Consider the following 115,343-nt stretch of genomic DNA (forward strand, 5'->3'; position numbering starts at 1 on the left):
CTGATGTGGGGTCTCGGCGCCCTCATGCCCCTCGGCTGGGCCGCCCTGATCGTGGCGGTCCTCTGGGGCATCATCGCCGCAGTGCTGGCACTCCAGGGCAAGAAGGAAATGAAGAAGGTCAAGGGTCTTCCACAGACAGCGGAGACCGTCAAAGAGATCCCGCCGACACTGAAACCAGGTGAGCAGACACGATGAGCCAGACGCCAGAAGAGATCCGCGCAGATATCGAACGCACCCGCGAGGAACTGGGTACCAACGTCGACGCCGTGGCAGACAAGGTGAACCCCGCCAATATCGCGCACCGTCAGACCGAGAAGGTCAAGACCAGTTTCAGCAACGTGAAGGAGACCGTCATGGGCAAGGCCGAGGACGTCAAGGATTCCGTCATGGGTAAGGCCGAGGACGTCAAGGGCTCCGTGACCGGCAAGGCCGGAGACGTCAAGGACAGCGTCAGGAGCACGGCCGGAAGCGGGAAGGGCACCGCCCAGTCGGCTGCCGGCACCGCCAAGGACAAGGCTGCGCAGGCGGGACATGCCGTCCAGAATGCCCCGCACCAGCTTTCCAGCAAGGCGGCCGGCAACCCGCTCGCCGCCGGACTGATCGCCTTCGGCGCCGGCCTGCTCGTTGCATCCGTCATCCCTGCCAGCCAGAAGGAGCAGGAGGCCGCATCGCAGCTCAAGGAGCAGGCAGCGCCCCTGAAGGAAAAGGTCACAGAGGCCGCCAAGCAGATCGTGGAGGACGTGAAGGAACCGGTGCAGGACGCCGTCCAGTCCGTCAAGGAATCCGCCGTCGACTCGGTGCAGACCGTGAAGGACGAGGGTCAGCAGGCCGCCGGCCACGTCAAGGGCCGCGCCCAGGACGCCACGGCGAACGTCAAGCAGAGCTGACCTCCGAGGTACAGACGACGGAAGCCACCGGGACTCGTTCCGGTGGTTTCCGTCGTTACCGGTTCTGCCAGGGCGAGCGGCGAGGCGTCGCCCGTCAGGCGAGGAGGGCCTCCGCTTCCGACCGGCTGATGACCGCCTGCCGGTACTCCACGGAGAGGATCTCGAGCATCGCCGCCGCGTACTGCGCATTGGTGCTCCCGATCGCGTCGAGTACGTAGCTGACACGGAAGTCGTGCGCGAAAGCGTCCGCGCCCGTGTGCGCCACGCAGTTGTGCGTGGAGACGCCGGCAAGGAGGAGCCGCTCCACGCCGTGGCCCCGGAGGCGCTCCGCGAGGTCCGTGCCGAAGAAGGCGCTGTCGCGGGTCTTCGTCACGGTCTCGAGCCCTTCGGTCCGAAGGCCCTCGACGGCGTCCGCCTGATGCGTCCCCCGGAAGATGAATCCCTGGTCGTCGTCGAGCATGGAGACGGTCCACGTGGAGCGGTCCGGGAGGTGTTCGGTGCGCGCCACCAGGACCGGCGTCCTCCCCCGCTGTGCGGCGTCGATCAGGGCGTTGCAGGCGTCCACCAGGGCTTTCTGTGCGCCGGCGAGGACCTCGTCCTCGAAGAAGGCGTTCTGCATGTCGATGATGAGCAGCGCCGCCCCGCCCCTCTCCGACCCGTCTGAAGCGTCAGAGCGCGGCATCAGGCTCCCGGCGGGCATCCCGGACACGATCCTCGCGTGCGGTGACATCCGCTTCGGAGGGCACGATGTCCAGCAGGGACGGGTGAGGGCCGATCAGGGCGGTGCCGTGGCCCCCTGCGAGTCCTGGCAGGACGATAAGGTCCGCGGGCCCGGCCAGCGCGTCCGGCAGGGCCTCCGCGAGGCGCCGCACGTCACCCTCGGCCATGGCCGCCGCCTGGGCGATCTGGGCGACGGTGTGTCCGTCGGCGAGGGCCAGCCGGATGGCGGCGCCACACGCCATCGCGAGCCGGTCACGCTCGAACTCGGCGTTCTCGAGGTCCGCGGCAGCGATCATGACGTGATTGATGTGAGGGGGACGTGCGGCTGGCATGGGCGCCTTCCGGTGACGTGGGCGACCACGCAGTACATGCCAATCCGGGCATAGATGCGGTCGTCCTGCAGATGTTCGGCCGGTGGCTGGACCTTCCCGCCATTCTACGGAAGCACTCCGGGGCGGCAAAGCCGCGCGGCGGGCGGTGTCTCCGCCCTTGGAACCGCGGATCAGGGCCACGAATTTGAAGATAAACGCTAAGCCTGCTTCCAATTAACTACTAAGTGTGCTTACTCTAGAGGCCGGTGGTTCGCCAGGGACTCCGGTCCCGGCGAGACCTACAGCCGAGAATTCCACACCCCTCGCAGTGAGATTACTCAGAAGGAGAAGGAAATGATTACCCAGGAACACATCGATACCCTGCTCGGCAACGGCGGCAACGTCCTCGGTTCTGACGGAGAGAAGATCGGCTCCATCGGCCAGGTCTACCTCGACGATCAGACCGGTGAGCCCAGCTGGGTCACGGCGAAGACGGGCCTGTTCGGCACGTCCGAGTCCTTCATTCCCCTTCAGGGCGCCGACGTCGAAGGCCATGACGTCCGGGTGCCGTACACCAAGCACCAGGTGAAGGACGCCCCTCGGATCGAGACCGACGGCAACCTGAGCCCGGAGGAAGAGGATCGCCTCTACCGCCACTACGAGATCGGCGGCGGCACTGACACCTACTCCGACACGACGACGACCGGCACCACCGGCTTCGCCGGCCAGCGTGACCGCAATGTCTACATCGACACCACCTCCGGCCGCCACTCGGGCCTGACGGACACCGACTCGACGACGACCGGCCGCGGCACCGTCGGCCACGACACGTCCGGACCCACCACGGACGAAGCCATGACGCGCTCGGAAGAGCAGCTGCGCGTCGGTACGGAACGCCGCGAGGTGGGCCGCGCCCGCCTGCGCAAGTACGTCGTGACCGAGAACGTCACCACGACCGTTCCCGTCAGCCACGAGGAAGTTCGCATCGAGCGCGAGCCCATCACGGAGGCCAACCGCGACGAGGCCTACGCCGGCCCGGCCATCAGCGAGGAGGAGCACGAAGTGACTCTCCACGCCGAGCGCCCCGTCGTCGAGAAGGAAGCCGTCCCGGTCGAGCGCGTGCGCCTCGACAAGCAGACCGTCACCTCGAACGAGACGGTCAGCGGTGAGGTCCGCAAGGAAGAGATCGAGGTCGAAGGCGCGGATGAAACCCGTCGTGGCAACGATCTCACGGATGACACCCGCCGAGGCAAGAACCTCTAAGCACGATGTGAACGACGAAGGGCCCGGGGCATGGCTCCGGGCCCTTCGTCGTCCTCCGTCGGCCAATCCCTGCCCCCGCCTCCCGCGCCCAGGGAAGAGCAGAAAAAGCCGTCGCACTGGACTCACATGATAATAAGCCTGCTGTCTATTTCGGGCGAAATTGTCTAGAGTAAGTAGTAGAAACAAGCGCATCCACCGCGTACAACCGAGGAAGGACACGCCATCGTGCCGGAGTTAAACGATTGGTCGACCAGCCGCCTGCTCACGACCGCGGCCCGCCTCGTCGAGCACTCATGGAACGAGAAGCTCCTGAGCATCGGCATCACGCACGCCGGCCTGACGACCCTCGGCGTTCTCGAACGGGAGGGCACCCTCACGGGAGTGCGCCTGGCGCAACTGGTCCACGTCCAGGCCCAGACCGTTGGCCGGACCCTGGACCGCCTCGAGAAGCGAGGGCTCGTGACGCGCTTGCGCAACACAGCGGATCGCCGCAGCCAGCGCATCACCATCACCTCCGCAGGATTGAAGGCGCTGGAGCGGGCGAAGAACATCGAGCACGAATTGATGGCCGAGGACGGCCTCGCCTCCGAGGACCTGCGCGACCGCCTGAAGACGGTCATCAACGAACTCGGGCCGAAGAAGGACTAGTAGCCCCCGCCGTCCGCGGCCATGTTGTTGAACCGCGAGTAGTGGCCCTGGAAACCGACCACGAGGGTCTTGGTCGGCCCGTTGCGGTGCTTGGCCACGATCACGTCGGCCTCGCCGGCACGGGCCGACTCCTTGTCGTACACGTCGTCGCGGTGGAGCAGGATGACCATGTCGGCATCCTGCTCGATCGAGCCGGACTCGCGGAGATCGGAGACCTGCGGGCGCTTGTCCGTCCGCTGCTCGGAACCTCGGTTCAGCTGTGACAGCGCGACGACCGGCACGTTGAGTTCCTTGGCCAGCAGTTTGAGTGCCCGCGAGAACTCGGATACTTCCTGCTGGCGGGATTCGACGCGCTTGCCCGATGACATCAGCTGGAGGTAGTCCAGCACCACGAGCTTGAGGTCGTGCCGCTGCTTGAGCCGCCGGCACTTGGCACGGATCTCCATGAGCGACATGTTCGGGCTGTCGTCGATGAACAGGGGCGCGTCGTTCATGCGGCCCATCGTCGTGGCGATCTTGCCCCACTGCTCGTCCTTGATGGTGCCCTTGCGGAGGTCCTGCAGACCGATGGTGGCCTCGGCGGACAGCAGTCGCATCGCGATCTCGTTGCGCCCCATCTCGAGCGAGAAGAAGACGGTGGTCATGTTGTGCTTGATGGCTGCAGAACGCGCCCAGTCCAGGGCGAAGGTGGACTTACCCATGGCGGGACGCGCTGCGACGACGATCATCTGCCCACCGTGCAATCCCTGGGTCAGCTCATCGAGTTCGTAGAATCCCGTGGGGACGCCGGTCATGCCCTCGCCACGGTGGCCGGCCGACTCGATCTCGTCGACGGTGCCCTCGATGATGTCCTTGAGCGCGACGTAGTCCTCGGCCGTGCGGCGCTCCGCGACCGCATACACCTCGGCCTGTGCCGCGTTGACGAGGTCGTCCACCTCGCCGTCGTTGGAGTAGCCGAGCTGGACGATCTTCGTGCCTGCGTCGACGAGTCGGCGGAGGACGGCGCGCTCGCGCACGATCTCGGCGTAGAAGCCGGCATTCGCCGCGGTGGGGACGGACTGGATCAGCGTGTGGAGGTACGCGGGGCCACCGATGCGCGAGATCTCCCCCCGCTTGGTCAGCTCGTCCGAGACGGTGACGGCGTCGGCAGGCTCCCCGCGGCCGTAGAGGTCGATGATGGCCTCGTAGATGCTCTCGTGCGCGGGCCGGTAGAAGTCGATGCCGCGCAGCACCTCCACACAGTCGGCGATGGCGTCCTTGGAGAGCATCATCCCGCCCAGGACGGACTGCTCGGCGACGAGGTCCTGGGGAGGCGTACGTGAGAATTCCGGGGTACGAGTGTCCGGTGATGAATCTGCATGTGCCAGGGACACTGTAGGGCCTTTCTCCTGCTGTCGAAGCGGCAGTCGCCGAAGCATCCGCCGGAAACCCGGGACGGGTCTGACAGGACAGGCCTATCACTCTCCACCCTCACTATTGGGAATCTCCAGCAACGCTAGACCCCTTCACGTACTGCACAAAGCGCTGTGCCAACAGGGGGTGTGGGTAAGTGCGAATAAGCTGTGGATTACGTGGCATCTCTTGTGCACAGGATGGGGACAAGCCTGTGGACAAACAAACTGTTCGGACGCTAACAGTGCTCTGACCTGCGGAAACGTTATCCCCGGGCTGTGGACGCAGACTAATTTTGGCGCCCCTCCGTCCACAGGGGCTCTGTTGACAACCGGCGAAAAGGCGCTTCCATCGGCTTCCGGGAGGCGCATATCCCCACCCCTCCATACGGTTCCAGCCCGAAGTACCGTGGGCGCGGGGGCAGGACTAGGCGATATGCACTTTCGGGTACCCACGACGTCCCGGAGATCGCGGAAGAAGTCGCTCCGGGACATGTACCTGCGGGTGTGCTGCCCGTGCGTACGAGCCCGGGAATGTTGCCGTGCACGGGGCCCGGAGGGACATCGACGCCTTAAACACAGGAAGCCCCCGCTTCCGCGGAGGCTTCCTGGTGAACCTGATCTCGCTGCTAGCGCTACCCCGAACTCGCTTCGCGAGCCGGGGGCCCCTCGCTGCTAGCTGGCGACGACGTCCAGGTCGATGACTGCTGCTACGTCCTCGTGGAGACGGACGTTGGCCTGGTACGAACCGACCGACTTGATGTGAGCCGGCAGTTCGACCTTGCGCTTGTCGATCTTGCCGAGGCCTGCGGCCTCGACGGCCTTCGCGACGTCGTCGGCCTTGACGGTGCCGAACAGGCGGCCGGAGCCACCCGCCTTGACAGTCAGGGTGACGGGCTTCGCCGAGAGTGCGGCGGCCTGGCGCTGGGCGTCCTCGAGCGATGCGTGCTCGCGGGCGGAGCGGGCAGCCTTGATCGAATCGACCTGCTTCTCGCCACCCTTGCTCCACATGAGGGCGAAACCGCGGGGCAGAAGGTAGTTACGTGCGTAACCGTTCTTCACCTCGACGACGTCGCCTGCAGCACCGAGTCCGGTGACTTCCTGGGTCAGAATGAGCTTCGACATGGTGTGTGTCCCTTTCCTTAGCCGCGGCCAGCGCCGGAGTACGGCAGGAGTGCAACTTCGCGGGCGTTCTTGATTGCCTGGGCGATCTTGCGCTGCTCCTGCACTGTCACACCGGTGACGCGACGGGCACGGATCTTTCCGCGATCGGAAATGAACTTACGCAGCAGGGCTACGTCCTTGTAGTCGATGACGGTGACGTCAGCGGCCTTCAAGGGGTTGGACTTTGGTTTGGGCTTACGGAGTTCAGCCTTAGCCATCGTGGTGCTCCTTTTTCTGTTGGAGCCCGCAGAACGATTCTGCGGGATGGGAAGTACCAGTTCCTTGCGGAACTGCGGCAGGGGTTCCGGGAACGGAACCTGCTACCTAGAAGGGAGGCTCGGAGTCGGCGCCGTTGCCCCAGCCCTGCGAATTGCCACCCGAGGGAGCACCCCAGGGGTCTTCCGCAGGCTGCTGGGCCGGCTGTCCGCCGCCCCAGCCCGAACCGGAGTTCGAACCATTGCCACCGGAGTTTCCACCCGAGTTGCCGCCGAAGCCGCCGCCGTTCCCGCCGCCTGAGCGCTGGGTACGCGTGACCTTCGCCGACGCATAGCGCAGGGATGGACCGATCTCGTCCACCTCGAGCTCCATGACGGTGCGCTTCTCGCCCTCTTTGGTGTCGTATGAACGTGACTTGAGTCGGCCCTGGGCAACCACGCGGGTTCCCTTGGTCAGAGTCTCGGCAACGTTCTCCGCAGCCTCACGCCACACCGACGCGCGGAGGAACAGCGTTTCGCCGTCCTTCCAGTCATTGGTCTGGCGATCGAAGGTGCGAGGAGTGGACGCGATCGTGAAGTTGGCAACCGCCGATCCCGACGGCGTGAACCGCAATTCGGGGTCGTTGGTGAGGTTGCCGATCACCGTGATGACTGTTTCGCCTGCCATGGTGCCTCCTTGAGTTCCTACCCGCCGGAGCGGGGTGGATGGATGAGGGATCTGCCGAAGTTACTCGGCGGAAACCTTCTGCTCCTCGGGGCGGATGATCTTGGTGCGCATGATCGTCTCGTTGAGGCTCAGCTGGCGGTCGAGCTCGGAAGCCACGGCCGGGGTCGCGGTGAAGTTGACGACGGCGTAGATGCCCTCGGTCTTCTTCTGGATCTCGTACGCAAGGCGCCGGCGTCCCCAGATATCCACCTTGTCCACGGTGCCGCCGCCATTGCGGACGACATTCAGGAACTTCTCGAGTGTTGGGTCGATGGAGCGTTCCTCGACGTCGGGGTCGATGATTACCATCAATTCATATGCACGCATGTGTGAACCCACCTCCTCTGGGCTGAACGGTCGCGGTCTTTCCGCAACAGGAGGTTCTTTAGCGTTGGTCCGGCCGCCGTCCGCGGTATTTACCGCCGACCGGCTCTGGCACAGACGTATCAATGTTACCGGACGATCGACCCTCGGCGAACTCGTGTGGACGACGCCGGTCAGCGCCTACTGCCCGCCGCGGAAGAAGGCGGTCGTGGCCGTCGCGAGATGCCCGGGGTCCTCGACGCCGCACAGTTCACGCGCCGAGTGCATCGACAGCAGTGGTGTCCCGACGTCGACCGTGCGGATGCCGAGGCGCGTGGCCGTCAGCGGACCGATGGTGGAACCGCACGGCATCCCGTTGTTGGAGACGAACTCCTTGTAGGGCACGCCGCTGCTGCGGCACAGCGCAGCCCAGAAGGCGGCACCCGGCGCATCGGTGGTGTAGCGCTGATTGGCGTTGATCTTGAGCAGCGGTCCGCCGTTGAGCACCGGCAGGTTCACGGGGTCGTGCCGCTCCGCGTAGTTGGGGTGGACGGCATGGCCGGCATCGGCCGATACGCAGAACGACGACGCCAGGGCGCGCAGGCGCTCCTCCGTCCCGGCCCCGAGGCCGAGCGAGATGCGCAGCAGCATGTCCTCGAGGAAGGGTCCGCTGGCACCGGAGCGGGAGCCGCTGCCCACCTCCTCGTGGTCGAAGGCCGCGAGGACAGCAATCGGCCCGTCCACAGGCCCCCCGGCAGCGCCGATCAGCGCCGTGAGCCCGGCATGCACGGACGAGAGGTTGTCGAGGCGTCCGGATGCGAAGAACTCGTCCTCTGCGCCGAAGACGCGCGGTTCCTGGGTGTCGGCGACGACGACGTCGAACCCGCCGATCTCGCGCGGATCCACACTGGCTTGTGCGGCGAGCAGTCCAAGGAGGTCCGCGTCCGCGGGATCGCCGAGGCCCCACACCGGGTTCATGTGGCGCTGCTTGTCCAGCGCCAAGCCGTCGTTCACCGCGCGGTCCAGGTGGATGGCGAGCTGCGGGAACCGCAGCAGCGGCCCGGTGGACACCAGGTGCTCGCTGCCGTCGTGCAGCGTCAGACGGCCTGCGAGCGCGAGTTCCCGGTCGAGCCAGGAATTCAGCAGCGGGCCGCCGTAGACCTCGACGCCGGCCTGCAGCCAGCCGTACTTGCCCGTGGTGGGCTTGGGCTTGAGCTTGAACGACGGCGAATCGGTGTGGGCGCCGAGGATATGGAACGCCGTCGTGGGGCCGGCGCCGTCGGGGACGGACCACGCGATCAGCGCGCCGTCACGGATGACGTAGTAGCGACCCGCCCCGCCCTCCCAGGCGTCCTGCTCCGCCAGCCGTCGGAATCCTGCGGCGGCGAGCCGCCGTCCGGCCTCTGCCACGGCATGGAAGCTCGACGGGGACGCCGCCACGTAGGCGCCGAGGTCCTGGATGTGCGCTGGAGTGCTCATCCCCCGATTCAATCAGACCGTGGTTAGGACCGATCACCATGCCGTTCCGAGCCTGTGGCCTGGCCACCCATACCCCTTACTGCAAGGATCGCGCAGGACCACGTAGGAAATGGGATGGAAAGCGAGTACCAGATGAAAAGGTCGAGTAACGGATACTGTGTCTCCGCGCAACCAATACCCGTAGATTTCTGGGCGTCACCCCGACATTACCTTCAGGTCTCCAGGAGTAGCCGTGCGCGAGAACAACGCGAAATCCGTCCTTATCCGTCGCGTTGCAAGCGCAGTCATACTGCCGGGAGTCCTGACCAGCATGCTGGTCCTCGCCCCGCAGGCGTCGGCCGAGTCCGCCCCCGTATCGGGTGTCTGCAACGGTGTGACGAACCAGCTCGCGCACCGCGGGAACGTGCAGCCGAACCTGCTGAAGGCTGCGGCGCGCCAGAACGCCGCGCAGATCGCGACGTTGACCGCTGAGCGGACTGCGCTGGTGACAACGCAGAACACCCTGACGACGCAGATCACTGCGGCTGAGAAGGAGATCGCCGCGCTGGACGCCGAGCTCGCCACGCTGGTCGGCCAGATCTACACGACGACGATGTCGCTGACCAAGCTCGAGGCCGACAAGGCGACCGTGACCGCCGCGATCGCGGCTGCGAACACCGAGCTGACCACGCTGCAGGGGCAGAAGACCACGCTGGAAGGCAAGATCGCTCCGTTGCAGACCCAGCTGACCACCGCGCAGAACGAGCTGGCCGGATTGAAGACGGAGAAGGCCGGTGTCGTCGCGAGCCTGGCGACCAAGGAAGCGGATTTGGCCGCCGCCAAGACCCTCCTGGACAGCGCGACTGCCGCGGCAACGACGGCACAGAACACGGTCAATGCCCAGGTGACCGCGATTGGGACCGCCACCCAGGAACTGGCCGGACTGGTCGCTCAGGGCGATGTGGCGCAGGCACTGGTGGACGCCGCGGAGAAGAAGCTGGCGGATGCCCGCCTCGCGCTGCCGGCGCTGGAGACCGCTGCCAAGACCGCGGACACCAACGCCGCCGCCGCGACCGCCGCGGTCGTCAAGGCCGAGGAGAACCTGCGCCTGGCCCAGCAGAGCGTGACCACCTTGACGCAGCAGATCGGCGCCATCGACGCCAAGCTGCCGACACTGCAGACCGAGATCGCCGGACTGCAGGGCGACATCAGCACCAAGAACGCGGAGATCGCCGCGAAGCAGAAGGAAATCGCCGCCGCCACTGCGACGCCCGTCGCCGACGCTGCCGCGCTGCGGACCCAGCTCGCCGCCCTCGAGGCCGAGCTCGCGGGGATCAAGGGCAACGCGGACAAGCGGAAGCAGGAGCTGAACGCCCAGATCACCGCGAAGAAGGCGGAGATCGCCGCCGCGGAGAAGGCCGCCGCGGACAAGACTGCGCTGATCGCCGCCCTGAACGGTGACCTGACCAAGCTCCAGGGCCAGCTGGCGACGCTGAACTCCCAGCTGTCGGCCAAGCAGCAGGAGAGCAGCAACCTCCAGCAGCAGCTCCCGGGCCTGCAGACCAGCCTCGCGGGCGCCAACGGGCAGGTCACCAGCGCCACCGAGGCGCTGGCCGGCGCCAGGGCCGCGCAGGCTGCCGCGAACACCGCCCTCACCAGCGCCAACGCCGCCGTTACCGCGAAGAAGGCGGAGATCGCCGCCCTGGAGGCCGCGCTTCCGGGCCTGACGGGTGACCTGACCGCAGCCCAGGCCGAGATCACCACCAAGCAGGATGAGCTCAAGGCCCTCGAGGCCGCACTGCCCGGCCTGCAGGCCACCCTCACGGCCGCCACCACCGCGGTGACCGAGCAGACCGCCGAGGTCTCGCGCCTCGACGGTGAAGTCACCAAGCTCGTCGGGACCCTCGGCACACTGAACACCTCGATCACCGCCGCGGAGAACGCGATTACGTCCCTGCAGGATCAGCTCACCCCGCTGCAGACCTCGCTGAACACGCTCAACCAGCAGATCAGCGACAAGGAGGCCGCGCTGACCACCGCCAAGGCGGATCTGAACACTCTCGACAAGCAGATCGTCGCCCAGTCCACGACCCTGCGGGCGCTGGAGAGCGCCAAGAAGGTCAATCGCGACGCCGTCGCCGCACAGAACAAAGTGGTGACCGGACTGCAGGCCCAGTACGCCGCTGTACTGGACAAGATCGCCATCATCGACGGCACGATCGCCCTGGGCGGTTGCCTCGTCTGATCGACCGCAACACCCCGAAGCGCCCCGGGAGACGATTCTCCTGGGGCGCTTCGCTGTCTGCCTGCGCTGCAACACGGGCCAGGCGCTCACGCTCCACAAGCCCCTGCACGACCTGCCCGAGGAACCGCAGCGCCGGCCCTGCCCGGCCGCAGGTGCTTGGGAGTGTCAGTGCGCCGGTCCCGGCACCACGATCCCGTTCTCGTAGGCGTACACCACGGCCTGCACGCGGTCGCGCAGGTCCAGCTTCGTGAGGATCCGGCGGACGTGCGTCTTGATGGTCGCCTCCGAGAGGAAGAAGCGGGCGGCGAGTTCGGCATTGGAGAGACCCTCGGCGATGGCTTCGAGGACTTCGCGCTCCCTCGGGGTCAGCCCGGCCAGCCGCCGGTCCGGCACCATCGCCGCGTGCGCAGGCGGCAGCGACCGGACGTAGGTCTCCAGCAGCCGCTGGGTGACGCGCGGGGCGACGACGGCATCCCCACTGGCCACGACCCGCACCGCGTGCACCAGGTCCTCGGGTGCCACATCCTTCAGCAGGAACGCCGAGGCGCCCGCCTGCAGCCCTGCGAACGCATACTCGTCGAGGTCGAAGGTGGTCAGGATGATGATGCGCGCTGGCGAACCCGACGCTGTGATCCGGCGCGTGGCCTCGATCCCGTCACCCTGCGGCATCCGCACATCCATGAGGACCACGTCGGGTGACAGTTCCGCGGCAAGGCGGACTGCCTCACTGCCCGTCGACGCCTCCCCGGCGATCACCAGGTCCGGCTCGCCCTCGAGGATGAGCCGGAAGCCCATCCGCAGCAGTGGCTGGTCGTCAGCGAGCAGGACCCTGATGGGCGCGTCCTGCGTGCCCGGCGTGCTGTGCATGGTCATCTCTGTCCTTCCCCCGTTGGTTGCCCGCCCCGCCGTGGGCGTCGGGCACTGTCAGCTGCACGTCGACCATCCAGCCGCCCGACGGACGGCTGCCGCATTCGACCGAGCCCGCATAGATGGCGGCGCGCTCCCGCATGCCCGCGATGCCCTGCCCCGATCCGAGCGACACCACCGGACCCATGGCGCCCCGGCCGTCGTCGGCGACGCGCAGGGACACGGAGTCACCCGTCCTGGCGATCGAGATGTCGACCAGCGTAACCCCCTTGCCGTAGCGCAGGACGTTCGTCAGTGACTCCTGCATGATCCGGTACACCGTGAGCTGGAAAGCGGGATCGTCGGGCAGTCGGGGCCCGCTGGTGGTCACCCGCAACGGCAGGCCCGCGGCGCGGAAGCCGTCGAGGAGCTGCGCCAGCGAACTCGATGCCGGCAGGGGGTCGAGCGAGTCCGCCCCGGCCTCCGCGCGAAGCACCCCGAGGACGCGCCGCATGTCGGCGATGGCGGTGCGTCCGGCGCCCGACAGTTCACGCAACACCGCGACGGCGCGGTCCGGGTCCCGCTTCATCACGACGGCGGCGCCGTCCGAGAGGGCGACCATCACCGTGAGCGAGTGTGCGACGACGTCGTGCATCTCGCGTGCGATGCGGTTCCGCTCCCCCGCCGAGGCGAGCTCGGCGTTCCGCGCCGCCCACTCACGCAACTCGCTCTCGTGTTCGCGGTCGCGCCGCACCGTGACTCCGACGCCCACCGCCACGGCGAGGAACATGACGACGAAGCCGCTGAGGAGCCAGACCACCCCGGGGGCTTCGGCGAACATCGCGGGCGGGATGAGGAAGAGCGCTCCGACGGACAGCACCATGGCTGCGGCGGCCGCGATCAGGGTCTTCTTCAGCGGGTAGGTCGCCGCAACCGTGTACAGGGCGATCATCGTCCCGACCCCGACGCTGCCCGCGCCCTCCGTGAGGAAGCTGGCCGGTGGATCCAGGAGTGCGAGAAAGGCCAGGACGAGCAGTGGCCGGTCGCGACGGAACACCAGTGCCCCGGCAGCCAGGGTCACGGCGGGCAGGGCGAGCCAGCTGCCGCTTCCGATGATCATCAGCAGCGCGTTGGGGAAGGTCGCGATGAGGAACGCGAGGATGACGACGGCGTCCATGGCCCGCGGATGCCGGCGGAAGAACCGCCGGATGGGACCCAGCCGGCGTGCATTGAGCTCACTGAAGGAGACCGCGGCCGTCCGTTCCGCGGTCTCCTTCTCCAAAGGTCCGTCGCTCATCGCCGGTGGCGGTTGCCAGGGAGTGCTAGACATCCCGCTTCTTCGCGGCGACCAGTGCCAGGACGAGGAGCACAAGTGCCCAGGCTCCCATCACGAGGCCGCCTTCCCACTGGGTCAGGGCGTCGTCGGCGGTCGTGATCGCGACCATCTGGTTCCCGGCATCTGCGGGGAGGAAGCGGGCGGCCTTGGGGATCCAGTCGGCCAAGCCCGAGATCAGCTGGACGATGATCGGCAGCACGAAGAAGATGCCGACCGCGGTGACCACGCCACCGGCGGTGTTGCGCAGCAGGATCCCGATGGCCATGGAGATCACGGCGACGAGTGCGAGAAACGTGCCGGTGTTGATGATGCTGGCCAGGACGCCGTCGTCGCCGAGCGCGAAGCCGAGGTCCTCGCCCGCGAGGATGGGCTGGGCGACGAGGTAGGACACCAGGGCGCTGCCGAATCCCACGAGGAAGGCGACTCCGGCGATGATGACCGCCTTCGCCAGGAGGGCCGGGATGCGCTTGGGCACGGCGATCATCGTGGAGCGGATCATGCCGGTCGTCCACTCGCTGGCGATCAGGACCACCGCGAGCGACGCGATCAGCAACTGCCCGAAGGCCAGGCCCGACGACGGCACGGTGAGCACCTGGCCTGCCACACTGTCCGGGCCCTCCGGCGGCGGCTGGAACCCCGACGGGGCGTTCGTGTCACCGATGGACTGCGCCATGATCGTCAGCGACCACGCGAATAGCGCCGCGAGGCCCACCATCACGACGACGGTGCAGGCGATCAGGATGACGGTCGAGGGGACCGTGGTGACCTTGATCCACTCGGACTTCAGGACCCGGCCGAAGGTGACACCGGATCCGGTGCCTCGGTCCTGCCGCGGCCGTTGCCGTGAGGGCGCCGACAGGGCGGGTGCAGGTGTTGACGTCGGTGTTGATGACGGTGCCATGGTCAGCGCCCTTCCACTGGTGTAGCGCCCTGGTTACCGCTGGGCAGGCTGTGCGACTGGTACTCGACTTCGGTCTGGGTCAGTTCCATGTAGGCGTCCTCGAGGGACACCTGGAGCGGCGTCAGCTCGTACACGAGGACGCGCTCGCGGAGGGCCACCTCGGCGATCCGCCGCGGTTCCACGCCGGTGATCTCGATCAGCTCCGGTTCGAGGATCTGCGAGGTGACGCCGTCCCCGGCGAGGCTCCCGAGGAGGTCGTGGGGCCGGTCGGCGCGGACCCGGACCCGCGCCTTGCCCTGACCGTCGATGATGGACTGGATCGGGGCGTCCGCGATGATGCGTCCGCGGCCGATGACGATGAGGTGGTCGGCCGTCAGCGCCATCTCCGACATCAGGTGCGAGGACAGGAAGACGGTGCGGCCCTCGGCGGCGAGGCCCTTGGCCAGGTGACGCACCCACTGGACGCCCTCGGGGTCCAGTCCGTTGACCGGCTCGTCGAGGATGACCGTGTGGGGATCCCCGAGGAGAGCTGCGGCGATCCCGAGCCGCTGGCCCATGCCGAGCGAAAAACCGCCGACCCGCTTCCTCGCCACGGGTCCGAGGCCCGTCAGTTCGATGACGTCCCTGACCCGGCCGTTGGGGATGCCATGGGTCGCCGCCATCGCGCGGAGGTGATTGTAGGCGGAGCGCTTGGGGTGGACCGCTTTCGCATCCAGGAGGGCGCCCACCTCGCGCAGCGGCGCCCGATGCTGGGCGTAGGGCAGGCCATTGACGGTCACGTGCCCTGCCGTCGGATTGTCGAGGCCCATGATCATGCGCATGGTGGTGGACTTGCCTGCGCCGTTCGGACCCAGGAAGCCCGTGACCCTGCCGGGCTGCACTGTGAATGAGACGGCGTCGACGGCGGCCTTAGCACCGTACCTCTTCGAGAGGGCTTGGGCCTCGATCATGGTGCGTCCTTCAACTGTTGAGAACGGGACCGCAGGTGCGGGCCCGTTCTCAACACTAGGCCTGGGGCCGGTGAAGGTCACCGGCCCCAAGGATGATCACCGCCCGGGAGTCGCTACGTCTTTCGGACGACACCGCCCTAGCGGGTGCTGATCGATGCGAACTTCCGGATGCACAGTGGCACGAAGACCACCAGCATCAGGATGGCCCCGATCAGCACCATCGGAACTGCGTTCTGCATGGGCCAGGTGTCCGGGAGTGGTTCCGACCCCACGTTGCCGAACAGTTCGCGAGCCGCCTGGACGAGCGCGGACACCGGATTCCAGTTCGCGAAGGTCTCGAGCGCGCTGGGCAGGGTCTGCGACTGCACGAAGGCGTTGGAGATGAACGTCAACGGGAACAGGATCATGAAGGACGCGTTGTTGATGGCCTCGGGGGACTTCACAGACATGCCGAGCAGTGCCATGACCCAGCTGAACGCGTAGGAGAACAGCAGCAGGAGCCCGAGGCCGGCGAGGAAACTGCTCATCGAAGCGTTGACGCGCCAGCCCACCACAAAGCCGGTGGTCATCATGATGACCACCGACAGGGCGTTGAGCACCAGGTCGCTGTTGGTGCGGCCGATCAGCACTGCCGACGAACTCATGGGCAGGGTGCGGAAGCGGTCGATGATGCCGTCCTTCAGGTCCTGTGCCATAGCGGAACCCGAGAAGGTGGACCCGAAGATGACCGTCTGCGCGAAGATGCCCGCCATGAGGTACTGGGTGTAGTCGGTCCCCGCCACCTGGATGGAACCCCCGTAGATCTGGCTGAACAGCAGCACGAACATGATGGGTTGCAGCACGGCGAAGACCAGCATGTCCGGCGAGCGCTTGAGCTTGGTCAGGTTCCGCTTGGTCACCGTCCATCCGTCGGAGAACCACATGGCGAGCTCCGACGGCGGTGCGGAGCGGGCATCGTCCTCGGGCCGGGACCGCTGGTTCTCCGGTTGCCTGCCTTCCGGCGCCAGGATGCTCATGCTGCGACCTCCTTCGTTGCTTTGTCTTCGGTCTCCTCGGCGTGGCGGCCCGTGAGCGTGAGGAAGACGTCGTCGAGGCTCGGGCGCCGCATGCCGGCGTCGTGCAGTGCGATGCCGCGCTCGCCGAGCTCCGACAGGATGTACTGGAGGGCGCGCGGCCCGTCCGTGACCGCTACCTCCACGGTGCGTCCGTCGTCGCCGATCCCCGGCTCACCGTCGCCGTGCCGCCCGAGGATCTCACGGGCTGCAGGGGCGTCCGCGGCGTCGACGAGGGACACCACCACGCGGTGTCCGCCGATCTGCGCCTTCAGCTGATCCGCTGTTCCCTCGGCGATGGTCCTGCCGCCGTCGATCACCGCGATGTCGTCGGAGAGCTGGTCCGCTTCCTCGAGGTACTGCGTGGTCAGGAGCAGCGTGGTGCCGGCGTCGACCAGGTCCTTGATGATGCCCCACAGGGCGAGGCGGCTCCGGGGGTCCAGGCCCGTGGTCGGCTCGTCCAGGAACAGGATCTTCGGGTTGATCACCAGCGCCCCGGCGAGGTCGATGCGGCGCCGCATACCCCCGGAGAACCCTTTGACGGGGCGGTTGCCTGCCTCCGTCAGGTCGAACTGGTCGATGAGCTCCTGCGCCCGGCGCTTCGATTCCCGGGCGCCCAGGTGGTAGAGCCTCCCCACCATCTCGAGGTTCTCGAGGCCGGTGAGACCTTCATCGACCGCCGCGTACTGCCCGGAGACGCCGATGATGCGGCGGGCTGCCTTGGGGTTCCTCAGGACGTCGATGCCGTCGATGTGCGCGGTACCCGCCGTCGGTTGGATGAGGGTGGTCAGGATCTTCACCACGGTGGTCTTGCCTGCACCGTTCGGGCCCAGCAGGGCCTTGACTGTTCCCTGGGGAACGGAAAGATTCATGCCGTCGAGAGCGTGGACGGGCCCGCTCTTCGACGAATAGGTCTTCTTCAGACCTTCTGCCTCGATGATCGCCATGCAGAAAGGGTAGGACCGCCGGTCCGGGTCTCCTAGGCGCTTCGGTCAGAACCTGTCCGCAATGGTTCGGGGGCCTCCTTCGCCCGCTCCCGGGCGGCCGGAGCGACCACGAAGGATGCGAGGACGGCGACTCCGACCGCGAGCAGCGCTGTCCGGATACCCACGAGGTCGCCGAGGAAACCGATGAGGGGCGGACCCGCGAGGAAGGCGGTGTACCCGATGGTGGAGACCACCGAGACGCGGGCGGCGGCACGATCGGGCTCATCCGCGGCGGCGGACATCCCCATGGGGAATCCGAGGGCTGCGCCCGCTCCCCAGAGGATCGCGCCGACGGCGGCGAGCGGCACGTTCGGTGCCACGACGAAGACCACGAGCCCCACGAGCGAGGACCCGAGGCTGGCCTGCAGGACGCGGACGCGGCCGAAACGGTCGATGAGGCCCCCGCCCACGAAGCGCAGCGCCGTCATCGCGGCGACGAAGACCGCGAACATGACCGCACCGGTACTCTCCGTGGTGCCCAGGCCGTCGACGCTGGCCTTCGCTACCCAGTCGTTCGCTGCGCCCTCGGTCAGGGCTGCGCCGAGCACCACGAGGCCGATCAGCAGGGTGCGGGGCTCACCCCATGCACCGATGCCCTTGGTGCGGGTTCCGCCCGTCTGCGCCCCGACGAGGTGCTCCTCTCCCCGTGGGAGGAAGTAGCGAGGTATCCACAGCGAAACGACGAGGCTGAGCACTGCGACGGCGACCAGATGGACCGGCAGGCCCACGTCCATCGCCGACAGTCCCGCCCCGACGAGTGCGCCCACGAAGGCCCCTCCGCTGAACGCGGCGTGGAAGCGCGGCATGATCGTCCGCCCTACCCGGTGCTCGACGTGGGCTCCCTCGATGTTCTGCGCCACATCCCACAGGGCGATCCCGCACCCGAAGAGGAACAGTCCGACGGCGACCACGGGCACCGAACCGTTCACCAGGCCCAGCGCGACGGCGCTCGCAGCCAACGCAGCGGCCGTCCCGCCCAGACGGACCGTGTTGGCCGTGCCGAAACGGGCGGCGACGATGCCTGCGAGGGGAAGGGACAGCATCGATCCGATAGCACCCACGAGCAGGAGTGTCCCCATCTGGCCCGAGCCCAACCCCAGGGTGGCCGCTGCAGCGGGGATACGGGCCGCCCAGCTGGCGAAGACGAGGCCGTTGAGCGCGAAGATGGCATAGGCGGCGAACATGGCGGCTCGGACGGCGGGTTTCACTCTGCAACCGTAGGCGGAGGTCGCCGTGCGCCACAAACGGCCGCGGCGCAGCCCCGGCAGGGAGCTCCACCGGAGCGGTCAGGTCCGCGGACGGAACCGGACATGGACGGCAGCGAGCAGCGCGTCCTCGCAGGAGAGCTCCTCCTCGTCGGAGCCCGGAATCAACACCTGCAAGGGCCGTAGCGTCCCGTCCCCGCCCAGCCGCACGGTCCCCGCCAGCACGACCACGGCCGTGGGCCCGCCGGTCCCGCCGACCCGCAATGTGCCGCTGGCCCGCTGCACCTCGACGGCTCCCTCGCACACCGCACGCCGGGTCATCAGGTTGAGGTTCCGGGTAGGCCCCTCCAACACCTCGACGCGGACGTCGGCCTCGCCCGGGAACACTGCGAGCGCGCCCAGCTCCAGGTCTCGGCTCTCCCCGTCGATGGACATCCGCAGCAGTCCTCCGGAGCCCATCACGAAGGTCCGATCCACTCCCGGCAGAGAGGAGAACGCCCCGTCCTGTACGACCTCGGCGACGCTCAGACGCCAGTCGAAGCCGGAGTAGCCGGAGCCCGGAGGCGCCTTGAGAACCTCGTAGGTCACGCCGCCACCGTTCGCCCAGCGGGTGCCCCCGAGCAGGAGTGGGTCGACGATCCTGCGGCGACCCGCGCCGGTCGACTCTCCCGATTCCATTTCCATCCCGCCCACTCCCAGTTTTTACGCTCGTGAAACACACCGGCAACATCGTCCTGACTACTGTAGTTCAACACCGTTTCACAGTATGCAACGCTGATCGACAGGATAGTTCGATGACAAGTCTTGCGGCACCCGAGCCCTCAACGGTCCCCGACACCCAGCTCGGGACCCGGCGTATCACCCTCGCCGACATCGCGAGGGCCCACGACGTGCGCTTCCTGCTGGCGACCTTCGTGGACATGACTGGCAAGCCCTGCGCCAAGCTCGTCCCCATCGAGGCCGCCGGCGAGCTGGAGGCCGGGGCGATGGGCTTCGCCGGCTACGCCGCGGGCCTCATCGGCCAGAAGCCGCAGGACCCGGACCTCATCGCGGTCCCGGACCTGGCCTCCTTCACCCCGGTCCCGTTCATCAAGAAGGGCCTCGCCATCATCCACTGCGACCCGCACGTCGACGGCAAGCCCTGGCCCTACGCGCCACGGGTCATCCTCCAGAACATCCTGGCCCGTCTCGCCAACCAGGGGATGCAGGCGAAGATCGGCGCGGAGGTCGAGTACTTCCTCGTCGCGAAGAACCCGGACGGCAGCCTCAGCACCGCCGATCCCCTCGACGATGCGCCCCGGCCCTGCTACGACGCCCGCGGCGTCACCCGCATGTACGACCACCTGACCTCGATCTCCGAGGCCATGAACAGCCTGGGGTGGGGCAACTACGCGAACGACCACGAGGACGCGGCCGGCCAGTTCGAACAGAACTTCAACTACGCGGACGCCCTGACGACGGCGGACCGCGTCATCTCCCTGCGGTACATCCTGAACATCCTGGCCGAGCAGCGCGGGATGACGGCAACGTTCATGCCGAAGCCGTTCACCGACCGCACCGGGACCGGCCTGCACTTCCATCTCTCACTCTGGTCCGGCGCCGACGCACTGTTCCCCGGAGAGGATGACGACCGTGGCCTCGGACTGTCGGAGCTCGCCTACTCCTTCATCGGCGGCGTCCTGGACCACGCGCCGGCCCTGCAGGCCTTCCTGGCACCCACGGTCAACTCCTACAAGCGCACCGGGGCCACCACCAGCTCCTCCGGCGCCACCTGGTCTCCCCGGAAGGCGTCCTTCGGCGGCAACGATCGCACCCACATGATCCGGGTACCGGACAACAGGCGGATCGAACTGCGCTCCGGCGATGGGTCGGCGAATCCCTACCTGGCAATCGCCACCGCCATCGCAGCGGGGCTCGACGGCGTGGAGAAGTCGGCCGATCCCGGTCTGCCATCAGGGCCGGGAGAGTCCAAGCCGGACGCGCACCTCCTGCCGGCCACCCTGCTCCATGCCGTCGAGGCGCTCCGGAAGGATCCGGTGATCCTCTCGAGCCTCAGCGGCGACCAGGAGATCGGCGACTACTACGCGGACGCCAAGGAGGAGGAATTCCTCCAGTGGCACAACCAGGTGAGCGACTGGGAGATCCGCACCTACCTGACCTCGATCTGACACCCCGCCCGGAACACGCCACTCTCTCGAAAAGGACCCCCTTATGTGCGGAATCGCCGCGCTGCAGCTGCGCAACCCCTCGCTGCATCCCTCCATGGGCAGAATGCTGTCCTCGATGCTGTGCCAGATCGTGGACCGGGGACCGGATTCCGCCGGCCTTGCCGTCTACGACACCCCGGACCTCGTCGCGAGGGGCCGGTCCACCCTGAGCCTCCTAGGCCGGGACCACGGCCTGGCACCCGCAGAGCTCACGGCGGAGATCGCCGGCATGCTCCCGCTCGACGCCGCAGCAACCGTGCAGGTGGTGGGTGACACCACCCTGGTGAGCGCCGCCGTCGACACGGACCTCCTGGTGAAAGCCGTCCACGAGGTACTGCCGGCCTCCACCATGATCGGCCGGGGACAGCACGTGGCCGTCATGAAAGGCGTGGGCCACCCGATGGAGATCGCGGCCGACCACGGACTCGACGCGATGGCAGGCAGCCAGGGGCTCTCCCACACCCGGATGGCCACCGAGTCCGCCGTCACGGCGGGCGGCTCGCACCCCTTCTCCGTGGCGGACGACCTGTGCCTGGTCCACAACGGCTCCTTCTCCAACCATGCGACGGTCCGGCGTGAGCTCAAGCGCGAGGGCGCAGTGTTCGATTCGGAGAACGATACCGAGGTCGGCGCCCGGTACATCGCGTCCCGGTTGAAGCAGGGCGACACCCTGGAGGAGTCCCTGGTCAACCTCGGCAAGGTCCTCGACGGGTTCTACACCCTGGTGGTCACCACAGCGGACAGCATGGCCGTGGTGCGTGATCCCATCGCCTGCAAGCCGGCCATTATCGCCGAGACCGACGACTACGTGGCCATGGCCTCCGAATACCGCGCCCTGGCCGCCCTGCCCGGCATCGAGAGCGCCCGCATCTTCGAACCCGAACCCGGAAAGGTCTACACATGGTCACTCTGACAACGCCCGAGGTCGACATGTCCCCCGCCGCTGCAGGCATCGGAGTCGACCTCGACGAGAGCCCCGTCCGCGAGCTGAACCAGGCGCTCCACGACGCCGTCGACGGCCAGTCCTGGACCGTCACCAGCCCCGGGGGGAAGCACAGCCTCGCCGTCGGGATCAACGCGGACGTCGACGTCACCATCGAGGGCCACGCCGGCTACTACGCCGCCGGGATGCACCAGAAGGGAAGCGTGACCATCAACGGGAACGCCGGTGTCGGCCTGGCCGAGAACATCATGTCGGGCACGGTCCATGTGACGGGTGATGCCTCCCAGTCGGCCGCTGCGACCGGACACGGTGGCCTGGTGGTCATCGACGGCAATGCCGGCGCCCGCTGCGGCATCTCCATGAAGGGCGTGGACATCGTGGTCGGCGGGAACATCGGCCACATGTCCGCGTTCATGGCGCAGGCCGGCCGGCTGGTGGTCTGTGGCGACGCGGGCGACGCCCTGGGCGACTCCATCTACGAGGCGCGCCTCTACGTCCGCGGCTCGGTGGCCTCGCTCGGCTCGGACTGCGTCGAGAAGCCGATGGCCGCGGAACACCTCGAGGAACTGGGGAGCCTGCTGGCGGCTGCCGGGCGGACCGAGGACCCCGCCGAATTCCGCCGCTACGGCTCGGCCCGGAACCTCTACCACTTCCACGTCGACAACTCGACGTCGTACTGACAAGGATGCTTTGATGACCATCACCTCCGCCCCCCAAAGCCTTCCCGCACAGGTACCCCCGCAGGTTCCCGTCCAGGACATTGCCGAGCTCGGGCTGCGCGAATCGGCCACCTTCGATCGCGCCACCATCGCCGACATCCAGCGCGCCGCTGCGACCGGGGTCTACGACATCCGCGGGTGGGGCGCCAAGCGCAAGGTCCCGCACTTCGACGACCTGCTCTTCCTCGGTGCGTCCATGTCGCGCTACCCCCTGGAGGGCTACCGCGAAAAGTGCGACACCGACGTCGTCCTCGGCGACCGGCACGCCAGTAGGCCCCTGCACCTGCAGACCCCGGTGACCATCGCCGGCATGAGCTTCGGCGCACTGTCCGCCAACGCCAAGGAGGCACTCGGCCGCGGGGCGAGCGAGGTGGGCACCTCGACCACCACGGGCGACGGCGGCATGACGCCGGAAGAGCGCGGCCAGTCCAAGCACCTGGTCTACCAGTACCTGCCGTCCCGGTACGGCATGAACCCGGACGACCTGCGCAAGGCCGACGCCATCGAGATCGTGCTGGGCCAGGGCGCCAAGCCCGGCGGTGGCGGGATGCTGCTGGGCCAGAAGATCACCGAGCGCGTGGCCGGGATGCGGACGCTGCCCGTCGGCATCGACCAGCGGTCGGCCAGCCGCCACCCGGACTGGACCGGACCGGACGACCTGGAGATCAAGATCGGTGAGCTGCGTGAGATCACCGACTGGAAGACACCCATCTACGTCAAGATCGGCGCCTCGCGCCCGTACTACGACACGGCGCTCGCCGTGAAGTCCGGCGCCGACGTCGTGGTGGTCGACGGCATGCAGGGAGGCACCGCGGCGACGCAGCAGGTCTTCATCGAGAACGTGGGCATCCCCACCCTCGCCGCCATTCCCCAGGCAGTCCAGGCCCTGCAGGAACTGGGCGTCCACCGGAAGGTCCAGCTCATCGTCTCCGGTGGCATCCGCACCGGCGCGGACGTCGCCAAGGCGATGGCCCTGGGCGCCGACGCCGTCGCGATCGGCACGGCGGCACTCATCGCCCTGGGGGACAACGATCCCCGCTATGCCGCCGAGTACTCCGCTCTGGGGTCTGCCGCCGGCTTCTACGACGACTTCCAGGACGGCCGTGACCCCGCCGGCATCACCACCCAGGACCCGGACCTCGCCTCACGGCTCGACCCGGTGGCCGCCGGCTGCCGCCTGGCCAACTACCTCCGCGTCCTCACCATGGAGGCCCAGACCATCGCACGGGCCTGCGGGAAGTCGCACCTGCACAACCTGGAACCGGAGGACCTCGTGGCCCTCACGATCGAGGCCTCGGCCATGGCACGGGTTCCCCTGGCAGGGACCAGCTGGATTCCCGGTGCAGGCTAGGGTTCCTCCATGACTGATTCTTCTGACTTCGTCGTGGTCGGCGCCGGGCTGGCCGGTGCCGCCACCGCCTGGCAGCTCGCCGCGCGCGGCCACTCGGTGACCATCCTGGAACGCGACGTTCCGGCAACCTCCCGTGGCAGTTCGCACGGCTCGGCGCGCATCTTCCGCTACGCCTATCCGGATCCCTTCTACACGCGGGCGGTCGTGGAGTCGAAGACCCTCTGGGACGAACTCGAGCGCGTAAGCGGGAAGCAGCTCATCACCCCGACCGGCGCCGTGGACTACGGCTCCGGGCGGCACCCCGAGCAGCTGGCGGGGATCCTCGCCGGGGCCGGCGTCGACCACGAACTCCTCAGCGCCGGCGAGGCCCGGTCCCGCTGGCCCTCCATCGCCTTCGACACCCCTGTCCTGTGGCACCCGGGAGCGGGGGTGATGGACGCGGAGACCTCGGTCACCGCGATGGTGGACCTGGCCGTGGAACACGGCGCGGACCTGCGGACCGGCTGGACCGTCACCGGAGTGGAACGGGAGGGCCACGCCTACCGTGTCCTGTCCGACACGGGCATGTCGGTCGTGGCAGGGAACGTCGTCGTCGCCGCCGGCGGCTGGCTCCCGGACCTGCTGGGGAGCCTCCCGCTGCCGGCGGGGTTCCTCGCCGACCTCCCGGAGATCGCCGTGCGGCAGGAACAGGCCTTCCACTTCCGGTACCGCGACGACGGCCCCTGGCCGACCTTCATCCACAAGGCCGCGGACATGCAGGTCTACGGGCTGCCCGGCGGGCGGGACGCGGGGTTCTCGGGCCAGAAGGTCGCCGAATTCAACGGGGGCAAGGTTCTCCCGTCCGCGGCACGGCAGGACGGCGTCGTCGATCCTGCCAACCGGCTCCGGGTCGTGGAGTACGTGCGGCGGTACCTGCCGGGCCTGGACCCCGAGCCCTACGCGGAGACGACCTGCCTCTTCACCAACACCCCCGACGAGGACTTCATCATCGACCGGGTGGACGGACTGACGGTCCTCTCCCCCTGCTCCGGACACGGCGCGAAATTCGCACCACTCATCGGGCAGTGGGCAGCCGACCTGGCCACGGGTGCGTGCAGCATCCCGACGCTCTTCCGGCCCACCCTGCATGTCAGCAGCTGATACCTGCTGCCCCACCACGAGAATCGGGACCACCATCGTGCCCTTCGCCACTTCTTCGACCACCCCTGCCACCGTCACCGGACTGCTGCACAGCATCACCACCGTGGGCCGGGACAGGGTGCGCGGAGGGTTCTCCCGACCCGTCTTCTCCGCGGCGGAGATGGATCTGAGGTCCTGGTTCATCGAGCAGGCGGAAGCGCGGGGTCTCGAGGTGAGCACCGATTCCAACGGGATCATCTGGGCCTGGTGGGACACGGCGTCGGGCCTCAGGGAGGACGCCGTCGTCACCGGCAGTCACCTCGACTCGGTGCCCGGTGGCGGGGAGTACGACGGACCCCTCGGGGTGGCATCCGCCCTGGTTGCCGTCGACATCCTCAGGGCCCGGGAACTCGAGCCGCGGCGACCCCTGGTCATAGCGGTCTTCCCGGAAGAGGAAGGCTCCCGGTTCGGTATCGCCTGCCTCGGCTCCCGCCTACTCACCGGTGCCATCGACGCGGACAAGGCCCGGCAGCTCCGGGACCGGGACGGCACCACGTACGCCGACGCCGCCAGGGCCAACGGGCAGGATCCCACGCGAATCGGCGCCGACGACGGGATCCTCGGGCAGCTGGGGGTCTTCGTGGAACTCCACGTGGAGCAGGGGCGCGGGCTGATCGACCTCGACCGGCCGGTCGCCATCGGGTCGTCGATCCTGGGGCACGGCCGCTGGAAGCTCAGCATCAGTGGCCAGGGCAACCATGCCGGCACCACGCTGATGACCGACCGCCGGGACCCGATGGTCGCGGCGGCGAAGATGATCATCGGCATCCAGGAGACCGCGAAGTCCCACAGTGACGCCCGCGCGACCGTGGGGCGGGTGGAGCCGGTCCCCGGTGGAACCAACGTCATCGCCTCCCGGGTGGACCTCTGGATCGACGTGCGCCACCCCGACGACGCGGTGACCGCCGCCGTCGTCGAGGCCATCCAGGCCCGCGCCGTCGTCCAGGCAGCCGAGGAGGGCTGCACCGCCCTCCTGACCCTGGAATCCCTCAGCCCCACCGTGCAGTTCGACGGCGGGCTGAGGGACCGCCTCCGGACGCTGCTCCCCACGGCGCCCGTCCTGCACACCGGAGCCGGACACGATGCCGGGATCCTCGGCACGCACCTCCCCACGGCCATGCTGTTCGTCCGGAACCCCACCGGCATCTCCCACTCGCCCGAAGAAGCGGTCGACGACGCCGATGCAGAAGCAGGCGCCGTCGCACTGGCCGACGCGCTCGCCGGGCTGCTCTCCTGAGACCCCCGATGAGCCGGATCCTTTCACGGGTCTCTCTAGGATGGCCTGTATGAGTGAACAAGCCCGGGACGACGTCGGCGGCACGATCGAGCAGGTCATCGGCACGCAGGTGAGGCACTACCGGACGGCCCAGAATCTCTCCTCCGCGGAACTCGCCGCCCGCACCGGACTGTCCAAGGGCATGATCTCGAAGATCGAGACGGCGAGCACCTCCTGCTCACTGACGACGCTGCAGCGACTGGCGGACGGCCTGACCATCCCTGTCACAGCCCTCTTCCGCGGAGCGGACACCGATCGGGATGCCACCTTCACCAAGAGCGGCGAAGGCAGCGTCACCGTCCGCAGCGGCACGCAGCACGGACACGAGTACCGCGTCCTGGGAACCCTCAAGGGACGGCCCGGCGCGTTGGAGCCGACCCTCGTCACACTCTCCAATGCCTCCGACGTCTTCCCCCTGTTCCAGCATCCCGGAACGGAGTTCATCTACATGCTCTCCGGCCGGATGGTCTACGGACACGGACGGTACGAGTATGCGATGGAGGCCGGGGACTCCCTCCTCCTCGACGGGGAAGGACCCCATGGGCCGCTCGAACTGCTCGAACTACCCATCCGGTTCCTGGCCGTCGCAGCCCCGTGAGCGAGTCCCGGCGCCGGGTCGGGACCCCTGCGACGGGTGGTCGGCCATCTGCCGCAACGATTCCGGGGACGGGTACCGATGGCGGAGGTGTTCACGCCGGGAGGTCCGCCCATGACGCGGCCCGGGTGTAGCTGAGGACTCCCGGAGGGCAGGCGGGGGCTGCCTGCGAGACCCGCTCCCGCTGCCGTGCCCAGGCTTCCACGTCCGCTATGTCCCGGTGGAGCTGTTCCACGAGGTGCGTGGAGCTCTCGAAGCCCCACTGTGGGCGCAGGCGATGCAGAAAGCTCACCCTGACCCGCCGACCGTAGATCTGGTCATCGAAGTCGAGGAGAAAGGCCTCGATCAGCCGCACTCCGTCCTCCGCGTAGTACGTGGGCCGGCTGCCGAGGGAGATGGCCGCGGTGAACTCGGGTCCGTCGTCCTGCGGATCGAGCTGCACCGTCCCTGCCCACACACCGTCCTCGACCGTGACGGTGTCGCCGGGGATGTTGGCAGTAGGGAATCCGAGAAGCCGGCCCCGCTTGTCTCCGTGGGTGACGACTCCTTCGACGACACGATCGTCAGGACGGACCAGGGATCGGCTTCCGGTGCTCGGTGACTGCATCTTCTGTACTTTCCTCCAGAACTAGGACGGGGACACTGCGAGGGGATTCTGCTGGTGAAGGCGTCCTAGGCCCACGGGCTCTCCATCCCGATGTACTGGGTGGTGGTGTACTCGGCGATCCCTTCGGCGCCACCCTCACGACCGATCCCGGACTGCTTCACCCCGCCGAAGGGCGCGGCCGCGTTGGAGATGACTCCGACGTTCAGGCCCATGAGGCCGAACTCGATGCGCTCGCCGACACGCAGTGCTCGGGGAATGTCCTCGGTGAAGACGTAGGAGGCGAGCCCGTACTCCGTCGAATTGGCGAGCTCGACGGCGTCATCCTCGTCGACGAAGGTCACCACGGGTGCGACCGGTCCGAAGATCTCCTCCCGTACGACCCGCGCGTCCCGGGGGACATTCGTCAGGAGCGTGGGCTGGAAGAAGTAGCCCGGGCCGTCGATGCGCGAACCGCCGACCACGACGTCCGCACCGCGCGCGACGGCGTCGTTCACGAGTGCCTCGACGGAGTCCCGGGCCTTGGCCTCCACGAGAGGTCCCACGTCCACGCCGTCGTCGACCCCGTTGCCCACGGTGAGCGCCGCCATCTTCCCGGCGAGTCTGGACACGAATTCGTCGGCGATGGATTCGTGGACCAGAAGGCGGTTGGCCGCGGTGCAGGCTTCGCCCATGTTGCGCATCTTGGCTGCCATGGCGCCGGTGACGGCCTTGTCGATGTCCGCGTCCTCGAAGACGATGAGGGGGCCGTTGCCGCCCAGTTCCATCGAGGTGCGCAGGACGTTGTCCGTCGCGAGCTTCATGAGCTGTTTGCCGACGGGCGTAGAGCCGGTGAAGGACACCTTCCGCAGGCGCGGATCGGCGAGGATCGGTTCGGAGACGGACGCTGCGGATGCCGAGGACACCACGTTGAGAACCCCGGCGGGGAGGCCGGCGTCGATCATGATCTGTGCGAAGTACTGCGAGGTGAGGGGCGTGAGGCGTGCAGGCTTGAGCACCATGGTGCAGCCTGCGGCGACGGCGGGAGCGATCTTGCGGGTGGCCATGGCCAGGGGGAAGTTCCAGGGGGTGATGAGCAGGCATGGACCGACCGGTTTGCGCGAGACGAGCATGCGCAGGGTGCCCTCGGGTGCCTCGGAGTAGCGCCCGTAGTCGCGTACGGCCTCCTCGGAGAACCAGCGAAGGAACTCGCCGCCGTATCTCACCTCGCCGAGAGCTTCGCTCTCGGGCTTGCCCATCTCAAGGGTCATCAGCAGCGCCAGGTCGTCGGCGCGGTCCTGCACCAGGTCGAAGGCCCGGCGCAGGATGTCCGACCGGGATCGGGAGGACGTTCGCGCCCAGGCTGCCTGGGCGGCCGCGGCAGCATCCATCGCCGCCTCTGCGTCCTTCCGGGTGGCAGAGGCCAGAGTCGCTATCACCTCGCCGGTGGCGGGGTTCTCCACCGGGAAGGTGCCTCCGTCGGAGGCCTCCCGCCACCGTCCGTCGATGAGGAGCCCGGTGGGGGTCCTCGCCAGCACCTCGGCGATCCTCCTCTGGACCGTCGGGGTGTCCAGGACCAGATTGGTGTTGCTCATGTATCAGCCTCTTCGTTGGCGTGTTGCTCATCGGGGACGGGAAACGCCCGGTGATGCCGGGTCGGGGAGCCGGTGGCGGGGCAGGGCTCCGTGCGGCTCCTGCCCCGCCACCGATCTCAGCGCTGGTCCTCGGGGATGTCCCTCTGGCGGATGTCGTCGAGTCGGGCGTGGCGCAGCAGTTCGAACTCCGGGTCCTTGCGCAGCTCGAGGATCAGTGAGATGCCGAGGAGCGCGACGATGATGGTGAAGGGCAGGGCGGAGAGCATCGCGGCCTGCTGCAGGGCGGCGAGCCCGCCGGCTGCGAGGAGCACCACCGCGCACAGCCCGGTGAGGGTCCCCCACAGTGTGAGGACGGGCTTGGAAGGGGTCAGGGTGCCCCGGGACGACAGCATGCTCAGGACGTAGGTGTTCGCGTCCGCACCGGAGATGAAGAACAGTGCGACCAGCAGTACCGTGAGCACGGCCGTGATATTCGACAGCGGGAGCTGATCGAGCATCGTGAAGAAGGCGGAGTTGATGTTGGCGGTGGTCGCCTCGCCGATGCCGGCTCCGTCCATGTCCATCTTGATGGCCGCGCCGCCGAAGATGGTGAACCAGGCGAAGAACACCAGGCTGGGTACCAGCAGCACTCCGGCCACGAACTGCCGGACGGTGCGGCCCTTGGAGATCTTCGCGAGGAATACCCCGACGAAGGCGCCCCAGCTGAGCCACCAGGCCATCATGAAGTAGGTCCACCACTGCATCCACTGAAGGTCCTCCGGCGTGGAGGGAGTGGTCAGGCTGGTCGTGAAGAAGTCGCTGGCGTACTGGCCGATGGAGCGGAAGAACAGGTTGGAGATGAAGTTCGTCGGTCCCATCACGAAGACATAGACCGCCAGGAGGGCAGACAGGCCCATGGTGATCTCGCTGATGTACTTGATCCCCTTGTTCACCCCGGAGAGGGCCGAGAGGGTGAACAGGACGGTGATTACAGCGATGATGACGATCTGGACGGCCAGGTTGGTCGGCAGTCCGAGGATGCGGTTCAGGCCCTCGGCGATCTGCGAGGCGCCCAGACCGAGGGAGGTCGTGGTCCCGAACAGTGTGGCGATGATGGCGAAGATGTCGATGGCCTTCCCGAACCAGCCGTCGACGAGCTTGCCGAGCACGGGTCGGAGCATCGGTGAGACCAGTCCCGGGCGCCCCTTGCGGTGGGTCGAGTACCCGATCGCCAGCCCGAAGACCCCGAAGACAGCCCAGGCGTGCAGGCCCCAGTCGAAGAAGCTGTACTGCATGGCCAGCACGGCGGCGTTCATCGTCTCCGGTTCCGCCAGGGCATGGGGCGGTGCCATGAAGTGGGAGATGGGCTCGGCCACGCCGTAGCTCACCAGTCCGATGCCCATGACCGCCGAGAGGATCATCGCCAGCCAGGCCCACGTACTGTATTCCGGACGGGCGTCGTTGGAGCCCAGTCGGATGCTGCCGTACCGGCTGAAAGCCAGGTAGAGCAGCAGCCCGATGCTGAGCAGGGTCACGATCAGGTAGCTCCACCCGACGGAGCCGGCCGCCCAGTTGATGCTGGCCGTCATGACCGCGTTCAGGGAAGCCGGGGAGAGTGCGGCCCAGAGGACGAAAGCCGCGATGAGCGCGATCGCGACGACGAGCACCGCTCCCGGCTTCGCTCTCCGGGATGGGTGAGGCAGGGAAGAACGGGTTGAACGTGGTGGATTGATCTGCTGGACCACGGGTTTCTCCGGTTTCATTGGCGGGAGGTCGGGCTTACTCGGAGGGGATCAGAGCTGGGTGAGGTTGTCGCTGTCGTAGAAGCGCCCGGCCTTGTAGATGATCGGAGCTGTTTCGACGACTTCCGCGTGCCGGACCCGGCAGATGAAGACGGTGTGTGTCTTCGCCTGGAACCGTTCGCGGATCTCGGCCTCGAGCGAGGCCGGGGATCCGTCGATCAGTGGACTGCCGTTGGGTCCTTCATGCCAGTCCACCTCCGCGAATTTGTCGGTGGACTTGGAGGCGAACGTTGCGATGGTTTCCCGCTGTTCGGTGCCCAGGATGTTGATACCCAGATGGGTGGCCGCGAACAATGCCGGATACGTGGAGGAGGTCTTCTGGATGCACACCATGACCAGGGGTGGTTCCAGCGAGACGGAGGCGTAGGCGTTGACCGCGAGCCCCTTGGGGGCGCCCTGGTCCTGGGTGGTCACCACGGTGACGCCGGTGATGAACTGCCGGTTGAAGGTCTTCATGATCTGAGGGTCGGGCTCGCCCGAGAGGTCGTCGATCGTGACGTCCTCCCCCGTGGAGGGCGCATCACGGAGATGACGGACACCGAGGCTGTGCAGCAGTTCCGAGCCGTCCCAGGTGACTTCCTCCCGGGCGATCCTTCCGTCCACGAGGTTCAGGTGGTTGCACCCGCGGGTCTGCACCTGGCGGTTCGTCGCCGGCACCCCCAGGAAGGTCTCGGTGTGAGTGCCCGTGCTCGTCCAGAAGATCGCGGCCGTATCACCGTCGATGACGACCGAGTCGATGGTCGTCGTCAGGTCCGGGAAGCCGGAACGCGTCGCCTCGATCTCGTCCTGCAGATCGGATAGCGTCGCCTCGTTACCGCTGGAGCGGCTGACCCGGACGTAGTCCGGCGTGACGATCGAAGCCAGAGCGGCCACGTCCCCGCGGTCCCATGCAGCCTGCCAGGTGGAATGAAGAGTCTCTTCGAATGTCTGTTGCATGGTAGTAGACGTTAGCCACGTCACATAGCCGCGTCAATACAACGGCGCTACTCGTTATTAACCCTGGGTAAACAGCGTATTTCCCCGTGACCCACCCCTGCCACCTTGACGGGCCGAATCCCGAGCCTTAGCGTTTGTTGTATGCAACAGCTTCTGAATTCTGAGGAACCGGACACCAGCGTGGGCGAGGCTTCCCTGCTCGACCGTGTCCGTGAACTGGTCCTGGGTGGGACCTTCTCTCCGGGCGCACCACTCTCGGAGGTCTTTCTGGCGCAAGCATTCGACGTGAGCCGGACGCCCATCCGGGAGACGCTGAAGCAACTGCAGCACGAGGGACTCGTGGAGATCAGGCCCAAGGTCGGCACGTTCATACGGGAGCCCACCCGACGGGAGATCGTCGAGCTCTTCCAGTTGAAGGAGAGCCTGGAAGGCCTTGCCGCGGGCCTGCTGGCGCGCCGCGGCTCGGTGCGGGAGCTGGACGTGCTCGAGCGCAACATCGAGGAGTCCGACCGCGTAACGGAGGCACAGGACGCGACACGGTACGCACAACTCGTGCACGAGTTCCACCGCACCATCATCACCGGGTCGGAGAACTCGAAGCTGGTGGAGCACTATGACCGGCTCATGAACCAGCTGGCCTATCACCGGCTCGTGCTGCGCACGGCCGAACACCCCGGCCGGATTCGGGCTTCCACAGGCGAGCATCGAGTGGTGCTCGCCATGATCCGGGACAAGGACCATTTCGGAGCTGAGGCAGCCATGCGCAATCACGTCCACGCCTCGGCCCGCGAAGTCCTCACCGACGCCAGGACCTCCCCCAGTCCGCTTTCCTCCTAGACCGGACGCCAGGGCGTCCGTTGCCCCGGCAATGCTGCCCGGTAGCCACCGGCTCTCCCCCCGTCGACGTCACCCCTGCTCGGAAAGGCCCCGCACATGTCCACTCCCGCCCTCACCGCCCCCGGCGCCGACATCCGGAAGATCGTCTACTACCAGGAGGAAGTCCTCACCGAGAACGGGCAGAGCCCTGCCTGTCCGATCAGACGCGCCAGCGTCGCAGCGGTCGTGTCCAACCCCTGGGCCGGGACCGGTCCGGAGACCGATCTCGGTCGGCTGACCGAGGAACTCGCTCCACAGCTGGCCCGGACGCTGACCGACCGCCTGGTGAACGGCCTCGGCGGTGCCGACCGCATCGAAGCGTTCGGCAAGGCAGCGATCGTGGGTACCGCCGGCGAGATGGAGCACGCCGCAGCACTCATTCACACTCCCTATTTCGGCAACCTGGTCCGTGAGTTCCTCGAGGGGTCCTCCATCATCTGCTTCGCCGACGATCGGGCCGAACCCGGCCAGGCACTCGTCGTTCCCATGTGGCACAAGGATCAAGCCTCGACTCGCAGCCACTATCAGACCATGTCCGCCCGCGTCAGTGACGGGCCCCGGGCCGACGAGATCGTCGTCGTCGTTGCTGCATCCACCGGATCCCGCCCACATCCTCGTATCGGGGACCGACTCACCGACCCCGCCGTCACATCCGCCATCCTCGAAGGAGCCTCCGCATGAACACCCGAAAGATCGTCACCCTGGTCGAAGAGATCCTCACCGAAGGCGGCCGGCCCGTCGAGCCTGCAGCACGCGTCGCCGTCGTCGCAGCAGTCATCGCCAACCCCTGGGCCGGGCAGGGCTTCGTCGAGGACCTCAACCCCGGCATCGATGCGAACGCGTCCGACGTCGGCGCGCTGCTGGCCGCCCGCGTGGTGGAAGCCCTCGGGGAACCCGTCGAGGCGTTCGGCAAGGCCGCGATCGTCGGCCTCGACGGTGAGATCGAGCACGGCTCGGCACTCATCCACACCCTCAAGTTCGGTAACCACTTCCGCGACGCCGCCTCCGCCACGACCCTGCTGCCCGCTGTGGAGAAGCGCGGGCCGGCCGGGGTCACGTTCGACATTCCCCTCAAGCACGTCACCGATGCGACCATCCGATCCCACCACCAGAGCATCGAGGTCCGGCTGGCGGACGCACCGCATCCCGGAGAGATCGTCATCGCTCTCGCCGCCGCGGCCCAGGGACGCCCCCAGCAACGCCTGGCCCCGTTGAGCAGCGAGCAGTGACCGACTCCCAGCTCCGCCCGATCGTTCTGCTGCATGGGGTGGGACTGGACCGGACCATGTGGGAGCCCCTGCAGGAGGAGCTGGCGGTTCTCTCCGGCCGCCCCGTCCTGGCGCTGGACCTGCCCGGTCATGGAGGCCAAGCGACACTGGCCGCCCCGGTGTCACTGGGCGATCTCGCCCAGGACGTCGCGGAACGCCTGCCCGGCCGCGCCCATCTGGTCGGTTTCTCGTTGGGTGCACTCATCGCGCAGCACCTGGCTCTTCACCGGCCGGACCTGGTTGCATCGCTCACCAGTGTGAGTTCGGTCTGCCGACGCACCGAGGCGGAAAGGACCAGCGTGCAGGCACGGCTCGACGGTGCACGCACGGATTTCCCGAGCAGCGTCGAGGGGTCCATCGCCCGGTGGTATCCGGGCGGTCAGGGCGTGAGCGAGGACAGGATCGAGAGGACCCGCAGGACGCTGCTGAGCAACGACGTGGAGTCCTACCTCCATGCCTACCGGGTGTTCGCCACGGCCGACGCCGAGATCGGCCCGCAGCTCGGCCGCATCGGCGTCCCCTCCCTCGCAGTCACAGGGGAACTCGACCCCGGGTCCACGCCGGACATGACACGCCGACTCGGCGAGGCGATCCCGGGTGCCGGGACCGCCGTCGTCCCCGGCGCCCGCCACATGCTCCCCGTCGAGCAGCCGGCCGAACTCGCACGCATCATCCATCACTTCATCACCGAATCGAGTGGAGACCATGACTGAGCAGTACAACCACTTCATCGGCGGGCAGTACGTCCCACCCGCCGGGAATGAGTATTTCGAAAGCACCAACCCGGCAACCCTCGACGTCCTCTACACCGCAGCTCGCGGAACCTCCACCGACATCGATGTCGCAGTGACGGCCGCTCAACGCGCATTCACCGATCCGCGGTGGCGCGACCTCTCCGCCACCCGGCGCGGTCACCTGCTGCGGCGCCTCGGCGACCTCGTTGCGGAGAATGCCGATGCGCTGGCCCGAATGGAGTCCGAGGACAACGGCAAGCTCCTGCGCGAGATGCGCGGCCAGCTGACCAGCCTGCCGGAGTACCTGTACTATTACGCAGGCCTGGCCGACAAGGTCCAGGGCAGCCAGGTCCCCACGAACTCCGTCTCCATGTTCAACTACACCCAGCGCGAGGCGCTCGGTGTGGTCGGCGCGATCACGCCCTGGAATTCCCCCCTCACGCTGACCACCTCCAAACTCGCCCCCGCTCTCGCGGCCGGCAATACGCTGGTCATCAAACCGTCCGAGTACACCTCGCGTACCGTTCTGCGTCTCGCCGAGCTCGCCACGGAGGCAGGGTTCCCCGACGGCGTCGTCAACGTGGTCACCGGGTACGGCGTCGAGGCCGGAGCGCCGCTGGTCGATCACCCCGGACTCGCGAAGATCTCCTTCACCGGGTCCACCGCCACGGGAGCGCGCATCGCGGCATCCGCGGCGTCCCGCTTCATCGGCTGCACCCTTGAGCTGGGCGGCAAGAGCCCGAACATCGTCTTCGACGACGCCAACATCCCCAATGCGGCGATGGGCGTGGTGGCCGGGATCTTCGCCGCCGCCGGGCAGACCTGCATCGCGGGCAGCCGGGTCTTCGCACACCGCTCCGTCTACGACGAGCTGCTGGAGCGGGTCGCGGAACGCGCGCGCAGCATCATCATCGGGGACCCGCTGCTCGACGCCACCGAACTCGGCCCCCTGGCCTTCGCCGACCAGCGGGACAAGGTCAGCTCCTACGTCGACCTCGGCGTGAGCGAGGGCGCAACGGTGCTCACCGGCGGCAGACGCCCCGAGGTCGACCTGCCGGGCTACTTCTACGCGCCCACGGTACTGACCGACGTCGACAACACCATGCGCGTGACGCGCGAGGAGATCTTCGGACCCGTCGCCGCCATCATGCCCTTCGACACCGAGGACGAGGTGCTGAGGCTCGCCAACGACACCGACTACGGGCTCGCCGCCGGCGTATGGACCCAGAACCTCGCCCGCGCCCACCGGATGAGCCGGAAGCTGGAAGCCGGCACGATCTGGGTGAACACCTACCGGGCGATGTCGCCGATGTCCCCGCGCCAGGGTTTCAAGAACAGCGGGGTCGGCATCGAGCACGGGCTCGAGTCGATGCACGAGTACACGCGCCTGAAGAGCGTATGGATCAACACGGACGAGGAACCCGTCGCGGACCCGTTCGTCATGCGCGGTTAGGAGCTTCTTCCATGCCTCTCATCGACGTGTCCATCGCCGAAGGCCGTACACCCGTCCAGCTCCGTGCACTCGTGGCCGCCCTCCACCGCGCCGCGGAGGAGACGGTCGGCGCCCTGCCGCAGAACACCACCGTCATCATCCGTGAAGTGCCGCTCACGCACTGGTCCAGAGGGGATCGGACGATCGCGGAGATGAGAAGCAGTCCTGAGCCGACCTGAACCACCCAATCGCTTGCACCGCACCACAGGAGGTAACAACAATGCGTTTCTCACTCTTCGCCCATATGGAACGATGGGACACCGCCGTCAGCCACCATCAGCTGATGGAGGACCTGGTCGAGCTGGTTCAGATCGCCGAGGACGGCGGGTTCTCGACCGTCTGGACCGGCGAGCACCACGCCATGGAGTACACGGTGTCCCCCAGCCCCATGCCCGTACTCGCGTACCTCGCCGCCAAGACGTCTACCATCCGCCTCGGCGCTGGAACGCTCATCGCCCCGTTCTGGAACCCGATCCGGGCAGCAGGGGAGTCCGCTCTCGTGGACGTCATCAGCAACGGACGACTCGAGCTCGGCATAGCCCGCGGCGCCTACCAGTTCGAGTTCGACCGGCTTGCCGGCGGGATGCCCGCGGCGGCCGGTGCGGAGCACCTGCGTGAGCTCCTCCCCGCGATGCAGGCCCTGTGGCAGGGGGACTACGCCCACGACGGCAAGATCTGGCAGTTCCCCACCTCCACCAGCGTGCCGAAGCCGGTACAGGACACCATCCCCATCTGGGTGGCGGCACGCTCCCCCGAGTCGCACGAGTTCGCCGTGGAGAACGGTTTCAACATCATGGTCACCCCCCTGATGAAGGACGATGCCGAAGTGGCCGACCTGACCGGCAAGACCAGGGCCGCGATGGACAAGTTCCCGGGTTCCCGCAGGCCCGAGGTCATGTGCCTGCGTCATACGTACGTGCACGCAGCCGACGATCCCGAAGGCTGGCGCCCAGGGGCTGCCGCGATCAACCGCTACTACAGGTCCTTCGACGCGTGGGCAGGCAACAAGACGACGCCCGTCGACGGATTCCTCGACCCCTCACCCGAGGAGAAGTTCGCGGACCGGCCGGAGTTCGAGCCCGAGAGCCTGCACAGGTCGGCGATGATCGGCACCCCTGACGAGGTGGTGGGCCGTATCAAGCACTACCAGGAGCTGGGTGTCGACGAGTTCAGCTACTGGATCGATAACGGGATGAGCCACGAGGAGAAGAAGAAGTCACTGGAACTCTTCGTCAGGGAGGTTGTTCCGGCGTTCAGCGCCTGACCATGACCCGATACCGCCGATGAGCCATCCGCATCGACCAGCCGTCCCACCAGGTCCACGATCCTCCTGGTGGGACGGCTGGTGCGTTCCGACAGGCTCACCAGGTCAGGCGAGGGCCGGCGTGTTCCAGAGATTCAGGACGGTGCCGATGTTCTTCTCCTCCGCGGCCCGGTACAGGTCGGTCGCCCACGCGACGTCCTCCACGGGCATCCCGCCCACCGAATAGAGGATGATCTCGTCGTCGTTCCGGCGACCGGGAAGCTTGCCTGTCGCGATGTCGGCGATCTCCTCGATCTTCGAGGCGGCGATCTCCCCGGAGCCGAGCAGCCCGAACCAGTGGGACCCAGGGATGCCCAGGATCTGGTAGGCGGTAGGCCCGTATTCCTCGAGCCATGCCTGGTAGAGACCCTCGGCATCAATGACGAGACGCGCGTCTCCCGTGAGGAAGTCGTCGTCGAAACGGGCTGCAGCCGGAAGCAGCAGCAGGGCCCCGGGCTTGATGGCCGATTTCGGGAAATAGGGGAACGCGTCGCTACCCGCGGCGTCCGTGGTGGTTGTCGCCATGACGATGTCGGCGTCGGCGATGGCCTCCTCGATGGTCTCCGCCGATGCGATGGTGGTGAGCTGTGAGAATTTGTCCCTGGCCCACTCCATGAATGCCTGCGTGCTGGCGGCGCTGCGGCCCTTCACCAGGACCGTGTCGATCGAGGGGCGCAGTGCCAGGGTCGTCTCGAGAACCGATCGCGCGATGACCCCCGGGCCGACGACGGCCGCGACCTTCGCGTCGGCCTTCGCGAGGTGCTTGACCCCGACGCCGGGTACAGCTCCGGTGCGGTAGGCACTGAGGAGATTGGCACTCATGATGGCCAGGGGCGCGCCGGTGTCCCGGTCGTTCAGCACGAAGACATGGATCGATCGAGGCAGGCCACTGAGGCGGTTCTGCGCGTTGGATCCGTACCACTTGACTCCGGAGGTGCCGAAGCGGCCGCCGAGGTAGGCGGGCATGGCCATGAACCGGCGATCGGGGCCGTCCTTCGGCATGCCCTCGAACTCAGGGTCCTCGGGGAAGGTGATCATCGCCCCGTGGGAGTTGCCGTTGTCCCCCGCCATCCGGTAGTCGCCCTGGCGCAGGAGGACGAGGGCCTCCTCCATCACGTCCGTGCAGCGTATGACGTCGCCTACACCGGCTTCGACCATGTCGGGCTCGCTGAGGTAACGGAAGTTGATCTCGGTGGACATCGGCACTCCTGATGGTTCATATCGGGAAACTGCAATTACCACCATTAAACATAATCGGGATTTCCCGTCCATCACCGGCCGGTTTCGTCGAGGTAACGTCTGGTCGGGCCGTCGGCGAGCGGTAGACGGCACCGGTCGTCGAGGCGCTACTGCCCCGGGACCACCGGGTCCCGCGCCACCTCGATGCGCTCCCCGGTCACCGTCACGGTCGCACCGAGGGACAGCCGCTGGGTGTCCTCCACGTGCGTCCAGCGTGGGGGCTTCCCGCCGTCGAACTCGGCGTTGCGCTCGTACGAGAAGGTGGCCTCGCCGTCGTCGGACCGGAGCCGGTACACCCCGGGCTGGTAGGACTGCTCGAGCGTGAAGGAGGGCTCTCGGACCAGGGTCCAGCGCGGATCGCGGACATCCTCGGGATCCCCGAAGAGGTAGGACCGGTTGGGGCAGCCGCTGGGAGAGGCTTCCGGAGAGGCGATGCAGCGGTCGAGGGCCGCGGTGACCTCGGCGACGGCGTCGGCCATGACTGCAGGGGTGGCAGCAGGCTTCACCAGCACTCCGCGCGGTGCGGGCCCGTCCACCGGAACCGTGACCACCTGCCGGGTCCCGTAGGACAGGTACCGGGAGGGCGCCGGCGGTGAGACGACGTACTCCCCGGGAAGCGCCGGGAGGGTCACGGAGCGCAGGCCCGCGTATGCACCGGGGTCTCCGGGAGGCAGGGCGACGTCGGCCCCGTTGACGTCGATGGCCTGCAGGTCCTCGGGGATCACCATGCTGATGTCGGTGATGGGTTCCGGCCCGTCCAGGCGCCAGTCGCCGAAGAACACGCCGGTGGATCCGGTCCGGGTCAGGGTGAACTCGAGAGTGCTGGTGCTTCCGTCCTGCGCCAGGTGGGCGGTCACCGTCGCGGTGTCGTCGTCCACCGAGATGTCGCGGAGCTCGTACGCCGTGATGCGGTGATCGGCCGTGCCGTACACGGCGTTCGCCAGCAGTGCGTCCTGCCCGTCGCCGGGGGTTCTTCCGAGAAGGCTCCGGGACGCCTCGGCGTCACCTGCCACGAGGGCGTCGAGGTAGGCCTCGACCTGCTTGTCGGGTCCGAAGACCCACTGGTCGACCAGCTTGATCGTCACCATGGCTGCGATCAGTACCACCGCGGCGACGACGCCTCCCCAGATCACCCGTCCCCTCGTGCCCGAACCCGTTCCAGTCCCCATGATTCCCCCGTGTGCGGCGATGTGGTGGCGCCCGCAGTCGTCGTCGTCCACCCTACAGAGGGTGCGTCAGCAACCGATGGTGCACCGGATGCAGGCAGGGTTATCCACGATTGTGGATAACCCTGTGGAGGGCCTGTGGACGAAGGCCGTTTCAGCGGGCGCGGACGACCCGGCTCTCGTCCCACACGGGTTCCTTCGTCTCGTACACCTTGCCGTCGGAGCCGAAGACGAGGAACCGGTCGAAACTCCGGGCGAACCAGCGGTCGTGCGTCACGGCCATGACCGTGCCCTCGAAGGCATCGATGGCGCGCTCGAGCGCCTCCGCCGAATGCAGGTCGAGGTTGTCCGTCGGCTCGTCGAGCAGCAGCAGGGTTGCACCGGACAGCTCCAGCAGGAGGATCTGCAGGCGGGCCTGCTGGCCGCCCGACAGGGAGTCGTAGGGCTGCTCGGCCTGTGCCGCCAGCCCGTAGCGGTCGAGGACGGCGGACGCTGCTTCGCGGCCCAGGCCGGACCGGTGCTCGTCGCCCCGGTGGAGGATGTCGACGAGCGTGCGCCCGAGGAGGTCGGGGCGCGCGTGCGTCTGCGCGAAGAACCCCGGCCGGATGCGCGCACCCAGCTTCACGGAGCCCTCGTGGGGAACCGGGGCTATGTCGACGTCGGACACAGGCAGGTGCTCCTTGTCCGGGTCCGATCCACCACTGGCCAGCAGCCGCAGGAAGTGCGACTTGCCGGAGCCGTTGGACCCCAGTACTCCCACACGGTCGCCGAACCAGATCTCGGTGCTGAAAGGCTTCATGAGACCCGTCAGTTCGAGCTTCTGGGCCACGACGGCGCGCTTGGCGGTCCGTCCGCCCTGCAACCGCATGGACACGTTCTGCTCCAGCGGGATCGCTTCCGGCGGCCCCGCCTCCAGGAACTTCGCGAGGCGGGTCTGTGCCGCGTGGTAGCGGTTGGCCATGTCCGAGCGGAACGCGGCCTTGTTCTTGTACATGTTGACGAGTTCCTTGAGCTTGATGTGCTCCTCGTCCCAGCGCTTGCGCAGCTCCTCGAACCGCGCGTTCCGGTCCTCGCGCGCCTTCAGGTAGGTCTCGAAACCGCCGCCGTGCGTCCAGGACGACGCCCCCAGGGCCCCCGGCTCGAGCGTCACGATGCGCGTTGCGGCGTTGGCGAGCAGCTCACGGTCGTGGCTGACGAACAGCACGGATTTCTTCGACTCGCGGAGCTTCGCCTCGAGCCAGCGCTTGCCCAGGACGTCGAGGTAGTTGTCCGGCTCGTCGAGGAGCAGGAACTCGTCAGGACCGGAGAACAGCGCTTCGAGCACCAGCCGCTTCTGCTCGCCGCCCGAGAGCGACGACGCCGCCCGGTACTGCGCCCGGTCGAACGGGACGCCGAGGGCGGCCATCGTGACCTCGTCCCACGTGGTCTCCAGCTCGTAGCCGCCGGCATCGCCCCAGTCCGCGATCGCCTGCGCGTAGCGCATCTGCGTGGGCTCGTCGTCGGCCTCCATCATGGCCAGTTCGGCGTCGTCGATCCTCTTGGCCGCGGCGGCCAGCACCGGTGGCGCGGCCGAGACGAGCAGGTCGCGGACGGTCGTGTCGTCGCGCACCTGGCCGACGAACTGGCGCATGATCCCCATGGTCCCCGAGCGGCTCACCGCCCCCTCATCGGGTGCGAGGTCCCCGGCGATGATGCGCAGCAGGGTGGTCTTCCCTGTGCCGTTGGGTCCGATCAGCGCCGTCTTGTGGCCGTCGCCGACCTTGAACGCAACGCCGTTGAGCAGCTGCCTGCCGTCGGAGAGGAAGTAATCGATGCCGGATACGTCGAGATGAGCCACGCATCCAGTGTTTCATCCACGGACAAACCCGCCGACGGACCGGCGGGACCGGTCAGTCCTGCTGGTCGCCCGGCATCATGCGGTAGCCCACCCCGCGCACCGTGCGGATGAAACGGGGGTTGCTGATGTCCTCTCCGAGCTTCTTGCGGAGGTTGCGGATGTGCACCTCGACGAGATGGTGGTCCTGGCTCCAGCCGTCCCCCCATACCCGGTTCAGCAGCGCCTCGCGCGTCCACACCCGTTGGGCGCCCGTCAGGAGTGTCTCCAGCAGGTCGAACTCGATGCGGGTCAGTGCGAGCTCCTGGCCGGCCAGCGTGACCACGCGACCCTCGACGTCCATGACCAGGCCGTTGTGCCGCAGCAGTGCGTTGCCGCCGGGCTCCGGCGGCTGGACGGCGCCGGTGCCGGCACCGGTACGGGGACGGCGGAACATCGCCGACACGCGTGCGGAGAGCTCCCTGGGGCTGAAGGGCTTGCCGATGAAGTCGTCCGCGCCGATCTCGAGGCCGATCAGGCGGTCGATCTCGTCCTGCCGTGCCGTCACCATCACGATGTACGCATCGCTGACGGCGCGGCACTGCCGGCACACCTCGACGCCGTCGAGATCGGGCAGGTTGAGGTCGAGGGTGACCAGGTCGGGCCGGTGTTCCTTCAACGCCGCCAGGCCCTCCAGGCCCGACGAGGCCTCGACGATCGTGAAGCCGTTCATGCGCAGCGTCGTGGCGAGCAGTTCGCGGATGTCCGGATCGTCCTCGACGATCAGCGCCGTGCGGTGGGACGGAGGAACGGACATGAAACAAGGGTTTCATACATCGGTGTCCGTTGGCGCCCCGGGCACGGACTTGTCTTGATCGGATCTTGAGAAACGCCCGCACCGCACCCGTAGACTGCCCGGATGCTACCGACTCTTCTCAGCACCGTGCAGGTCGACGGCCTGACCGTCCGCGTGCTCACGACGCCGGGGCCCGACACCTCCGACCGGAGCCCGTACGTCCTCGTCCACGGACTGGGCATGACGCATCGCTACCTCGACCGCCTCCGTGCCGAACTCGCCGCGGACGCCGTCGTGCACTCGATCGACCTGCCCGGGTACGGACCGGACCCGCAGCCGCGGAGGGAGCTCGGCGTCGAGGACCACGCCGCGCTCATCGGCGAGGCGCTCGCCGCCCTGGGCATCTCCTCCTGCACGCTCGTGGGCCATTCCATGGGCGTGCAATTCGTCACAGCGGTCGCCCTGCAGTTCCCGGCCCTCGCCGAACGGATCGTCCTCATCGGACCTGTCGTGGACAGGCACCGCCGGACCGTCCTGCAGCAGGCGGCGTCCCTCGGACACGACACGTTCCGCGAAAGCCCGTCGGCGAATTTCACGGTCTACACCGACTACTTCCGCACGGGCATGCGCTGGTACCTGCGCCAGCTGCTGCCCATGATGGAGTACCCCCTGGAGCGCGCCGTCGAGCGGGTCCAGTGCCCCGTCCTGGTGGTGCGGGGTGCGCGGGATCCGGTGGCGCGGCGCCGCTGGTGCAGGGAGCTGGCGGAGCGGGCGCGGTTCGGTTCCTTCCTCGAGATCGAGGGTCAGCCGCACGTCGTGCAGCACTCCGCGGCCCGCGCCGTCGCGGACGGGATCATCGCGTTCCGCAAGGTCCCCGTTCCCGCCGGCGTGCCCTCCTTGCCCGAAGCTTCGGCCTGGGCGACGGGAAAACTTGAAGATTGAAGCGCATAGTAGACATATTGCGGTTGGTCCCGTCCCCCCTGTAGTTGCGACCGGCCGCAAAGACACGACACCCGGCCGGCGCTGGCAGCAGCACCGGCCGGGTGTTCCAGAACCTCTGAAGGAACATCGCATGCCTGACTTGGAAGAGTGGTCGACCAGCCGCCTGCTCACCACCGCCGCCCGTCTCGTGGACCACGCGTGGAACGAAAGGCTGCTCGACATCGGGATCACCCATGCCGGCTACACCACCCTCGGCGTACTCTCCCGCCAGGGCACCATGACCGGGGCCAAGCTGGCCCTCGCAGTCCACGTGCAGGCACAGACGATCGGCAAGACCATCGAGAAGCTCGAGCGGCAGGGGTTCATCTCCCGCATCCGCGACAGCATCGACCGTCGCAGCCAGCGCATCACCATCACCCCGGCCGGCGTCGAAGCGCTCGCCAAGGCGGAGGACATCGAACGCACGCTGATGGTGGGCGAAGGCCTGGAGTCCTTCGAGCTGCGCAGCCTGCTCCGCGGCATCGTCGGAGAGCTCGCCCCCCAGCGCCAGAGGCCCGCGGCCGCGATCGTCTGAGCCCCGGGCTCGCGTGAATCTCCTGAACGGCCGTCCCCCGGGCGGCCGTTCTTCCGTGTGCCGGTTCCCGGCCCGTTCTCGGACCTGTTTGCTAGACAAGCTAACTATGCCCCGTAAGATGACCGGGTGAACGCCGAACAACAGAACGCTGCAGCTGTGGCCGAACTGCAGGACCTCATGCTCACCAACGAGAACGTGGACCAGTTCCTGGAAGACCTGGCGAGCCTTTCCGCACGGATCCTCGGTGGATCCGTGGAGGTGCAGTGCGGCGTCACGTACCGCCACCGGAGCCTCGCGACCACTGTCGCGTGCAGCAGTGACGAGGCGAGGGCCCTGGACGAGATCCAGTACGGCTTCGGCGACGGGCCGTGCCTGCATGCGATCAGCACGGGCTCCACCGTGATCGTCGACGACGTCCGCACGGACGGCCGGTGGCCCGAATACTTCGAGGCCGTCGCCGGTCACGAGTACTTCGCCATGATGGGCGTCCCCCTCGTGCTCGGACCCGAGGGCGGCGCTGCGCTGAACTTCTACGCCGCGAGCCCCAGCACCTTCACGAGCAGCGCGCAGGCCCTCGCGGAGGGCTTCGCCACGCAGGCGGCGAAGGCACTGCAGATGGTCCTCCGCGTGTCGCAGCACGCCAACACCTCGTCGAACCTCCTGGCCGCGATGGAGTCGAGGACCACCATCGACATCGCGATCGGGATCATCATGGGCCAGAACCGCTGCACGCAGGCCGAGGCGTACACGATGCTGAGCCGGGCCTCGAACGCCCAGAACGTGAAGGTCCGCGAGATCGCGCAGCGCATCGTCAGTGGGATCACCACCGCACCGGCGGAGACGCACTTCTCGAACTAGCAGGACGGGGTCCGGTTCCCGCGGGTCGCGGTCAGGGCCTGAGGGCCCCGGCCAGTTCCGATGCGGCCAGCTCGGCGAGGTCGTTGAAGCTGTACAGGTGCAGTCCCTCGTATCCGGCGCCGTGCAGCGCATCCACCAGCGGTGCCGGATCGTAGGAGGCCGACGAGAGCAACTGCCTCACCACGGACCCCGCGTCGGCACCGCCGGCAGAGCGCTTCAGGAATCCGAGGGACTGGCCCACTCCGATCCGGCCGGCGAGGCGGAGCAGCCGGGAGATCCTCACGGGACCCGGGATGCCCGCCCAGACGGGCAGGGTGATGCCGTCGAGCCGCAGCCTCGAGGGGAAGGCCCGGAGGATGTCCGGGGAGAAGCAGAGCTGGGTGACGCACCAGGAGGCCAGCTCCTGCTTGGCCGCCAGCGTCCTCGCCAGCTCCTCCTCCGCCGTTCCCGGGTGCCCCTCCGGATATACGGCGATGCCCATGCGGAGCACCCCCCCGGACAGCTCTGCGATGTCCTCCATGAGTGCGCCGCTCCAGGCGTAGGGTCCGGCCGCGTCCGCTGCGTCGCCTCCGACCACGAACACATCCGTGATCCCCGCATCGGTGCACTGCGCCACGTACCCGGCCAGCTCGGCCCGGCCGGTCACCGACCGGGCCGCCAGGTGCGGAACGGCCGTGTACCCGGCGCGGGCCAGGTCCACCGCCACGCCCACGGCCTGGCGTGGGCCATGGTGCGGGAGGCAGGTGACGGTCACGACGGCGGGCGCGGGCACATGCGCGCGGAGCCGCTCCACCAGGCCATCCCCCGGGATCACTTCTATCCTGACCGGCAGCTCAGCCACGCGCCGTCAGCACTCCACCACGTTCAGGGCGAGCCCGCCGCGCGCGGTCTCCTTGTACTTGTCCATCATGTCCGCTCCGGTGTCCCGCATGGTCTTGATGGCGACGTCGAGCGAGACGTGGTGCTGGCCGTCACCGCGCACGGCCATGCGTGCCGCGGTGATGGCCTTCATCGCGCCGACGGCGTTCCGCTCGATGCAGGGGATCTGGACAAGCCCACCCACGGGGTCGCAGGTCAGCCCGAGGTTGTGTTCGATCCCGATCTCCGCGGCGTTCTCGACCTGCTCCGGGGTCCCGCCCAGGACCTCGGCCAGCGCTCCGGCGGCCATGGCGCAGGCGGAGCCCACCTCCCCCTGGCAGCCCACCTCGGCCCCGGAGATCGACGCGTTCTTCTTGAAGAGCGAGCCGATCGCCGTGGCGGCGAGCAGGAACCGGACGACGCCGTCGTCGTCGGCGCCCGGGACGAAGTCCACGTAGTACTTCAGGACCGCGGGGATGATGCCCGCAGCCCCGTTGGTCGGCGCGGTCACCACGCGCCCGCCCGCTGCGTTCTCCTCGTTCACGGCCAGGGCGAAGAGGGTGACCCACTCCATCGTGCCGAGGCGGTCGTCCGGGTCGTCGGCCTTCTCCAGCAGCTGCCGCTGCCGTTCCGCCCGGCGCCGGACCTTCAGCCCGCCGGGCAGGATCCCGCCCGTCGTCGTCCCGCGCCGGATGGTGTCCTGCATGACACCCCAGATCTCGAGCAGCCCCGCGCGCACCTCGTCCTCGGTGCGCCAGGACAGTTCGTTGGCCAGGACGACGTCGGAGAAGGACCACCCTGTGGTCCGGCAGATATCCAGCAACTGGTCGGCGGTGCCGAAGGGGTGGGACACCGGTACGGGCTTGACGGCCGCCGTCTCCGAGCCGATCTGGTCCTCGTCGAGCACGAATCCACCACCGACCGAGAAGTATTCCCTTGTCCGAATGACTTCCCCCGCGGCGGAATATGCCGAGAAGCGCATACCATTGGTGTGGTAGTCGAGGCGCTTCCGGCGGTGCAGGACCACGTCCGTCTCGGGCTGGAAGGGAATCGGGTGCCCACCTGCGAGGTTCAGCGACCCGACCTCGCCGATGCGGGTGATGCGGGCGTCCGCGGACGTCGGATCGACCAGGTGCGGCTGCTCTCCCTCGAGCCCGAGCAGCACGGCCTTGACCGTGCCGTGCCCGTGACCGGTGGACCCCAGCGATCCGAAGAGGTCCACCTGCACGCGCTGCACGTCGGCCAGCAGGCTCCCGGTGCGCAGCACTTCCGTGAAGAGGTAGGCCGCCGTCATCGGTCCGCCCGTGTGGGAGCTCGAGGGCCCGATGCCGATCTTGAACAGGTCGAAGGCGCTGATCGTCACTGGGACATCCCGGCGGGCTTCGCGCGCTTGTAGAACGGCGTGGCGATCACCGTGAACGCTTCGGGTCGTCCGCGGAGGTCCACCTGGACCTCGGTGCCGACGGCGGCGAACGCCGCCTCGACGTAGGCGAGTGCCACCGGGTAGCCCAGGGTGGGGCTCGGCAGGCCGGACGTCACGGTGCCGACGGTCCTGCCGTCGGCGACGACGTCGTACCCGGCGCGTGCGGACCGTCGTCCGACGGCCCGGAGACCGACCAGGCGCCGCACCGGCTCGACGGCCTTCAGCGGCTCGAGCACGGAGCGTCCCACGAAGTCCTCGGCCTTCCTGGTGCTGACCACGGGCCCGAGGCCGGCCTCGAAGGGGTCGGTGTCGAGGCCGAGCTCATGCCCGTACAGGGGCATCCCGGCCTCGAGCCGCAGCGAGTCGCGCGCTGCGAGACCACAGGGCAGCAGCCCGTGCGGGCCCCCGGCCTGCAGGGCGGCGTCCCAGAGGCGCACCGCCAGGTTGCTGCCGATGAAGATCTCGAAGCCGTCCTCACCGGTGTAGCCCGTCCGGGCGAGCAGCACGGGAAGACCGGCGAGCTCGAGCTCCACCGCGGCGTAGTACTTCAGCTCCCGGATGATGCCGGCGTCCTCCGGGCGCGCGAGGTCGAGGAGGACGGCTTCGGCCGTCGGTCCCTGCACCGCGACGAGGGCAGTGGCTTCCGACTGGTCCTCCACGGCGACGTCGAAGCCCTTGGCACGGAGGCGCAGTTCCTCGGCGACGGCGGGCGCGTTGGAGGCGTTGGGCACCACGAGGAAGGAGTCCTCGGCGAGGCGGTACGTGATGAGGTCGTCGATCACGCCGCCCTCGGCGTTGCAGATCAGCGAGTACTTGGCCTTGCCCACGGTGAGAACCGCGAGGTCGCTGACCAGGGCGTAGTTCAGGAACTGCGCTGCCTGCGGTCCGCTCACGAGGACCTCGCCCATGTGTGACAGGTCGAAGAGGCCCGCGGCGTTCCGGACGGTGTGGTGTTCCTCCAGCTCGCTGCGGTATTTCAGGGGCATCTGCCAGCCGCCGAAGTCCGTGAAGGACGCGCCGTGCGCCTGGTGCTGGGTGTACAGGGCGGTGTGTTTGCTCTGCTCGCTCACGTGGGGGTTCCTAGTCTTCGAAGGCTTCGATGGGCGGGCAGGAGCAGATGAGGTTGCGGTCGCCGTGGGCGCCGTCGATCCTGCGCACCGGCGGGAAGTACTTGTCGGAGCGCAGGGAACGCAGCGGGTACGCCGCGAGCTCGCGGGGGTAGGACTGCGTCCACTCGTCCCGGACGAGGACCTGCGCGGTGTGGGGCGCCTGGCGCAGCGGGCTCTCCTCGATGCTGAACTCACCGGCCGCCACGCGGTCGATCTCGCCCTTGATCGCGATCATCGCCGAGATGAAGCGATCCAGTTCGGCCAGGTCCTCGGATTCCGTCGGCTCGACCATCAGCGTGCCCGCCACGGGGAAGGACAGCGTGGGGGCGTGGAAGCCGTAGTCGATGAGGCGCTTGGCGACGTCCTCCGCGGTGACGCCGGTCGCGGCCGTCAGCGGGCGGAGGTCCAGGATGCATTCGTGCGCGACAAGGCCCTGGACGCCCGTGTAGAGCACGGGGAAGTGCTTTGTCAGGCGCGCGGCGACGTAGTTGGCGGCGAGCAGCGCATGCGCCGTCGCGCTGGTGAGCCCTTCCGCCCCCATGAGCGCGATGTAGGCCCAGGAGATGGGCAGGACACCGGCCGACCCGTACATTGACCCGGAGACGGGCGTGCCGCCCGCGGCATCCGGTCCGCCGTCGGTCGCGATGTCCCGGTTGGCGTCCCCGGGCAGGAACGGGGCGAGGTGCGCGGCCACGGCCACGGGACCGACGCCGGGTCCCCCGCCGCCGTGCGGGATGCAGAAGGTCTTGTGCAGGTTCAGGTGGGAGACGTCGCCGCCGAACTCGCCAGGCTGCGCGAGGCCCACGAGGGCGTTGAGGTTGGCGCCGTCGATGTAGACCTGGCCGCCGGCGTCGTGCACCTTCTCGCAGACCCAGCGGACGTCCTCCTCGAACACGCCGTGCGTCGAGGGGTAGGTGATCATGATGGCGGAGAGGTTCTCCGCGTGCTGCTCGATCTTGGCGAGCAGGTCGTCGTGGTCGATGTTGCCGTTCGCGGCGGTACCGACCACCACGACCTTCATCCCGGCGAGGACCGCGGAGGCCGCGTTCGTGCCGTGCGCGGAGGACGGGATCAGGCAGACGGTACGGTTCTCGTCGCCCCGCGAGCGGTGGTAGCCGCGGATGGCGAGCAGGCCCGCCAGCTCGCCCTGGGACCCGGCGTTGGGCTGCAGGGACACGCGGGCGTAGCCGGTGATTTCGGCGAGGCGCTCCTCGAGGTCCGTGATCAGCTCGCGCCAGCCCTCGGTCTGGTGCTCGGGGGCGAAGGGGTGGATCGAGGCGAACTCGGGCCAGGAGATGGATTCCATCTCGACGGTCGCGTTGAGCTTCATGGTGCAGGAGCCCAGCGGGATCATGGTGCGGTCCAGCGCGAGGTCCTTGTCCGAGAGCCTGCGCAGGTAGCGGAGCATCGCTGTCTCCGAGCGGTGCAGCGAGAAGACCGGGTGCGTCAGGAAATCGGACGTCCGGTGCAGGTCCGCGGGGATCCTGTCCCGGCCGGCCGCGGATCCTCCGGTGGTGCCGCCGAAGACCGCCGCGACAGCGGCGATGTGCTCGGGAGTCGTCGTCTCGTCGCAGGAGATGCCGAGGTGGTCGGCGTCGACGCGGCGGAGGTTGTAGCCCTGCGCCTCGGCCTTGTCGGCGTACTCGGCGGCCTTGCCCGGCACGCGGACCAGGAGGGTGTCGAAGAACGCCTCGTGCACGACGGCGGCATCGGAGCCCTCGAGGGCGGCGGCCAGGGCGACGGCGCGCTGGTGGGTGGTGCGCGCGATCGCCGTCAGCCCCTCGGGACCGTGGTACACGGCGTACATGGAGGCGACGATCGCCAGCAGCGCCTGTGCGGTGCAGATGTTGCTCGTGGCCTTCTCGCGGCGGATGTGCTGCTCGCGGGTCTGCAGTGCCAGGCGGTAGGCGGGTGCGCCGTCGGCATCCTTGGAGACACCCACGAGGCGGCCCGGCAGCATACGCTCGAGGCCCTTGCGCACCGCCATGTATGCCGCGTGGGGGCCACCGAAGAAGAGGGGCACGCCGAAACGCTGGGCGGAGCCGACGGCGATGTCCGCGCCCTGCTCGCCCGGAGCCGTGATGAGCGTCAGGGACAGGAGATCGGCGGCGACCGTGACGAGTGCACCGCGCTCCTTGGCCGCGCTGATGACGGCTGCGTGGTTGCGCAGCGCGCCCGAGGCGCCGGGCTGCTGCAGGACGACGCCGTTGATGTCGCCGTCGGGCAGGCCGGCCGAGAGATCGGCGATCTCGACGTCGAACCCGAGCGCCTCGGCGCGGCCGCGCACGACGGCGACCGTCTGCGGGAGGGCGTCGGCGTCGATCACAGTGCGGCCCTTGTTCTTGCCGGAGCGGCGCATCAGGAGGACGGCCTCGGCGACGGCGGAGGCTTCGTCGAGCAGCGAGGCGTTCGCGATGTCGAGGGCGGTGAGGTCCTGCACCATCGTCTGGAAGTTCAGGAGGGCCTCGAGCCGGCCCTGGGAGATCTCCGGCTGGTAGGGCGTGTAGGCCGTGTACCAGGCGGGCGACTCCAGCACGTTGCGGCGGATCACCGGCGGCGTGACGGTGTCGAAGTAGCCCTGGCCGATCATCTGGACGGCGGTCCGGTTGCGGCCCGCGATGCGCCGGAGCTGCGCCAGCACCTCGGTCTCGCTGAGGGCCGCCGGCAGGTCCAGCGCACGGTCCAGGCGGATGCTGGCGGGAACCGCCATGTCCACGAGCTTCTCCAGGCTCGGGTAGCCGAGGACCTCGAGCATGCGGGCAGCATCGGGGGTACGCGGGCCGATGTGGCGGTCGGCGAAGGTGGATGCGGCGCCGGATGCGGCATCCTGTGCGGTGCCGGGTCGGGAGTCGAGCGAGGCGGTCATGGGGAACTCCGTACGTCAGAAGGAAGCGCGGTGGCGCGTGCCTGGTCGGGTTCCTCCCCGCTCTGTGTGGGACCTGAGAGTTTCCGCAGGGCTCCGCGCCTGCTTGCACCGTCGGTGAGCGCCGGGCGTGCCCGATGCTGCTTTCCAGAGTTGCCTATCCGCAGCGGTACTGGGCCTGAGAGATTCCTGGGGAGGATTTGCTCCTACGGCGCCTGCCGGTTTTGTGTCGACGGCAGGACTCTCCCGCTGCAGATCAGTGGCATATTCAGTTGGGGTGTGCGGCCTGTGAGCCGCCACACAGCTTACCGCGCCGGGCGGATCGGAGGCAAAGATAGCCGTGCCCGAGGCGGGACGATAGCGCCTGCACCGGCACCGGGGAAGGGTTGCGGAAACCTCTCACGGGGTCCTGTCGCGCGCGGGACAGCGGGACTACCGTGGAGCCACACGCCTCTCGAGCACCTGGAGTCTCAATGCCGATTCCCCGCCTCCGCTCGGCCGCCGCCGCCCTGGCGCTGGTAGCCGCCGTCATGGTGCCCGCGCCTGCAAGCGCGGCGAGTGCGTCCTACGTCGCCCTCGGCGACTCCTACTCCTCGGGCACGGGAACGCGCTCGTACCTCGCGGACGGGACCTCCTGCCAACGCTCCGTCTACGCGTATCCCTCGCTCATCGCGAGCGCCAAGGGCTACGCCCTCAACTTCCGCGCCTGCTCGGGGGCGACGGTCCCCGACGTCGTCGCGACGCAGCTCGGCGCCCTGTCCCCCACGACGTCCTACGTCTCGCTGAGCGTCGGCGGGAATGACGCCTCCTTCGTGCCCGTCCTCACGGAGTGCGCGAAGCCGGCCTGGATGAGCAACTGCAACGCGGCCATCGACCGCTCCCAGGCCTTCATCGTCAACCAGCTGCCGGCCAGCCTCGCGTCGCTGTACGCGCAGATCCGGGCGCGTGCGCCGCAGGCCTCCGTGACGATCGCCGGGTACCCGCGGCTCTTCAACGGGGAGGACTGCAATGCGGGCACCTGGTTCTCGCCCACCGAGGAAGCGCGGCTGAACGCGACCGCGGACCTCCTCAATCGCACGACGGCGACGGCGGCAGCCGCTGCCGGCTTCACCTTCGGCAACCCCACCGTCCCCTTCGTGGGACATGCGGTGTGCGACAACGTCGAATGGCTCAACGGGCTCTCGAGTCCGACGTCGGAGTCCTACCATCCCAACAGGACCGGGCACGCCTCGGGATACGTGCCGCTGCTCAGCCCGACCCTCACCGGAAGCCTCGTCAGTGTCACGCAGGCGACCGTGCAGTCCGCCGAGCTGTCCGCTCCCGCGCTCACGCAGCAGCAACAGGGCTACGCGGCGGAGGACGCGAGGATCACACCGAAGAAATTCGTCGCGCCGGACCTGAAGAGCCCGGCGGCGCGGGCCGCAGCGGCGCGGGCGGGCGTCGACCTCACCGACCCCGCGAGCATCGATCGCGCCGACCGCGCTGCGGAGGTCCGGCAGAACTGCGGACGGCGGGGGTAGTCCGACGGCGGATGGACCACATTCATACCTTTGCATGGAATAACCCCGACGGCGGGTCGGTTCTCCTAGCAGGCCCGACGCGGGTCGGAACACCAAGCACGGGAGCGACACCATGGCACGCGAACTGGAACTCGGACTCGACACCTTCGGTGATGTCACGCGCGGGCAGGACGGCAATCCCGTCCCCTACCCGCAGGTCATCCGCAATGTGATCGCCGAGGCCGTCCTCGCCGACGAGGTCGGGGTCGACTTCATCGGCGTCGGTGAGCACCACCGGGACGATTTCGCCGTCTCCGCACCCGAGACCGTCCTCGCCGCCATCGCAGGGCAGACGAAGCGCATCCGCCTCGGCTCGGCCGTGACCGTCCTCAGCTCGGACGACCCGGTGCGCGTGTACCAGCGGTTCGCCACACTCGACGCCGCCTCCAACGGCCGCGCCGAGGTCATCCTGGGCCGCGGGTCCTTCACGGAATCCTTCCCGCTCTTCGGCTACGACCTCTCCGACTACGAGCGCCTCTTCGAGGAGAAGCTCGACCTCTTCTCCGAGCTGATCAAGGAGGGCCCGGTCACCTGGTCCGGTACCACCCGCCCCGGCCTGGACAACCACGAGGTGTACCCCAAGACCGAGGGCGGCCGCCTGAAGACCTGGATCGGCGTCGGCGGCAGTCCCGAATCCGTGGTGCGGGCCGCCCGCTACGGCATGCCCCTCATGCTCGCGATCATCGGCGGCGACCCTGCGCGCTTCGCCCCCTACGTGGACCTGTACCACCGGGCGCTGACGCAGCTCGGCCAGCCCCCGCTGCCCATCGGCGTCCACTCTCCCGGCTACATCGCCGACTCCGACGAGCAGGCCCGCGAGGAGCTGTGGCCGGACAACCGGATCATGCGCGACCGCATCGGCCGCGAGCGCGGCTGGGGCCCGACGACGCGCGCCGAGTTCGACCAGGAGGCGGACTTCGGCTCCCTCTACGTCGGATCCCCGGAGACGGTCGCGCGGAAGATCGCGGCGACGGCGCAGACCCTCGGGATCGACCGCTTCGACATGAAGTACAGCGCCGGCCCCCTGCCGCACGAGAAGCTCATGCACAGCATCGAGCTCTACGGCACGAAGGTCATCCCGATGGTCCGGGAGATGCTCGCCTAGGGTTTCCCCATGACGACGACATCACCTCTTCTCGAGCAAGGCTCTGCGCTCCAGCAGGTCGCCACCGGCGCTGTCTGGGCGGAAGGACCGGTATGGCTGCCGCAGCGCCGCTGTGTCCGCTTCAGTGACATCCACAGCAACCGGATCGTCGAATTCAGTGAGGAAACGGGGGACCTTACGGTCTTCGACGACGATGCCGAGTTCACTAACGGACGTACCCTCGACCTCGACGGGAACGTCGTCGAGTGCTCCCACGGCCGCCGCGCCCTTCAGCGTGACAACGCTGTGCGGCCGGGGGCGGGCCCGGCGCCGCACACGCTGGTCGACCGGTTCGGTGACGTACGGCTGAACTCACCCAACGACGTCGTCGTGAAGTCCGACGGCACCATCTGGTTCAGCGACCCGTCGTACGGGATCATGCGTCCCGAGGAAGGGCACGCAGGCGAGGAGGAGTACGGGGACCGGTACGTGTTCCGTTTCGATCCGGGCGACGGCTCGATCCTGCCCGTGGTGATGGATGTCGAAGCCCCCAACGGGCTCGCGTTCTCCCCGGACGAGAAAACCCTCTACGTCACGGACTCCTCACTGTCCCCGGCGAGCGGCGAGATGGACCCCGACCGGCCGGTGGGGCACGCGATCCACGCCTACGACGTCTATGGAGGCCGGCATGCCAAGAACGGCAGGGTCTTCACGGAGGTCTCGCCCGGGTTGCCGGACGGGATCCGCGTCGACGAGCACGGCAACGTCTGGAGCTCGAGCCTGGATGCCGTCCAGGTCTTCGCGCCCTCCGGGGAGCGGATCCTGCGCATCGCGGTGCCGGAGAAGATCGGCAACCTGTGCTTCGGCGGCGACGACGGCCGCACCCTCTACATCGCCGCCACTTCCAGCCTCTACCGCATCCGCACCACCACCCGGGACGCCACCTCCGTGGCGCGCGGAGCAGCCGCTGCCTAGGAGTCGGCGTACCCACCGCCCATCGCAGTGACGGAACGGGCCGAGCAGCCTTCGCTCTTTCTTCGGTTTTCTTTCGCCCTTCGGCTACGGCGCCATTGAGCGGCGCCGACCAGACTGGAGGTCAGGAGCAAGCACTCCGTGATCTTCCTGCCGGCCCCGGACCGTCCACCGGGGCCGGCAGGCAGCTTCCACCGCCGCATTCCGCCGGACGGGATCGGATCAGCAGGAATTACCGGCAGCACAAGGAGCAGGCGTGACGACGATCGGCCTTCCCTCCGGATCTCCGGGCGTACGTCAGCAGGGTCAGACCGCAACCGACAGGACCGATGTGCAGCTTCCCGTGCTCGACCCGCGGATCCTCGATGACCTGGGGACGGAGCTCTCCAGCCAGGAGTGCGCGGTCCGGTTCGCCGAGCTGTTCGGGGAGATGCTTCCGCAGCGGATCCGCTTGATCGAGGCCGCCTTGGCCGCGCACGACGCTGACGCCGCCGTCGTCGCACTCCTCAGCCTCAAGGCGAGCGCCTCGATGGTGGGAGCGCTCCGGCTCGTGGAGGCCTCGTCCTCAGCCCTGGAACTCCTCGATGAGCCCTCGGAACACCCCGCGCTCGCCCTGCGGTTGCAGCGCCTCGGAACGGAATTTCAGTCCGCGCTGGGCGGCATCATCCGGTAGCCGACACCGCGCACGGTGCGGATGAACCGCGGCGCCTTCGTGTCCTCGTTCAGCTTCTTCCGCAGGTTCCGGATGTGCACCTCGACGAGGTGCTGGTCGTTGACCCAGCCGTCACCCCAGATGCGGGCGAGCAGGGTCTCCCGCTGCCAGACCCGGCGCGGGCCGGACACGAGCGTGGCCAGGAGGTCGAACTCGATCCGGGTCAGTGGGAGCTCGACGCCGTCGAGCATCGCGATCCGGCCCTCGGTATCGATGCTGATCGGCCCATGGGTCAGCAATCCCTCCACCTGTTCCGGCGGGGCCACCGTCGTCGTGGGTGCCACCTGCGGCGCTTCTACCGCCTCAGGTCCGGCCACCAGCAGAGGCTGCGACACGCTGCGGACGGTACTCCGCGGACGGCGGAACATCGCGTTCACGCGCGCACCGACCTCACGCGGACTGAAGGGCTTGACCACGAAGTCATCGGCGCCGATCTCGAGGCCGATCAACCGGTCGATCTCGTCCTGCCGCGCCGTGATCATGATGACGTAGGCATCGGTCAGCGGCCGGATCTGACGGCAGACCTCCACTCCGTCGATGTCCGGGAGGTTGAGATCGAGGGTCACGAGGTCGGGCTGGCGTTCCCGCACGAGCGCGACGCCCTGCCGTCCGTTCTCGGCCTCGAGAGTGGTGAAGCCGTTCATGCCCAGTGTCATGACCAGCAACTGCCGCACGTCGGCGTCATCTTCGATGACGAGTGCAACACGCGAATCGGGGTCGGATGTCATGGCTCCCACACTGCCAGATGATGGAGCAACGACCCGGGAGCGTCGCGGCCGTTCTCCCGATTTTCTGGCCGGGCCGCCACCGGGTGGCCCTCCCGGCGGCCGGCCCAACGGGCTGATGCTGTCGCACCTGCCGGCCCGGTGGACTTCCTGGCGGGCAGCGGGGTCTCCGACCGCGTGGGTGCTGCACGGGCCACCGGATCCGCCCCGGGACGGTTCCTAGCCCAGGTGGACCGCCTCGTCCGATGTCGTGAATTCGTCCCGCGCGACGTCGACCAGGAACCACGAGATGGGCGATGCGAGTGCGAGGGCCGCCGCGGCGGCCACGAACACCACGGAGTACCCGTCCACCAGCGACTGCAGTCCACCTGCCGAGCCCTCGGGCGTGCCGGTTGCAGCGGCCGCCGCGTAGAGCGCGGTGAAGACCGCCGTCCCGATGGATCCGCCGATCTGCTGGGTCGCGGAGACGGCAGCGCTGGCGACACCGGAATCACGGGGTGCGATGCCGAGGAGTGCGACGTTCTGCAGCGGCACGAAGATGAGCGCAAGGCCCATGCCGAGCAGGATCTGCGCGGGCAGCACCTCGAGGGCGTAGGAACCGCCGGTGATGCGGCTGAGCAGCAGCAGGCCCGCCGCGGCGACCAGCGGGCCGACCGTCATGAGGATGCGGGGTCCCACGGTCGGCAGGAGGCGCGTGACGACGCCGGCGGACACCATGATGGCCGCCGTCATGGGCAGGGACGCGAGCCCGGAGACCAGCGGGCTCATGCCGAGGACGATCTGGAAATACAGCGTCAGGTAGAGCAGCGCGCCGAGCAGCGCGGCACCCACCGCGATGGAGGTCAGGTACGCGCCGGCCCGTACCCGGTCGGTGATGATGCGCAGCGGCAGCAGGGGGTGTGCCGCGCGAGCCTCGACGAGGAGGAACAGGGCCAGCAGCACCACGCCGACGGCCAGGAAGCCCAGGGTGTCGGCACGCCCCCAGCCGGCTTCGGCACGCGAGAACCCGTACACCACGGAGGCGAGGCCGAGGCTCACGAGCAGGGCTCCGGGGACGTCGTAGCGGGTGCTTCCCTCGGCGCGGCTCTCGCGGAGCACGCGGAGCCCGACGGCGATGGCCACGACGGCGATGGGCACGTTCACGAGGAGGCACCAGTGCCAGCTGAAGTACTCGGTCAGGACGCCGCCCAGCAGGAGGCCGATGGCCGCTCCGCCGCCGGCGATCGTGCCGTACACCGCGAAGGCCCGCACGCGGTCCTTGCCGCCGGGGAACGTGACCGAGAGGATGGCGAGCGCGGCCGGCGCCAGCAGTGCGGCGAACACGCCCTGGAGCCCGCGGGCGAGCAGGAGCACGTCCCCCGACGCCGCGAGGCCGCCGATGCCCGAGGCGAGGGCGAAGCCGCCCATGCCGACGAGGAAGGAGCGCTTCCGGCCCCAGAAGTCGGCGATGCGCCCGCCGAGGAGGAGGAGCGCGCCGAAGGTCAGGGCGTAGAGCGTGACGACCCAGCTGCGGTCGCTGTCGGACATGCCGAGTTCGGCCTGGGCCTGGGGCAGGGCGATGTTCACGATGGTCCCGTCGAGCACGACGGTGAGCTGGGCCAGCGCGACGATGGCCAGCACGAGCCAGCGGTTCGCGGGGGCCTTCGCCGGGGTGTCGTCCACGGTAGGCGCGACGGAAGGACCCGAAGGGTGGGTGGTCATGGTGCTCCTCAGAAATGGTGTCGTTCCGAGGGTAGGGGCGGGTGCGCGGCAAAGTCAAACGAACTAGTTCGTTTGGGTATACTCGTGGAATGCCCTCGACGACGGACGTACGTTCCCGCATCCTCCTGGCCGCCCGGGGCGAATTCGCCGCCTACGGGCTCGCGGGAGCGCGCATCGACCGGATCGCGAAGGCGGCCAGTGCCAGCAAGGAGCGCCTCTACGCGCACTTCACCGACAAGGCCGCCCTGTTCCAGGCCGTGCTCGACGTGAACGCGGCCGAGTTCCACGCCGCCGTGGCCCTCGATCCCGCCGACGTACCGGCCTTCGTGGGCCGCCTCTTCGATCACACGCATGAACACCCCGACATCCTTCGGATGCTCACCTGGGCCCGGCTCGAGGGTGTCGACTACGACCTGCCCGGCATGGGAGCCCGGCCCGACGTCAAGCTGGACGCCCTCCGGAAGGCGCAGGACCTGGGCCACGTCGACCGGTCGTGGGCGCCGGAGGAACTCCTGCCGATCCTCTTCAGCATCGCGCAGGCATGGGTCCAGGCACCCCTGGTCGCCCATGAGAACGCGGCCGATACGCCGCTGTCCGCCCATCGCGCCTCGGCCGTCGAGGCCGCCCGGCGCGTCCTGCAGCCGAAGGACTGAGGCGGCGTCGTTCCCGCCGTCGGGATGATCCGTCGTCCTGGCGGGACGATGACCGGGCGGGTCAGGGCATCGGGTCAGGACTCGAAGAGCCGCGCCCCGACGTAGCTTCCCTCGGCCGCGCCACCGGGAACAGCGAAGATCGCGGACCCCACGTGGCGGGTGTACTCGTTGAGCAGGTCCGACCCCGCCAGCCGGGTCTGCACGGGGATGAAGGAGCGCTCGGGGTCGCGCTGGAAGCAGAGGAAGAACAGGCCCGCGTCGAGGCGCCCGAGGTCGTCGTTGCCGTCCACGAAGTTGTAGCCGCGCCGGAGCATGCGGACACCGCCATTGGTATCGGGGTGCGCCAGCCGAACGTGGGCCTGTTCCGCGATGATGGGTTTCCCGCCGCTGCCGGGCATCGAGAAGTCGGGGGCCGTGAACTCGTCGCCGCCGGACAGGGGTGCGCCCTGGCCCTTGGTCCGGCCGATGGCGCGTTCCTGCTCGGAGAGGCGCGTGCGGTCCCACGGCTCGATGTTCATGCGGATCTTCCGGGACACCAGGTACGAACCGCCTGCCATCCAGGCCTGGTCGTCGCTGCCGGCGACCCACACGTGCTCGTCGACGGCTGCCGGGTCCTCGGCCTTGAGGTTGGCCGTGCCGTCCTTGAAGCCGAAGAGGTTGCGGGGCGTCACCTGGGCGGTGCTGGTGCTCGAGGTGCGGCCGAAGCCGAGCTGCGAGTAGCGCAGCGAAGCCCGTCCGAAGGCGATGCGGGACAGGTTCCGGACGGCATGGACGGCGACCTGCGGATCGTCGGCACACGCCTGGATACAGAGGTCGCCTCCGCTGATGCGCTCGTCCAGCATGTCCCCCGAGAACCGGGGCAGATCGACCAGGGCACGGGGGCGCCGGGCGGCGATGCCGAACCGGTCGGTGCCGTCGGCCGCCGTGAAGAGCGTCGGGCCGAAGCCGAACGTGATGGTGAGTCCCGTGGGGCCCAGGTCCATCGCCTCGCCCGTGTCCTCGGGCGGCGCCTCGTACGGGCCGGAGTCGGGCGCGAACTGCCCCGCGCTCCCGCCCTGGCTCATGCGGGCAGCGGCGACCGTCCAGTCCCGGAGGAGGCTGATGAGCTCCTCGCGCGGGATGTCGTCCACATCGAACACGGCGAAGTGCAGGCGGTCCTGCGCGGGCGTCGTGATCCCCGCCTGGTGCTCCCCGTAGAACGGGTACTTCAGTGCGGCGGGGTCGGCGGGGACCGCCGAGGCGTCGGTCGCGGAACGCCCTGCGGCGACACCCGCCCCGACTCCCGCGGCGGCACTGACCCCGGCGAGGGACAGCGCCCTGCGGCGTGAGATCCGGAACGCACCTGCTGCCATGGCTGCTAGCCCAGCAGTGCCGCGGTGATCCGCGAGAGTGGTTCGCTGAGGGCGTTGACGCGGTCCGACAGCGCCTTCACGTCCTCGGAGGCCAGGTCGCCGTAGGAGACGTAGGCGATGTCGCGCTGGGCGGCGTCGGGCGCACTCGTGCGGTGCTTGTCGAGTTCCGTCGAGAGGGAGGTGAAATCGGCGTCGAGCGTCGCTGCGAGCTCCGGGTCCCTGGCCTCGAGCAGGCCCCGCACACCATCGGCGAGGACACGGGCGCCCTCGACGTTGCCCTGGAAGTCCCAGAGGTCGGTGCCCGACCAGATCTCCTCCTCGCCGGTGACCTTGCCGTTGGCCACCTCGTCCATCAGCCCGATCGCACCGTTGGCGAGCTGGTCGAGGGACAGTTCGATGCCCTGGATGCTGGAGTGCAGCGTGGTGGTGTCCTTGACGAGCTGGGCCGCGACGGCCTCGCGCTCGGCCTGCGTCAGGGGTACGTACCCGGCATCGGCCGGCGGCCAGAGGTCCTTCTCGATGCGGTGCCAGCCGGTCCACTTCTCGCCCTCGGCGAGGTCCGCCTCGCGGTTGTCCAGCTTCGGATCGAGGTCGCCGAAGCTCTCGGCCACCGGTTCCACGCGCTCGAAGTGCATGCGCGTGGTGGGGTAGAGCCGGCGTGCCTCGTCGTCGTTCCCCGCCACGTAGGCGGCTGCGAAGTCCTTGGTGCCCGTCAGCAGCTGGTCCACCTGGTCCTTGACGTAGGCCTTGTAGTTGGTCAGCGCGGCGTCGATCTGCGCCTGCTCGTCCCCGGTCGGCTCGACGGCGGTCCCCGAGTCCGTCACGGTGAAGGCGGCCCGGCCCACGCCGTCGCCCACCATGCCGGGCTTGCAGACGGTGTAGTAGGAACCCGGGGTGGCGTTGACGACGAGGTCGCGGCTGATGCCCGGGCCGATGTTCTCGACCTCGGAGACGATGCGCAGCCCGTCCTCCGCCAGGAGGTAGAACTCCGTGACCTGGTCCCCCGAGTTCGTGATGGTGAAGGTCAGCGGACCGCTCTCCGCGGTGACGGCCGAGACGGAGCAGTCCTCCGCTGTGCTCGTGACGCTCAGTTCGCCCGTCCCGCCGGCAGCCGTTCCGGCGGGGGCGTTCGGCGTGCAGGCGGTCACGAAGAGGATGCCGCAGGCAGCGACGATGGCGGCCGGTTGCGGAAGGCGTGCGGTGATCAATGGGCTCCTTGGGGAACGGGGTGCTGTGCAGCGGCAGGAGCGGGCGTCCGCCGCATGCTCCGCCGGATGAACAGGGTCATGGTGGGAAGGAGGTAGAGCAGCCAGGCGATGCCCTCGAACCAGGTGGTGGCGGGCGAGAAGTTTACGGTGCCCTTGAGGAGCGTGCCGTACCAGCTCGACGGAGGGACTGCCGCACTGACGTCGAACAGAAGACTGTTGAGACCGGGCAGGATGCCCGCTTCCTGGAGGTCGTGGACGCCGTAGGACAGCACTCCGGCCGCCACGACGATCAGCATGCCGCCGGTCCAGGTGAAGAACTTCGAGAGGTTGATGCTGAGCATGCCCCGGTAGAACAGCCAGCCGAGCACGACGGCGGAGGCGAGTCCCAGCGAGGCTCCGAGGATCGGCTGCGTGGTCTGGCCCGTGGCCTGGACGGCGGACCAGATGAACAGGGCGGTCTCCAGTCCTTCACGCCCGACGGCGAGGAATGCGACGACGACGAGGCCCTTGCCTCCGGCAGCCAGGTGGCGGTCGACCTGGCCGTGCAGTTCCCCCCGCAGGTTCTTCGCCGTCCTGGCCATCCAGAACACCATCCAGGTGACGAGGCCGACGGCGAGAATGGACAGCGCGCCTCCGATGGCTTCCTGCGCCTCGAACGTCAGCCCATAGGTGCCGTACGTGAGCAGTGCACCGAAGCCGAGAGACAGCGCGGCGGCCAGCGACACTCCGAGCCAGATCCCGGGCAACAGGTCCCGGCGCTGGATCTTCACGAGGTACGCCACGAGGATGACCACCACGAGGGCGGCTTCTAGGCCCTCGCGCAGGCCGATCAGGTAATTGGCGAACATGCAGAGGCTTTCGTGCGGAGGAAGGTCCCTGTCAGCAGGGCAAGGCAAGCATAACCTAACTTACCGGGTGCTTCTCCTCGTGGAATGCCCTCTCAGAGCCCGAGGGCCGGCACGGGCAGGCCGAATTCCCGCTTCAGCGCCAGCCTGGCCGCGTTCAGCCCGGCCATGCCGTGCACGCCGGGGCCGGGGGGCGTGGACTGGGAGCAGAGGTAGACACCCTTGATCGGCGTGGCCCACGGCTGCAGGGACGGTACGGGACGGGCGATGATCTGTCGCAGGTTCACGGCGCCGCTGCTGAAGTCGCCGCCCACGTAGTTCGCGTTGTACACCTCGAGCTCGCTCGCCGTCGTCGTGTGGCGTCGGACCACGACGTCGCGGAAGCCGGGGGCGAACCGCTCGATCTGGGCCGTCACGGCCTCGGCCATGTCCCGCGTGGAGCCGCGCGGCACGTGGCAATAGGTCCAGAGAGTGTGCCGCCCCTCCGGTGCGCGGGTCGGATCGAACGACGACGGCTGCGACACCAGCACGTACGGGCTGTCGGGGTGCCTGCCCTGGTTCACCTGCTTCTCGCCCGCGGCGATCTCCTCCCGCGTCCCACCGAGGTGGGCTGTGCCCGCCCTGTGCAGCTCGGGGTGCGTCCACGGCACGGGTGCGGAGAGGATGAAGTCCACCTTGCAGGAGGCGTTCCCGTAGGTGAAGGCGGAGAGCGCCAGCTCGTAGGCTGCCGGCAGCCGGCCCCTCGACATGGCGCGGAACGTCTTCGGTGCGACGTCGAGGAGCACCACCCGCGCATCGGAGACCTCGGCCAGGGTCTCGATCCGGCTGTTGGTCACCACCTCGCCACCGTGCCGGCGGAGGTCGAGGGCCAGGGCGTCCGCGATCGACTGGGATCCTCCGACGGGAATGGGCCACCCGACGGTGTGCGCGAGGAGGTTCAGGGTCAGGCCGGCTCCCGCCCCGGCGAGCGACGGCAGGGTCCCCACGGGGTGTGCCATGACCCCGGTGGTGAGGGCACGCGCCTCGTCCGTCCGGAAACGGCGGTTCCACAGGGGCAGTCCCTGATCGAGGACCGCGAGGGCGAAGCGCAGGGCGGCCTCCGGCTTCTTCGGGAACCGCAGCACGGAATTCAGCGTGAACGCGAGGATCGCCTGCTCGCGGTCGCTGAGCGGCTGCAGGAGCCTGCGGTACGCCTCACCGTCGACTCCGAGCCCCTCCACCGTCTTCTCCATGCTGCGGTAGGCCACGCCCGCCCTGCCGCCGTCGAGCGGATGTGCGAAGGACACCTCGGGGACCGCGAAACCGATCCGCCGGCTCAGTTCGAAGGCGCGGAAGAACGGCGAGGCGAGGGCCATGGGGTGGACCGCGGAGCAGAAGTCGTGGAGGTGGCCCTTCTCCATGAGTTCGAGGGAACGGGACCCGCCCCCGAGCGTGGGTGCTGCCTCATGGACGCGGACGGAGAGGCCCGCACGGGCCATGACGACGGCGGCCGCGAGTCCGTTGGGACCGGCTCCGACGACTTCGACATCTGGCATGGCTTCCTCTCCTGCCGGGCGGGCACCCCGCCCGGCGTCAGGTGTCCGGGGTGCTGACGGGTTCCCGCCTGCTCCTGCGACCCAGGACGGCAGCGCGACGCAGTACGGCGCGCGCCGCCGATGGCGCAGTACGGCGCGCGGTGAGCAGCGACGCGACGGCGGCATAGCGGACAGGACGCAGGGGGATGTCGTAGGTGGTGGGCACCACGACGACGTTCTTCGAGAAATTCTTCTTGAAGGTCGTGACGTTGGCGAGGCCCGGATAGTTGTCGCTCACGATGCCCGTCAGGCCGCACGCCGTGTTGCCGGCTTCCTTGAGGACTTTGAACGCCTCCCACAGGAGCAGGTACGGGGCGAAGGTGCTGCGCGCCTCATGGGTGCTGCCCGCGAAGTAGTACACGGAGTAGCCGCGGTACTCCGTGGTGATCAGCCAGCTCAGCGGCACTCCGTCGCGGTAGGCGACAAGGAGACGGAGGTGGTCACCCAGCACGGTCAGCAGCGTCTCGTAGTAGGACGAATCGAAGGACTGGAAGCCGTCGCGCTCGGCCGTCTCCTGCATGATCGGGAACAGCTGGGTCGCGAAGACATCCTTCCATTCCGTCCGCGGAATGTGCTTGACCTCGACACCGTTGCGCTGCGCGCGACGAATACTGTTGCGGGCATTCGGCCGGAAGCTCTTGAGCAGATCCGCCTCGGACGGGGTCAGGTCGACCACGATCTCCCGCTCGTACCAGCCATGCTCGATCGGACCGGTCGCGGGTGCCTGGAGGGTGGCCACCTGCATGCGGACGTAGAGCGGATCGACCGACGGATCCTCGCGGAACTGATGCCGCACGGTCTCCATGAGCGCGCGCTCGGCCGCGGGCGTCCGGTCGGCGAACCAGACGGGCCCGTTCACCACCACCACGGACTCGCGGAAGCGCCGCACCACGTGGATGTAGGCGGCGGTGGCCACGAGCCGGCCGGCGGCATCCGTGTAGGACCAGATACCCAGGGGCCTGCGCCCGAGGGTCTGCTCGAACTCGACCCAGGAGGGCGTCTGCTCGAGGGGGATCACCACGTCGGGATGCCCGTCGGCAAGGGCGTCGAAACCGCTCTTGTCCAGCCTGCTGTAGGTCAGGGGTGCTGCGCTCACTGATGGTCTTCCACTGGTCGGGTCGATGAACCGCCGCGTACCGGCCCGTCGTGCTCCGCTCCGGAGCCCTGGGCTACCGGAACGGGGGCGGTGTCCCCGCGGTCCTGCCAGCCTATCGGAGCAGACCGGGCCGGAAGCCCACGCGGGTGGACGGGCCGTCCTGCCCGGGGAGTATGCCGGTCAGGTGCCCGGTCGAACGGGCCACCCTGCGGATCGTCGATGCCGATACGCCGCACCACGTCGTGCTGCGGCGCGAGGATCTCCGCCACGACGGCCGCCATAACATATGCCGTCACCAGAATATGAGCGAGGACGGCCCAGGCATAGGGACCGAGGCCCAGGTTGTGCTCGGCCGCGCCGCCGCTCGTCCGGCCCCCGAGATACAGCCAGATGGCCGCCCAGTGCAGGGCTTCGACGAGCTGCCAGACGAGCACCACGCGCCATCGCGGGATGGCGAGCGCAACCAGCGGCACGAGCCAGAGCGCGTACTGCGGCGAGTAGACCTTGTTGCAGAGGATGAAGGCGCCCACGATCAGCAGTGCGATCTGGGCCAGGCGGGGACGCCGCCCGGCCAGCAGGGTGAGGGTTGCGACGCCGACGCAGGAGAGTGCGAAGAGGGCGGTGGCGCCTGCAGTGATGACCGTGGGAGGAAGTGTCGCGGCGCCGAGCTGGCGGGCGACGGCGTTGTAGACGTACCACCCCGACGAGAAGCCGGCGTCGCGCGATTCCGAGAAGGTGAGGAAGTATGTCCATCCCGCCATATCTCGGAGCATAAAGGGGAGATTCACGGCGAGCCATGCTCCCGCGGTACCCGCCAGCGTGAGGAGGAAGGGCCGGAACCGGCCTGTCCGCAGAGCCAGCACCAGGACCGCACCGAGCAGCAGGACGGGGTAGAGCTTCACGGCCGTGCCCAGTCCCCACAGGACCCCTGCGACGACCGGCCGGTTGCGGGCGAAGGCCAGCATGCCCGACGTCGCGAGCAGTACCGCCCACAGGTCCCAGTTGATGGTGCCGGACAGGATGATGACCGGGGCTGCCGCCACGATGGCGGCATCCCAGGGACGGCGGCTCGCGAGCCGGAGCGTGGCCAGCACCGTCAGGACCCAGACGCCGGTGATCAGCACTGCATTCACGTCGAAGTACAGGAGGGCCTTCGCGTCGGCAGGCGCGCCGCCGGCCACCAGGTCCACGACGACCGCCGTAGCGGACGCCAGCAGTCCGAGCAGCACCGGATATTCGAAGAGCACTCCGGGCGTGACGAAAGGCAGGACCCCCTCGCCGAGACCGCGGCTCTGGTAGAGCTCCGCCCAGTCCGAGTAGCACGCTCGGTAGAAGTAGTCGGGAGAGGACCATCCCTCCACCCGGCAAGGGTTCTTGAGCAGGACGGCCAGGATGGCGGCGCACACCGTGAGGAGGATCAGCACCCTCTCCACGGTGAACCATCGTGGGGCGATCCGTCCGGGGTCCGCGTGCCGGCCCACCGGGCCTCCGACCCGCTCGGCGCCGAGACGGAGGAGGGGATCGGAGCGGCTGGGGATGCTGATGCGGTACGGTCCGCGTGTCCCCGTACCCGACGTCATCCCCCGAGCGTAGCCGGGGAGGGCACCGTTGAGACCGTCGCCGGCCCTGGACGCGCGCCCGCTTGACGAGGGAGAGCGTGGGGGCAAGGAATGGCCCGGCATCCGTGCGCGTTGGAAACTGAACGTAGACTGGCATTTCCTGCCGACCGCGCCCGGGCGACGACGGCCGGGCACATTCAACTGGCTTTCGAGGAGAACTGTGGGACAGAACCCCATTCGCGTGGCAATTATTGGAGTCGGCAACTGCGCCGCATCGCTGGTGCAGGGCGTGCACTACTACCGGGACGCCGACCCGTCCAGCACCGTCCCCGGCCTGATGCACGTCGAGTTCGGCAAGTACCACGTGGGCGACGTGCAGTTCGTGGCCGCATTCGACGTCGACGGCAAGAAGGTCGGCCACGACCTCGCCGAAGCCATCGGAGCCAGCGAGAACAACACCATCAAGATCGCCGACGTCCCGCCGACCGGCGTCATCGTCCAGCGCGGCCACACCCTCGACGGCCTGGGCAAGTACTACCGCGAGACCATCGTGGAGTCCGACGAGGAGCCCGTCGACATCGTCGGACAGCTCAAGGCCACCAAGGCCGACGTCCTGGTCTGCTACCTGCCCGTGGGCTCCGAGCACGCCGCGAAGTACTACGCCCAGTGCGCCATCGACGCCGGCGTCGCCTTCGTCAACGCGCTCCCGGTCTTCATCGCCGGCACCAAGGAATGGGCCGACAAGTTCACCGAGGCCGGTGTCCCCATCGTCGGCGACGACATCAAGAGCCAGATCGGTGCCACGATCACGCACCGCGTCATGGCCAAGCTGTTCGAGGACCGCGGGGTCACGCTCGACCGCACGTACCAGCTGAACGTCGGCGGCAACATGGACTTCAAGAATATGCTCGAGCGCGACCGCCTCGAGTCCAAGAAGATCTCCAAGACCCAGGCCGTGACATCCAACGTCAAGGCGGACCTGCACGCCGACGACGTGCACATCGGCCCCTCCGACTACGTCGCCTGGCTCGACGACCGCAAGTGGGCGTTCGTGCGCCTCGAGGGCCGCAACTTCGGCGACGCCCCCGTCTCCCTTGAGTACAAGCTCGAGGTCTGGGACTCACCGAACTCCGCAGGCGTCATCATCGATGCAATCCGTGCCGCGAAGATCGCCCTCGACCGCGGCATCGGCGGCCCCATCCTCTCCGCCTCCAGCTACTTCATGAAGTCCCCGCCGGAGCAGTACGCAGACGACATCGCCTTCGAGAAGGTCGAAGCCTTCATCCGCGGCGACCTCGACCGCTAGGCATCGTGGCGAGGGGCCGGACGGCACTGCCGTCCGGCCCCTCCGCGTCTGCCCGGCCTGCTCTGATTGTCCTGAAGGACCTCCACAGGCCTAGAACAGCCCGACGGCGTTCCCGTCGCTGTCCACGTCCATCCGCAGGGCCGCGGGCTCCGGCGGCAGCCCCGGCATCGTCATGACCGAACCGGTGAGTGCGACGATGAAGCCCGCACCCGTCTTCGGGATGAGGTCGCGGACGTGGACGGTGAAACCCTTCGGAGCACCGAGCAGGGTCGGGTCGTCCGAGAAGGAATACTGGGTCTTGGCCATGCACACGGGCAGTCCGGACCACCCGTTGGCATCGATCTCCTTCAGCCGTCGCAGCGCGCGGACCGAGAACTCGACGCCGTCGGCTCCGTAGATCTCCTGCACGATGGTGCGGATCTTGTCCTCGATCGGGAGGTCGAGGGAGTAGAGGGGCGAGAAGCTGACCGGCCGGTCCAGGGCCGCAAGCACCTTCGCCGCGAGGTCGTCGCCACCCGGTCCCCCACCGCCCTGGCCCCAGACGTCGGCGACGGCTGCCTCGATGCCCTCGGCGGCGCACCATCCCAGCATCCAGTGGAGTTCCTCCTGCGAATCCGTACGGAACCTGTTGATGGCGACGACGGGGGTGATGCCGAACTTCTCGATGTTGCGGACGTGCCGCAGGAGGTTGGCTGTTCCGTCCCGCAGGGCGTCCAGGGCGGGGGCCGCGAGGTCGGCCTTCGCGACACCGCCGTGCATCTTGAGGGCGCGGATCGTCGCGACGATGACCACGGCGTCGGGCGCGAGGCCCGCGGCGCGCGCCTTGATGTCCAGGAACTTCTCCGCGCCGAGGTCCGCCCCGAATCCCGCCTCGGTCACCACGATGTCCGCCAGGCGCCGGGCGGTCCGGGTCGCGATCACGGAGTTGCAGCCGTGGGCGATATTGGCGAAGGGCCCGCCGTGGACGAGCGCCGGCGTGCCCGCGATGCTCTGCACCAGGTTCGGCTTGATGGCGTCCCTGAGCAGCAGGGCCAGCGCGCCCTCGACCTGCAGCTCGCGGACGGTGAGGGGTGTGCGGTCGTACGTGTAGCCGAAGGTGATGTCCCCGAGGCGTTCCTTCAGGTCGGCGAGGTCCCGGGCCAGGCAGAAGACGGCCATGATCTCGGAGGCCACCGTGATGTCGAACCCGTCCTGCCGGGGGGTTCCCTGGGCCGGACCGCCGAGCCCGATGACCACCTCGCGGAGGGCCCTGTCATTGACGTCGAGCACCCGCTTCAGGGTGATGCGCCGCGGATCGATGCCGAGCTCGTTGCCCTGGTGGATGTGGTTGTCGATCAGTGCGGCGAGCGCGTTGTTGGCCGACGTGATCGCGTGGAAGTCGCCGGTGAAGTGCAGGTTGATCTCGTCCATGGGCAGCACCTGCGAGTACCCGCCACCCGTCGCACCGCCCTTCATGCCGAGCACCGGACCGAGGGACGGCTCGCGGAGCGCGATCATCACCCGCTGCCCCGCGCGGGCGAGGGAATCGGCGAGCCCCACGGTGCAGGTCGATTTACCCTCTCCGGCAGGAGTGGGGCTCATGGCGCTGACCAGGACCACCTTCCCCGGCGTCCCGCCGTCGGGCAGGAGGCGGGGATCGATCTTCGCCTTGAAACGGCCGTAGGGTTCGAGCGCCTCGCGGGGAATCCCTGCGGCATCGGCGATGTCCTCGATGGGCCGGATGGCCGCGGCACGTGCGATCTCGAGGTCACTCATGACACGGACCTGTCAGCGGCCGGAGCCTCGACCGGGGGTAGGCCGGCCCGCTCCAGGACGTAGTCGATGAGCGGTCCGTACAGCCCGGGAGGGACGTTGTCGTCCAGGGGAACGGCGACCTCGACCTGTCCTTGTGCTTCGGAGACGAACAGCCCGGGATCGTTGCAGTCGGCGAAGCCGATGGTCGGGAAGCCCGAGCTCGCGGCCTGTCCCGCCCAACCGTGATCCGCCACGACGAGGTCCGGCATGGCGCGTCCCTCACGGGCGAGCGTGTCGAGGCTGAGCCGCATCGGTTCGGGCAGGTGCGTGTGCATGAGCCCGCCGTGCTGGTGCCAGACGAGGACGCCGAAGACCTGGCGGATGTCACCGGCTCCGAAGCGCCGCCCCTCCGGCACCTCCACCACGGTCGCGCCCGCGGCCGCTGCGGACCGCGCGAAGGCTGCATGGACGGGGAGGAGCCCGGCGGGGTGACCCGTCGCGAAGAGGATCCGTTCGCCGCGGAGAGCCGAGGCGCCCAGCCGGTCCGCGAAGCGATCGAGAGCCGCGACGCACTTCCCGGCGTCGATCGTGTCCTGGCCCTGGGTGTGGCTGCGGTTGGCGCTCGTCCCCGTGCGCTGGTGCATGAGGTCGAAGACGTCGTCGAACGTCCACTCGCGCGTGCGCCTGACGCCGAATTCGAGGTTCTCATCGCCCTCGAGGAAGAGGCGCATGTGTCTCAGGTTGTCCTGCCGGGGCGTGGCCACGCGGCCGGTGATACGGACGGAGTCGAGGTATTCGGCGAGCTCGGTGGGATTCACGCTTCCATCCTAGGCGGCGTGCCCAGCCCGCTTCAGCGCGCCGTCGCTGCGGGAAAACGCTCGACGGCGGTGCGGTAGCTCTGCGCGGTCAGCAGCGCCGTGCGCTGCCAGCCGAAGGCGAGCGCGTGGACGGCGGCCCCGCGGCCGAGTGTCTCCCGCAGGTGCGCGTCGTCGTACAGGCGCTCGAGGGCGTCGGCCCAGGCCGCACCGGTGTGCCCGTTCACCAGGATCCCGCTCCGCCCGTCGCTGACGGCCTGCGGGAGACCGCCGACGTTGGCTGCGACGACCGGTGTCCCGCACGCCTGCGCTTCGAGTGCCACGAGCCCGAAGGACTCGCTGTAGGACGGCATGACCACGGCGTCTGCCGAGCGGAACCACTGCGCCAGGTGGACCGCCGTGACGGGTGGGTAGAGGCGCACCTCGTCCGTGAGGCCGAAGTGGTCGATGAGGGGCTGCAGTGCGAGCGCCTCCGAGCCACTCCCTGAACCGAGGATGCTCACGGCGAGCGGGATGTCCGGGCGGCGGCGGCGGATTTCGGCGGCCGCCGCGACCAGCACCTGGGGTCCCTTGAGTTTCTGGATCCTGCCGGCGAACACCACGTGGAACTCGTCCGGGGAGAAGGCGAGGGCGGCACGGGCGGCACCGCGGTCGCCGGGGTGGAAGGTCGACAGGTCCACCCCGGGGGCAACGACGTCGACCCGGTCGCGGGACGCACCGTACAGGCTGACGAGTTCGGCGGCCTCGGTGCGGGTGTTGGCGATGACACGGGCCGCGCCGTCGACGATGTCCTGCTCGCCGGCGATCCGGTCGGTTGGTTCGGGCGCGGCGAGGGCCTTCATGTGCAGGTTCTTGACCTTCGCCATGGTGTGCATGGAATGGACGAGGGGCAGGTTCATCTCCCTGCTGAGGGTCAGGCCGACGATGCCGGAGACCCAGTAGTGGGAGTGCAGGACGTCGAAGTGTCCGTCCGCGAGCAGGTCCGCGACGTCGGTGATCGCATCGGCGAAGGTCCCGGCCAGTCCGGGAAGGGCTTCCTTCGGGAGGGGCCGGGGCGGACCCGCATCGAGGTGATGCACCACGACGCCCTCACCGACCACCTCGCGGGGCGGCCTGCCTTCACCGGACTCCCGCGTGAAGATCTCGACCTCGATACCGACGCCGGCCAGCTCGAGCGCGGTGCTCCGGACGTACACGTTCATCCCGCCGGCGTCACCCCTCCCGGGCTGCTCGAGCGGGGAGGTGTGCAGGGACAGCATGGCTACGCGCCGGACGGCGGACACACCAGCTCCCTTCCGACCGGCTCCAGGGAAGGGCCGGTCCAGCCCTCACGACCGTATAACGCCCCGTTCGCGTGCCTCATTCCGGGTGCGGTCTTCCCGGCCCGGCTAGAGGTTCCAGTGCACGAGGGCGGGCGTGCGCTTGTCCCACCCGAGCGCACAGACCGCAGCCGTGCCGAGGACGAAGTGCCGGCCCTCGATACCGCCGAACTGCAGCCACCGGGCGGCGACGATCCGCAGGAAATGGCCGTGGGCCACGAGCAGGGCGTTCTCGATGGGCCTGGCGTCCGGATCGCGGTCGGCGGGGGTGCCGCACCCGGCCTGCACGCGGGCGATGATGCGGTCCGCCCGCTCGGAGACCTGGTCCAGCGTCTCTCCATTGGGGGCGCCGTCGTTCCAGATCAGGTACCCGGGATTCTCCTCGCGCACCGTGGCGCTGTTTAGGCCCTCGTTGTCGCCGTAGTCCCATTCATGCGCGTGCGGTAATACTTCCGCGTCGGGAAATCCCGCCAGTTCGGCCGTACGGACCGCACGCTGCAGGGGCGACGTCATCACGAGGTCGAAGTCCACGCCCTCGAGGTGCTCGCGGGCGGCCAGCACCTGCTTCTCGCCGTGCTCTGTGAGCGGGAGGTCCGTCAGACCCGTGTAGCGCCCGTCGCGGGACCATTCCGTCTCGCCGTGCCGCAGGAGCCACAGCCTGGGCAGCGGCGTCCCGGCCGGGGTGAGGTCCGGTGCTGCTGCACCTGTCATGGGCTTCATGGGTTCTCCTGGGATTCGGGCTGCTCGCTCCACCAGTGGCGGAGCTTGGTCTCGGCGTCGGCGGGCTTGTGCGGGCCGTGGTCCATCCGTTCCTCCAGGAGGAACCTGTAGGCGCGTCCCACCACAGGACCGGGCCGGATGCCGAGGAGCGCCATGATCTGTTCCCCGTCGAGGTCGGGCCGGATGGACGCCAGCTCCTCCTGCTCGGCGAGTGCGGCGATCCTCTCCTCGAGGTCGTCGTAGGCGAAGGCGAGGCGCTCGGCCTTGCGCCGGTTCCGGGTGGTGACGTCGGAGCGCGTGAGGCGGTGCAGCCGCTCCAGCAGGGGCCCGGCGTCGTTCACGTACCGCCGCACCGCCGAGTCGCTCCAGCCGGCTTCGCCGTATCCGTAGAAACGCATGTGCAGTTCCACGAGGCGTGCGATGGACTTGATGGTGTCGTTGTCGAACCTCAGGGCCCGCAACCTCCGGGTCACGAGCTTCGCGCCGACGGCGTCGTGGTGGCGGAAGCTCACCGCACCTCCGAGTTCGAACTTCCGCGTCGCGGGCTTGCCGATGTCGTGCAGGAGCGCGGCGAACCGGAGGACGACGTCGGGCGCCGGCACGGGACCGTCATCGTCCGTCTCGAGGGCGCAGGCCTGCCGCAGGACGGTCAGCGAGTGCTGGTAGACGTCCTTGTGGCGGTGGTGTTCGTCCGTCTCGAGGCGCAGCGCCGCGACCTCAGGCAGCACGTGGTCGGCGAGCCCGCTGTCCACCATCAGGTCGATACCGGCGTCGGGCGCCGCGCCCTGGATGAGCTTGGTCAGCTCGTCGCGGACGCGTTCGGCCGAGATGATCGAGATCCTCTCCGCCATGGACGTCATGGCCTCCGACACCTCGGGGGCTACCGTCACGCCCAGCTGGGACACGAAGCGCGCGGCGCGCATCATGCGCAGCGGGTCGTCGGAGAAGGACGACGACGGCGTGCCGGGCGTGCGCAGCAGGCCCGCGTGGAGGTCCCGGACTCCGCCGAACGGATCGACGAGTTCGAGGGACGGCAGCCTCAGCGCCATCGCGTTGATGGTGAAGTCGCGCCGCAGGAGGTCGTCCTCGAGGCTCGTCCCGAAGGCGACCGTCGGATTCCTGGAGGTGGGGTCGTACGCCTCCGCGCGGTACGTGGTGATCTCGATCTGGAAGCCGTCCTTGCGCAGCCCGATGGTACCGAAGGCGCGCCCGATCTCCCAGTAGGCATCCGCCCAGCGCTTGATGACGGCGAGCGTCTGGTCGGGGTCGGCGCTCGTGGTGAAGTCCAGGTCCGGAGACACCCTGCCGAGGAACAGGTCACGCACCGGCCCGCCGACCAGGGAGAGCTCATGGCCCGCGGCATCGAAGAGTTCGCCGACCTCGAGGACCACGGGAGGGAGGGGTGCGGTAAGGGTCGAGGTGTCCAGCAGGTGCGCCATAGTCCCTTAAGGGTGCCAGATCCGCCCCGGTTTCCCACACCGCGCACCGGCCCGAACCGATGCTGTACGGGTGGGTGGGTGGCCGGTCGCGCCGTCATCGCGGCTCCTTAAAGATCGTTAGAGTGGTCTGCATGGACCGACCCGTTCCAAGTGCTCCAAAGCGCACCCCGTTGACAGTGTCAATGGGAACCACGGGTATGCCTGCCGTCCAGCACCAGCTACCCACGGTGGAGGAGGTGTCCGCCGGCGGGATCGTCGTGGACGCCACCAGGGAGACGCTCGACGTCGCCATCATCGCCCGGCTGAACCGTGGCGGCCGCCTCGAGTGGTGCCTGCCGAAGGGCCACCCGGAAGGCTCCGAGAACAGCGAGGAAGCCGCTGTCCGCGAGATCGCCGAGGAGACCGGGATCGAGGGCAGGATCGTCTCCGCCCTCGGGAGCATCGACTACTGGTTCACCGTCAGCGGCCACCGCGTGCACAAGACGGTCCACCACTTCCTGCTCATCGCCACGGGCGGGTACCTGACGATCGAGAACGATCCGGACCACGAGGCCGTCGACGTCGCCTGGGTGCCGCTGCAGGAGCTGGGCCGCCGCCTGTCCTTCCCCAATGAACGCCGCATCGCGGACCTCGCGCGTGAGGTCCTGCCCGAGCACCTCTGACGTCCCCGCGCCTCGCGCGCCGCACGCTGCTGACGACCCGTGGGACGATGGGTAGCGATGTCTGAAACGAACACGACCTCCGTCCCCCAGCAGGGCGGGCCGGCTCACGACCCTTCTGCCCCCCGGAGCGGCTCCACCGCCCGCTCAAGTGCGATCATGGCTGCAGGGACCCTGGTCTCGCGGATCCTCGGCCTGGTCCGCGTGGCGCTGCTCGCGACCGCGATCGGGGCGACGGGGCAGGTCTCGGATCTCTTCACGTCCGCGAACAACCTGCCGAATTTCCTCTACCTCATGCTCGCAGGCGGTGTCTTCAACGCCGTCCTGGTGCCGCAGATCATCCGCGCCAGCAGGCAGCCCGACCGGGGAGCGGACTACGTCAGCCGACTGCTCACGCTGGCTGCCGCCGGCCTGCTCGTGCTGACGGTGCTCGTGACGCTCGCAGCGCCTGTCATCGTCAGCCTGACGACGAGTGTCACGGGCGCGAACCTCGCCCTCACCACGGCCTTCGCGTACTGGTGCCTGCCGCAGATCTTCTTCTACGGCATGTACGCCGTGACCGGCCAGATCCTGAACGCCAACGGGTCCTTCGGTCCGTACATGTGGGCGCCGGTCGTCAATAACGTCGTGTCCATCGCCTTCCTCACGGCATTCATCCTGCTCATGGGGAGTGAGCAGGCGGAACGGCACAGCCCCGAGACGTGGACGTCGGGGCAGACGATGCTGCTGGCCGGCGGGACGACCCTGGGCATCGTCATCCAGGCCCTCGTGCTGTTCCTCCCCCTCAAGCGCCTCCACCTCGGGCTCCGGCCCAAGTTCGGTGTGCGCGGAACGGGACTCGGGCGCACGGGAAAGCTCGCGTCCGTCACCATCGTCACCATGCTCATCGGCAACGGTCTGTACCTCCTGAACCAGCGCGTCGCGACCATCGCCTCCGAAGCTCGCCCCCGGCTCCTCGCACAGGACCCGCCCGTGCAGATCGCGGGCCTCACGAACCTGGAGTTCGGCGCGATGGTGTACCAGCTGCCGCACTCCGTCATCGCGTTGTCCCTGGCGACGGTCATGTTCAACCAGTTGTCCTCGGCGCACGCGGACAACAACCTCGCTGCGGTCCGGGCTACCCTCTCCCAGGGCCTGCGGATCATCGGTGTCGCAACCGTCTTCGGCGCAGCCGCCCTGCTCACGTTCGCCGGCCCGTTGGGCATGCTGTTCAGTGAATCCGCGGAGAGCGCCGCGATCAACGGTGTCATCATCGCGATCCTCGCCGTCGGAGCCCCCTTCCTCAGCGCGAGCTTCTTCCTGAACCGCGTCTTCTACGCGAGTGAGGACGTTCGCTCGCCCCTTCGGATCCAGTTGATCCTGTCCGTCGTCGGCGTGATGCTCGCTCTCGCCGCCGGCACGTTCGAACCGGGGCTGATCGTGCCGATGCTGGCCGTCTCGTACTCGCTCGGCAACGCGATCGCCGTCGTCGTCAGCCACATCGTCCTGACCCGGAAGATCGGTCCGTACGGTGCAGGGCACGTCTTCGACGTCCACGTACGGCTCACCATCGCCGGCATCGTGGCAGCGATCGCCGGAACGGCGCTGTGCTGGGCGTTCGGCGGATACGACGCCGACGGCTTCCTCTGGCAGTCCAAGCTCGATGCCGTTCTCGTGCTCGCGATCGGTGGAATCACCATGTCCGCCGTGTACCTGGGCATGCTGAAACTGCTCCGGATCACCGAACTCGACGAGTTCGTGAAGCCCCTGCTCGCGAGATTCCGACGGAGCGGCGCCTGACCCACCAGCCCGGTTATGGCCTGACCGACCGGTAGCATGGAGAGAAATCAGCCAGGGTTCGCCGGGAGGAACACGTGCCAGAAGCAGTAGACGTCGGTTCAGTGCTGGGCGGCCGCTACAAGGTGACCGCCTACGTACTGGCATCTGCTGAGAAGGACCTCGTGCTCGACGGCGTGGACCAGGTGCTCAACCGGCCGGTCAGCATTCTCGTCGCATCAGCCGGCAATGCCTCCCAGGTGGCCGCGAGCGCGCGCGATCTGGCGACGGGTGACAGGACCGGGAACATCCAGGTCCTCGATCTCGGCATCAGCGAATCCGATACCTACCTGGTGACCAACCGCGCCCCGGCCGCCGACATGCTCGACCTGATCGTGCAGCAGGATGCTCCGGCACCCGAGGCTCCGTACATCGAGCCGTTCTTCACCGATACCCTCGGTTCCGAGATCTTCGGCGGGCCGCGCTCGACGGAACCGGAGACCTACGACGACCAGTACGAGGAGTACGAGGAGTACGACGACGGGCGGGAGCACCGGGCCTCCCGCTTCGCCGGACTGGCACGACGATTGGGACGGCGAGGCTCCAGGGACGACCAGCCGGACGAGCAGCGGGTCGACGCCTCCGATGTTCCTCCCGCCGCAGCCGAGTCGGTCCCCGTCCGCCAGCACTCCCACCTCGTTCCGCCGCCGCCCAGCCAGCGACCCTCGGGTACATCTGCTGCATCTGCCGGCTCGCTCGGTGAGTCGTCTGTGCAGCCGGATGCGCAGCCGGACGTCCAGCCGCGCGACGAGCCGCGGGACGAGTCACATCTCCAGTCGCGCGACGAGCCGCGCGAGCACGACGCCGCAAACCAGGGAGGACCGGCGGCCGCGACAGGAGCCGTCATCGTCGGAGCGGCAGGGGCCGGAGCCGCGGCTGCCTCCGCAGCGGTGTCCCGGCACCCAGAGCGGGCCGCCTCGCGTTTCCCGGTGTCCGACTACGGCGATGACGATTCCTCCGCGGTCGACGGCCCTGATGACTTCGAGCAGGACGATGACGACAGCAGGGGCCGCAATTTCACCCGTATCCTCGTGGGCGCAATTCTCTCCATCGTGCTGGTGGTCGCCGTCGTTCTTGTAGCCACGCAACTCGGGTCCCTCTTCGGCGGGACCCCCGTCGCCGACAGCGAGACCCGGCAGGCCACCGGTGACCCCTCAGCGGAGGATGCAACCACGGCACCGACGACGGCCGCAGCCGAGCCGACAGCCGAAGCCGTAGCGCCTGTCATCACAGGAATCTCGCGTGTCGTCCCTGACAACCAGGCCCTCGATGCAGCGAACGACGTGAACCTGCCCTTGATCATCGACGGCAACACCGCGTCGTTCTGGGGCAACCAGGTCTATGCCAGTGACACCTTCGGTGGCCTCGCCACCAGCCTCGCCCTCGTCGTCGAGCTCGAACAGGAATCGACCATCTCGGAGGTGTCCATCGCCCAGCTCAACGGTGCCGGCGGCAGTTTCTCGGTGCTCGTCAATGACGAGCCGACCGTGGAGGGGGCGGAGCAGATCGCGCAGGGCGGCTTCACCGCGCCCACGATGACCCTTCCGATCCCGGACGGCCCGGACGGCGCCCGGACGGCGCGTTACGTCATCGTCGACTTCACGCAGCTCCCCAGGCTCTCGAACATCGACGCACAGTACCCGTTCGGCCTTCGCATCGCGGAGATCAGCGTCACCTAGCCGCGAAGCGCCAGCTCAGCGGCAGCCAAGGGCCCCGGAAGCGGGGCGCGGATGTGCCGGGACGGAATAAGTCCACGTGCGGTTCCGTTGTGGAAGTGTCCGCGGATAAGCCCGACTCGGCCGTATCAGCGTATGAGAAGACAGAAAGGTCTTTCGAGAACGTGACAACCCAAACCGATGTCCAACTGGACACCCCCACCGCAGATACCTCGGGCAGCGAACTGAAGGTCCACGACGTGATCATCGTCGGGTCAGGACCCTCCGGTTACACGGCCGCGGTCTACACCGCACGGGCGAACCTCAAACCCGTCATGATCGCGAGCTCGGTGAAGGCCGGCGGTGAGCTGATGAACACCACCGACGTCGAGAACTTCCCCGGGTTCCCGGAAGGCGTCATGGGCCCCGACCTCATGGAGCAGTTCGAGAAGCAGGCGCGGCGCTTCGGTACCGAGATCCTCTTCGAGGATGTCGTGTCCGCCGAGCTGTCCGGTGAGATCAAGAAGCTCACCATCGCGACGGGTGAGGAATTCCTCGCCCGCGCCGTCATCATCTCGACAGGATCCGAGTACCGGGAGATCGGGCTCGAGGACGAGAAGCGCCTCTCGGGCCACGGCGTCAGCTGGTGTGCAACGTGTGATGGTTTCTTTTTCCGGGACCAGGACATTGCGGTGGTCGGCGGCGGTGACTCGGCGATGGAGGAAGCCCTCTTCCTGACGAAGTTCGCCCGCTCCGTCACTGTCATCCACCGTCGCGACACCCTGCGTGCTTCCAAGATCATGCAGGACCGTGCTTTCGCCCACGAGAAGATCCGCTTTCTCTGGAACTCGGAAGTGGTAGGCATTCACGGTACCGACAAGGTCACCGGCGTGAAGCTGGCGAGCACCGTCGACGGCACCAGGAGCGACCTCGACGTCACCGGCATCTTCGTTGCCATTGGTAATGATCCTCGCGTCGACCTGGTCAAGGACCAGCTCGAGCTCACCAGCGAGGGAACCATTGCAGTACTGGGTCGCACATCCAAGACCTCGCTCCCCGGTGTCTTCGCTGCCGGCGATGTCATCGATCCGACCTACCGACAGGCGATCACGGCGTCGGGAAGCGGCTGTGTTGCCGCGCTGGACGTCGAGCATTACCTGGCCGACACCATCAGCCCCTCGCAGACCGCGGCACGCGTTCCTACCCCGCCGGCCGAGGCTGTTTCCGAGACCGCGTCCTTCTGATCCATCAACCACAAGGAGTATTGCAATGAGCAACGCAAAGGATGTGACGGACGCGTCATTCGACGCCGACGTCCTGAAAGCCAGCAAGCCCGTCATCGTCGATTTCTGGGCCGAGTGGTGCGGACCCTGCCGCATGCTGTCGCCGATCCTGGACGACATCGCTGCGGAGCACGCCGAAAAGGTTGATGTCGTGAAGGTCAACGTCGATGACAACCCCGCCATTGCGGCCAAGTACGGCATCACCTCGATTCCCGCCGTGTACGTCTTCCAGGGCGGTGAGGTAGCGGCAACCTCCATCGGAGCGAAGCCGAAGCAGGTGCTCGAGCAGGAGTTCGCCGCGTTCATCAACTGATCCTCGTTTGACGCAGAAGGACCCGACGGATTCCGTCGGGTCCTTCTGCGTTGGTGCTTGATTAGCACTGATTGAACCACCGGCCCGGATGAAGCGACGGTGTGCCCACGGAAGTGCGTTGCGCCTACCAGCCTTCGTAGCCCTACGGTCGAGTATGCAGTGAGCCCTTCGGCCGTTTCACGTGAAACAGGACCGGATGTCGACTCTCGCTGCGACCTGCGCAAGACGCTCGTTCTGAATGTCCGGCGTGGCCTACGCCGTCCTAAGAGCGGGCGACAGTGCAGTAGCCGCAGTCGCCACTGCAAAGTGGCCCGGCCGTGTACCGGTGGAGGAAATATCAGGGAAGCCCGCGAGGGATGCTGGCGAAGCGCAGGGTTAGGAGTCAGGCGACCCCGAAAGCAGAGGAGAGGTGACTACCACTTCTGTGCTCACTCTGTGCGACACGCGGGATCAACTAGAGGTGCCCGGCCTGCCACGATGCCGCCGAGCATTGAAGACGAGTACGGTTCCATCCGGAGGAGTGACGATCCGGACCCGCTCCCACTGTCTTGGCGACCGTTGTTTCACGTGAAACGTCTTCCTGCCTAACGCATCTGCACCACTCGGATCGGGAAGTCCGGAACCTGCTGCATCCTCTCTCTTCCCCGCAGGCTCGGCAGTCCCCGTCAGCGACACCAGGGTCTGGTGGGATTCGCGCTACTGCGGCGAAGCATCCCCGCGTCGCGATGGCACGAGTGCGCCAGGGCAGGGCGGCACCACGGCACTCGTGTTCCTGGCTCAGCATGGCGCTTCCGCGGGGGCTCCTGCCGGCTACTACTCGTTCCAAGACCGCGGTCCGCTTCGTGACGTTCCCGGCAGCTGCGGCCCGCACTCTCCAGACTCCTCCTCACCGCCCGCTCACATCTAGGAGCTCAAATCAAATGTTGACGCTCCGCAAGCTTCGATAATGTCTCGAGACCCCGGACATAACGGCGCCCAGCACGGGATGGATCCCCCGTCGAATAGCGGCACGAGGGTGAGAACCAGAACCGCAGGGAGTCCGGAACATCGCGGGAGGAGCCGCTCTTCGCCCTATTGCTCGCGGTGCCCCTTGCCCAATAGCTGTGCCGGTCGGAGCACCAGAGTAAGCCGCTCAGCCCGGAAGGGGGGAGCGGGTTTGACGATGAAACACAGGAGGCTCAGTAGCGCTACGACTGATCCACACTGATAGAACGGCAACATTGATAGCGTCTTCTAGTCCGTGTACCGAGAGGCGCCGACGCGGCCGTCGCGTAGGACCGGGCCGATTGCAGCCAATGTTTCACGTGGAACCCGCACCGAAAACCTGGATGAAGCCCCGCAGCGTCCTGTTGACCACGGCAGACGAAACTTGTCTAGTTCCTCCGCCAGTATCTGCGGTCGAAACCATGGGCCCGCAATCACCAGTCGGTCGGAGAATTGCCTCACTGGCACGAACATCGGCACGAAGGGACGCGCCCACCCAAAGCCACCATCGCATCCCAGTAAGACGTGTTGCTGCGTCTGCGAACCTTGAGGAGGGATGCTGCCACAACAGAGCGCGCGGGCGGCCAATCCGCGTCAATCGCCGCAATCGAACGAGCTGAAGCGTAGTGCAGTCACCGGTCAAAGCCGGAACGGGCTCAAGAGTACACGAGCGTCATACTCGCCGCCCCCCCTGACCCGACCACGGGATTCTGACCGAGTTTCACGTGAAACATTGGACTCGCCCGACTTTCCGGATAGGGCTTTTCACGGGCCGATCGCGCCTCGCAGCTGCCAATCCTGATACCCGCACCGTACTCGGCGCAGCCCTCAACTCGCTGTTGTGACCCGTACCGGGCGCAGCAGTGCGTCGGAGCGGACACCCAGGGCCGGGGTGCATGATAGCGACAGGGCGCAGGCCTGCAGGGGTCACAATAAAAAGCCGGGCCTGGTTTCACGTGAAACCAGGCCTGGCCGGGATGACCGAAACTCGCGGCTAGTCAGCCTTCGGCGAGAGGACACCGATGATCCGGTTCAAATCGTCCACGCTCGCAAATTCGATGCTGACACGACCCTTCTTGGCGCCGAGAGTGATCTTGACATTGGTGTCGAGACGATCGGACAGCGACGTAGCGAGGTAGTCGAGCCGCTCGTGCCGCACGCCGTCGCGAGGGGCGGCGGACTTCGTCGCCCTCCGGAGACCACCGCTCAGGGCGACGATCTCCTCCGTCGAGCGAACCGATAGACCTTCGGCCACGATCCTCTGCGCCAGCTTCTCCATGTCGGCCGCGTCACTCAGGCCCAGGAGCGCCCGTGCGTGACCGGCGGAGATGACACCGGCAGCCACCCGGCGCTGAACCAGTGGCGGGAGCTTCATCAGGCGAAGAGTATTGGAGATCTGAGGACGGGAACGCCCGAGACGCCCTGCCAGCTCGTCATGCGAGCATCCGAAGTCGTCCAGCAGCTGCTGGTACGCTGCAGCTTCCTCCAGAGGATTGAGGGCGCTCCGGTGGAGGTTCTCGAGCAGGGCGTCCCGCAGCAGGTCGTCGTCGAGTGTCGAGCGGATGATCGCGGGGATGGTTTCCATCCCCGCTTCCCGGGACGCCCGCCACCTCCGTTCGCCCATGACGAGCTCGTAGGGAGCGCCCCCATGTTCCTGGGAGGGTCGGACGACAACCGGCTGGAGCACGCCGATCTCGCGGATCGAGTGGACGAGTTCGGCGAGCTCGTCCTCGTTGAACTCGACGCGGGGCTGCTTCCGGTTCGGATGGATGCTCTCGAGGGGCAGGTCTGCAAAGGTGGCCCCCGGCACCTCCACGAGACCCTCCGAGATTGGCGCGCTGCCCGACGATGCGGGGGCGGCCGCCGTTTGACGTGAAACGCCAGGGTCCGAATCCGCTACGGATGCACCCTGGACAGAGCGATCCTCATCCGGAGCACCCGCGGTTGCGACGCTTACAGGCGTGTCGGCCCGTGCCCCGTCGTCCTCGACAGACCGTGGCTCGACGGTCTCCTTGTTCACAGAAACCGCGTCAGTGACACCGGTGGCATGATCGACTGTCAGGCCCTCTGCGGGGAGTGGCGCAGTCTCTTCCTTGGCTGTGCCGCTCTTCGGTCCGTCATTAGGCGAACTCTTGCGCCCGGATCCTGATTTGGCAACGCGTTTGGTTTGAGCCTCGAGCACGTTCCTGTTGATACCGCTCCTCAGCGCGGAAGAGTAGGAACGCGGCTGCTCCGCCACGTCCTCCTCGGTGACCCGCTCGAAGAAGAGATCCACGGGCCTTCCGCCTGCCTTTCGCGACACCTCGGAAGCACTGTTCCCCGACCGGTCCGGCTTGGCGACCTCGGCTTCAGGCCGCGTCTGCTCGGGGATCTCCTCAGCGGGAGCACTGGGGATCAGCGCTCCCAGCCCTCGGCCGAGACCGCGCCGCTTTTCCGCCATGTTCTTCCTTCCAGAGTGTGGAGCACGCTCCACCGCTACATCTTCCGGGTCCGCCAGGACCGATACGCCCGGCCGCTATGGCCGGGAAGCTATTTCAGCTGCCGCTTCCTGGTAGGAGAGGGCACCGCTCGAGGAGGGATCGTACGTCATGACCGTCTGCTGGTAACTGGGCGCTTCCGAGATGCGGACGGACCGGGGCACGACGGCTTTCAGCACCTGCTGGGGGAAGTGCTCGCGCACCTCGGCGGCCACCTGCGCAGCGAGGTTCGTCCTGCCGTCATACATCGTCAGCAGAATGGTGGAAACGGTGAGGTCCGAATTCAGGTGCTTCTGGATCATCTCGATGTTCTTCAGCAGCTGGCTCAATCCCTCGAGCGCGTAGTACTCGCACTGGATCGGGATGAGAACTTCCTTCGCAGCGACGAAGGCGTTGACCGTCAGGAGACCGAGGCTCGGCGGGCAGTCGATGAACACGAAGTCCAGGCGCGGCTCTCCCTTCTCTTCGCGCTGCTTCGCATACACGTCGATCGCCCGGCGGAGCCGCTGCTCGCGGGCGACCAGTGATACGAGTTCGATCTCGGCGCCGGCCAGGTGGATCGTCGCGGGCGCACAGATCAGGTTCGGAACATCCGGACAGGGCGCCACGACGTCAGCGAGGGGGACATCATCGATGAGTACGTCGTAGATCGAATCGACGTCGGCATGGTGGTCGATGTTGAGCGCCGTCGAGGCGTTGCCCTGCGGGTCGATGTCGATGACAAGCACCTGCAGCCCGGCAGTGGCGAGGGCAGCGGCGATGTTGACCGTCGTCGTCGTCTTCCCCACGCCACCCTTCTGGTTGCTGATGGTCATGATCCGGGTGTTCTTCGGTTTCGGAAGCTCCTTGCCGGACAACTTCTCACGGCGTTTGGCTTCCCTCGCGAGTTCACGGCCGAGCGGTGACGAGTCGTCCATCGCATCGATGACACTCCTACCCTTGCCCGTCTTCTTCGCGGCGGGGGCTTCCACTGCGTCGGAAGCAGCTGCCGTTGTTTCACGTGAAACAACGCCGACCGTCGGATCCGCAACCTCTGTGGGTTGTCTTGCACTTAGGCCGTCTGCGATAGGCCGTCGGGGCACCAGAAGGGACTCGGACTTTTTCGCGGGGGCGTCCTTGATGGTCACTCAGTAACTCACTCTCACATGCCAGACGTCGTTATCTACAAGGGTAGCCGGAAGTGGCGGGAGGATTGGGACGACGGAGCTGCGTCCATTGGCCGGACGGCTCAGGCAGCGCCGACCGGAATACGGACCACAGTGGTCGGTTCTTCGAGGACACCAGCACCGGCGGTGAGGATCTCCGCCGTCCCGCCGCCCAGCTTCCGGATGAGCTTGCGCGCCTTCTCGATCTCCTCGGCGGCGCTGCGACCCTTGATGGCCAGTACTTCCCCTCCCGGTTTCGCCAGGGGAATGGTCCAGCCGGCAAGGGTGGTGAGAGCCGAGACGGCGCGCGCCGTCACGTAGTCTCCTCGGACCCCTCCCACCACCTGTTCCGCGCGGGCCCGATGCACCGATACATTCGGCAATGCGAGGTCGTCGACCACTTCGTTCAACCAGATGACCCTGCGCTCCAGGGGCTCGACAAGAAGCAGCTGCAGGTCGGGCCGGGCGATGGCGACCGCCAGTCCCGGGAGCCCGGCGCCGCTGCCCACATCGACGACCGTTGCGTCCCGCCTCATGAGTTCGGAGACGACGGCGCAGTTCAGAACATGCCGTCCCCACAGTCGGGGGACCTCCCGGGGTCCGAGCAGGCCCCGCTCGATGCCGCTGGTCGCCAGGTGACCGACGAACCCGCGGGCAAGGCCGATCCGGTCACCGAACACGGTGGTTGCGGCAGCCAGTTCCTCAGTCGTCGGCTCCGGCGGAGCACTGGCAGTCGAGGACGGAATTTCAGTCATCACTCGGGGAAACAACGATGTGCCGCGACGGACCCTCGCCCTCGGACTCACTCAGGAAGCCCAGGTCTGCGACCACGTCGTGGACGATCTTCCGCTCGTAGGCGGACATCGGAGGCAATGCCACGTCCTCGCCCGATTCCTTGACGGTGTCGACGGCGTCCTGGGCAATCTTTGCCAGCTCGCGCCCGCGACGGTCACGATAGCCGTCGACGTCGAGCACCAGCCGCGATCGTGTGTCCGTCGCTGTCAGTACGCTCAGGCGGGTGAGCTCCTGCAGTGCCTCGAGCACCTCTCCGTCACGTCCGACGAGCGAGCTGAGCCCGGAGTCGGATGCGTCCTCGGAGACGATCGAGATATACGTTCGCCCACTGCGGACCTCGATATCGATGTCTCCATCGATGTCCGCGATATCGAGGAGTTCCTCGAGGTAGTCGGCGGCGACGTCGCCTTCTTCATCCAGCCTCGCCGCCTTGCTGCTCCCCGTGCCCGCCTCACCATCGTCGCTGGGCTCGGAGATGCTGGGCTCGGAGGTGTCGGGCTCGTGGGTGCTGATCTCGGGGGTGCTGATTTCGGGCGTCTGCTCTTCGTTGTCTACCGTCATCGCTTCTTCCTCTTCTTGCGCTGGGGCTGGACGCGCTGGCCCCGGGGCTCTGGAACCGCTTCGATCGCCGGCTCGGTCTTCCGCTCACCGAGGAGCGGAACCATGGGCAGGCCCTTCTTGGCGCGCCTTTCCGCCAGTGCCTTCGCTGCCGGGGACCCGGGCGTGGGCATGCGGCGGATGACGTAGAACTGCTGCACCATGGTCCACAGGTTGGTGGTGGTCCAGTACACGAGGACGCCGATCGGGAAGTTGATGCCACCGACGCCGAACACCAGGGGAAGGATGTAGAGCATGATCTTCTGCTGACGCATGAAGGGGCTCTGCATGGCCTCCTCGGACATGTTCTTCGCCATGATCTGCTTCTGCGTGATGAACTGCGAGGCCGTCATCGCGATGATCATCAGCAGGGAGAGGATGATGACGCTGATGTTCCCGCCGGCGCCGAAGCTGCCGAGGAAGGTCGAGGAGAGAGGAGCACCGAGGATCGTCGCGTTGTCGAACTGGCGCACCGATTCCGGGGAGAGCGCCCCGATCGTCGCCCCTTCCTCGCTGGCCCGGGAGATGCCGTTGAGCACCGTGAACAGTGCGAAGAAGAAGGGCATCTGGATGATGATCGGAAGGCAGGCCGCGAAGGGATTGGTGCCGTGCTTCTTGTACAGGGCCATCTGTTCCTGCGTCATGGCCTGGCGCGAGAGCTGGTCCGTCTTGCCCTTGTACTTCTGCTGCAGCTTCCGGAGGTCCGGCTGCAGCGCCTGCATCCCACGCTGAGCCTTGATCTGCTTGACGAAGACGGGAATCAGGGCGGCGCGGATGACGACGACGAGGCCGACGATCGACAGGACCCAGGTCCAGCCGGAGGCGGGGTCCATCCCGAGGAACGTGAAGCCCTCGTGGAACATGAACATGATCCACGACACGAGCCATCGGAACGGCGCCAGGATCGTATCAAAAAAACCCATAATCAGTTAGCTCCTCAAGCCGCGGAGCGGCTTTCGTCATCGCCCGGGATCACCGGATGGTTCAACACAACAATCGAGGGGACTTTCCCTGCCGGGAAGTCCCTGGATCCGGGCGGCACGTGGTCCACGCCGCCGTCGTTCCAGGGATGGCACCGGACCAGCCGCCGAGCCGCGAGCCACGAACCACGAACGACCCCATGGACCGTCACCGCCTCGAGCGCATAGGCCGAACAGCTGGGGTAGAACCGGCACACCTGCCCGTACAGCGGGGAGACGACCTTGCGGTACGCGATCAGGAACCCGATCACGGCCAGTCGGGGCAACCCCATGAGGAAGGCCGGCACACGGACAGCGACGCTGCTCACGATACTCTGCCTTCCCTTTCCGGTGCGTCGGAGCGCTCCAACCTGCGGGCAACCGCGGCCAGGCAGCTCGTGAAGTCCTTCTGCAGGGCCGGCCAGTCGCTGTCCGCGGCCGGTGGGAGCGCGCGGACGACGACGTCGTACCCGGAGGGGTGCGCAGCGACCCACTCCGCCGAAGCATGGCGAAGCCTCCGTTTAACGAGGTTGCGGGTGACAGCGTTCCCTACGTTCTTGCCGACGATGAAGCCGACCCGGGAGGGCGCGGAGTCCGATGTCCTGGACCCGTATAGCACGACGTTCCGGCGCCCTGACCGGGCACCGGAACGTACGGTACGTGCAAAATCCGCTGCCGTTCGCACCCTGTGGATCATCGGAAGCACTGCGGGTTCCTGTTCATTGCTGAGGGAAGGAACCCCGTGCCGGCGCGATCACCCGAAGGACGCATGGCGTGGGAGGAACCGCTTATGCCGAGAGTTCGGTACGGCCCTTGCCGCGGCGCGCCGACAGGATGGCACGACCAGCGCGGGTGCGCATGCGAAGGCGGAAACCGTGCTTCTTGGCACGACGGCGGTTATTCGGCTGAAAAGTCCGCTTGCTCACTGTAGTTACTCCAGAACGATCTTGAGATGCGTCCGGCCCATTGCAACAAGGGGGAAGAACAGACTGACGCGATGAAGGTGTACATCCGACATTCGCGTTGGAGCTGTCACATCCCGAGGCCTCTTAGTACCCGGAAACATCTGTGATGGCATGCGAAATGCAGACATGTTGGACTACATAACGTTAGGGGACGCGGCGGAGGGGCGTCAAACTCGCCGTCGCCGGCCTGTGGGCTACTTTTCCACGGGCCTGTGGACAACCGGCGCTCGAATCACACTACACGCATCGCCGGAGGGACCGGGTGGGACCTCTCCCAGCCCCCGTCCTGCCGCGCCAGCCCGCTATCTTCTGTAGTTCCCATCCTCTACTCTTGGCTCTGGTCCGTTTATCCACGGCTTGTGTACAACTCTGTGGAGAACGGACCTTTTCGAGCGTGGGCAGCACAGCTAATGAGGGGTTCTTGTGGGAACAGATGAGGTAAACGACGTCGGGAGTTCCTGGCGTAAAGTCATCCGGACCCTCGAGCAGGACGATCGCGTCACTCCGCGCCAGCGCGGATTCATGGTGCTGGCACAGGCCCAGGGCCTCATCGGAACGACCATGCTCATCGCTGTCCCGAACGAACTGACGCGCGAAGTCCTGCAGACCCAGCTCAAGTCCGCCCTGGACGAGGCCCTGCGCGACGTGTTCCGCGAGGACATCCAGTGCGCCTTCGTGATCGACCCCGAACTGACCCCTGTGGCGGAGGAAGCCCCCGAGCAGGAACCCGAGCAGGTCTCGCCGGAGCCCAAGGGAGAGGCCAAGCCTTCCCCTACCCCGCCCAGCAACTCCCACGAGTTCGGCCGGCTCAATCCCAAGTACATCTTCGACACCTTCGTCATCGGGTCCTCGAACCGTTTCGCCCATGCAGCTGCGGTCGCGGTGGCCGAAGCACCGGCGAAGGCCTACAACCCCCTTTTCATCTACGGTGACTCGGGACTCGGCAAGACCCACCTGCTGCACGCCATCGGTCACTACGCCCGGCATCTCTACACCGGGATCCGCGTCCGGTACGTGAACTCCGAGGAGTTCACCAACGACTTCATCAACTCGATCCGCGACGACGAGGGCTCGAGCTTCAAGCAGACCTACCGCAACGTCGACATCCTGCTGATCGACGACATCCAGTTCCTGTCCGGCAAGGACCGGACCATGGAGGAGTTCTTCCACACCTTCAATGCGCTGCACAACCACAACAAGCAGGTGGTCATCACCTCCGACATGCCGCCCAAGCAGCTGATCGGGTTCGAGGAGCGCATGCGGTCCCGGTTCGAGTGGGGCCTCCTGACGGACATCCAGCCGCCCGAACTGGAGACCCGCATCGCGATCCTCCGCAAGAAGGCGATCAGCGACAGCCTGAGCGCACCGGACGACGTCCTCGAGTACATCGCCTCGAAGATCGCGACCAACATCCGGGAACTGGAGGGGGCGCTGATCAGGGTCACCGCCTTCGCCAGCCTCAATCGCCAGACGGTCGACGTGAACCTGGCGGAGATCGTGCTGAAGGACCTGATCTCCGACGACGGAGCGCAGGAGATCACATCCACCGTGATCATGGCGCAGACCGCGGACTACTTCCAGATCAGCATGGAAGAGCTGTGCAGCAAGTCGCGCACGAGGACGCTCGTCACCGCCCGGCAGATCGCCATGTACCTGTGCCGGGAGCTCACCGACATGTCCCTCCCGAAGATCGGGCAGGAACTCGGCGGCCGCGACCACACCACCGTCATCCACGCGGACCGGAAGATCCGCGAGCTCATGGCCGAGAGGCGCGCGATCTTCAACCAGGTCACCGAACTGACCAACCGCATCAAACACAAGCAGCGCGAAGCCTGACAGCCCCTGTGTTTCACCGGTGTAATTAACAGGTGTGGACACAGCTGTGGATAACTGGGGGAACATCGGCACCCAACCTGAGGAAAAACCCCCTGCAGCCTGTGGATCCGCGGAATGACAAGGATTTTCCCCACAACCGCCTGCAGGCGGCCGTCGTCCGAACGCACACCTTGTCCACAGGGCAGATCCGCGGAAGCGCGCCGACCAGCGGACTTATCCACAGAATCCACAGCAGTTATTAACACTACGAACCTTAAACTTCAAAAGTTCGTCAAATAACATTCCACGTTCCGTCCGACCCGTCCCCCCGCCTCCCCGGACCTGCTTCGCAGCTCCGCTATCGGGCTAAGCTGTTCCCCAGTAGGGTTGTAGTTCCCCGTGCCCGGGCATCTCCGTGCATGACATGCGACCCACCATCCGCCGGCTTCGCCGGTGGCTGTTTTTTTGGAAGGCGGCACTGCTCCGTGAAATTCAGAGTCGAGCGGGATGTACTTGCGGAGGCTGTGTCCTGGACCGCCCGTTCCCTGTCACCCCGTCCGCCCGTACCGGTCCTTGCCGGACTGCTCATCCGGGCCGAGGGCGGTTCACTGAGCCTTGCAAGCTTCGACTACGAGATCTCCGCGCGCCTCGAGATCGCGGCGGACGTTCTGGAGGAAGGCACCATCCTCGTGTCCGGCCGCCTGCTCGCCGACATCTGCCGCAGTCTTCCCTCCGCCCCGGTCGAGGTAGCCACTGATGGATCGAAAGTGACCCTGACGTGCCGCAACAGCCGCTTCAACCTCGCGACAATGCCCGAGGGCGAGTACCCGGAGCTGCCCAAACTCCCCGCGGTCAGTGGCGTCGTCGACGGTGAGGCCTTCTCCCAGGCCGTCTCGCAGGTCATCATCGCCGCGAGCCGTGACGACACCCTGCCGATCCTGACCGGTGTCCGCATGGAGATCGAGGATGACCTGATCACCCTGCTCGCCACCGACCGGTACCGGCTCGCCCTGCGCGAGGTCTCATGGAAACCGTCGACGCCGGGAATCTCGACCAGCGCACTGGTCAAAGCCAAGACGCTCAACGAGGTCGCGAAGACGCTCGGCGGCGCAGGAGACCTGAACATCGCGTTCTCGGACGATTCCGAGCTGATCGGTTTCGAATCGGGTGGGCGCCGCACCACGTCGCTGCTCGTGGACGGTGACTACCCCAAGATCCGGTCGCTCTTCCCCGAGAACACCCCGATCCATGCCACCGTCCAGACGAGCACGCTCGTCGAGGCCGTTCGCCGTGTGTCGCTCGTCGCCGAACGGAACACTCCCGTGCGTCTGGCCTTCACCGAGGGACAGGTGACCCTCGATGCGGGTACGGGTGAGGACGCCCAGGCCTCCGAAGCCATCGAGGCGACGCTGGACGGCGACGACATCACGGTCGCCTTCAACCCGCATTACCTGAGCGAAGGGCTCGGAGCCTTCAGCAGCCCGTACGTCCGGTTCTCCTTCACCTCACCTCCCAAGCCCGCGGTGATGTCGGCGCAGGATGACGCGTCGGGCGAGGACAGGGAAGACTACAAGTACCTGCTGATGCCCGTGCGGCTTCCCAACCAGTAGCCCCCGCGGCAGGTACACCCGGCCGGCCGGACCGCCGCCGGACCCATCGTCAGAAAGAGAAGCGCATGCACATCGGCCTCATTGGACTCGGAAAAATGGGATTCAACATGAGGGAGCGGCTCCGCCGGAACGGCATCGAGGTCACCGGTTTCGACCGCAACCCCGAGCGCACCGATGTGTCGAGTCTCGACGAACTGGTCGCCGCGCTTCCGGCTCCGCGCATCGTCTGGGTGATGGTGCCGGCGGGCCAGGTCACAGACGCCGTCGTGAAGGACCTCTCCGAAGTCCTCGCCCAAGGCGATTTGGTGATCGACGGAGGCAACTCCAAGTTCACCGACGACCAGATCCACGCCACCCTGCTGGCCCAGAAGGGCATCCGATTTCTCGACTGCGGCGTCTCCGGCGGAGTCTGGGGACTCGAGAACGGCTACGGCCTGATGGCCGGCGGCAGTTCCGAGGACGTCGACCTCGCGATGCCGGTCTTCGACGCACTCCGCCCGGAGGGCGAGCGCGCCGAGAGCTTCGTGCACGTGGGTGACGTCGGGGCGGGCCACTACGCCAAGATGGTGCACAACGGCATCGAGTACGGACTCATGCAGTCCTATGCCGAGGGCTACGAACTCCTCGAGGCCAAGGACATCGTCAAGGACGTCCACGGAACCTTCGCCGCCTGGCAGAAGGGAACAGTCGTCCGTTCCTGGCTGCTGGACCTCGTCGTCAAGGCGCTGCAGGAGGACCCCGGACTGTCGAAGATCGCGGGCTACGTCGAGGATTCCGGCGAGGGCCGGTGGACCGTCGAGGAAGCGATCGCCAATTCGGTGCCGGCCCCGGCGATCACGGCGGCCCTGTTCGCCCGTTTCGCCTCGCGCCAGGACGATTCTCCGTCGATGAAGATGGTGGCGGCACTTCGCAACCAGTTCGGCGGCCATGCAGTGAAACCGGCCCGGGAGAAGTAAGTGGTGACCGGTGTACGTTGAGCACCTCTCGCTCACCGGGTTCCGGAGCTACGGGCAACTCGATACCGCGATCGAGCCCGGTATCACGGTCTTCGTCGGGCCGAACGGGGTGGGGAAGACGAACATCGTCGAGGCGATCGGGTACCTCGCGACCCTGTCGTCCCACCGCGTCAGCACCGACAAGCCCCTGATCTCCTTCGGCGAGGAGCGAGCGATCATCCGGGGCAGGTTCGTCCGGGGAGCGCAGCGCACGAGCGTCGAGGTCGAGATCAATGCCGATGCAGCCAACCGTGCCCGGATCAACAGGTCGAACCCCGTACGGGCGAGGGATGCTGCCGGCATCCTGAAGACCGTCCTCTTCGCGCCCGAGGACCTTGCCCTGGTCAAGGGTGACCCCTCGGGACGGCGTCGGTACCTGGACGAGGTGATGGTGTCGCTCCTGCCGCACCAGTCGGCGTTGCGCGCCGACTACGAGCGTGTCCTCAAGCAACGCAACGCACTGCTGAAGTCCGCGCGGGCAGCCGGCAGGTTCTCGACGGCGCACGATTCGACCCTCGATGTGTGGGATCAGCACCTGGCCGAGGCCGGCGCACGGCTGCTCTCGGCCCGCCTCATCCTCACCGACCAGCTGCGTCCCCACGTGCAGCGCGCGTACAAGGAACTGACGGACGGCTCGAAGGCGGCGGACATCGCCTACGTCTCCAGCGTCTCGTCGTCCCCGGACCTTCGAACCGACGACGACGGCGGGGCCATGCCCCGTGCTTCCGGGGAGGGACTGCAGGATCTCGCCCTTCCGGAGTTGACGGAACTGTTCATCGCGAGCCTCCTGCGCCACCGGAAGAAGGAACTCGAGCGCGGCATCTCCCTCGTGGGACCGCACCGTGACGACCTCGCCCTCCTGCTGGGTGCAGTCCCGGCGAAGGGGTATGCCTCCCATGGGGAGACCTGGTCCATGGCCCTGGCGCTCCGGCTCGCTTCCTACTACCTGTCGCTCGAGGAGGACTCCACCCCCGGCGGGAATCCCGTGCTGATCCTCGATGACGTCTTCGCCGAACTCGACGCGCAACGGCGTACGCGCCTCGCCGCGATCGTCGCCCCCGCGGAGCAGGTGCTGGTCACCGCCGCTGTCGGGGACGACATCCCCGAGGCCCTCCTCGGCCGGCAGATCCGTGTCGTCCCGGGTGGGATCAACGGTGCTGGAGGAGCCGATGTCCGCCCAGCCGATGTCGCGGGTGCGGCGGAGGAACGCCTGGATGCCGGAGACGTCGATGCCGGAGAAGCGGATGTCTGAGACACCGACGCCGGAGGAGCACGGGCAGGACGGGGGACCATCCGGTGAAGCGACCGCCGGTGCCACAGGACCCGGGACGGACGGGCCGGACGACGGACGGAACCGCGCCGGCAGGAACCGCGGCGGAGAAGGCGGGGTGGAACGTCCCGGCATGGAGGACTTCCCCGAGCAGGACGCTCCGCAGGCCCTCCTCAACAGATTGCGCAGCGCCTCCCAGGCCAGGGGAACTCCCCGGGAGACGGCATCGAAGCGGACGGCGAAGGCGCCTCGCCGCCGGTACTCACCCGAACCCACCTACGGCGGGCGGGACCCGGAGGGTGTCGGCAACGTCTTCTCGAGGATGCTCGCGGAACGCGGCTGGAAGTCGCCGGTGGCGATCGGGTCGGTACTGTCCCGCTGGGACGAGATCGTCGGGGCGGACATCGCGGCGCACTGCGTGCCGGAGAGTTTCGACGCCGACACGGTCCTGGTGAGGTGCGACTCGACCGCCTGGGCCACCCAGCTCCGCCTCATCACTCCGCAGGTGCTGCAGCGGTTCGAGGCCGAGCTGGGGGCGGGCGTGGTGACCCGGCTGTCCGTCGTCGGACCTGCCGCACCGAGTTGGCGCAAGGGTGGCCGTTCCGTCAAGGGACGCGGTCCACGCGACACGTACGGATGAGCCGGAGGGCAGGGCCGCTGGACGGCCTGTAGGCCAATCGGGGGTCCGCCCGGCGTATCCGTCCTCATGGAAGGACCCCCTATCGGCTCTGACGCCGCTTTATTGGCCGGTGAAGGGGTGTTCGTGCGGGATTGTAGCCCTCCGCAGGGTAGAATGGATCGAGATTGTTTTGGTCCATCCAGCTGAGGAGCCGTCTACGCCTGTGGCACACGAGAACGAGTTGAATGCAAGTGATGTGTTGATCGGCGAAGGCGAATCCCCGATCCTGGAGGCGGCCACCGAACACGCATACGGTGCCAACGAGATCACGGTGCTGGAGGGCCTGGAAGCGGTCCGGAAGCGTCCGGGAATGTACATCGGGTCCACCGGACCCCGGGGTCTTCACCATCTTGTGTACGAAGTCGTGGACAACTCGGTCGATGAGGCGATGGCGGGTTACTGCGACCACATCGAGATCACGCTCCAGGCCGACGGCGGTGTCAAGGTCGTGGACAACGGCCGCGGGATCCCCGTCGACATGCACCCCACCGAGGGGCGGCCGACCGTCGAGGTCGTCATGACAATCCTCCACGCCGGCGGCAAGTTCGGCGGCGGTGGGTACGCGGTGTCGGGCGGCCTGCACGGCGTCGGCATCTCGGTCGTCAACGCACTGTCCAAGCGGGTCGAGACGGAAGTGCGACGCCAGGGTCACGTGTGGCGCCAGTCCTTCGCCGACGGCGGCAAGCCCGTCGGCGAGCTGAGGAAGGGCGAGGAGACCTCCGAGACCGGCACCACCCAGACGTTCTATCCCGACGACTCGATCTTCGAGAGCACGCAGTTCGACTTCGAGACCCTCCGCGCACGGTTCCAGCAGACCGCGTTCCTCAACAAGGGACTGCGCATCACCTTCACGGACGAGCACGTCGACGAGGTCGAGGACGAGGTCACCGTCGAGACCGGCGAGGATTCCACGCCTCGGCACCGCGAGGTCGAGTACCTCTACGAGAACGGCCTCGTGGACTACGTCCACCACCTCAACTCCTCCAAGCGCGTCGACGTGGTGCACCCCGATGTCATCGTCTTCGAGACGGAGACCCCGGACCGCACCATGTCCGTCGAGATCGCGCTGCAGTGGACCTCGGCCTACTCCGAGAGCGTGCACACGTACGCCAACATGATCAACACGCATGAGGGCGGAACGCACGAAGAGGGCTTCCGCGCGGCCATGACCACCCTGATCAACAAGTACGCGCGCGAGAAGAACATCATCAAGGAGAAGGACGACAACCTCACGGGTGACGACATCCGCGAAGGTCTGACCGCCGTCATCTCCGTGAAGCTCTCCGAGCCGCAGTTCGAGGGCCAGACGAAGACGAAGCTCGGCAATTCGGAGGTCAAGGGGTTCGTGCAGCGCGTCGTCACCGACCAGCTGGGCGACTGGCTCGAGCGCAACCCGGGCCCCGCCCGCGACGTCATCCGCAAGTCGATCCAGGCATCGCAGGCGCGCCTCGCCGCCCGCAAGGCGCGTGAGTCCACGCGCCGCAAGGGCCTGCTCGAGTCCGGCGGCATGCCGGGCAAGCTCAAGGACTGCCAGTCCAAGGACCCGGCGCGGTCGGAGATCTACATCGTGGAGGGCGACTCGGCCGGCGGTTCGGCGGTCCGGGGCCGCAACCCCGAGACGCAGGCCATCCTGCCCCTACGCGGCAAGATCCTGAACGTGGAGCGCGCGCGCCTGGACCGGGCCCTCGGCAACAGCGAGGTCCAGGCCATGATCACCGCGTTCGGCGCGGGGATCGGCGAGGACTTCAACGTCGAGAAGGCCCGGTACCACAAGATCGTGCTCATGGCCGACGCGGACGTGGACGGCCAGCACATCACGACCCTGCTGCTCACACTGCTGTTCCGCTACATGCGGCCGCTGATCGAGAACGGCTTCGTCTACCTTGCGCAGCCGCCGCTGTACCGGATCAAGTGGTCCAACGCGAAGCACGACTATGTGTTCAGCGACCGCGAGCGTGACGAGGTCATCCGGATCGGCCTCGCCAACAACCAGCGGCTGCCCAAGGACAACGGCATCCAGCGGTACAAGGGTCTGGGCGAGATGGACTACACGGAACTGTGGGAGACCACCATGGATCCGGACCACCGCACCCTGCTCCAGGTCACCATGGACGACGCGGCCGCGGCCGACCAGGTGTTCTCGGTGCTCATGGGTGAGGACGTCGAGTCCCGGCGCAACTTCATCCAGCAGAACGCCAAGGATGTGCGTTTCCTCGACATCTGAGTGCCGGCTACCGGCATCGTGCCGGCGCAACGGAACAAGAGCGGACCGAGGGTCCCTGCCCGAGCTTGCGAGGGAGAGGGAGGACGTCCGACCGGGCGCCTGCACACGATGCCGGGCACCGGCCAGCGACCGCGTCTCCTGTGTGGTCGAGAACCTTTCACGAACGGAACTGATTCATGAGTGACGACATCACCGGCAACGGACCCGACGAGCCCATCGAGGGTGAGGTCCTGACGGACCGCGTCGAGCAGGTGGACCTGCAGACGGAGATGCAGCGGTCCTACCTGGACTACGCGATGGCGGTGATCGTCGGCCGGGCGCTGCCCGACGTGCGCGATGGCCTCAAGCCCGTGCACCGGCGCGTCCTCTACGCCATGTTCGACGGCGGCTACCGGCCGGACCGCTCGTTCAACAAGTGTGCCCGCGTGGTCGGCGAGGTCATGGGCCAGTACCACCCACACGGCGACTCCGCGATCTACGACGCCCTGGTCCGCCTGATCCAGGACTGGACGATGCGCTACCCCCTGGCCCTGGGACAGGGGAACTTCGGTTCGCCCGGGAACGACGGCGCGGCCGCCCCCCGGTACACCGAGACGAAGATGGCTCCGCTCGCCATGGAGATGGTGCGGGACATCGACGAGGAGACCGTCGATTTCCAGGACAACTACGACGGCAAGAACCAGGAACCGACGATCCTGCCGTCGCGCTTCCCGAACCTGCTCGTCAACGGGTCCTCCGGCATCGCCGTCGGTATGGCCACCAACATCCCGCCGCACAACCTGCGCGAGGTGGCCGACGGCGTCCAGTGGTACCTCGAGAACCCGGAAGCCTCGAAGGAAGAACTGCTCGAAGCACTGATCGCCCGTATCAAGGGACCCGACTTCCCGACCGGCGCGCAGATCCTCGGCCACAAGGGCATCGAGGACGCCTACCGGACGGGTCGCGGCTCCATCACGATGCGCGCCGTCGTCAATGTCGAGGAGATCCAGAACCGCACCTGCCTCGTCGTCACCGAGCTTCCGTACCAGGCGAACCCGGACAACCTCGCCATCAAGATCGCCGAACTGGTCAAGGACGGCAAGATCAGTGGCATCGCGGACCTGAGGGACGAGACCTCTGGCCGGACCGGCCAGCGCCTGGTGATCGTGCTGAAGCGCGACGCCGTCGCGAAGGTGGTCCTCAACAACCTGTACAAGCACACCCAGCTGCAGGACAACTTCAGCGCCAACATGCTGGCGATCGTCGACGACGTTCCCCGCACGCTGAGCCTCGATGCGTTCATCCGGCACTGGGTGACCCACCAGCTCGAGGTCATCGTCCGCCGGACGCGGTACCGGCTGCGTAAGGCGGAGGAGGAGGCCCACATCCTCCGCGGTCTGCTGAAGGCGCTCGACGCCCTCGACGAGGTCATCGCCCTGATCCGTGCCTCCTCCACCACGGAGCAGGCCCGTGACGGACTGATGGGGCTGCTGTCCATCGACGAACTGCAGGCGACGGCGATCCTCAACATGCAGCTGCGGCGTCTGGCGGCGCTCGAGCGGCAGAAGATCCAGGACCGCCACGCCGAGCTGGAATCCATGATCACCGAGTTCAACCGGATCCTCGCCTCCGAGGACGTGCAGCGCGGCATCGTCAGCACGGAGCTCGCGGAGATCGTCGCCAAGTTCGGTGACGATCGGCGGACCGAGATCCTCATGGGCTACGACGGTGACATGAGCATGGAGGACCTGATCCCCGAGGAGGAGATGGTCGTGACCATCACCCGCGGCGGGTACGTCAAGCGCACCCGCAGCGACAACTACCGCCAGCAGGCACGCGGCGGCAAGGGCATCAAGGGAGCGCAGCTGCGCGGGGACGACGTCGTCGAGCACTTCTTCGTCACCACCACCCACCACTGGCTGCTGTTCTTCACGAATTTGGGTCGGGTCTACCGGGCGAAGGCGTACGAACTGGTCGAGGCCGCCCGTGACGCCAAGGGGCAGCACGTCGCCAACCTCCTGGCCTTCCAGCCCGACGAGAGGATTGCCCAGGTGCTCGACCTGCGCGACTACCAGCAGTCTCCCTACCTGGTCCTGGCCACGAAGCGCGGACTGGTGAAGAAGACGCGCCTCGAGGACTATGACACCAACCGGACTGCCGGCGTGATCGCGATCAACCTGCGGGACAACGACGAGCTCGTCTCCGCGCAGCTCGTGTCCAGCGATGACGACATCATGCTCGTCTCGCGCAAGGGACAGTCGCTGCGCTTCACGGCCGACGACGACGCCCTGCGGCCGATGGGACGTGCGACGTCGGGGGTGACCGGCATGAAGTTCCGCGAGGACGACGAACTGCTGGCCGGCAGCGTCGTCACCGACGACTCCTATGTCTTCATCGTCACCGAGGGTGGTTTCGCGAAGCGGACCAAGGTCGACGAGTACCGGGTGCAGGGCCGCGGTGGCCTCGGTATCAAGGTCGCCAAGCTGGCCGAGGAGCGGGGCGACCTGGTCGGCGCCCTCGTGGTGCAGGAAGAGGACGAGGTCCTGGTGGTCATGGGAGGCGGGAAGGTCGTCCGCTCGGCCGTGGCCGGCGTGCCGGCGAAGGGACGCGACACGATGGGTGTCATCTTCGCCAAGCCGGACAAGACGGACCGGATCATCGCCGTGGCCCGCAACAGTGAGCGGAGTGTTGCCGTCGAGGAGGGGCTGATCGACGATCCTTCCGAGGCCAGCCCGGACGTGGACGTCATCGACACGGTCACGCCCGAGGACGCACCAGCAGAGTTCACAGCCGATGAAGTACGGTTGTCGACAGAGGAAACGGCTGAGCCTGACGCTGAGTCGCCGGAACATGGAGGTAGCGAGTGAGCTCGGCCAACACCAACCCGCGAGCGTCCAGCGGCCAAATGCGGGCGCCCGGGACCCCTCCGCGCGTGAATGCCCCCGCACGTCCCGCGCAGCGGCCCACGGGCCCCGGCGCGCAGACCGCGCGTCCTGCGCAGCGACCGGGACTGATCAAGCCGGCACCGAAGGCGAAGGCCCGGAAGGCGCGCCTGCTCGTCAGCAAGGTCGATCCGTGGTCCGTGCTCAAGATGTCGTTCCTCCTGTCGGTCGCGCTCGGCATCGTCACCGTCGTTGCGTCCTTCGTGATCTGGACGGTCCTGGACCTCACCGGGATCTTCGACGGCGTCAACGAGCTCCTCCGGGAGATCGCCGGATCCGAGAACGGTGGCTTCGATCTTCGACAGTTCGCGTCGCTGCCCCAGGTCCTCTCCTTCGCCACGATCATCGCCGTGGTCAACGTGGTGCTCCTGACCGCCCTGGCCATGCTCTCGGCGGTGCTCTACAACATCTCCTCCACCCTGGTCGGCGGAATCGGCGTCACGCTGACCGACGATTAGGACACCGGCCTCTTCGGCGCCGGAGGGCGATTTGAAGAATGCCGAGACACTACTGTAAAGTCGTATCTCGGCCCGAAGAGGTATCGGGGCGTATAGCTCAGGCGGTTAGAGCGCTTCGCTGATAACGAAGAGGTCCCAGGTTCAAGTCCTGGTACGCCCACGGATCCACTACTGCAGGGAACTGCTAGGAGACTGGTGTGAAGAAGTTGCTTCTTGCGGCAGCGGCTGCAGCAAGTGTCCTCGTCTACAAGCGGTGGCAGGATTCAGAGAAAAGCAAGAGCGTCTGGAGCAACGCGACGGACGACGTCGCCTAGCAAGGAACATCGTCCGGCGCAGGTATACTGGATGAGGCTCATTTCGGGGGCATGGCGCAATTGGTAGCGCACCTGCTTTGCAAGCAGGGGGTTCGGGGTTCGAGTCCCCGTGCCTCCACCGAGAGGAAGTCCCGGCCATCGGCCGGGACTTCCTGCTTTAAGCGGCCCGAGCCGACCGGCATCCGGCGGTACTGACGGCGTGCCATAGGGTTGCCGGGTGACTATCTTCCTCTCGATCCTGGGCGTGATCGGGGTCTCGGCGTCCGGGCCGATCATGGCAGCGACAGCCGCCCCGGTCCTCGCCATCGCGTTCTGGCGGAATCTGCTCGGAGCCGTCCTCATGGGCGGCCCGGCCTTCGTCTCCAAGCGGGCCGAGTTCGCAGCCCTGCGCCCAGCGGACTACCGGCGGCTCGCCCTCGCAGCTGGAGCCCTGGCGTTGCACTTCGCCTGCTTCATCACCGCTCTCAAGCTCACCTCGGTGGCAGCCGCCACCGCCCTCGTCTGCCTGCAGGTGGCATGGATCGCGTTGTTCAACGCCCTGCTGGGGTCCCGGCCACAGCGCGCGGTGGTGGCCGGTCTGGGTATCGCCTTCATCGGCGTCGTGATCATCACCGGATTCGACCTCTCACTCTCCCGGAACGCGCTCCTCGGGGATCTGCTCGCGCTGGCCGGTGGGGCGCTGGCGGGCATCTACCAGATGGCGGGAGCCGCTGCCCGGCGGACGATGTCCACCGGGACCTACACGACGCTCTGCTACGGAGTCTGTGCAGTTTTCCTCGGAGTCCTCTGCGCAGCCACGGGCCAACCGATCGTCGGATTTACTCCCGTGGCCTGGGCGGGCATCCTCGCCGTGACCCTTCTGGCGCAGATCATGGGCCACTCGGTGTTCAACCACCTGCTCGCGGTGATGAGCCCGCTGGTCGTATCCATGATCATCCTGCTGGAGATTCCCGGTGCCGCGATCCTCGCGGCCGTCTTCCTCGGCGAGCAACTGCCCGCTGCAACCTATGGCGGGCTGGTCCTCATCCTCGCCGGCCTCGCCGTGGTGGTCCGCGGCCAGCAACGACGGATGGAGCGCCAACGGCTCCTGGCCGAGCAGGCCGCTACCATACCTCCCGCCCTCGGCGGCGACTGATATTCCTCCTTGAGCATATTACGATGACGGCATGAAAAAGCCCCCGGCAGGACGCCGGGGGCTTTTCGCTTCTCGAAGTGTCAGGCTTTCGGCTCGTCCGTCGGCGTAGCCACGTGCTTCGCGGGTTCGCCGGCGTCCGCGTCGCCCGCCGCCAGCGGCGAGGTGGTGCCTGCGACCGTCCCGCTGGTCGCCGCCGCGTCATCGGAGGAGGCTGCTGACCGCTCGGCGGCTTTCTTGATCTCGGCGACGACGTCCTTGGCTTCCTGGGCCTTGTCCGCCGCGACGGGAGCAGGTGTGGCGTTCACGGGTGCGGGCGTCTTCCAGGGATCCTCCACGGGCTTGGAGGCCCTCCACGCAGCGACACCGGCGACGAGAGCGGACGCGATGATGCCGACGATCAGCCAGCCCTTGCCGGACCTGCGTGCCTGGTTCCTCTTGAGGTCCTTCGAGGCCTGCATCGTCGCGGCGACCAGGCGCTTCTGGGCGTTCGTGATGGCCTTCTTGTCGCCGGTCGCCCTGGTCACGACCTTCTCGACCAGAGGGGGCACGGAGGCTGCAGCGAGGGAACGGGCCGCCGTGTCCGCTGCCTCGCCGAGCCTGTTGGACAGGGCCGGCAGGTAGTCGTCGACGACCTTGCCCTTGGCGGAGTTCAGTGCCGGCGTCGCCTTGTCGAGGGTGCCCTGGATCTTCGGGGTCGTCTCGTCGATGACGTGCGTGATGCGCGGGCCCACACTCTCGATCCCGGACTGGATCCGGGGGGTGACGACGGCGATGCCGCCCGCGATGCCCTCGGTGGTCCTGCGGACGGTGTCCTGCAGGGCCGGCCGGGCGGTTTCGACGCCCTTCTCCCACCGGGGCTTCGCCCAGCCGTAGGCGGCATCGACATGGGGAGATGCCCAGGCGCGCGCTGCTGCTACTCCAGCGACGAAGGCCGCTCCGATGGCGGCGGTCTCCTCGAGATCGTGGGTGACGCGTGCATTCTTCTTCACAAAAACCTCCAGGGGGTGGTTACTCGTTTTGATCAGCCTACGTTGCATGGACAGGGGGTGCTATCGGTGTGCGCTCCAGGATCCCGTCGAAAGGCCGTTTCACTGTCCGCGGAATGGCACTCCTCCAGCTTATTGTCGGAGGCTGCGTGGAAGAATGGGCGAATGACTGCTATCCCAACAGCAAAAGCGACCATTTCCACCAACCAGGGCAATATCGAGGTGAACCTCTTCGGCAACCACGCGCCGAAGACCGTGAAGAACTTCGTGGGCCTGGCAACCGGCGAGATCACCTGGACCCACCCGCAGACGGGCGAGAAGAGCAACGCTCCCCTCTACAACGGGACGATCTTCCACCGCATCATCAAGGACTTCATGATCCAGGGCGGGGACCCGCTGGGCCAGGGTATCGGCGGACCGGGCTACAAGTTCGACGACGAGATCAACCCGGACCTCACCTTCAACGAGCCCTACAAGCTCGCCATGGCCAATGCCGGAACCCAGGGCGGACGCGGCACCAACGGATCGCAGTTCTTCATCACCTCGGTGCCCACGACCTGGCTGCAGGGCAAGCACACCATCTTCGGTGACGTCACCGACGAGGAGTCCCGCAAGGTCGTCGACAAGCTGAACGCGATTGCCACGGACATGAGGGACAAGCCCCTCGACGACGTCGTCATCGAGAGCATCACCGTGGAACAGCTCTAACCGAATGTCCTACGGTGCCCCCGCGCCCGACGCCGGCAGCCAGCAGGCCCCCGTCTGCCCGAGGCACCCCGACCGCATCAGCTATGTGAGGTGCCAGCGGTGCGGCCGCCCGGCCTGCGGAGACTGCCAGCGGCCGGCCGCCGTCGGATTCCAGTGCGTGGACTGCGTGCGTGAGCAGGCGGCCCGCACCCCGGTCCGGAAGAATGCTTTCGGCGGCGTCGCACGCGGGGGCACCCCTCTCGTCACCACGGCCCTGATCGGGATCTGCGTGGTGGTGTTCCTGCTCCAGCTCGTGATCCCCGGGCTCACCCGGACCTTCTCCTACGCTCCGGTGTTCACCGCCGGCGTGGGCGGAGCCATCCCGGCCGAGCCGTGGCGCATGCTCACCGCGGCCTTCCTCCATGCGCCCAACTCGGTCCTGCACATCGCGTTCAACATGTACGCCCTCTACATCCTGGGGAAGGTGCTCGAACCGGCGATGGGACGGGCGAGGTTCCTGGCGCTGTACCTGATCTCGGCGGTCGGCGGATCCGTCGGCGTGCTGCTGCTGAGCGGACCCCTCCAGTACGTGGTCGGTGCATCCGGCGCCGTCTTCGGTCTGTTCGGGGCCCTCTTCATCATCCAGCGCAAGCGTGGGGGTGATGTGCGGCAGATCATCGTCCTGGTCGCCATCAACGCGGTCCTGGGCTTCGTGGTGCCGGGGATCGCCTGGCAGGCCCACCTCGGCGGCCTGCTGGCCGGAGCCGCCTGCGCAGCGGTCATCGCCTACGCACCCCGGGGTGCCCGTCAGGCCCGCCTGCAGTGGCTCGGACTCGGCGGGATCGTCGTGCTGCTGGCTGTGCTGACGTTCCTGGGGGTCTCGCTCCTCCTGGTCTAGGACGAGGAAGACACTGAGGGCCGGTTCGCTCGAACCGGCCCTCAGCTGCGTTATCCACACCCCTTATCCACACGGGGGATAACTTACACACATGTAATTCCACACCTGTGGATAAGCAGGGCCCGGGATCTCAGGCCCTCGAGCGGATGATCAACAGAACTGTGCACATCTGTGGATAACTTTCTGCACACCGTGTGCACAGTGGGGACAGGTCCTTCGACCGCCCCGGTGGAACGGGGGAACTACCGCCAGCGTGTGGTCATCAGGAAGCCGACGATCGCGATGCCGAACCCGACCAGGATGTTCCAGGACCCCCAGGCCGCCACCGGAAGGGTGGACATCGAGATGTAGAAGGTGATGATCCACAGCAGGCCGATGATCATGAGCCCGAACATCACGGGCTTGTACCAGACCGGGTTCGGCTTGGGCTGCGAGGACTTGACGGCGGGCGCAGCGGTGCTGGCTCTCTTGCGGGGCTTCGACTCGGGCACGGATTCTCCTCGACGGGGCGCAACTGCGGATCAGCTGCGCCGGTGGTCTCGCGGGGCGCCCCGGTGCGTCCAGACCCGCAGGTTATCCTGAAGGAAGAACACCATCCGGCGGGCGGTTCTGGGAACGATTCTAGCCAAGAACCGCCCGATACCGGTGCATCCCCAGCGGCAGGAGCGGCAGTGGCCCGGTCAACCATCGACGCCGCACCCGGCCATGCCGCAGTGCAGGCACGGCCGCAGCGACGCCGTCGTACCCCCGTCCAGCTCGTCGCGCAGGTCCTCGGCGAACTGCTCATCACGGTCGGCGTCGTCCTCCTGCTCTTCGTGGGCTGGGAGCTGTGGTGGACGAACATCGATTCCGGGATTAAGCAGGACCACGCCCTCGAGGAGTTCTTCTCGGACGTACCGCCCGTTCGGGCGGAGCCGGTTCCCTCCTCGCCGCCCGGAGGAACCGGGTCCGCTGCGCCGGAGGAGTTCGGCGAACCCGCCGTCCTTCCGCAGAGCGAGCTGGTCGGGACCTTCGCGGTGGTCTACATCCCCCGGTTCGGTGAGAGCTACTCCCGGCCGGTCACGGCGGGCGTCGGGACCGATGTCCTCGACAACCTCGGTCTCGGGCACTACCCGGGAACCGGAGCTCCCGGCGAGGTGGGAAATTTCGCGCTGGCCGGCCACCGACAGACCCACGGCCAGGTCCTCGACCAGATCCACACGCTCGTCCCGGGCGACCGCATCTACGTCCAGACCCGCGACGGGTTCTACACGTACGTGTTCCGCAACACCGAGATCGTCCTCCCCGACCGCGTGGACGTGATCGCACCGGTGCCCACGCAGCCGGCCGCGGAACCCGTCGACAGGATCCTGACGCTGACCAGCTGCAATCCGCGCTTCGGTGCGCAGGAGCGTATTATTGCTTATTCGGTGATGGAGTCCTGGCGTCCTGTGGATGCCGGTCCGCCGCCCGAGATCGCGGAGCAGGTAGCCCGCGCCGCAGGACAGGGATAGCCACGATGTACGGATGGATCTTCCGGACCCTCCCCGGTCCCCTGTGGATGCGCGTTCTCCTCTCGGTGCTCCTCGTGCTCGCGGCCGTCGCGGTGCTCACGGTCTTCGTGTTCCCCTGGTTCTCCCAGTTCAACCCGCTCACAGATTCAACGATTGGTTCCCCCTAGCTCATGGCTGACACCACCCGAATCCTCGTCGTCGACAACTACGACAGCTTCGTCTACACCCTGGTCGGTTACCTGCAGGAACTCGGCGCCGAGACGACCGTGGTCCGTAACGACGACATGACCCTCGCGGAGGCCGAGGACATGGCCGCATCGCGCGACGGCGTGCTGATCTCCCCCGGCCCGGGCACGCCGGCCGAGGCCGGCGTGTGCATCGACCTCATCCGGTGGTGCGGCGAGCATGCGAAGCCCATGCTCGGAGTCTGCCTCGGACACCAGGCGCTGGCGGAGGCCTATGGCGGACGGGTGACGCACGCACCCGAACTCATGCACGGCAAGACCTCCCTGGTGGAACACGATGCGACAAGCGTCTTCGCCGGGTTGCCGTCGCCGGTCACGGCCACGCGGTACCACTCGCTCGCAGCCGTGAGCGATGACATTCCAGCCGACCTCACGGTCACCGCACGCACCGCCAGTGGCATCATCATGGGCCTCGAGCACAAGACCGCGCCCCTGTGCGGCGTCCAGTTCCATCCCGAGTCGGTCCTGACGGAGGGCGGCTACCAGATGCTGGGAAACTGGCTCGAATCGCTCGGCCTCACGGGTGCTGCAGCCAAGGCGGCAGGACTCAGCCCGCTCATCGCGCGCTAGCTGTTCCCTTTCGTGGGTCCCGGCGTGGGCTGGTTCCCCGTCCCCTCGGCGGGCCGGCCGCCCGGTGTCCGGGAGGGTTCCGGCTTGGGTTCCGGGGCGGTCTCCTGCGTGGGTTCCGGGGACGGCTCCTGGGTGGGCTCCTGCACCGGTGGCTGCGTGGGTGCCTTCGCCACCGAGAGCACGATCTCCGTTCCCTGATCCACCTGCGACCGTGCGGGCGACGACTGCGCCGTCACGATCCCCGGTGTCACCACGCTGTTCTCGACCTCGCGGACGGAGAACGGCAGTTGGACGGCGGGATCGGCCAGCAATGCCTCGGCCTGCAGGACGGTCAGGTCGGTGAGCAGCGGCACGGTCACCTTGCCGTTGGACAGCACCAGGTCCACCGACGTGCCGACGGGCACGGACTGCCCCGCCTGGGGATTGGTCGTGATGACCCGGCCTTCCGCGACCTCGGCGCTGGTCTCCTCCGTGACCTCGCCGCCTTTCAGCCCGAGGTCCTCCAGCGCGTCCCGCGCCGAGGACTCCGTGAGTCCCGAGAGCTCGTCGGGTAGCACCACGTTGGCGGGGCCCAGCGAGACGGTGATGTTCACGCGGGACTCCGTCTCCACGGATGCTCCCGCCGAAGGGTCGGAACTGATGACGTCTCCGGCCTCCACCGACGCGTTGTACTCCTCGTCCGTGGAGGGGACCAGCCCGGCGTCCACGATCGCATCGGTCGCATCCGCCTCGGTCATGGACACCACATCGGGAACGTCGACGGTCGCCACCTCCTGGACCGGCCGGCTGTCCGGGAGGTTGTCCAGGACCACATAGCCTCCGGCGAGGACGAGCAGCACCGCCACGAGGAAGACCGTGAGCCAGGCAGCACGGGACGATCTCCGGTGCTGGTCGTGCTGCCGGTCCCGCTCGGTGCCGTTCCCCAGGAGGTCCAGACGACCGTCGTCGTCCTCCTGTCCGGAGGGAAGGGACTGGTCCGCCGCCAGCCGGCCTCCGGTGTGGGCCTGCGAATGGTACGTGGTGCCAATCGCTGTCGCACCGACCGACGCTGCACGCGTCCGGGGCGCGGTGACGTCCATCGCCTCGGTGGGTGCCCCTGCGGCGTCCGCGAGGACGACACCGCGGGCAGCGTCGAGCAGGGCCCGACGGAAGGACGCTGCGTCCTGGAACCGGTGTTCGCGGTCCTTCCGCAGCGCCCTGGCGAGGACGGAGTCCAGGGCGGGCGTGACGGCCGGAGCGAGGGTGCTGGCGATGGGAGGTTCTTCCCTCACGTGCTGGTAGGCCACGGACACCGGACTGTCCCCGATGAACGGCGGGCGGCCCGTGAGCAGTTCGAACAGGAGGCATCCCGCCGAATACAGGTCGCTGCGGGCGTCCACCGTCTCCCCGCGGGCCTGCTCGGGTGAGAGGTACTGCGCCGTGCCCAGGACCGCCTGGGTCTGTGTCATGGTGGCCTGCGAGTCCGCCAGGGCGCGGGCGATGCCGAAGTCCATGACCTTGACGGCGCCGTCCGGGGTGATCATCACGTTGGCCGGCTTGATGTCCCGGTGGACGATGCCGGCCTTGTGGCTGTAAGCCAGCGCGTCCAGGACCCCGGCGAGGTAGGTCACGCTGTCCTCGGGTGTCAGGTCCCCGGCCTTGACGTGGTCACGCAGCGTGCGTCCCTCGACGTACTCCATCACGATGAACGGGACCCTGACCTCGTGCTGTGGCCTGTCCGGGATCTCTTCCTCCCCGGTGTCGTAGACCGCGACGATATTGGGGTTGTTGAGGCCCGCCACGGCCTGGGCTTCACGCCGGAACCGCGACTGGAAGAGGGGATCGCGGGCAAGGTCCTGGCGCAGCACCTTGATCGCCACTGACCGCCCGAGCAGGAGGTCGCGTCCGAGGTGTACATCGGCCATGCCTCCACGGCCGATCAGTTCACGAACCTCGTACCGTCCGTTCAGGACGCGCTCCGCGGTCATCACTCCGGGCCCTTCCGGCACGTGCGCTGCGGGCGGATCATGACCCGGAGGTCGCCGTCCCCGTGGGCTCCGACGCGGGGGTCGGCTCCGACGGACTGGTCGGCGCCTCGGTGGCGGGCGGGCCCGAGGACACGACGTAGTTCACCTGGGTTCCCGGCGCAAGTACTGCACCCGGCCCGGGATCGACACGAAGTACGGTCCCCTCGGGCTGGTCCGACTCCTCGGAACCCACATTCAGGGGTCGCAACCCGAGCTCCACGAGGATCCGCTCGACCTCGGCGGCATCCTGTCCCTGCAGACCCGCGGGCACGGTGACCTGCTCGGGACCGGTTGATGCGGTCAGTGTGATCGTAGTTCCGGGTGGTTGCGCCCCACTCGGGTTGATGTCGATGACGGTTCCCGGTTCCTTCTCGGAAGACCGTTCCACCACGTTTACTCCGAAATCGAGCGCAATCAGCTTTGCTCGGGCCTCTTCCAGGGGAAGACCAAGGTATTCGGCCGGCGAGATGACAGTGCCTTCGTCAGCCTCGGCGGTGGTGGGTGACGGCGTCGGCGACGGGGACGGGGACGGGGACGAGGAGGTGGTGGAGGGCGATGGGCTGGGGGTGTCGGACGGAGAGGGCGTCGCGCTGGCCGGGGTACTCGATGCGGCCGGAACGTTGTCGGCATCGTCTCCGGTCAGCAGCGGCTGGAAGATCAGGAAGGCGATGGCAGCCAGTGCGAGCAGGAGCAGGACGATGAGCGGGATCAGCCAGGGGCTCCGCCGATCCTCCTCGCGGCGGTACGGCTGGGAAGGCTCGGTGGCGTCGATGTCCTCCTCCGACCAGTCCCGGGAGGCCGCGATCCCGGCGGCGGCACCGGCGGCGGGTGCCGCGACCCTGGGAAGGGCGGATGTCTTCGGTGCGGGGACCGCCGTCGTCGCCTGGGTGTCCTGGCGGGGAACGGCGGTCGTCGCCGCGTCCGCGCCCGTCCCGAAGGCGAGCATCCCGGGCACCGCTGCTTCCGCGGCCCGGATGTTGCCCGCACGGATGGCGTCGACAGCGCGCGCGAGGCTCTCAGCGTCCCGCGGCCTGTCGGCAGGATCCTTGGCGAGCATGGATCCGACCAGCGCGCGTACGGGGCGCGGGATGGTCTCGGGCAGGGGTGGCGGGGCGTCGTTGACCTGGGCGAGGGCGATCGCGATCTGGGACTCGCCGGAGAACGGGCGGCGCCCGGCGAGGAGCTCGTATCCGATGACGCCCAGCGCGTAGATGTCGGAGGACCCCGTGGCCGGCTGGCCTGTGGCCTGCTCGGGCGCGAGGTACTGGGCCGTTCCCATGACCTGGCCCGTGGCCGTGAGCGGCACCTGATCGGCCAACCGGGCGATGCCGAAATCGGTGATCTTGACCCGGCCGTCGGGCATCACGAGGATGTTGCCCGGCTTCACGTCGCGGTGGACGAGTCCCTGCCGGTGTGCCACGGCGAGGGCGAGGGCGGTCTGGCCCATGATCGAGAGCGTCCGGTCGGGCGAGAGCACCTGCTCCTTCTCGATCACGGCGGACAGGGGCTGCCCGGGGACGAGCTCCATGACGAGGTAGGCGGAACCGCCCTCCTCGCCGTAGTCGAAGACGTTGGCGATCCCCTCGTGGTTGAGCAGCGCCGTGTGGCGCGCCTCCGCGCGGAAGCGGTTCAGGAACGCCGGGTCGCCCGAATACTCCTCCTTGAGGATCTTGATCGCCACGATCCGGCCCAGGATCTGGTCCCGCGCCTTCCAGACCTCGCCCATACCGCCGATCGCGATGCGCTCGGTCAGTTCGAACCTGCCGCCCAGGGTGATTCCTGACGTGGGCCTCATCTGTTCAACACCGCCTCTATAAGTCGCTTGGCACTGGGTGAGGTCAATTGCTGACCGGTGGGGATGTCCACGTTCTCCATCACGATGGAGATCGCTACCTGCGGATCGTCGGCGGGGGCGAAACCCGTGAACCAGGCATTGTCGCCGGTCTCGGAGACCTCAGCCGTTCCTGTCTTGCCGGCGACCTCGACGCCCGGCACCTGGGCGCCGGTCGCCGTACCGTTGTCCACCACGTTGACCATCCAGTCGGTGAGCTGGTTCGCCGTCTCCGGACTGACCGACTCGCGCAGCACCTCGGGCTGGGGGGACTCGATCAGCTGGAGGTCCGCCGCCCGGATCGACTTCACGAGCTGGGGTTTCATCTGCTGCCCGTCATTGGCGATGGCCGAGGTCACCATGGCCATCTGGAGCGGCGTCACGCGCGTGTCGAACTGCCCGACCGCGGACTGCGCGAGCTCGGGATCGGTCAGGTCCGACGGGAAGGAACTCGCGATGACCCGGGTGGGGATGGACAGCTCCTCGCCGAACCCGAATTTCGCCGCCTGCTCCTGGATGGCTTCCTCACCGAGGTCCAGGGCGATCTGCGCGAAGGGTGTGTTGCAGGACTGCTCGAGCGCGAACTCCAGGTCCGCCGTCGTCCTGCTGATGCATCCTCCCGTGACGTAGTTCGGCAGGGAGTACTCGATGCCGGGGAACTCGAGCGCCGGCGGGTTCGGGATCACCGAGTCGGCGTCGTACTTGCCCGACTCGAGTGCGGCTGCTGCGTCGATGAGCTTGAAGACGGAGCCCGGGGCCACCAGGGACTCCGTCGCGGGATTCGAGTAGATGGAGAGGCCTGGCTGTTCGGAGAGCGCGGCGACGTTCTCCTCGATGACGCCCGTGTCATGCCCGGACAGGAGGTTGGGATCGTAGGTCGGCTTCGAGACCATCGCGAGGATGTTGCCCGTCGAGGGCTCCATGACCACGATCGAACCCCGCTGATCGTCGGGGATGAGGTCCGAGGCGAGCTGCTGGATCTCGGGATCGATGGTCAGCTCCACGGACGCGCCCTCCGAGTCGACGCCTGAGAAGAGTCCGACGACCCGGTCGTAGAACAGCGAGCTGCTGGTGCCGGAGAGGATGTCCGATTCCCTGTCCTCGAGCTGGGTGGATCCCAGCGACAGGGAGTAGTACCCCGTCAGGTGTGCATACAGTTCGGGTTCGTTGTACACGCGCTGGTAGTTGAACTGGTCCTGCGACGGCACGGACTCCGCGATGGCCCGGCCGTCCACGAGGATCGCCCCGCGCTGCCGGCCGAAGTCCTGGAACAGCTGTCGACTGTTCCAGGGGTTCGCATTCAGTGCCTGTGCCTGGAAGAACTGCACGTAGGTGAGGGAGCCGAGGACGAGGGCGAACATGCCGATGGCGACGACCCACGCACTGCGGATGGCCTGGTTCATCGGGTGGCCTCCTTCGCGGTCCTCTTCTTCACGGGTTTACCGTTCATGCCGAGCGCTTCGGGGAACGAGTCCTTCATGGGGGCTGTCGGCGCCGGTCGACGCGCGGTCTCCGAGATGAGCAGGATCAGGGCCACGATCAGCCAGTTCGCCAGCAGCGACGATCCACCGGCGGACATGAACGGCGTGGTCAGTCCCGTGAGGGGGATCAGGCGCGTGATTCCCCCGATCACCACGAAGCACTGCAGCGCGATGGTGAAGGAGAGGCCGCAGGCGAGGAGCTTGCCGAAACCGTCCTTGGTCCCCAGCGCCGCCCGGATGCCCCGCGATACGAGGATCACGTAGAGCATCACGATGGCGACGACGCCGATCAGTCCGAGTTCCTCGCCCAGCGCCGCAATGATCATGTCGCTGTTGGCATAGGTCACGAGGTCGGGCCGGCCTTCGCCCAGTCCCGTTCCCACGAGGCCACCATTGGCCAGGCCGAACAGTCCCTGCACCACCTGCGCGCTGCCGCCGGGTGCCCTGTTGTACACCTCGGGCGCGAAGGCGTTGATCCAGGAGTCGAAGCGCAGTGCCACATGGCTGAACAGTTCCAGGGCGACGAAGACGCCGACGCCGATCATCGCCAGGCCGATCAGCACCCAGCTGACCCGGCTCGTCGCCACGTAGATCATCACCATGAAGAGGCCGAAGAAGAGGATCGACGACCCGAGGTCGCGCTGGAAGATCAGGACTCCGATGCTGACCAGCCAGGCAGCGGCCATCGGTGCCAGGTCCCGGAAGCGGGGCAGTTGCAGCGGGCCGATCTTCTTGCCCGCCAGCAGGATGAGGTCGCGGTTCGTCGACAGATACCCCGCAAAGAATATTGCGAGCGTGATCTTCGCGATCTCCCCCGGCTGGAAGGTGCCGATGCCCACCGAGATCCAGATGCGCGCCCCGTTGATCTCGAGACCGAGCGGCGTGAGGGGAAGCAGGAGCAGGAGGGCGCTGACGATCAGCGAGATGTAGGTGAAGCGGAGGAGGATCCGGTGGTCGCGCAGGACGATCAGGAGGACCGCCGCCGCTCCGATCGCCACGGCCGTCCACGTGACCTGCTGTGGTGCCACGGGCGGATAGTCGGGATTGACCAGGATGGCCGACAGGTCGAGACGGTGGATCATCGCCAGGCCGATCCCGTTCAGCGCGACGACGATGGGGAGTATCACCGGATCCGCATACTTCGCCCGGAAGCGCAGGATGACGTGGATGAGAAGGCCCATCCCTCCGAGGGTGGTCGCCTGGAACCAGAAGTGGTCGGCGAAGGGCTCCTCGCGGCCTGTGCCCGCCAGGTAGTTGGCACTCATCGCCACGGCGAGGGCGAGCAGCAGCAGGACGAACTCGATGTTGCGCCGCGACCGGGGGACCGTCAGGACATCACTCATTTGCTGCACCTCCACAGTCGGTGGCAGGGGACGAAGGACTGGGGGCGGGGGTCGGATCCGCACCGGACGAGGCGCTGGACGTCGCGGACGCACCCGGTGGAGCGGAAGCACTCGGACCCGCTGTCGTGCGGGGACCCGGTGAGGGGGTCGCACGTGCGGAGGGAACGCCCGCCGCGGCCGAGGTCCGCGGCACGGGGGACGCGGAACTGCTGGGGCTCGGCGTGCTGCCGGACGTGGGGCGGGACGTGGGGCTGGGAGTGCTGCGGACGGAGGGGCTCGGCGAGGAGGTCGCCCCCGTTCCGGGATCGCAGGAGACCGCCCGCAGTTCGCTGCGAAGGTTCCCCACGATGCGCTGGGCCTCGTCGAGGCTGGCGGCGGGAAGGGTGTCCACGAGCTGGGAGCGCTGGTACTCGGGCAGGTTCGAGACGGGGATGTCCGTGGTCTCGTACAGCTCACTCAGGCTGATGGGCCCGACCTTCTGGGGCACGCCCGTGTAGATCGCCACGCGGTGGTCCGCTTCGGCGACGTAGTAGCGCGTCTGCGTCCAGGTGTAGCCCAGGCCCAGGACGGCGATCAGGATGAGGCCCATGAGCGACAGGAATGCGGGCACGAGCCAGCGCCGCCTGCGCGTGGGCCTCTCGTCCCCGGCATCGGGGTCGGCCGGCTGGCTGTCGCCCTTGTGGGTCAGCATCATCGCCGCGCGCCGCTCGGTGGACCGCTGCGTCACGATGGGGATCTGTCCGGTCTCGGTCGCCAGGGCCGCCGACCCCACCAGCATGTGAGGCCTTGTCAGCAGGTCCTCGCGGATGACGTCGGCGCGGATGGCGGTGCCGGGAAGGTCGCCGTTGTCGTCGACCTGGTGCGAGACGGCGTCCGCCCCGTTCGCGCTCGGTCCGTCCCGTTCGCCCGCTGCCTGCCAGGCAGGGGGGATGGACGGCGGCGGTGCGTCGTCGTCGTCCGCTTCCACGACCTCGACGACGACGATGGTGATGTTGTCCGGCGAGCCCCCGGCGAGGGTCAGGTCGACGAGGGTGTCGACGCACGCCCGGATGTCCGTCGTCTCGCGCATGACCTGCTCCACCACGCGCTCGTTCAGGACCGCATTGAGGCCGTCCGAGCACAGCAGCCAGCGCTCACCGGGCTCGGCGTCGAAGGAGTCGAGATCCAGTTCCGGACTCGCGTCGACGTCGCCGAGGACACGCATCAGCACGTTCTTGTGCGGGTGGACCTCCGCTTCCTCGGGAGTGAGCCGGCCCTCGTCGATGAGGCGCTGCACGAAGGTGTGGTCCGTGGTGATCTGCTCGAAGACGCCGTTCTTCAGCCGATAGGCACGTGAGTCACCGATGTGTGCGAGCTGCAGCTTCGACTCCTCCAGCAGGAGGGCCGTCACCGTGGTGCCCATGCCCGCCAGCTGCGGGTTGGTTCCGACGAGTTCGGAGAGCAGTGAGTTCGCGGTCTGGATCTCGTCCGCCAGGTGGGTGGCAGCATGGCCGCCGTGCCCGCTGTGATCGAGATGGACCAGGTCCAGGACGGTGGAGGCGGAGGCGACGTTGCCGCCCGCGTGTCCGCCCATGCCGTCGGCGACGACGGCGAGGTACCGGCCCACGTAGGCGGAGTCGTCATTCTTCGCCCGCACCATGCCCACGTCGGAGCGGGCAGCGAACCTCAGGACGAGCCGCACGCCTACGGCCTCAATTCGATGACCGTCTTACCGATCCGGATGGGGATGCCCGGTTCGACGGGCAGGGCACGCGTGAGCTGGGTACCGCCGAGGTAGGTCCCGTTCGTCGAGCCCAGATCCTCGATGAACCAGCGGCTGCCCTGCGGGAACAGCCGTGCGTGGCGGCCGGAGGCGTAGTCGTCCTCGAGCACGAGGGTGGCCTCCTGGGCGCGACCGAGGAGGACCGGACTCGCCGCGAGGTCCAGTGAGGTCCCGGACAGGGGGCCCTCCGTGACCACCAGTCGTCGGGCGGCTGCCCGCACCGGTGCGGGCTCTTCGTGGGCATCGGGTCTGTTGCGCGGGCTGGCCGTACCGGCCTTGGTGCGGCTACCCACCAGGAGATCGCGGCGCAGCGCCCCGACGGTGCTGAGCACGAGGATCCACAGCAGGATCAGGAAGCCGAAGCGCAGGATCGTGACGGTCAGTTCTCCGGCCTCGCTCATCGCTGGCCCCCGTCCTGTGTGGGCACCAGGCGGAAGGTCAGGCGTGAGCGCCCCATGGTGATCATGGAGCCGTCCGTCAGCTCGGCCTGCCCGTGGACGCGCTGCCCGTTCACGAAGCTGCCGTTGGTCGACCCGAGGTCGACCGCGTAGATCCTGCCGTCCTCCATGCGGATCTCCAGATGCCGCCGCGAGACCCCGGTGTCGTCGACGGGGATGTCCGCCTCCGATGAGCGGCCGAGGATGATGGACCCGGAATGGATCGAATAGCGCCGGCCGTCGATCTCGAGGACCGGCTGGTAGCGCGTGGGCTGGCTGCGCGGTGCTGCGGGCGCTACCGGGCCGGCAGGGCGGCGCGCGGCAACCTGCTTCTCGATCGACGAATCGATCTCGAACACACCCGCCTTCAGCTCGGGATCGTGTTCGAAGGACACGCGCACCGGCCCCTGCAGGCTGTACTGCTGGCTGTTGACGTGGGCGATGACCACGTCGCAGAGCTCCTCGGCCAGGGCGGATCCCCAGTGCTGGGCGAGCTCGAAGTCGGAATCGGAGAGGCGGGCCGTGAAGACATTGGGTGCGAGCGTCCGGCCCTGCGAGAGGACGAGCGAGCGGTTGTCCAGCTCCTTGCGGAGGGCAGTGGCGATCTCGAGGGGCTGCACCTGTGAGCGCGAGCCCGTGGTGAAGGCGCTCCGGACCAGCTTTTCGAGTCCGCGCTCCACGTTGTCGAGAATGCCCATCGTCCGCCTCCTCCCCTGTCCCACTGTGGTTTCGGGCCCCGCCAGCGGGATGCTGCAGGGCTTCTCCCGGTCCTGGAGACGGCAATGTCCGGCCGGGCATGTTCCCTCCGATACTACTGGGAGCCTCTGGAAATGAGCTCCAAGGGGGCATTCCCAGGATTACTTTGTCCTAACGATCGCCGGTGGCGGCAGCCTGCCCCAGGGCGCCATCGGACCGCCGGAACCCGCGTTTAGGTAATTGCGGTGATGCTCCGCTATGCTTATTTCTGCTGTTCACAACGCCTGCGCCTGGCGCACGGAGTTGGAATCTCGAAATGCGCGAGTGGCGGAACGGCAGACGCGCTGGCTTCAGGTGCCAGTATCCGAAAGGGTGTGGGGGTTCAAATCCCCCCTCGCGCA

The 115,343-nt window shown here is 67.6% G+C and carries 105 protein-coding genes, 3 tRNA genes, 1 pseudogene and 1 riboswitch (1 of these 110 running past the window's edge); of the genes and pseudogenes, 51 read left to right on the forward strand and 58 right to left on the reverse strand.

Annotated features, from left to right (window positions below; all coding sequences use genetic code 11):
* Positions 1-195: the end of a phage holin family protein gene (locus ACX80J_RS05645; RefSeq protein ID WP_459344090.1), read on the forward strand. Its footprint begins 258 nt before the window's first position; 195 of the gene's 453 nt are visible here — the last part of the coding sequence; the start codon falls outside the window, past its left edge; its stop codon occupies positions 193-195.
* Positions 192-887 (forward strand): DUF3618 domain-containing protein, encoded by a 696-nt coding sequence (locus tag ACX80J_RS05650; protein ID WP_459344091.1) that lies wholly within the window; start codon positions 192-194, stop codon positions 885-887. Before ACX80J_RS05645 ends, ACX80J_RS05650 begins: the two co-directional genes overlap by 4 nt.
* Before the next feature lie 94 nt (positions 888-981).
* Here the strand turns inward: ACX80J_RS05650 and ACX80J_RS05655 are convergent, their stop codons facing one another.
* Entirely contained in the window at positions 982-1,569 is a 588-nt protein-coding gene (locus ACX80J_RS05655; protein ID WP_459347139.1) for a cysteine hydrolase family protein, read from the reverse strand.
* Complete coding sequence (locus tag ACX80J_RS05660; RefSeq protein ID WP_459347140.1) at positions 1,556-1,939, reverse strand: hypothetical protein; 384 nt, start codon at positions 1,937-1,939, stop codon at positions 1,556-1,558. The genes ACX80J_RS05655 and ACX80J_RS05660 overlap by 14 nt, the downstream gene beginning before the upstream one ends.
* A gap of 333 nt (positions 1,940-2,272) precedes the next feature.
* Between ACX80J_RS05660 and ACX80J_RS05665 the strand changes: the two genes are divergently transcribed.
* Together ACX80J_RS05665 and ACX80J_RS05670 are read left to right on the forward strand one after the other, a co-directional pair.
* Entirely contained in the window at positions 2,273-3,181 is a 909-nt protein-coding gene (locus ACX80J_RS05665) for a DUF2382 domain-containing protein (RefSeq protein WP_459347141.1), read from the forward strand.
* A 225-nt stretch (positions 3,182-3,406) separates the two neighbouring features.
* Entirely contained in the window at positions 3,407-3,829 is a 423-nt protein-coding gene (locus ACX80J_RS05670; RefSeq protein ID WP_087071876.1) for a MarR family winged helix-turn-helix transcriptional regulator, read from the forward strand.
* On the opposite strand, the gene dnaB is transcribed toward ACX80J_RS05670, so the two are convergent.
* The 6 genes from dnaB to ACX80J_RS05700 all read right to left on the reverse strand — a co-directional run bounded on the left by dnaB (position 3,826) and on the right by ACX80J_RS05700 (position 9,087).
* Positions 3,826-5,202, reverse strand: a complete 1,377-nt coding sequence (gene dnaB, locus ACX80J_RS05675) for a replicative DNA helicase (protein ID WP_087071875.1) — start codon at positions 5,200-5,202, stop codon at positions 3,826-3,828. The genes ACX80J_RS05670 and dnaB overlap by 4 nt on opposite strands.
* A 693-nt stretch (positions 5,203-5,895) precedes the next feature.
* Entirely contained in the window at positions 5,896-6,345 is a 450-nt protein-coding gene (gene rplI, locus ACX80J_RS05680) for a 50S ribosomal protein L9 (protein ID WP_087071874.1), read from the reverse strand.
* Between the two features lie 17 nt (positions 6,346-6,362).
* Positions 6,363-6,602, reverse strand: a complete 240-nt coding sequence (rpsR, locus tag ACX80J_RS05685) for a 30S ribosomal protein S18 (RefSeq protein WP_005273147.1) — start codon at positions 6,600-6,602, stop codon at positions 6,363-6,365.
* A 106-nt stretch (positions 6,603-6,708) separates the two neighbouring features.
* Positions 6,709-7,266, reverse strand: coding sequence for a single-stranded DNA-binding protein (locus tag ACX80J_RS05690; RefSeq protein WP_087071873.1), 558 nt, complete (start codon positions 7,264-7,266; stop codon positions 6,709-6,711).
* A 60-nt stretch (positions 7,267-7,326) separates the two neighbouring features.
* Complete coding sequence (gene rpsF, locus ACX80J_RS05695) at positions 7,327-7,632, reverse strand: 30S ribosomal protein S6 (protein ID WP_043442549.1); 306 nt, start codon at positions 7,630-7,632, stop codon at positions 7,327-7,329.
* Between the two features lie 177 nt (positions 7,633-7,809).
* Positions 7,810-9,087 carry a M18 family aminopeptidase gene (locus ACX80J_RS05700; protein ID WP_459347142.1) on the reverse strand — a complete coding sequence of 426 codons (1,278 nt, stop codon included), beginning with the start codon at positions 9,085-9,087 and terminating at the stop codon, positions 7,810-7,812.
* A 232-nt stretch (positions 9,088-9,319) separates the two neighbouring features.
* Here ACX80J_RS05700 and ACX80J_RS05705 point away from each other — a divergent pair, with 232 nt between their 5' ends.
* A complete protein-coding gene (locus tag ACX80J_RS05705; protein ID WP_459347143.1) occupies positions 9,320-11,311 on the forward strand; it encodes a chromosome segregation ATPase in 1,992 nt (663 codons plus the stop codon).
* 165 nt (positions 11,312-11,476) lie between these two features.
* On the opposite strand, the gene ACX80J_RS05710 is transcribed toward ACX80J_RS05705, so the two are convergent.
* The 8 genes from ACX80J_RS05710 to ACX80J_RS05745 all read right to left on the reverse strand — a co-directional run bounded on the left by ACX80J_RS05710 (position 11,477) and on the right by ACX80J_RS05745 (position 19,271).
* Entirely contained in the window at positions 11,477-12,178 is a 702-nt protein-coding gene (locus tag ACX80J_RS05710) for a response regulator (RefSeq protein ID WP_459347444.1), read from the reverse strand.
* Positions 12,126-13,487: a sensor histidine kinase gene (locus ACX80J_RS05715; RefSeq protein WP_459347144.1), complete on the reverse strand. Its 1,362-nt coding sequence runs from the start codon at positions 13,485-13,487 to the stop codon at positions 12,126-12,128. The genes ACX80J_RS05710 and ACX80J_RS05715 overlap by 53 nt, the downstream gene beginning before the upstream one ends.
* On the reverse strand, positions 13,480-14,394 hold the full coding sequence (locus tag ACX80J_RS05720) for an ABC transporter permease (protein WP_459347145.1): 915 nt from the start codon (positions 14,392-14,394) through the stop codon (positions 13,480-13,482). The genes ACX80J_RS05715 and ACX80J_RS05720 overlap by 8 nt, the downstream gene beginning before the upstream one ends.
* Before the next feature lie 2 nt (positions 14,395-14,396).
* A complete protein-coding gene (locus ACX80J_RS05725) occupies positions 14,397-15,344 on the reverse strand; it encodes an ABC transporter ATP-binding protein (protein ID WP_459344099.1) in 948 nt (315 codons plus the stop codon).
* Between the two features lie 137 nt (positions 15,345-15,481).
* On the reverse strand, positions 15,482-16,267 hold the full coding sequence (locus tag ACX80J_RS05730) for an ABC transporter permease (RefSeq protein ID WP_459344330.1): 786 nt from the start codon (positions 16,265-16,267) through the stop codon (positions 15,482-15,484).
* Between the two features lie 89 nt (positions 16,268-16,356).
* Positions 16,357-17,343, reverse strand: a complete 987-nt coding sequence (locus ACX80J_RS05735; protein WP_459344100.1) for an ATP-binding cassette domain-containing protein — start codon at positions 17,341-17,343, stop codon at positions 16,357-16,359.
* A 32-nt stretch (positions 17,344-17,375) separates the two neighbouring features.
* The gene (locus ACX80J_RS05740) at positions 17,376-18,566 is read right to left on the reverse strand and encodes an MFS transporter (protein WP_459344331.1); all 1,191 of its coding nucleotides are present in this window, start codon (positions 18,564-18,566) and stop codon (positions 17,376-17,378) included.
* A 102-nt stretch (positions 18,567-18,668) separates the two neighbouring features.
* Positions 18,669-19,271, reverse strand: coding sequence for a HutD/Ves family protein (locus tag ACX80J_RS05745; RefSeq protein WP_459347146.1), 603 nt, complete (start codon positions 19,269-19,271; stop codon positions 18,669-18,671).
* 110 nt (positions 19,272-19,381) lie between these two features.
* Here ACX80J_RS05745 and glnT point away from each other — a divergent pair, with 110 nt between their 5' ends.
* Genes glnT through ACX80J_RS05780 form a run of 7 tightly spaced genes read left to right on the forward strand, consistent with a single transcriptional unit; the run spans position 19,382 to position 26,860 of the window.
* A complete protein-coding gene (glnT, locus tag ACX80J_RS05750; RefSeq protein ID WP_459344102.1) occupies positions 19,382-20,755 on the forward strand; it encodes a type III glutamate--ammonia ligase in 1,374 nt (457 codons plus the stop codon).
* A gap of 43 nt (positions 20,756-20,798) precedes the next feature.
* A complete protein-coding gene (locus ACX80J_RS05755; protein ID WP_459344103.1) occupies positions 20,799-21,707 on the forward strand; it encodes a class II glutamine amidotransferase domain-containing protein in 909 nt (302 codons plus the stop codon).
* Positions 21,695-22,417 (forward strand): GltB/FmdC/FwdC-like GXGXG domain-containing protein, encoded by a 723-nt coding sequence (locus ACX80J_RS05760; RefSeq protein WP_459344104.1) that lies wholly within the window; start codon positions 21,695-21,697, stop codon positions 22,415-22,417. The genes ACX80J_RS05755 and ACX80J_RS05760 overlap by 13 nt, the downstream gene beginning before the upstream one ends.
* Before the next feature lie 13 nt (positions 22,418-22,430).
* Entirely contained in the window at positions 22,431-23,807 is a 1,377-nt protein-coding gene (locus tag ACX80J_RS05765) for an FMN-binding glutamate synthase family protein (RefSeq protein WP_459344105.1), read from the forward strand.
* A gap of 9 nt (positions 23,808-23,816) precedes the next feature.
* Entirely contained in the window at positions 23,817-24,947 is a 1,131-nt protein-coding gene (locus ACX80J_RS05770; RefSeq protein ID WP_459347147.1) for an FAD-dependent oxidoreductase, read from the forward strand.
* A complete protein-coding gene (locus ACX80J_RS05775; protein WP_459347148.1) occupies positions 24,934-26,223 on the forward strand; it encodes an allantoate amidohydrolase in 1,290 nt (429 codons plus the stop codon). Before ACX80J_RS05770 ends, ACX80J_RS05775 begins: the two co-directional genes overlap by 14 nt.
* A gap of 49 nt (positions 26,224-26,272) precedes the next feature.
* Positions 26,273-26,860, forward strand: a complete 588-nt coding sequence (locus ACX80J_RS05780) for a helix-turn-helix domain-containing protein (protein WP_459344108.1) — start codon at positions 26,273-26,275, stop codon at positions 26,858-26,860.
* Between the two features lie 91 nt (positions 26,861-26,951).
* Here the strand turns inward: ACX80J_RS05780 and ACX80J_RS05785 are convergent, their stop codons facing one another.
* The 4 genes from ACX80J_RS05785 to ACX80J_RS05800 form a co-directional block, all read right to left on the reverse strand.
* The gene (locus ACX80J_RS05785; RefSeq protein WP_459344109.1) at positions 26,952-27,464 is read right to left on the reverse strand and encodes a riboflavin kinase; all 513 of its coding nucleotides are present in this window, start codon (positions 27,462-27,464) and stop codon (positions 26,952-26,954) included.
* A gap of 65 nt (positions 27,465-27,529) precedes the next feature.
* Positions 27,530-29,035: an NAD-dependent succinate-semialdehyde dehydrogenase gene (locus ACX80J_RS05790; RefSeq protein WP_459344110.1), complete on the reverse strand. Its 1,506-nt coding sequence runs from the start codon at positions 29,033-29,035 to the stop codon at positions 27,530-27,532.
* Between the two features lie 116 nt (positions 29,036-29,151).
* Positions 29,152-30,681, reverse strand: coding sequence for a BCCT family transporter (locus ACX80J_RS05795; RefSeq protein WP_459347149.1), 1,530 nt, complete (start codon positions 30,679-30,681; stop codon positions 29,152-29,154).
* 126 nt (positions 30,682-30,807) lie between these two features.
* Complete coding sequence (locus ACX80J_RS05800) at positions 30,808-31,752, reverse strand: flavin reductase (RefSeq protein ID WP_459344112.1); 945 nt, start codon at positions 31,750-31,752, stop codon at positions 30,808-30,810.
* A 141-nt stretch (positions 31,753-31,893) separates the two neighbouring features.
* Here ACX80J_RS05800 and ACX80J_RS05805 point away from each other — a divergent pair, with 141 nt between their 5' ends.
* The 7 genes from ACX80J_RS05805 to ACX80J_RS05835 all read left to right on the forward strand — a co-directional run bounded on the left by ACX80J_RS05805 (position 31,894) and on the right by ACX80J_RS05835 (position 37,386).
* Positions 31,894-32,589, forward strand: coding sequence for a GntR family transcriptional regulator (locus ACX80J_RS05805; protein ID WP_459347150.1), 696 nt, complete (start codon positions 31,894-31,896; stop codon positions 32,587-32,589).
* 96 nt (positions 32,590-32,685) lie between these two features.
* On the forward strand, positions 32,686-33,309 hold the full coding sequence (locus ACX80J_RS05810) for an amino acid synthesis family protein (protein ID WP_459344114.1): 624 nt from the start codon (positions 32,686-32,688) through the stop codon (positions 33,307-33,309).
* On the forward strand, positions 33,306-33,857 hold the full coding sequence (locus tag ACX80J_RS05815; RefSeq protein WP_459344115.1) for an amino acid synthesis family protein: 552 nt from the start codon (positions 33,306-33,308) through the stop codon (positions 33,855-33,857). The genes ACX80J_RS05810 and ACX80J_RS05815 overlap by 4 nt, the downstream gene beginning before the upstream one ends.
* The gene (locus ACX80J_RS05820; protein WP_459344116.1) at positions 33,854-34,609 is read left to right on the forward strand and encodes an alpha/beta fold hydrolase; all 756 of its coding nucleotides are present in this window, start codon (positions 33,854-33,856) and stop codon (positions 34,607-34,609) included. The genes ACX80J_RS05815 and ACX80J_RS05820 overlap by 4 nt, the downstream gene beginning before the upstream one ends.
* Entirely contained in the window at positions 34,602-36,083 is a 1,482-nt protein-coding gene (locus tag ACX80J_RS05825) for an aldehyde dehydrogenase (RefSeq protein WP_459347151.1), read from the forward strand. The genes ACX80J_RS05820 and ACX80J_RS05825 overlap by 8 nt, the downstream gene beginning before the upstream one ends.
* 11 nt (positions 36,084-36,094) lie before the next feature.
* Positions 36,095-36,301: a tautomerase family protein gene (locus tag ACX80J_RS05830; RefSeq protein WP_459344118.1), complete on the forward strand. Its 207-nt coding sequence runs from the start codon at positions 36,095-36,097 to the stop codon at positions 36,299-36,301.
* A gap of 41 nt (positions 36,302-36,342) precedes the next feature.
* Entirely contained in the window at positions 36,343-37,386 is a 1,044-nt protein-coding gene (locus ACX80J_RS05835) for an LLM class flavin-dependent oxidoreductase (RefSeq protein ID WP_459347152.1), read from the forward strand.
* 105 nt (positions 37,387-37,491) lie between these two features.
* Here the strand turns inward: ACX80J_RS05835 and ACX80J_RS05840 are convergent, their stop codons facing one another.
* The 4 genes from ACX80J_RS05840 to ACX80J_RS05855 form a co-directional block, all read right to left on the reverse strand.
* Entirely contained in the window at positions 37,492-38,625 is a 1,134-nt protein-coding gene (locus ACX80J_RS05840) for a tyramine oxidase subunit B (protein WP_459347153.1), read from the reverse strand.
* Between the two features lie 146 nt (positions 38,626-38,771).
* Positions 38,772-39,884 carry a hypothetical protein gene (locus ACX80J_RS05845; protein ID WP_459344121.1) on the reverse strand — a complete coding sequence of 371 codons (1,113 nt, stop codon included), beginning with the start codon at positions 39,882-39,884 and terminating at the stop codon, positions 38,772-38,774.
* A gap of 100 nt (positions 39,885-39,984) precedes the next feature.
* Positions 39,985-41,667, reverse strand: coding sequence for an ABC-F family ATP-binding cassette domain-containing protein (locus ACX80J_RS05850; RefSeq protein WP_459347154.1), 1,683 nt, complete (start codon positions 41,665-41,667; stop codon positions 39,985-39,987).
* A 52-nt stretch (positions 41,668-41,719) separates the two neighbouring features.
* Entirely contained in the window at positions 41,720-42,460 is a 741-nt protein-coding gene (locus ACX80J_RS05855) for a response regulator (RefSeq protein WP_459344123.1), read from the reverse strand.
* Positions 42,461-42,562: 102 nt separating this feature from the next.
* Between ACX80J_RS05855 and ACX80J_RS05860 the strand changes: the two genes are divergently transcribed.
* From ACX80J_RS05860 to ACX80J_RS05870, 3 genes are all read left to right on the forward strand, one after another.
* Entirely contained in the window at positions 42,563-43,381 is an 819-nt protein-coding gene (locus ACX80J_RS05860) for an alpha/beta fold hydrolase (protein WP_459344124.1), read from the forward strand.
* 130 nt (positions 43,382-43,511) lie between these two features.
* Entirely contained in the window at positions 43,512-43,955 is a 444-nt protein-coding gene (locus tag ACX80J_RS05865) for a MarR family winged helix-turn-helix transcriptional regulator (protein ID WP_459344125.1), read from the forward strand.
* A 126-nt stretch (positions 43,956-44,081) separates the two neighbouring features.
* Complete coding sequence (locus ACX80J_RS05870) at positions 44,082-44,813, forward strand: GAF and ANTAR domain-containing protein (protein WP_459344126.1); 732 nt, start codon at positions 44,082-44,084, stop codon at positions 44,811-44,813.
* A 31-nt stretch (positions 44,814-44,844) separates the two neighbouring features.
* Here ACX80J_RS05870 and ACX80J_RS05875 read toward each other — a convergent pair whose 3' ends face one another.
* Genes ACX80J_RS05875 through gcvP form a run of 4 tightly spaced genes read right to left on the reverse strand, consistent with a single transcriptional unit; the run spans position 44,845 to position 51,069 of the window.
* Complete coding sequence (locus ACX80J_RS05875) at positions 44,845-45,627, reverse strand: methylenetetrahydrofolate reductase (protein WP_459344127.1); 783 nt, start codon at positions 45,625-45,627, stop codon at positions 44,845-44,847.
* A 33-nt stretch (positions 45,628-45,660) separates the two neighbouring features.
* Positions 45,661-47,034 (reverse strand): L-serine ammonia-lyase, encoded by a 1,374-nt coding sequence (locus ACX80J_RS05880; protein ID WP_459347155.1) that lies wholly within the window; start codon positions 47,032-47,034, stop codon positions 45,661-45,663.
* Complete coding sequence (gene gcvT / locus ACX80J_RS05885) at positions 47,031-48,164, reverse strand: glycine cleavage system aminomethyltransferase GcvT (protein ID WP_459347156.1); 1,134 nt, start codon at positions 48,162-48,164, stop codon at positions 47,031-47,033. Before gcvT ends, ACX80J_RS05880 begins: the two co-directional genes overlap by 4 nt.
* Positions 48,165-48,174: 10 nt before the next feature.
* Entirely contained in the window at positions 48,175-51,069 is a 2,895-nt protein-coding gene (gene gcvP / locus ACX80J_RS05890; protein WP_459347157.1) for an aminomethyl-transferring glycine dehydrogenase, read from the reverse strand.
* Between the two features lie 154 nt (positions 51,070-51,223).
* A riboswitch (glycine riboswitch) is annotated at positions 51,224-51,325 on the reverse strand.
* A gap of 214 nt (positions 51,326-51,539) precedes the next feature.
* Here gcvP and ACX80J_RS05895 point away from each other — a divergent pair.
* From ACX80J_RS05895 to ACX80J_RS05910, 4 genes are all read left to right on the forward strand, one after another.
* The gene (locus ACX80J_RS05895; RefSeq protein WP_459347158.1) at positions 51,540-52,586 is read left to right on the forward strand and encodes an SGNH/GDSL hydrolase family protein; all 1,047 of its coding nucleotides are present in this window, start codon (positions 51,540-51,542) and stop codon (positions 52,584-52,586) included.
* A 112-nt stretch (positions 52,587-52,698) separates the two neighbouring features.
* On the forward strand, positions 52,699-53,730 hold the full coding sequence (locus tag ACX80J_RS05900; RefSeq protein WP_459347159.1) for an LLM class flavin-dependent oxidoreductase: 1,032 nt from the start codon (positions 52,699-52,701) through the stop codon (positions 53,728-53,730).
* A 9-nt stretch (positions 53,731-53,739) separates the two neighbouring features.
* Positions 53,740-54,684 (forward strand): SMP-30/gluconolactonase/LRE family protein, encoded by a 945-nt coding sequence (locus ACX80J_RS05905; RefSeq protein ID WP_459347160.1) that lies wholly within the window; start codon positions 53,740-53,742, stop codon positions 54,682-54,684.
* Between the two features lie 253 nt (positions 54,685-54,937).
* The gene (locus tag ACX80J_RS05910; protein WP_459344134.1) at positions 54,938-55,354 is read left to right on the forward strand and encodes a hypothetical protein; all 417 of its coding nucleotides are present in this window, start codon (positions 54,938-54,940) and stop codon (positions 55,352-55,354) included.
* On the opposite strand, the gene ACX80J_RS05915 is transcribed toward ACX80J_RS05910, so the two are convergent.
* Positions 55,324-56,121, reverse strand: coding sequence for a response regulator transcription factor (locus tag ACX80J_RS05915; RefSeq protein ID WP_459347161.1), 798 nt, complete (start codon positions 56,119-56,121; stop codon positions 55,324-55,326). The two genes, ACX80J_RS05910 and ACX80J_RS05915, sit on opposite strands and share 31 nt — an antisense overlap.
* A 216-nt stretch (positions 56,122-56,337) precedes the next feature.
* Positions 56,338-57,819, reverse strand: a complete 1,482-nt coding sequence (locus ACX80J_RS05920; RefSeq protein ID WP_459347162.1) for an MFS transporter — start codon at positions 57,817-57,819, stop codon at positions 56,338-56,340.
* An 89-nt stretch (positions 57,820-57,908) separates the two neighbouring features.
* On the opposite strand from ACX80J_RS05920, the gene ACX80J_RS05925 reads away from it, so the two are divergent.
* Entirely contained in the window at positions 57,909-58,472 is a 564-nt protein-coding gene (locus tag ACX80J_RS05925) for a TetR family transcriptional regulator (RefSeq protein WP_459344137.1), read from the forward strand.
* Positions 58,473-58,546: 74 nt separating this feature from the next.
* On the opposite strand, the gene efeB is transcribed toward ACX80J_RS05925, so the two are convergent.
* From efeB to ACX80J_RS05955, 6 genes are all read right to left on the reverse strand, one after another.
* Entirely contained in the window at positions 58,547-59,824 is a 1,278-nt protein-coding gene (gene efeB, locus ACX80J_RS05930; RefSeq protein ID WP_459347163.1) for an iron uptake transporter deferrochelatase/peroxidase subunit, read from the reverse strand.
* 5 nt (positions 59,825-59,829) lie between these two features.
* Positions 59,830-61,032 carry an iron uptake system protein EfeO gene (efeO, locus tag ACX80J_RS05935; RefSeq protein WP_459347164.1) on the reverse strand — a complete coding sequence of 401 codons (1,203 nt, stop codon included), beginning with the start codon at positions 61,030-61,032 and terminating at the stop codon, positions 59,830-59,832.
* Positions 61,029-61,880 carry an iron uptake transporter permease EfeU gene (gene efeU, locus ACX80J_RS05940; protein WP_459344140.1) on the reverse strand — a complete coding sequence of 284 codons (852 nt, stop codon included), beginning with the start codon at positions 61,878-61,880 and terminating at the stop codon, positions 61,029-61,031. The genes efeO and efeU overlap by 4 nt, the downstream gene beginning before the upstream one ends.
* Before the next feature lie 92 nt (positions 61,881-61,972).
* Complete coding sequence (locus ACX80J_RS05945) at positions 61,973-63,412, reverse strand: phytoene desaturase family protein (protein ID WP_459347165.1); 1,440 nt, start codon at positions 63,410-63,412, stop codon at positions 61,973-61,975.
* Positions 63,413-63,449: 37 nt separating this feature from the next.
* Positions 63,450-64,547: a lipid II:glycine glycyltransferase FemX gene (locus tag ACX80J_RS05950; RefSeq protein WP_459347166.1), complete on the reverse strand. Its 1,098-nt coding sequence runs from the start codon at positions 64,545-64,547 to the stop codon at positions 63,450-63,452.
* Positions 64,544-66,127 (reverse strand): glycosyltransferase family 87 protein, encoded by a 1,584-nt coding sequence (locus ACX80J_RS05955; protein ID WP_459347167.1) that lies wholly within the window; start codon positions 66,125-66,127, stop codon positions 64,544-64,546. Before ACX80J_RS05955 ends, ACX80J_RS05950 begins: the two co-directional genes overlap by 4 nt.
* A gap of 199 nt (positions 66,128-66,326) precedes the next feature.
* Between ACX80J_RS05955 and ACX80J_RS05960 the strand changes: the two genes are divergently transcribed.
* The gene (locus ACX80J_RS05960) at positions 66,327-67,412 is read left to right on the forward strand and encodes an inositol-3-phosphate synthase (RefSeq protein WP_459344144.1); all 1,086 of its coding nucleotides are present in this window, start codon (positions 66,327-66,329) and stop codon (positions 67,410-67,412) included.
* Between the two features lie 90 nt (positions 67,413-67,502).
* Here ACX80J_RS05960 and ACX80J_RS05965 read toward each other — a convergent pair whose 3' ends face one another.
* The 5 genes from ACX80J_RS05965 to ACX80J_RS05985 all read right to left on the reverse strand — a co-directional run bounded on the left by ACX80J_RS05965 (position 67,503) and on the right by ACX80J_RS05985 (position 73,439).
* Positions 67,503-69,167, reverse strand: a complete 1,665-nt coding sequence (locus ACX80J_RS05965; protein ID WP_459344145.1) for a formate--tetrahydrofolate ligase — start codon at positions 69,165-69,167, stop codon at positions 67,503-67,505.
* A complete protein-coding gene (locus ACX80J_RS05970; RefSeq protein WP_459347168.1) occupies positions 69,164-69,964 on the reverse strand; it encodes a phosphatase in 801 nt (266 codons plus the stop codon). The genes ACX80J_RS05965 and ACX80J_RS05970 overlap by 4 nt, the downstream gene beginning before the upstream one ends.
* 32 nt (positions 69,965-69,996) lie before the next feature.
* Entirely contained in the window at positions 69,997-71,244 is a 1,248-nt protein-coding gene (mshA, locus tag ACX80J_RS05975; RefSeq protein ID WP_459347169.1) for a D-inositol-3-phosphate glycosyltransferase, read from the reverse strand.
* Positions 71,245-71,349: 105 nt separating this feature from the next.
* Positions 71,350-72,000: a histidine phosphatase family protein gene (locus ACX80J_RS05980; RefSeq protein WP_459344148.1), complete on the reverse strand. Its 651-nt coding sequence runs from the start codon at positions 71,998-72,000 to the stop codon at positions 71,350-71,352.
* Positions 71,997-73,439: a CCA tRNA nucleotidyltransferase gene (locus tag ACX80J_RS05985; RefSeq protein WP_459344149.1), complete on the reverse strand. Its 1,443-nt coding sequence runs from the start codon at positions 73,437-73,439 to the stop codon at positions 71,997-71,999. The genes ACX80J_RS05980 and ACX80J_RS05985 overlap by 4 nt, the downstream gene beginning before the upstream one ends.
* 182 nt (positions 73,440-73,621) lie before the next feature.
* Between ACX80J_RS05985 and ACX80J_RS05990 the strand changes: the two genes are divergently transcribed.
* The 5 genes from ACX80J_RS05990 to trxA all read left to right on the forward strand — a co-directional run bounded on the left by ACX80J_RS05990 (position 73,622) and on the right by trxA (position 79,164).
* Positions 73,622-74,101 carry an NUDIX hydrolase gene (locus ACX80J_RS05990; protein WP_225437263.1) on the forward strand — a complete coding sequence of 160 codons (480 nt, stop codon included), beginning with the start codon at positions 73,622-73,624 and terminating at the stop codon, positions 74,099-74,101.
* A gap of 156 nt (positions 74,102-74,257) precedes the next feature.
* Complete coding sequence (gene murJ / locus ACX80J_RS05995; protein ID WP_459347170.1) at positions 74,258-75,877, forward strand: murein biosynthesis integral membrane protein MurJ; 1,620 nt, start codon at positions 74,258-74,260, stop codon at positions 75,875-75,877.
* 74 nt (positions 75,878-75,951) lie between these two features.
* Positions 75,952-77,592 (forward strand): ABC transporter substrate-binding protein, encoded by a 1,641-nt coding sequence (locus tag ACX80J_RS06000; RefSeq protein ID WP_459347171.1) that lies wholly within the window; start codon positions 75,952-75,954, stop codon positions 77,590-77,592.
* Positions 77,593-77,813: 221 nt separating this feature from the next.
* Positions 77,814-78,812 (forward strand): thioredoxin-disulfide reductase, encoded by a 999-nt coding sequence (gene trxB, locus ACX80J_RS06005; RefSeq protein WP_459347445.1) that lies wholly within the window; start codon positions 77,814-77,816, stop codon positions 78,810-78,812.
* Between the two features lie 25 nt (positions 78,813-78,837).
* Positions 78,838-79,164, forward strand: a complete 327-nt coding sequence (trxA, locus tag ACX80J_RS06010) for a thioredoxin (RefSeq protein ID WP_301224501.1) — start codon at positions 78,838-78,840, stop codon at positions 79,162-79,164.
* A gap of 1,978 nt (positions 79,165-81,142) precedes the next feature.
* Here trxA and ACX80J_RS06015 read toward each other — a convergent pair.
* From ACX80J_RS06015 to rpmH, 8 genes are all read right to left on the reverse strand, one after another.
* The gene (locus ACX80J_RS06015; RefSeq protein WP_459347172.1) at positions 81,143-82,588 is read right to left on the reverse strand and encodes a ParB/RepB/Spo0J family partition protein; all 1,446 of its coding nucleotides are present in this window, start codon (positions 82,586-82,588) and stop codon (positions 81,143-81,145) included.
* Positions 82,589-82,663: 75 nt separating this feature from the next.
* Positions 82,664-83,596 carry a ParA family protein gene (locus tag ACX80J_RS06020; RefSeq protein ID WP_459347173.1) on the reverse strand — a complete coding sequence of 311 codons (933 nt, stop codon included), beginning with the start codon at positions 83,594-83,596 and terminating at the stop codon, positions 82,664-82,666.
* 257 nt (positions 83,597-83,853) lie between these two features.
* Positions 83,854-84,525, reverse strand: a complete 672-nt coding sequence (gene rsmG / locus ACX80J_RS06025; RefSeq protein ID WP_459347174.1) for a 16S rRNA (guanine(527)-N(7))-methyltransferase RsmG — start codon at positions 84,523-84,525, stop codon at positions 83,854-83,856.
* Entirely contained in the window at positions 84,518-85,126 is a 609-nt protein-coding gene (locus ACX80J_RS06030; protein ID WP_459344155.1) for a Jag family protein, read from the reverse strand. Before ACX80J_RS06030 ends, rsmG begins: the two co-directional genes overlap by 8 nt.
* On the reverse strand, positions 85,123-86,085 hold the full coding sequence (gene yidC, locus ACX80J_RS06035; protein WP_459344156.1) for a membrane protein insertase YidC: 963 nt from the start codon (positions 86,083-86,085) through the stop codon (positions 85,123-85,125). The genes ACX80J_RS06030 and yidC overlap by 4 nt, the downstream gene beginning before the upstream one ends.
* A 14-nt stretch (positions 86,086-86,099) precedes the next feature.
* The gene (gene yidD / locus ACX80J_RS06040) at positions 86,100-86,414 is read right to left on the reverse strand and encodes a membrane protein insertion efficiency factor YidD (RefSeq protein ID WP_459344333.1); all 315 of its coding nucleotides are present in this window, start codon (positions 86,412-86,414) and stop codon (positions 86,100-86,102) included.
* Positions 86,415-86,446: 32 nt separating this feature from the next.
* Positions 86,447-86,818 (reverse strand): ribonuclease P protein component, encoded by a 372-nt coding sequence (gene rnpA, locus ACX80J_RS06045; RefSeq protein WP_459347446.1) that lies wholly within the window; start codon positions 86,816-86,818, stop codon positions 86,447-86,449.
* A 91-nt stretch (positions 86,819-86,909) separates the two neighbouring features.
* Entirely contained in the window at positions 86,910-87,047 is a 138-nt protein-coding gene (gene rpmH / locus ACX80J_RS06050) for a 50S ribosomal protein L34 (protein ID WP_022892375.1), read from the reverse strand.
* Between the two features lie 462 nt (positions 87,048-87,509).
* Here rpmH and dnaA point away from each other — a divergent pair, with 462 nt between their 5' ends.
* From dnaA to ACX80J_RS06110, 12 genes and pseudogenes are all read left to right on the forward strand, one after another.
* Complete coding sequence (gene dnaA, locus ACX80J_RS06055; RefSeq protein ID WP_301224491.1) at positions 87,510-88,922, forward strand: chromosomal replication initiator protein DnaA; 1,413 nt, start codon at positions 87,510-87,512, stop codon at positions 88,920-88,922.
* Positions 88,923-89,386: 464 nt separating this feature from the next.
* Positions 89,387-90,511, forward strand: a complete 1,125-nt coding sequence (gene dnaN, locus ACX80J_RS06060; RefSeq protein WP_459344157.1) for a DNA polymerase III subunit beta — start codon at positions 89,387-89,389, stop codon at positions 90,509-90,511.
* A 47-nt stretch (positions 90,512-90,558) separates the two neighbouring features.
* Positions 90,559-91,467, forward strand: a pseudogene (gene gnd, locus ACX80J_RS06065) (phosphogluconate dehydrogenase (NAD(+)-dependent, decarboxylating)); the annotation flags it as partial.
* 10 nt (positions 91,468-91,477) lie between these two features.
* Positions 91,478-92,758, forward strand: a complete 1,281-nt coding sequence (gene recF, locus ACX80J_RS06070) for a DNA replication/repair protein RecF (RefSeq protein WP_459347175.1) — start codon at positions 91,478-91,480, stop codon at positions 92,756-92,758.
* 151 nt (positions 92,759-92,909) lie between these two features.
* Positions 92,910-93,416: a DUF721 domain-containing protein gene (locus ACX80J_RS06075; protein WP_459344335.1), complete on the forward strand. Its 507-nt coding sequence runs from the start codon at positions 92,910-92,912 to the stop codon at positions 93,414-93,416.
* Positions 93,417-93,651: 235 nt separating this feature from the next.
* Positions 93,652-95,679 (forward strand): DNA topoisomerase (ATP-hydrolyzing) subunit B, encoded by a 2,028-nt coding sequence (gyrB, locus tag ACX80J_RS06080; protein WP_225437288.1) that lies wholly within the window; start codon positions 93,652-93,654, stop codon positions 95,677-95,679.
* A 176-nt stretch (positions 95,680-95,855) separates the two neighbouring features.
* Positions 95,856-98,525: a DNA gyrase subunit A gene (gene gyrA, locus ACX80J_RS06085; RefSeq protein WP_459347176.1), complete on the forward strand. Its 2,670-nt coding sequence runs from the start codon at positions 95,856-95,858 to the stop codon at positions 98,523-98,525.
* A 65-nt stretch (positions 98,526-98,590) separates the two neighbouring features.
* On the forward strand, positions 98,591-99,058 hold the full coding sequence (locus ACX80J_RS06090; RefSeq protein WP_459344161.1) for a DUF3566 domain-containing protein: 468 nt from the start codon (positions 98,591-98,593) through the stop codon (positions 99,056-99,058).
* Positions 99,059-99,144: 86 nt separating this feature from the next.
* Positions 99,145-99,218: transfer RNA gene (locus ACX80J_RS06095), tRNA-Ile, on the forward strand.
* Positions 99,219-99,255: 37 nt separating this feature from the next.
* Positions 99,256-99,372, forward strand: coding sequence for a DLW-39 family protein (locus ACX80J_RS06100; RefSeq protein WP_459344162.1), 117 nt, complete (start codon positions 99,256-99,258; stop codon positions 99,370-99,372).
* Between the two features lie 45 nt (positions 99,373-99,417).
* A tRNA-Ala gene (locus ACX80J_RS06105) sits at positions 99,418-99,490 on the forward strand.
* Positions 99,491-99,589: 99 nt separating this feature from the next.
* Positions 99,590-100,507: a DMT family transporter gene (locus tag ACX80J_RS06110; RefSeq protein ID WP_459347177.1), complete on the forward strand. Its 918-nt coding sequence runs from the start codon at positions 99,590-99,592 to the stop codon at positions 100,505-100,507.
* An 80-nt stretch (positions 100,508-100,587) separates the two neighbouring features.
* Here ACX80J_RS06110 and ACX80J_RS06115 read toward each other — a convergent pair whose 3' ends face one another.
* Positions 100,588-101,496: a hypothetical protein gene (locus ACX80J_RS06115; RefSeq protein ID WP_459347178.1), complete on the reverse strand. Its 909-nt coding sequence runs from the start codon at positions 101,494-101,496 to the stop codon at positions 100,588-100,590.
* 162 nt (positions 101,497-101,658) lie between these two features.
* Between ACX80J_RS06115 and ACX80J_RS06120 the strand changes: the two genes are divergently transcribed.
* Positions 101,659-102,201, forward strand: coding sequence for a peptidylprolyl isomerase (locus tag ACX80J_RS06120; RefSeq protein ID WP_459344165.1), 543 nt, complete (start codon positions 101,659-101,661; stop codon positions 102,199-102,201).
* 4 nt (positions 102,202-102,205) lie between these two features.
* On the forward strand, positions 102,206-103,078 hold the full coding sequence (locus ACX80J_RS06125) for a rhomboid family intramembrane serine protease (RefSeq protein ID WP_459344166.1): 873 nt from the start codon (positions 102,206-102,208) through the stop codon (positions 103,076-103,078).
* Between the two features lie 242 nt (positions 103,079-103,320).
* Here the strand turns inward: ACX80J_RS06125 and ACX80J_RS06130 are convergent, their stop codons facing one another.
* Positions 103,321-103,569, reverse strand: a complete 249-nt coding sequence (locus tag ACX80J_RS06130; RefSeq protein WP_087072395.1) for a cell division protein CrgA — start codon at positions 103,567-103,569, stop codon at positions 103,321-103,323.
* A 180-nt stretch (positions 103,570-103,749) separates the two neighbouring features.
* Here ACX80J_RS06130 and ACX80J_RS06135 point away from each other — a divergent pair, with 180 nt between their 5' ends.
* Genes ACX80J_RS06135 through ACX80J_RS06145 form a run of 3 tightly spaced genes read left to right on the forward strand, consistent with a single transcriptional unit; the run spans position 103,750 to position 105,386 of the window.
* Complete coding sequence (locus tag ACX80J_RS06135) at positions 103,750-104,571, forward strand: class E sortase (RefSeq protein ID WP_459347179.1); 822 nt, start codon at positions 103,750-103,752, stop codon at positions 104,569-104,571.
* Positions 104,572-104,576: 5 nt separating this feature from the next.
* Positions 104,577-104,738: a hypothetical protein gene (locus ACX80J_RS06140; RefSeq protein ID WP_459347180.1), complete on the forward strand. Its 162-nt coding sequence runs from the start codon at positions 104,577-104,579 to the stop codon at positions 104,736-104,738.
* A gap of 3 nt (positions 104,739-104,741) precedes the next feature.
* Entirely contained in the window at positions 104,742-105,386 is a 645-nt protein-coding gene (locus ACX80J_RS06145) for an aminodeoxychorismate/anthranilate synthase component II (protein ID WP_459347181.1), read from the forward strand.
* Here ACX80J_RS06145 and pknB read toward each other — a convergent pair.
* From pknB to ACX80J_RS06180, 7 genes are read right to left on the reverse strand one after another with little or no spacing between them, the layout of a single operon-like run.
* Positions 105,383-107,353 carry a Stk1 family PASTA domain-containing Ser/Thr kinase gene (gene pknB, locus ACX80J_RS06150; protein ID WP_459344169.1) on the reverse strand — a complete coding sequence of 657 codons (1,971 nt, stop codon included), beginning with the start codon at positions 107,351-107,353 and terminating at the stop codon, positions 105,383-105,385. The genes ACX80J_RS06145 and pknB overlap by 4 nt on opposite strands.
* A 37-nt stretch (positions 107,354-107,390) precedes the next feature.
* Positions 107,391-109,187, reverse strand: a complete 1,797-nt coding sequence (locus tag ACX80J_RS06155) for a protein kinase domain-containing protein (protein ID WP_459347182.1) — start codon at positions 109,185-109,187, stop codon at positions 107,391-107,393.
* Positions 109,184-110,626, reverse strand: coding sequence for a peptidoglycan D,D-transpeptidase FtsI family protein (locus ACX80J_RS06160; protein WP_459344171.1), 1,443 nt, complete (start codon positions 110,624-110,626; stop codon positions 109,184-109,186). Before ACX80J_RS06160 ends, ACX80J_RS06155 begins: the two co-directional genes overlap by 4 nt.
* Positions 110,623-112,047, reverse strand: a complete 1,425-nt coding sequence (locus ACX80J_RS06165; protein ID WP_459347183.1) for an FtsW/RodA/SpoVE family cell cycle protein — start codon at positions 112,045-112,047, stop codon at positions 110,623-110,625. Before ACX80J_RS06165 ends, ACX80J_RS06160 begins: the two co-directional genes overlap by 4 nt.
* Positions 112,040-113,686 carry a PP2C family protein-serine/threonine phosphatase gene (locus ACX80J_RS06170; RefSeq protein ID WP_459347447.1) on the reverse strand — a complete coding sequence of 549 codons (1,647 nt, stop codon included), beginning with the start codon at positions 113,684-113,686 and terminating at the stop codon, positions 112,040-112,042. The genes ACX80J_RS06165 and ACX80J_RS06170 overlap by 8 nt, the downstream gene beginning before the upstream one ends.
* 44 nt (positions 113,687-113,730) lie before the next feature.
* Positions 113,731-114,210 carry an FHA domain-containing protein FhaB/FipA gene (locus ACX80J_RS06175; RefSeq protein WP_459347184.1) on the reverse strand — a complete coding sequence of 160 codons (480 nt, stop codon included), beginning with the start codon at positions 114,208-114,210 and terminating at the stop codon, positions 113,731-113,733.
* The gene (locus tag ACX80J_RS06180; RefSeq protein WP_459344174.1) at positions 114,207-114,944 is read right to left on the reverse strand and encodes an FhaA domain-containing protein; all 738 of its coding nucleotides are present in this window, start codon (positions 114,942-114,944) and stop codon (positions 114,207-114,209) included. The genes ACX80J_RS06175 and ACX80J_RS06180 overlap by 4 nt, the downstream gene beginning before the upstream one ends.
* Positions 114,945-115,260: 316 nt before the next feature.
* Here ACX80J_RS06180 and ACX80J_RS06185 point away from each other — a divergent pair.
* Positions 115,261-115,343 (forward strand) — tRNA-Leu (locus ACX80J_RS06185).

The sequence above is a fragment of the Arthrobacter rhamnosi genome (assembly GCF_054510975.1).

Bases quoted from the DNA above. Each gene is read 5' to 3' on its own strand.
- ACX80J_RS05650 (WP_459344091.1), top strand. From the start codon at position 192: ATGAGCCAGACGCCAGAAGAGATCCGCGCAGATATCGAACGCACCCGC.
- ACX80J_RS05655 (WP_459347139.1), bottom strand. From the start codon at position 1,569: ATGCCGCGCTCTGACGCTTCAGACGGGTCGGAGAGGGGCGGGGCGGCG.
- ACX80J_RS05660 (WP_459347140.1), bottom strand. From the start codon at position 1,939: ATGCCAGCCGCACGTCCCCCTCACATCAATCACGTCATGATCGCTGCC.
- ACX80J_RS05665 (WP_459347141.1), top strand. From the start codon at position 2,273: ATGATTACCCAGGAACACATCGATACCCTGCTCGGCAACGGCGGCAAC.
- rplI (WP_087071874.1), bottom strand. From the start codon at position 6,345: ATGTCGAAGCTCATTCTGACCCAGGAAGTCACCGGACTCGGTGCTGCA.
- rpsR (WP_005273147.1), bottom strand. From the start codon at position 6,602: ATGGCTAAGGCTGAACTCCGTAAGCCCAAACCAAAGTCCAACCCCTTG.
- ACX80J_RS05690 (WP_087071873.1), bottom strand. From the start codon at position 7,266: ATGGCAGGCGAAACAGTCATCACGGTGATCGGCAACCTCACCAACGAC.
- rpsF (WP_043442549.1), bottom strand. From the start codon at position 7,632: ATGCGTGCATATGAATTGATGGTAATCATCGACCCCGACGTCGAGGAA.
- ACX80J_RS05700 (WP_459347142.1), bottom strand. From the start codon at position 9,087: ATGAGCACTCCAGCGCACATCCAGGACCTCGGCGCCTACGTGGCGGCG.
- ACX80J_RS05710 (WP_459347444.1), bottom strand. From the start codon at position 12,178: ATGCACAGCACGCCGGGCACGCAGGACGCGCCCATCAGGGTCCTGCTC.
- ACX80J_RS05715 (WP_459347144.1), bottom strand. From the start codon at position 13,487: ATGTCTAGCACTCCCTGGCAACCGCCACCGGCGATGAGCGACGGACCT.
- ACX80J_RS05720 (WP_459347145.1), bottom strand. From the start codon at position 14,394: ATGGCACCGTCATCAACACCGACGTCAACACCTGCACCCGCCCTGTCG.
- ACX80J_RS05725 (WP_459344099.1), bottom strand. From the start codon at position 15,344: ATGATCGAGGCCCAAGCCCTCTCGAAGAGGTACGGTGCTAAGGCCGCC.
- ACX80J_RS05730 (WP_459344330.1), bottom strand. From the start codon at position 16,267: ATGTGGTTCTCCGACGGATGGACGGTGACCAAGCGGAACCTGACCAAG.
- ACX80J_RS05735 (WP_459344100.1), bottom strand. From the start codon at position 17,343: ATGGCGATCATCGAGGCAGAAGGTCTGAAGAAGACCTATTCGTCGAAG.
- ACX80J_RS05740 (WP_459344331.1), bottom strand. From the start codon at position 18,566: ATGTTCGCCGCCTATGCCATCTTCGCGCTCAACGGCCTCGTCTTCGCC.
- ACX80J_RS05745 (WP_459347146.1), bottom strand. From the start codon at position 19,271: ATGGAAATGGAATCGGGAGAGTCGACCGGCGCGGGTCGCCGCAGGATC.
- glnT (WP_459344102.1), top strand. From the start codon at position 19,382: ATGACAAGTCTTGCGGCACCCGAGCCCTCAACGGTCCCCGACACCCAG.
- ACX80J_RS05755 (WP_459344103.1), top strand. From the start codon at position 20,799: ATGTGCGGAATCGCCGCGCTGCAGCTGCGCAACCCCTCGCTGCATCCC.
- ACX80J_RS05760 (WP_459344104.1), top strand. From the start codon at position 21,695: ATGGTCACTCTGACAACGCCCGAGGTCGACATGTCCCCCGCCGCTGCA.
- ACX80J_RS05765 (WP_459344105.1), top strand. From the start codon at position 22,431: ATGACCATCACCTCCGCCCCCCAAAGCCTTCCCGCACAGGTACCCCCG.
- ACX80J_RS05770 (WP_459347147.1), top strand. From the start codon at position 23,817: ATGACTGATTCTTCTGACTTCGTCGTGGTCGGCGCCGGGCTGGCCGGT.
- ACX80J_RS05775 (WP_459347148.1), top strand. From the start codon at position 24,934: ATGTCAGCAGCTGATACCTGCTGCCCCACCACGAGAATCGGGACCACC.
- ACX80J_RS05780 (WP_459344108.1), top strand. From the start codon at position 26,273: ATGAGTGAACAAGCCCGGGACGACGTCGGCGGCACGATCGAGCAGGTC.
- ACX80J_RS05785 (WP_459344109.1), bottom strand. From the start codon at position 27,464: ATGCAGTCACCGAGCACCGGAAGCCGATCCCTGGTCCGTCCTGACGAT.
- ACX80J_RS05790 (WP_459344110.1), bottom strand. From the start codon at position 29,035: ATGAGCAACACCAATCTGGTCCTGGACACCCCGACGGTCCAGAGGAGG.
- ACX80J_RS05800 (WP_459344112.1), bottom strand. From the start codon at position 31,752: ATGCAACAGACATTCGAAGAGACTCTTCATTCCACCTGGCAGGCTGCA.
- ACX80J_RS05805 (WP_459347150.1), top strand. From the start codon at position 31,894: ATGCAACAGCTTCTGAATTCTGAGGAACCGGACACCAGCGTGGGCGAG.
- ACX80J_RS05810 (WP_459344114.1), top strand. From the start codon at position 32,686: ATGTCCACTCCCGCCCTCACCGCCCCCGGCGCCGACATCCGGAAGATC.
- ACX80J_RS05815 (WP_459344115.1), top strand. From the start codon at position 33,306: ATGAACACCCGAAAGATCGTCACCCTGGTCGAAGAGATCCTCACCGAA.
- ACX80J_RS05825 (WP_459347151.1), top strand. From the start codon at position 34,602: ATGACTGAGCAGTACAACCACTTCATCGGCGGGCAGTACGTCCCACCC.
- ACX80J_RS05830 (WP_459344118.1), top strand. From the start codon at position 36,095: ATGCCTCTCATCGACGTGTCCATCGCCGAAGGCCGTACACCCGTCCAG.
- ACX80J_RS05835 (WP_459347152.1), top strand. From the start codon at position 36,343: ATGCGTTTCTCACTCTTCGCCCATATGGAACGATGGGACACCGCCGTC.
- ACX80J_RS05840 (WP_459347153.1), bottom strand. From the start codon at position 38,625: ATGTCCACCGAGATCAACTTCCGTTACCTCAGCGAGCCCGACATGGTC.
- ACX80J_RS05855 (WP_459344123.1), bottom strand. From the start codon at position 42,460: ATGTCCGTTCCTCCGTCCCACCGCACGGCGCTGATCGTCGAGGACGAT.
- ACX80J_RS05860 (WP_459344124.1), top strand. From the start codon at position 42,563: ATGCTACCGACTCTTCTCAGCACCGTGCAGGTCGACGGCCTGACCGTC.
- ACX80J_RS05865 (WP_459344125.1), top strand. From the start codon at position 43,512: ATGCCTGACTTGGAAGAGTGGTCGACCAGCCGCCTGCTCACCACCGCC.
- gcvP (WP_459347157.1), bottom strand. From the start codon at position 51,069: ATGACCGCCTCGCTCGACTCCCGACCCGGCACCGCACAGGATGCCGCA.
- ACX80J_RS05895 (WP_459347158.1), top strand. From the start codon at position 51,540: ATGCCGATTCCCCGCCTCCGCTCGGCCGCCGCCGCCCTGGCGCTGGTA.
- ACX80J_RS05900 (WP_459347159.1), top strand. From the start codon at position 52,699: ATGGCACGCGAACTGGAACTCGGACTCGACACCTTCGGTGATGTCACG.
- ACX80J_RS05905 (WP_459347160.1), top strand. From the start codon at position 53,740: ATGACGACGACATCACCTCTTCTCGAGCAAGGCTCTGCGCTCCAGCAG.
- ACX80J_RS05915 (WP_459347161.1), bottom strand. From the start codon at position 56,121: ATGACATCCGACCCCGATTCGCGTGTTGCACTCGTCATCGAAGATGAC.
- ACX80J_RS05920 (WP_459347162.1), bottom strand. From the start codon at position 57,819: ATGACCACCCACCCTTCGGGTCCTTCCGTCGCGCCTACCGTGGACGAC.
- ACX80J_RS05925 (WP_459344137.1), top strand. From the start codon at position 57,909: ATGCCCTCGACGACGGACGTACGTTCCCGCATCCTCCTGGCCGCCCGG.
- efeB (WP_459347163.1), bottom strand. From the start codon at position 59,824: ATGGCAGCAGGTGCGTTCCGGATCTCACGCCGCAGGGCGCTGTCCCTC.
- efeU (WP_459344140.1), bottom strand. From the start codon at position 61,880: ATGTTCGCCAATTACCTGATCGGCCTGCGCGAGGGCCTAGAAGCCGCC.
- ACX80J_RS05945 (WP_459347165.1), bottom strand. From the start codon at position 63,412: ATGCCAGATGTCGAAGTCGTCGGAGCCGGTCCCAACGGACTCGCGGCC.
- ACX80J_RS05955 (WP_459347167.1), bottom strand. From the start codon at position 66,127: ATGACGTCGGGTACGGGGACACGCGGACCGTACCGCATCAGCATCCCC.
- ACX80J_RS05965 (WP_459344145.1), bottom strand. From the start codon at position 69,167: ATGAGTGACCTCGAGATCGCACGTGCCGCGGCCATCCGGCCCATCGAG.
- ACX80J_RS05980 (WP_459344148.1), bottom strand. From the start codon at position 72,000: ATGAAGCCCATGACAGGTGCAGCAGCACCGGACCTCACCCCGGCCGGG.
- ACX80J_RS05985 (WP_459344149.1), bottom strand. From the start codon at position 73,439: ATGGCGCACCTGCTGGACACCTCGACCCTTACCGCACCCCTCCCTCCC.
- ACX80J_RS05990 (WP_225437263.1), top strand. From the start codon at position 73,622: ATGGGAACCACGGGTATGCCTGCCGTCCAGCACCAGCTACCCACGGTG.
- murJ (WP_459347170.1), top strand. From the start codon at position 74,258: ATGGCTGCAGGGACCCTGGTCTCGCGGATCCTCGGCCTGGTCCGCGTG.
- trxA (WP_301224501.1), top strand. From the start codon at position 78,838: ATGAGCAACGCAAAGGATGTGACGGACGCGTCATTCGACGCCGACGTC.
- ACX80J_RS06015 (WP_459347172.1), bottom strand. From the start codon at position 82,588: ATGGCGGAAAAGCGGCGCGGTCTCGGCCGAGGGCTGGGAGCGCTGATC.
- rsmG (WP_459347174.1), bottom strand. From the start codon at position 84,525: ATGACTGAAATTCCGTCCTCGACTGCCAGTGCTCCGCCGGAGCCGACG.
- ACX80J_RS06030 (WP_459344155.1), bottom strand. From the start codon at position 85,126: ATGACGGTAGACAACGAAGAGCAGACGCCCGAAATCAGCACCCCCGAG.
- yidC (WP_459344156.1), bottom strand. From the start codon at position 86,085: ATGGGTTTTTTTGATACGATCCTGGCGCCGTTCCGATGGCTCGTGTCG.
- yidD (WP_459344333.1), bottom strand. From the start codon at position 86,414: ATGGGGTTGCCCCGACTGGCCGTGATCGGGTTCCTGATCGCGTACCGC.
- rnpA (WP_459347446.1), bottom strand. From the start codon at position 86,818: ATGATCCACAGGGTGCGAACGGCAGCGGATTTTGCACGTACCGTACGT.
- ACX80J_RS06075 (WP_459344335.1), top strand. From the start codon at position 92,910: ATGGAGGACTTCCCCGAGCAGGACGCTCCGCAGGCCCTCCTCAACAGA.
- gyrA (WP_459347176.1), top strand. From the start codon at position 95,856: ATGAGTGACGACATCACCGGCAACGGACCCGACGAGCCCATCGAGGGT.
- ACX80J_RS06120 (WP_459344165.1), top strand. From the start codon at position 101,659: ATGACTGCTATCCCAACAGCAAAAGCGACCATTTCCACCAACCAGGGC.
- ACX80J_RS06125 (WP_459344166.1), top strand. From the start codon at position 102,206: ATGTCCTACGGTGCCCCCGCGCCCGACGCCGGCAGCCAGCAGGCCCCC.
- ACX80J_RS06140 (WP_459347180.1), top strand. From the start codon at position 104,577: ATGTACGGATGGATCTTCCGGACCCTCCCCGGTCCCCTGTGGATGCGC.
- ACX80J_RS06145 (WP_459347181.1), top strand. From the start codon at position 104,742: ATGGCTGACACCACCCGAATCCTCGTCGTCGACAACTACGACAGCTTC.
- pknB (WP_459344169.1), bottom strand. From the start codon at position 107,353: ATGACCGCGGAGCGCGTCCTGAACGGACGGTACGAGGTTCGTGAACTG.
- ACX80J_RS06155 (WP_459347182.1), bottom strand. From the start codon at position 109,187: ATGAGGCCCACGTCAGGAATCACCCTGGGCGGCAGGTTCGAACTGACC.
- ACX80J_RS06160 (WP_459344171.1), bottom strand. From the start codon at position 110,626: ATGAACCAGGCCATCCGCAGTGCGTGGGTCGTCGCCATCGGCATGTTC.
- ACX80J_RS06165 (WP_459347183.1), bottom strand. From the start codon at position 112,047: ATGAGTGATGTCCTGACGGTCCCCCGGTCGCGGCGCAACATCGAGTTC.
- ACX80J_RS06170 (WP_459347447.1), bottom strand. From the start codon at position 113,686: ATGGTGCGGGCGAAGAATGACGACTCCGCCTACGTGGGCCGGTACCTC.
- ACX80J_RS06175 (WP_459347184.1), bottom strand. From the start codon at position 114,210: ATGAGCGAGGCCGGAGAACTGACCGTCACGATCCTGCGCTTCGGCTTC.
- ACX80J_RS06180 (WP_459344174.1), bottom strand. From the start codon at position 114,944: ATGGGCATTCTCGACAACGTGGAGCGCGGACTCGAAAAGCTGGTCCGG.